Origin of the sequence: Rhodococcus sp. KRD175, assembly GCF_017168275.1 — a bacterium.
GTDB classification, from domain to species: Bacteria; Actinomycetota; Actinomycetes; order Mycobacteriales; family Mycobacteriaceae; genus Rhodococcoides; species Rhodococcoides fascians.
Genome location: NZ_JABFAQ010000004.1, coordinates 621,948 through 737,290 on the forward strand (window position 1 = coordinate 621,948; position 115,343 = coordinate 737,290).

A 115,343-nucleotide genomic window follows, 5' to 3' on the forward strand; every position below is an offset into this window, starting at 1 on the left:
CCGTCATCACGCTCGACGATCTGGTCGAAGCCATCGGCGTCGACGCGTCGCGCTACGTCATGATCCGGTCGTCCGTCGACTCGAGCATCGACATCGACCTCGCCCTGTGGGCCAGCGCCAGCAACGAGAACCCGGTGTACTACGTCCAGTACGCCCACGCCCGGTTGGCATCGCTCGCGCGCAATGCCGCCGAACTGGGGATCTCGGCCGACGATCCCGATCTGAGCCTGCTGACGCACGAGCAGGAGGGCGAGTTGATCAGGACGATCGGCGAGTACCCGCGGGTGGTGGCCAGTGCCGCCGAACTACGCGAACCACACCGGATCGCCCGCTACCTCGAAGAACTGGCGGGGGCCTACCACCGGTTCTACGGCGCGTGTCGAGTACTTCCCCAAGGAGACGAGGAGCCCGGACCTGTGAACACCGCACGACTGGCATTGGGCAACGCAACCCGGCAGGTTCTGGCCAACGGCCTCGAACTGCTCGGTGTCAGCGCACCGGAGCGCATGTGAGCGCACATCCGGCAGGGCCCAAGCACGCCGATGCCCCAGCCAAGCAGTCGATGTCCGAGCGTCCGAGCGCCGCGTCGGACATGACGACGCTTCCCGAACAGGTGTGGCCACGCAACGCGGCACGCGGCGACGACGGCACGGTTCGGCTCGCGGGGGTGTCGGTCACCGACCTCGCGGCGCAGTACGGCACCCCACTGTTCGTCGTGGACGAGGACGACTTCCGCGCACGCTGCCGCGAGATGGCCGCTGCGTTCGGAGCACCCGAACGAGTTCACTACGCCTCCAAGGCATTTCTGTGTGGAGAGATCGCTCGTTGGGTGGCCGACGAGGGTCTCTCGCTCGACATCTGCTCGGGCGGTGAGCTGGCCATCGCCCTTGCTGCCGGATTCCCGGCGGATCGAATTGCGATGCACGGCAACAACAAATCGGTGGCCGAGCTCGAGGCCGGAGTGAGTGCCGGAGTCGAGCACGTCGTTCTCGACTCCAATATCGAGATCGACCGTCTCGACGCCGTGGCCGGTTCGGCCGGTGTGGTGCAGGACGTGCTGATTCGTATCACCGTCGGCGTCGAGGCACACACGCACGAGTTCATCGCGACCGCCCACGAGGATCAGAAGTTCGGCTTCTCGCTCGCCGACGGCTCGGCGATCGAAGCCGTCCGTCGGGTGTTCGCCGCAGACAACCTTCGTCTCGTGGGGCTGCACAGTCACATCGGCTCGCAGATCTTCGAGGTCGACGGTTTCGAGCTGGCTGCGCACAAGGTCATCGGGCTGCTGCGCGACATCGTTGCCGAGTTCGGCGTGGACAAGACCTCGCAGATCTCGACGCTCGATCTCGGTGGCGGCATGGGTATTTCGTACGTACCGAGTGACGATCCGCCGCCCGTCGACCAATTGGCGGCCAAGCTGGCGAGCATCGTCGAGACGGAGTCGGCCGCGGCCGGTTTGCCGGTTCCGACCATTGCCGTCGAGCCGGGTCGAGCCATCGCCGGGCCGGGCACCGTGACGGTCTACGAGGTGGGCACCGTCAAGGACGTCACCGTCGACAACGCCACCCGCAGGCGGTACATCAGTGTCGACGGCGGTATGAGCGACAACATCCGTACGTCGCTGTATCAGGCCGAGTACGACTGCCGCTTGGTCTCGCGTACCAGCGACGCCGACGCCGTGATGGCTCGCGTGGTCGGAAAGCACTGTGAGAGTGGCGATATCGTCATCAAGAACACGTGGATGCCGGCCGACGTCGGGCCCGGTGATCTGCTCGCCGTCGCAGCCACCGGTGCTTACTGCTACTCCATGTCCAGCCGCTACAACCTGCTGACGCGGCCCGCTGTGGTCGCGGTCAAGGACGGGCGTGCGCGCCTGATCCTGCGGCGGGAAACCATCGAAGATCTGCTCAGCTTGGAGGTTCAGCCATGACATCGAAGCCGATAGGCGTCGCCGTACTCGGACTCGGAAACGTCGGTAGCGAGGTCGTCCGGATCCTCACCGAGAATGCAGCGGACTTCGAGGCCAGAATCGGTGCGCCACTAGAGATTCGGGGAATCGCGGTACGTCGGATCGACGGCGATCGCGGAGTACCGGCCGAACTGCTCACCGACGACCCGGCCGAATTGGTCGGTCGCGACGACGTCGACATCGTCGTCGAGGTGCTCGGCGGTATCGACATCCCACGCAAGCTGGTGTTGTCGGCGCTCGAGAACGGCAAGTCCGTCATCACTGCGAACAAGGCCCTGCTCGCCGAATACACCGGAGAGTTGGCCGACGCGGCCGAGAAATCGCGCGCCGACCTGTATTTCGAGGCAGCTGTCGCCGGAGCCATTCCGGTGGTGCGGCCGTTGATGCAGTCGTTGGCAGGCGACCGCGTGAACAAGGTCGCGGGCATCGTCAACGGCACCACCAACTTCATCCTCTCGGCCATGGACGAGACCGGTGCCGATTACGCCGAAACCCTCGCCGAGGCAGGCCGATTGGGATACGCCGAGGCCGATCCGACCGCCGATGTCGAGGGTTACGACGCCGCGTCCAAGGCGGCCATCCTCGCCTCGATCGCGTTCCACACTCGGGTCACGGCCGGCGACGTCTACCGCGAGGGCATCAGCAAGATCACTGCAGACGACCTCGAGACCGCGAAGTCTCTCGACTGCACCATCAAGTTGCTGGCCATCTGCGAGCGCATCACCACGCCCAAGGGCAAGGAGCGCATCTCGGCCCGCGTCTACCCGGCACTCGTTCCGCTCGATCACCCGTTGGCATCGGTGAACGGCGCGTTCAACGCCGTCGTCGTCGAGGCCGAGGCCGCAGGCCGGTTGATGTTCTACGGCCAGGGTGCGGGCGGCGCGCCGACGGCATCCGCCGTGCTCGGCGACCTGGTGATGGCCGCGCGCAACAAGTTCTACGGAGGCCGCGGCCCACTCGAGTCCAAGTACGCCAAGCTCAAGGTGGCCCCGATGGGTGACATCCTCACCCGGTACTACGTCAGCATGCAGGTGGCCGACAAGCCCGGCGTTCTCGCTACCGTGGCCGCCGAATTCTCCAAGCGCGACGTCAGCATCTCCACCGTGCGCCAGCACGGCGCGGGTGACGGGGCCAGGCTCGTCGTGGTCACTCACCTCGCGGCCGATTCCGCACTGTCCGACACCGTTGCATCCCTCGAGCAGTTGGACGTGGTCGTCCACGTCGCCAGCGTTCTCAGATTGGAAGGCACCACAGTATGAGCGTCCACACCCCCTGGCCCGGTCTGATCGAGGCGTACCGGTCGCGTCTGGCGATCGGTCCCGACTGGAAGACCGTCACCCTGCGCGAGGGCGGCACTCCGCTGCTGCCCGCCGGGCACCTGTCCGAATTGACCGGCTGCACAGTGCACCTGAAGGTCGAGGGACTCAACCCCACCGGCTCGTTCAAGGACCGCGGCATGACCATGGCCGTCACCGACGCGCTCGCCCGTGGGCAAGAAGCAGTGCTGTGCGCGTCCACCGGCAACACCTCGGCGTCCGCTGCGGCCTACGCGGCCAAGGCCGGCATGTCCTGTGCCGTACTGGTTCCGCAGGGCAAGATCGCGATGGGCAAGCTGGCTCAGGCAGTCATGCACGGCGCGAAGATCATTCAGGTCCAGGGCAACTTCGACGACTGCCTCGAACTGGCGCGCAAGACCACGGCCGAGTTCCCGACGATCGGTCTGGTCAACTCCGTCAACCCCGTGCGTATCGAGGGGCAGAAGACCGCGGCGTTCGAGATCTGCGACGCCCTCGGCGATGCACCCGACATCCATGCTCTGCCGGTCGGCAACGCGGGCAACATCACCGCGTACTGGCGCGGGTACTCCGAGTACTTCCGCGACGGCCTCACCACCCGCAAGCCGCGCATGCTCGGCGTGCAGGCCGCGGGTGCCGCTCCTCTGGTTCACGGTGCGCCCGTGAAGGACCCGGAAACGATCGCGACCGCAATCCGGATCGGCTCACCCGCATCCTGGAACGGTGCCGTCAATGCCAAGGAAGAATCGAACGGGGCATTCCGGGCCGCGACCGACGAGGAGATCCTCGAGGCGTACCGGTTGATCGCGAAGACCGAGGGCGTGTTCGTCGAACCGGCCTCCGCGGCCAGCGTCGCCGGCCTGTTGGCGGCTCGAAAGGAAGGCTGGCTGGAGCCTGGCCTGACCGTTGTCTGCACGGTGACCGGCAACGGTCTCAAGGATCCCGACACTGCACTGTCGGGAATGCCTGTCGTGGAACCGATTTCGGTCGATCCCGTCGCTGTTGCGGCTGCGCTCGAGCTGGCCTGAGTTGACGGAATCTCCGGCAATGACGAAGACGCTTCCCATCGGGCTCACGGTGACCGCGCGTGTGCCGGCCTCCAGTGCCAACATCGGCCCCGGATTCGACAGTCTCGGAATGGCTTTGGGGTTGTACGACGAGATCGAGGTCACGACCACGGCGTCGGGCCTGTCGATCCACGTCGACGGTGAGGGTTCGGCGGACGTTCCGTGGGGACCGACGCACCTCGTCGTGCGGGCCATCGAACGGGGTCTGGAAGCGGCCGGAGTGTGGGCCGATGGATTGAATGTCCACTGCCGCAACGTCATTCCACATTCGAGAGGTCTCGGATCCTCGGCCTCGGCCGTGGTCGGCGGGCTCGCCGCGGCCAATGCACTTGCGTCGAAGGTGGACCCCGCGCTGTCGTTGTCGGACAGTCAGTTGGTGCAGTTGTCGTCCGAGTTCGAGGGGCACCCCGACAACGCGTCGGCGAGTTGCCTCGGCGGTGCCGTCGTGTCGTGGAGCGAACCGCCCAATGCCAGTGTGACGGCACGCAAGTACGCCGCCGTGCGCCTGGACGTACATCCCAGCATCAAGGTCGTCGTGCTCGTGCCGTCCGAGCGCTCCTCGACCTCGCACACGCGGGGATTGCTGCCGGAGTTGGTGCCGCACCGCGACGCCGCCTTCAACGTCAGTCGCAGTGCGCTCGCCGTCGTCGCATTGACCGAGCGTCCGGATCTGCTGATGGCTGCCACCGAGGATCTACTGCATCAGGGCCAGCGGGCACAGGCGCTGCCCGACACCACTCGGTGGATCGCGACGTTGCGCGCCCGCTCGATCGCCGCAGTGGTGTCGGGAGCAGGCCCTACCGTCATGGCCCTGTGTACCGAAGAATTCCCGGCCGATCTGCGCGACGCTGCGCTGGCCGAGGGATGGCGAGTTCTCGACCTCGAGGTGGCCGACGGAGTCACGGTCGCATGACCGACACCGAATAGGGTTCTTGCCGAGCGAGGACAACGACGCTATGGTGAACCCTGTCCGTACATCGTGCGCTTCAGACGCCGGTTTCGTCAGGGCAATCAGGTCACTGTATTCGGGGGAGTTCAGAACGTCCGAGTGATGTGACGCTCCTGGCTCGGTCCTTCCCGTAGTTCGCTGCGGTCTCGGACCGATGGTGTCGTCGGCGGAGTGCGTCGAACATGAACGGCAATATCCGAGTTCGGCAGAAAGCCGAGCTGCGGAACGAACCCTCGGCTGCGCATCGAGCGAGCGAGGGAAGGAAAGGACCTCCGTGACCGATACGGAACTCATCTCTGCGCCCGAAACGTCACGCCGTCGCGCCGGCCTGTCCGGAATGGTTCTCACCGAGCTACGCAGCCTCGCTGGCGAACTCGGCATCAAGAGCATCTCCGGCATGCGCAAGGGCGATCTGATCGCGGCCATCACCGAGCGTCAATCGGGCACCGCGCCGGCCAAGTCCGCTGCGCCGAAGTCCGATGCGCCGAAGAGCGATGCACCGAAGGCCGACGCTCCCAAGGCTCGACGCGCTGCTGCGTCGGCACCGGTTGCCGACGAACGACCCGCAATCGACACTGCTCCCGAGCCTGCGACGGCTGCCGACACGTCGGACGCAGCACCCGAGGCCGGACGTCGCACCCGGGGCCGCCGCGCCGCGGGTCGCCGCGCAGGTGCGCCCGACCAGTTGCCACTGGACGGCAGCGGCGACACGGCCGCATCGGCCCCCGCTACCGCGGAGTCGACCGCTGCAGCGGAGACCACCGACAAGCAGGACGATTCCGGCGAGAACGCCGCAGCGGAGCGCCCACGTCGTAGCCGCGGCGAGCGCAACCGCCAGGACGGTGCCGAGCGCGAACCGCGTGACACCGACAACGGCAACCGCAACCAGAACGACCGCAACCAGAACGACCGCAACCAGGGCGACCGCAACCAGGGCGACCGCAACCAGGGCGATCGCAACCAGGGGGACCGGGACGGCGGCAATCGCGACAATGCGGGTCGCAACCAGGGCGACCGGGACAACTCGAACCGCGACTCCAACCGTGAGAACGGCAACCGCAATCAGAACGACCGCGGCGGACGCAATCGCAATCAAGGCGACGGCCGCAACGAAAACCGAAACGACAATCGCAACGAGGACCGCAACAACGGCCCGCGCGACAACCGTGACAACAACCAGGACGACGACGGCGAAGGCCGCGGTCGCAGGGGTCGACGGTTCCGTGAGCGTCGTCGTGGACGCGACCGCGGCGAGGGCAACGAGGGCGGCGGCGGTCGCGAGCGCGACACCGAGATCCGCGAGGACGATGTTCTCCAGCCGGTAGCCGGCATTCTCGACGTTCTCGACAACTACGCGTTCGTTCGGACCTCGGGTTACCTGGCCGGACCGAACGACGTCTACGTGTCGATGAACCTGGTGCGCAAGAACGGCCTTCGCCGCGGCGACGCCGTCACCGGTGCCGTTCGGGTGGCGCGTGAAGGTGAGCAGTCGGGTCAGCGTCAGAAGTTCAACCCGCTGGTGCGTCTGGATACCGTCAACGGGGGAGAGGTCGAGGCCGCGCGCAAGCGTCCGGAGTTCGGCAAGCTCACCCCGCTGTACCCCAACCAGCGGCTGCGCCTCGAGACCCAGCAGAACATCCTGACCACGCGCATCATCGACCTGGTGATGCCCATCGGTAAGGGTCAGCGCGCGTTGATCGTCAGCCCCCCGAAGGCCGGTAAGACGAGCGTTCTGCAGGCCATCGCCAACGCGATCGCCATCAACAACCCCGAGTGCTACCTGATGGTCATCCTCGTCGACGAGCGTCCCGAGGAAGTGACCGACATGCAGCGCTCGGTCAAGGGCGAGGTCATCGCCTCGACGTTCGACCGTCCGCCGGGTGACCACACGGCGGTCGCCGAGCTGGCGATCGAGCGTGCCAAGCGTCTGGTCGAGGCCGGCCAGGACGTGGTTGTCCTGCTCGACTCGATCACCCGTCTGGGCCGCGCGTACAACAACAGCTCGCCTGCTTCGGGCCGCATCCTCTCCGGTGGTGTCGACTCGACCGCGCTGTACCCGCCCAAGCGATTCCTCGGCGCGGCACGAAACATCGAGCACGGTGGTTCGCTGACGATCATCGCCACGGCCATGGTCGAGACCGGATCCACCGGCGACACCGTGATCTTCGAGGAGTTCAAGGGCACCGGTAACGCCGAGCTCAAGCTCGATCGCAAGATCGCCGAGCGCCGGGTGTTCCCGGCGGTGGACATCAACCCGTCCAGCACCCGTCACGACGAGCTTCTTCTCGCTCCGGACGAGGCGGCCGTGGTGCACAAGCTGCGTCGCGTGTTGTCCGGTCTCGACTCGCATCAGGCCATCGACCTGCTGGTCGATCGCCTGAAGAAGAGCAAGAACAACCTCGAATTCCTGATGGAAGTGTCGAAGACAGCTCCCGGCGGCATCAACGATTGATCCCGTGTTCCCCGGGTCCGAGGGTCCGGGGAACAAGAGGGCAGGTGCCCGCGTTGTAAGCATCTGTCGGCACAGAAGTACCGACGATTAGCAGGGCAGATACACGCTCTGGCATAATCAACGGCCGAGTCCGGTTCCGGTTCACGTCTTCGATCAGCGAAGGCGACCCGGCGACCATTACAAAGAACGGTAAGGACACCATGAAGGCAGGAATTCACCCCGACTACACACTGACGACAGTCGTCTGTGGTTGCGGCAATACTTTCGAGACCCGAAGCACCACCGACAAAGAGCGCATCAGCGTCGAGGTCTGCTCGCAGTGCCACCCCTTCTACACCGGCAAGCAGAAGATTCTCGACACCGGCGGTCGCGTCGCTCGCTTCGAGGCTCGCTACGGCAAGCGCGCCGGCAAGAAGGCCGACGCAGACAGCTAGCTGTTTCGCCGACGCCCGTCCTGTGAACTACAGGGCGGGCGTCGGCTTTTTTGTGTCCACACCCGGTTTCATCCGTTCGGAGAGTGAGTCGTCACCATGGCGAGAACAGACAAGCCTTCGGCCATCGACGACATCCTCGCCGAACACTCCGGCCTCGAGCAGCAACTGGCCGACCCCGCCCTGCACAACGACCCGTCCGCGGCGCGTAGGGCAGGCAAGAGGTTCGCCGAGCTGGCACCGATCATGTCGGCGCACACCAAGTTGACCGCCGCTCAGGACGACCTCGAAGCCGCACGTGAACTCGCCGCCGACGATTCGTCGTTCGCCGCAGAGATTCCCGAGCTCGAGGCAACAGTTCTGCACCTGGAACAGACGCTGACCGATCTTCTGGCACCGCGCGACCCGCACGACGGCGACGACATCGTGATGGAGGTCAAGTCGGGTGAGGGCGGCGAGGAGTCGGCGCTCTTCGCGGCCGACCTGGCGCGGATGTACGTCCGCTACGCCGAACGCCGGGGCTGGCGAGTCGAGGTTCTCGACGCGAACGTGTCGGACCTGGGTGGCTACAAGGACGCGACGTTGTCGATCAAGACCAAGGATCCGCTCGACGGCGTCTGGGCGCGGCTGAAGTTCGAGGGTGGCGTCCATCGCGTGCAGCGGGTGCCGGTCACCGAATCGCAGGGACGCGTGCATACCTCCGCGGCCGGCATTCTCGTGTATCCGGAGCCCGACGAGGTCGAGGAAGTGCAGATCGACGAAACCGATCTCCGCATCGACGTCTATCGCTCGTCCGGCAAGGGCGGTCAGGGTGTCAACACCACCGACTCCGCTGTCCGCATCACCCATTTGCCCACCGGCATCGTCGTCACCTGTCAGAACGAGCGATCGCAGTTGCAGAACAAGGCGCGTGCGATGCAGGTGCTCGCGGCGCGTCTGCAGGCGGCCGCTGAGGAAGCAGCCAACGAAGAGGCCTCGGCCGGCCGGGCCAGCCAGGTGCGTACCGTCGACCGCGCGGAGCGGATCAGGACGTACAACTACCCCGAGAATCGCATCACCGATCACCGCATCGGATTCAAAGCGCACAACCTCGACGCTCTGCTCGACGGTGACATGGACGCACTGCTCGACGCGCTCGCCAAGGCAGACCGCGACGCACGTATGCAAGCAGAGTAATTGCGCGACAACCGTTTTCGGTTCTCACGCTGCTGATCGAACGAATCTCGAGCTACCCTGGCGATCGGATTCGACCCGCCCGCGCCACGAAAGGCACACCCGAGATGAATCAGGCCTTGACCCCCGCAGGCGAGAACGCCGTCACCGAACTCGCCTCCCGCTACGGGGTGTCCACCGACGCCGTCCGCACCATGCTCGACGCCGTCAACAACGGCCGCGGCACCATGGCGCAGTTCAACATTCCCGAGCTCGGCGGCAGTGGGCAGTGGATGCGCGGCGGTATGACGATGGTGGGCAACATGTTCGATCACGGCCTGAAGAGTCGGGTCGACGGTTTGTGCCGCGATCTGTCCGCCGTGTTGGCGCAGCATCAGGTCTATCCACCGAGAGATGCCGGTACGGGATCGTTCGGTGGCACTTCGTTCGGCGGGGGATCGTGGTGGCCGTCGGATCTGGGTTCGCCGAGTTCGAGCGGTGGCCAGAACGGATCGCAGTACGCGGTGTTTCCAGGATCTCGTCGCCTCGCTGTCCTCGTGGGAGGGGAATTGGCGGTGTACGACACCCTCGATCACTCCATCGGCGGAGTGCAACAGCAGCAGGGTGGGGGTCCGGGTTCGGTGGAGTTCACCAGCCAGTACGGCACGTTCACCGCGGCAAGTCTGCCGCGCGTCGACCAACGGTCCGCCGACGCGCCACCGCAGAACATGCCCTCCTCGCAGCAGCCGCAGCCGGCCGCACAGAACTTCGCGTCTGCGCAGTCGGGTTCACCTGCTCACACCGGTGTCGACATCTCGGACATCACCGCTGCGATCGAGGCGCTCGCCGGTCTGCATGCGAAGGGATTTCTGACCGACGACGAGTTCTTCGCAAAGAAGTCGGAGCTGCTGGGGCGGCTGTGAGTCCGGTGTCGGACCGCCGTGGCAGTCTGTAGAAGTGAGCCGCAAGCCGTTACGCCTAGCCATCCTCGAAGCGACGTCGATGCTCGAGGCCGCCGGTGTGCCGAGCCCCCGGGTGGATGCGGAGCTACTCGCCGCGCACCTCGTCGGAGTCGAACGCGGTCGGCTGGGGTTGGTGCCGTTGGTGGAACCCGAGCTCGTCGACGCGTACTTCCGAACCGTCGAGCAGCGCGCGAAACGTATTCCCCTGCAATACATCACGGGAACGACGTCGTTGGGGAACATCGATGTCGAGGTGGGTCCCGGGGTGTTCGTTCCACGTCCCGAAACCGAGTTGCTGTTGGCGTGGGCGCTCGCGTTTCTCGAGAACGTCGACCATCACCCGCCCGTGGTGCTGGACCTGTGCACGGGGTCGGGCGCGCTGGCGCTGGCCATTGCGAACGCACGCCCGGATGCCGTCGTGCACGCCGTCGAGCTCGATCCATCCGCGTTAGCGTGGGCCCGGCGCAACGCGGATCTGCGTGCCGAGCAGGGTGATTCGCCGATCACGTTGCATCACGGAGACGTCACTTCTCGGGATCTCATGACCGACCTCGACGGCTCGGTGGACATGATCGTTGCGAACCCGCCGTACATTCCGGACGGGGCGGAGCTCGATCCGGAGGTACTCGACCACGATCCGCACATCGCGCTCTTCGGCGGCGAGGACGGGTTGTCGGTCATCGAGCCGATGATCGGCAACATCGCGCGGTGGCTGCGTGTCGGCGGCGGAGTCGCCATCGAGCACGACGACTCGAACGGGGAGGGCGTCGCTGCCCTGTTGTCTCGCCGACGAGTCTTCACCCAGGTCACCGAGCATCCGGACCTGGCCGGCCGACCCCGCTTCGTCGTTTCGGCACGGGCGACGCCGCCCTCTGCCTGAGCGGCAAGGCGGCAAGCCGGCGGCACCTGACATCACTTCGTTACCGAAGGTGGAAGGATAGGTGGAGTGAGTACCGTCTACGACTGCCGTGAAGCCGATGCGCGGGCTGCCGGATTGACCGCAGCGCGCGGTGCCCTCAAGTCCGGTCGACTCGTCGTGATGCCCACCGACACGCTCTACGGGATCGCCGCCGATGCGTTCGACGGCAGCGCGGTCACCGACCTGCTGCGCGCCAAGGGGCGGGGACGCGATATGCCGGTCCCGGTCCTTGTCGGTTCGTGGAACACGATCGACGGCCTGGTGCAGAGCGTCCGGCCGCGGACCCGAGATCTGATTCGAGCCTTCTGGCCCGGCGCATTGAGCATCGTGGTCCAGCAGGCACCGTCGCTGGCGTGGGATCTGGGTGATGCTCAGGGAACCGTCATGCTCCGGATGCCGCTGCACCCGGTCGCGCTCGAGCTTCTTCGTGAAGTAGGTCCGCTGGCGGTGTCCAGTGCGAATATTTCGGGAAGTCCGCCCGCCACCACGGTGACGCAGGCGCGAGAACAACTCGGTGGATCTGCAGCGGTTTATCTCGACGGGGGGCCGGCCGACCACGCGGTGGCTTCCACCATCGTGGACCTGACCGGTGAGCACGTACGAATCCTGCGGGTCGGTGCCATTCCCACGGAGCAGATTGCCGAGGTTCTCGGTGTCACCGCCGAAAGCCTGGTTCCGGGAGCGTCCTGACATGCCCGTCCGTTCCGCATGAGCGTCGAGGTGCTTGCCCAGTCGAATCTGGGCGCAGGCGTTCCGATCCGCGAGCTGCTGCTTGTTTTCCTGACGGCCGCTGTCGTCACGTTCTTCGCGACCGGTGGCGTTCGAGTGGCCGCGATCAAGTTCGGTGCCGTCGCCATCCCTCGTGATCGTGACGTCCACGTGCAGGCCACCCCGCGACTCGGTGGAGTGGGCATCTACGCCGGCATGCTCGCCGCGCTGCTGTTCGCCTCGCAGCTGCCGGCGTTGGCCCGCGGATTCGATGTCGCCTACAACCGCGACATTCCGGCTGCGCTGGTTGCAGGCTTCGTGATCGTGCTGGTCGGCGTCATCGACGACCGTTGGGGTCTGGACGCACTGACGAAGTTCGTCGGCCAGGTGACGGCGGCCGGCGTCCTGGTCATCATGGGTGTGAGCTGGGTCGTGCTCTACCAGCCCTGGGGCGGCGAGCCCGGCCAACCGGGCAGCACCCTTGTGCTCGACCAACTTCAGGCCGGACTGGTGACCGTTCTGATCACCGTCGTCATCGTCAACGCGATGAACTTCGTCGACGGCCTCGACGGCCTGGCAGCCGGACTGGGCCTCATTTCGTCGGTCGCGATCTGCATCTTTTCGGTGGGCCTGCTGCAGGAACAGGGAGGCGACGTCGGCGTCTACCCACCTGCCTTGATTGCGGCGGCGCTGGCCGGTGCCTGCCTGGGATTTCTGCCGCACAATTTCCAACCGGCGCGCATCTTCATGGGCGATTCGGGGTCCATGTTGATCGGGTTGACACTGGCCACGATCTCGACGAGTGCCTCGGGCCGCATTCCGTTGACGGCCTACGGTCCACGCGATCTGCTGGGTCTGTTGTCGCCGCTCCTGTTGGTCGGTGCCGTGATGCTCATTCCGATACTCGATCTGTTGCTCGCCGTCGTTCGCCGCACTCGGGCCGGGCGAAGTCCGTTCAGCCCCGACAAGATGCATCTCCATCACCGACTCCTGCAGATCGGCCACTCGCATCGACGGGTGGTTCTGGTGATCTACCTCTGGGTCGGTGTGCTCGCGTTCGGTGCGGTCGGATCCTCGCTTCTCGACCGTCGCATCGTGGTGCTCCTCGTCGCTGCCGGTCTGGTGTTCGCGCTCGTCGTCACGGCTGTGCCCACTCTGCGGGTGGATCGATCACCCGGATCCGAACGTCGGGGTGTACGACGCCGCTGATCGGCTCGGTGGTTCTTCGGTCGTGTCCCCGCTGGTGCCGGCCACCGGGTGCGACTGGGTACTCTCGACAACTGTGACCTTCACCCCGCAGCCCATGCCCGACCAATTCGCACCGCTTCGTGCCGCGGTCCGCTACGGCCTCATCGGCCTGGTGGTACTGACGGTGGTGAGCGTGGGGATTTCGGTTGCTGCTGCGGGAACTCCAGGATTGTGGGGGTCGATCATCGGAGTGGCCATCGGGGGTGGGTTCGTCATCACGACCGCGCTGTCGGTGGCTCTGACCACGCGTTTTCCCGCGTCGGCGGTCGGAGCGCTGTTGCTCGGTGGGTGGTTGGTCAAGATGGTCATCGCGCTGATCGTGCTCGTGGCACTCAAGGATGCGGACTTCTACAACCGGTATTCGCTAGGGCTGACCATTCTGGGGGCTCTGGTGGTGGTCCTGGGCGCTGAGGTGTTCGGTGTCGTCAAGACGAAGGTGGGCTACGTCGACAGCGTTCCTGCCGACGGGAACCCCGACAAGTCGTAGTACGACAAGCTGTCGTAATCGGTTAAGCTGAGGGCCGCCTACACAACGTCGTAGTTCTGTTGATAAAGTTTGCATCAAGCGATGGGCAAGACCGGGACGAAAGAGACTTTTTCCCCGGACTGGACCCCCGCAGGTAATCATCAGCGTGAGCTTCCTTACAGTAGGCCCGGAGTCACAGACTTCGGCAACGTAGGGTTTCGCCCTGAGAGTTGCCGAGTCGACGTGAGTCGCCGACACCCGACAGACGCTTGGCCGATGAAGACCGGGCCTCAGCCTCTGACGATTGCGAGCCGATTTTCGTCGACTTGATAGATCGTCATTGTCCGATCGAACCGCAGCCGTTACTCGGTTGCGGCCCGAACACGGGAGAGACCGCTGAGCGTCACCACTCTGGCTGCGGAGTTCCATCCGCCGTCACTATCCGATTTCTTTCCTCCCGCGGTGCTGTTCGAGGGAACCCCGTTCGAGCTCGACCGGCTGATGCTCATCCGCATCCTGATGTCGGCTCTGCTGATCGTCTTCATGCTGATCGCTCTGCGCAGCCCCAAGATCGTTCCTCGCGGAATCCAGAACGTCGCCGAGATCGCTCTCGACTTCGTCCGGATCCACGTGGCCGAGGATGTCCTCGGCAAGGAACAGGGACGCCGCTTCCTGCCCGTCATCATGACGATCTTCTTCACGGTCTTCGCGGTGAATCTCAGCGCGGTCATACCGTTCCTGAACATCTCTGCCAACGCCCGCATCGGTCTGCCGATCGTATTGGCCGCAGTCGCGTACATCGCGTTCGTGTACGCCGGTGTGAAGAAGTTCGGTGCAGCCAAGTTCGTCAAGGGCACGATCGTGATCCCGGGCATTCCGAAGGCCATGCACGTGCTGCTGATCCCGCTCGAGTTCATCTCGAACTTCGTGCTTCGCCCGTTCACGTTGACGGTGCGTCTGCTGGCCAACATGCTCGCCGGTCACATCATGCTCGTGCTGTTCTTCAGCGCCACGCAGTTCTTCCTCTTCGAGGCCTCTGCCGGCCTGAAGATCTTCGCCGCACCCTCGCTGATCATGGGCTTCCTGTTCACGATGTTCGAGATGCTCGTGATCTTCCTGCAGGCATACATCTTCGCGCTGCTGACGGCGATCTACATCGATCTGTCGCTGCACGCCGACTCGCACTGACCGACCAACAGACCGAACTAGCTACACCGCCACCTCCGACACCCGGATGTGGACCGAAGAAAGGGAACGGAAAACCGAATGAGCCTTGAAGTTCTGGCCCAGGCGCAGGAAATCACCGCAAACGGATACGGCGCCATCGGCTACGGCCTCGCAGCGATCGGTGGTGGCATCGGCCTCGGCCTCGTCGTCGCCAAGAACATGGAAGCAACCGCTCGCCAGCCCGAGCTGGCCGGTCAGCTCCGTACGACCATGTTCCTCGGCATTGCATTCACCGAGTCCCTCGCCCTGATCGGCCTCGTCGCCGGCTTCATTCTCTGAGAGCGCGATGACAAACGCGATAACGCTGCTCGCAGCCGGGGCGGAGGGGGAGGAATCCCAGAACCCGCTGCTGCCCGCAACATACGACATCGTTTGGTCGATCGTCTGTGTCGTGATCATCGGCTTCCTGTTCTGGAAGTACGTCGTACCGCGTTTCCAGACGGTCCTCTCCGAGCGTTCCGAGCTCATCGAAGGCGGAATCAAGAAGGCCGAGCAGGCACAGGCTGAGGCGAAGGCTGCTCTCGAGCAGTACCACGCTCAGCTCGCCGACGCCCGTTCCGAGGCTGCGCAGATCCGCGAGGAAGCGCGCACCCAGGGGCAGGCGATTCTCGCCGAGATGAAGGAAAAGGCGCAGGAAGAGAGCGATCGGATCGTGGCCGCAGGCCACAGTCAGCTCGTTGCTCAGCGTCAGCAGATCGTCACCGAACTTCGTGGCGACCTCGGACGTACGGCCGTCGAACTCGCCGAGAAGGTCATCGGAGAGCAGCTCTCCGATGACGCGAAGCGTTCCAGTTCGATCGATCGCTTCCTCAACGAGCTGGATTCCGTCACCGCGGACTCCGCATCAGGAAAGTGAGTCGAACCATGTACGCAACTTCTCGTGAGGCGCTCGCCCGCACACGGTCGGTCGCCCACGAAGCTCTGGGGTCCGCGTCGGGCGGCGAGGCAACGGCCGTCGCCGCTCAGACCGGTGCCGAGTTGTTCGCCGTCGTCGAGACTCTCGACGCGCAGCGCACGTTGCGTACCGCTCTCGCCGACTCCTCGGTCGAGGGCGATCGACGAAGCGCTCTGGCCGGAGAGGTCTTCTCCGGCCAGGTGTCGAGCGCAACGGCGACCATCGTCAAGGCTGCGGCCGGCGAAAGCTGGTCCACCGCCCGTGACCTGCTGAACTCGCTGGTCGAGTTGGGACGCGAAGCTCTGCTCCGCGCTGCTGCCGATCAGGACCAGCTGGACACGGTCGAGGACGAGCTGTTCCGGCTCGGCCGCATCGTGGCTGCCAACCCGCAGCTCGAGCAGGCATTGTCGGATCGCTCCAAGCCGGCACAGGCCAAGCGCGAACTGCTGGGTCGTCTGCTCTACGGCAAGGTCACCGCGGTCACCGAGGCGCTCGCGGTGCAGGCCGTCACGCGTCCACGGAAGGCGGCACCCGCCGACGTTTTGAACGGACTGGCAGATCTGGCCGCCGAACAGCGCGACCGCGCAGTTGCACACGTACGCAGCGCAGCCCCACTGAGCGACAGTCAGCTCGAAAAGCTGACCGCAACCTTGACCCGCACGTACGGCAAGCAGGTCACGGTGCACGTAGAGGTCGATACCGAACTGCTCAGCGGACTTGTCGTTCGTATCGGCGACGAGGTCATCGACGGTAGCGGGGCAGGCCGCCTCGCTGCATTGCGAAAGACGCTCAAATAGTCCGACACGGACACAGTAACGAGAAGAATTGCCTCGGCATTCGAGGCTTTTCATACCGCGATCATTCGAAGGAAGAGCAGGAAACACTATGGCGGAGCTGACGATCTCCTCCGACGAGATCCGTAGCGCGATCGATAACTTCACCGCGAGCTACTCACCGGAGTCTTCCCGCGAGGAGGTCGGCACGGTTACGGACACGAGCGACGGAATCGCTCACGTGTCCGGATTGCCGTCGGCGATGTCCAACGAACTCCTGGAGTTCCCGGGCGGAGTCCTCGGTGTCGCGTTGAACCTGGATGCCACCGAAATCGGTGCCGTCATCCTCGGTGACTACGAGCACATCGAAGAAGGCCAGGAAGTCAAGCGCACCGGAGACGTGCTGTCGGTCCCCGTGGGCGACGGCTACCTCGGTCGCGTCGTGGACCCGCTGGGCAAGCCCATCGACGGCCTCGGCGACATCGAGTCCTCCGAGACCCGCGCCCTCGAATTGCAGGCTGCCTCGGTGCTCGAGCGCCAGCCCGTCGAGGAGCCGCTGCAGACCGGCATCAAGGCGATCGACGCCATGACCCCGATCGGCCGCGGCCAGCGTCAGCTCATCATCGGCGACCGCAAGACCGGCAAGACTGCGGTCTGCATCGACGCGATCCTGAACCAGAAGGCGAACTGGGAGAGCGGCGACGACAAGAAGCAGGTTCGCTGCATCTACGTCGCCATCGGCCAGAAGGGCTCCACGATCGCAGGCGTCAAGGCTGCACTCGAAGAGCAGGGCGCACTCGAATACACCACGATCGTCGCCGCACCCGCGTCCGACTCGGCCGGCTTCAAGTGGCTCGCTCCGTACACCGGCTCGGCCATCGGCCAGCACTGGATGTACCAGGGCAAGCACGTCCTCATCGTGTTCGACGACCTGACCAAGCAGGCCGAGGCCTACCGCGCGATTTCGCTGCTGCTGCGTCGCCCGCCGGGCCGAGAGGCATACCCCGGTGACGTCTTCTACTTGCACTCCCGCCTGCTGGAGCGTTCGGCGAAGCTGTCCGATGAGCTCGGTGGCGGATCGTTGACGGCACTGCCGATCATCGAGACCAAGGCCAACGACGTCTCCGCGTACATCCCGACCAACGTCATCTCCATCACCGACGGCCAGGTCTTCCTGGAATCGGACCTCTTCAACAAGGGCGTCCGTCCCGCCATCAACGTCGGCATCTCGGTTTCCCGAGTCGGCGGCGCTGCGCAGACCAAGGGCATGAAGAAGGTCTCCGGATCCCTTCGTCTCGAGCTTGCTCAGTTCCGTGAGCTCGAAGCCTTCTCGGCGTTCGCGTCCGACCTCGATGCAGCGTCCAAGGCGCAGCTCGAGCGCGGCGCTCGCCTGGTGGAGCTGCTCAAGCAGGATCAGTACGCACCGGTGGCCGTCGAAGACCAGATCGTCTCGATCTGGCTCGCAGGCCAGGGCACGTACGACTCCGTTCCGGTCGGCGATGTTCGCCGCTTCGAGACCGAGCTGCTCGAAGATCTGCACCGCAACGCAAGCGGCGTCTACGACAGCATTGCCGGTGGCAAGGCTCTCGACGACGACAACCAGAAGGCACTGACCGAAGCGACCGAGAAGTTCAAGGCCGGCTTCGTGGACTCGGACGGCAACCGCGTTGTCAACGAGGCCGAGGCAGACACTCTGAACGCCGACGAGGTCAGCCAGGAGCAGGTCAACGTCACCCGCAAGACAGTCAGCAAGTAGGCCGGCGATGACAGGTGACATGACGAGCACAGAAGGGAGCGTGAACAGCTAGATGGCAAGCATTCTCGAGCTTCGCTCCCGTATCAAGTCGGTCAACTCGACGAAGAAGATCACCAAAGCGCAAGAGTTGATCGCAACTTCGCGAATCACCAAGGCGCAGGCCCGCGTTGCCGCATCGAAGCCGTACGCGGAAGAGATCACGAAGGTGCTCTCCGCACTGGCGAGTGCATCGAGCTCGCTCGATCACCCGTTGCTCAACGAGCGACCCGAGCCCAAGCGTGCTGCAGTCCTGGTCGTGACCAGTGACCGCGGTATGTGCGGTGGCTACAACTCCAACGTCCTCAAGGAAACGGAGGAGCTCTTCCAGCTCCTGCGCTCCGAGGGCAAGGACCCGGTCATCTACGTGCTCGGCGCAAAAGGCCTGGGCTACTACACGTTCCGTGAGCGGGACGTGAAGGGTGCCTGGACGGGCTTCTCGCAGGAACCCGGATACGCCGATGCAGCGAAGGCCAGTAGGCATCTGGTCGAGCTGTTCATGGCGGGTTCGGGCACCGAGGTGGAGGCTCCCAACGGTGAAGGCACCGTCGAGGGCGTGGACGAGTTGCACATCGTCTACACCCGCTTCGTGTCGATGCTCACGCAGAAGCCCGAAGTTCGCCGGATGGCACCACTCGAAATCTCGTATACCGACGAGGAATTCGAGATGGGTGCGGACGCGTTGACCGACTCACCGACCGCGGATGTGCAGGCACAGTACGAGTTCGAGCCGGAGGCAGGCACTCTGCTCTCGGCGCTGCTGCCCAAGTACATCAGCACCAGGATCTACGCGTCGTTGCTCGATGCAGCAGCGTCGGAGTCCGCGGCGCGTCGTACCGCCATGAAGGCAGCGACGGACAACGCGAACGAATTGGTCGAGACCTTGAGCCGTCAGGCCAACCAGGCTCGGCAGGCCCAGATCACCCAGGAAATCAGCGAAATCGTCGGTGGCGCCAACGCGTTGGCCGACAGCGCAGGAAGTGACTAAGCAATGACCGCAGCAGTAGCCCAAGAGAACGCGAGCGGAGCGGACACACAGTCCGGCCGTGTCGTTCGGGTCATCGGCCCCGTTGTGGACGTCGAGTTCCCGCGCGGCTCGATTCCCGCACTGTTCAACGCCCTCAACGCAGAGATCACTCTGCCGACCGTGGCCAAGACCCTGACGCTCGAGGTTGCACAGCACCTCGGTGACAACTTGGTTCGCACCATCTCGATGCAGCCCACCGACGGTCTCGTCCGTGGCACGGCTGTCGTCGACTCCGGCAAGCCGATCTCGGTTCCCGTCGGTGACGTCGTCAAGGGCCACGTGTTCAACGCCCTCGGTGACTGCCTGGACACCCCCGGACTCGGCCGCGACGGCGAGCAGTGGGGCATCCACCGCAAGCCACCAGCCTTCGATCAGCTCGAGGGCAAGACCGAGATCCTCGAGACCGGCATCAAGGTCATCGACCTGCTGACGCCGTACGTCAAGGGCGGAAAGATCGGTCTGTTCGGTGGTGCCGGTGTCGGCAAGACCGTGCTGATCCAGGAAATGATCACCCGTATCGCACGCGAGTTCTCGGGCACCTCGGTGTTCGCAGGAGTCGGCGAGCGTACTCGTGAGGGCACCGACCTTCACCTCGAGATGGAAGAGATGGGCGTCCTCCAGGACACCGCCCTCGTCTTCGGACAGATGGACGAGCCGCCCGGCACGCGTATGCGCGTGGCGTTGTCGGCACTGACCATGGCGGAGTACTTCCGCGATGTGCAGGGCCAGGACGTGCTGCTGTTCATCGACAACATCTTCCGCTTCACGCAGGCAGGTTCGGAGGTGTCGACCCTTCTCGGTCGTATGCCGTCTGCCGTCGGTTACCAGCCCACGCTGGCGGACGAGATGGGTGAGCTCCAGGAGCGCATCACCTCGACCCGTGGCCGCTCGATCACCTCGCTGCAGGCGATCTACGTCCCCGCCGACGACTACACCGACCCGGCTCCGGCCACGACGTTCGCGCACCTCGATGCGACGACCGAGCTGTCGCGTCCGATTTCGCAGATGGGTATCTACCCCGCTGTGGACCCGCTGAGCTCGACCTCGCGCATCCTCGAGCCCGGCATCGTCGGTGCCGAGCACTTCCGCGTCGCCAACGAGGTCAAGCGCATCCTGCAGAAGTACAAGGAGCTGCAGGACATCATCGCCATCCTCGGTATGGACGAGCTTCAGGAAGAGGACAAGGTTCTGGTCGGCCGTGCACGCCGTCTCCAGAAGTTCCTCGGCCAGAACTTCATCGTTGCCGAGAAGTTCACCGGCGAGGCCGGTTCGGTCGTGTCCCTCTCGGACACCATCGAGGCGTTCGACAAGGTCACCAAGGGTGAGTACGACCACCTTCCCGAGCAGGCCTTCAACAGCTGTGGTGGTCTCGACGACGTCGAGGCAGCCGCGAAGAAGATGGCCGGAAAGTAGACCGACGTGACTTCTTCCGAGAAGAGCGGCATGGAGGTCTCCCTGGTCGCTGTGGAGCAGAAGCTGTGGTCCGGTACTGCGACCATCGTCAGTGCTCAGACCACCGAAGGTGAGATCGGCATCATGGCCGGCCACGAGCCTGTCCTCGGCCAGCTGGTCGAGGCGGGCACGGTGTCGATCACGACGACCGACGGCGAGAAGATCATCGCTGCGGTGCACGGTGGCTTCCTGTCGGTGACGGGTAAGACCGTCACAGTGCTGGCGGAGTCCGCCGATTTCGCCGATGACATCGATGTCGAATCGGCACGGGCTGTAGTGGCAGAGAACGGCGACGACCTCGAGGCCATTGCGGTGGCCAAGGGACGTATCCGCGCTGTCGAGCGGTCCTAGGTTCACGAGAAGCCGCGACGAGACCTGCGATGCACTCCGGATTGATTGCTCTGATCATTCTGGTTGTGCTGCTCGCAGGGCTCGTCGCGGCTTTTGCGTATCGTCTTGCAGTGCTGCGGCGAGGTGGTACGGCAGCGATCATGCGTGTGCTGCCGTCCGAGGGCGGTGCCGGTTGGCGGCACGGCATCATTCGGTACGGCGACAACACGTTGGTGTTCTTCAAGCTGTCCAGTCTGCGGCCCGGGCCCGATCATCGGCTCGGTAGACAGGACGTTCAGGTGGGGGACCGACGGGCCCCCCGCGACACCGAGTTCGACATCATGACTCCGGACATCGCTGTGTTGGAGTTGTCGGACAATGGCAAGAAGTACGAAATGGCACTGGACAGAAGTGCGTTGACCGCTTTCCTGTCCTGGGTGGAGTCACGCCCGTCGGGGCGCTCGCGCCGCCGTCGGCCGGCGGCCTGAACGAGTCGCTTGCCGGAAATCAGTCGGTATCGGTACCTGTCGAGCGGCTCGCTCCGGGTACCCACTGCACGTCGCCCTCCGGGTTTGCGTACCTGCTCAGGATGAACAGCAGGTCCGAGAGCCTGTTGAGGTACTTGGCCGGTAGATCGCTCGTGGTTTCCGGGGAGGCGTGAACCGCTGCCCAGGCCGACCGCTCCGCGCGCCGAGCCACGGTGCGCGCGACGTGCAGCAGCGCTCCCAGAGGTGTTCCGCCGGGCAGGATGAATGACGTCAACGCCGGTAGCTCGTCGTTGAATTCGTCGCACCAGGCTTCGAGGCGGTCGATGTAACTCTGATCGATCCTCAGCGGTGGATATTCTGGATTGTCGACGACAGGCGTCGAGAGGTCCGCTCCGGCGTCGAACAGATCGCTCTGAACGGTCCGGATGACGGTTCGCACGGATTCACTCGGATTTCCCAGTGCCAGTGCGACTCCGAGGCTCGCGTTGGTCTCGTCGCAATCTGCATAGGCGATCAGCCGCTCGTCGTTCTTGGAGACCCTCGAGAAATCGCTCAATCCCGTGGTCCCGTCGTCGCCGGTCCGGGTGTAGATGCGCGTGAGGTGAACGGCCATGCGGCTACGGTACCGCGCGGGTGCCGGTCGGTACCGCTGGCTACGCTGTCGAAGTGAGTGAACGCTTTTTGGTCAACGGTGGTAATCGCCTCGTGGGTGAGGTGGCGGTCGGTGGTGCGAAGAACAGCGTCCTCAAGCTGATGGCCGCGGCCCTGCTCGCCGAGGGAACCAGCACGATCACCAACTGTCCCGACATCCTGGATGTTCCGCTGATGGCGGAGGTGCTGCGCGGACTCGGGTGCGAGGTGGAGCTCGACGGCTCGGTCGTCCACATCACGACCCCGGCCATGCCGAAATACCACGCCGATTTCGCGGCTGTTCGCCAGTTCCGAGCGTCGGTCTGTGTCCTCGGCCCTCTCGTCGCGCGGTGCAAGCGAGCGGTGGTGGCATTGCCGGGCGGTGACGCCATCGGGTCGCGTCCGCTGGATATGCACCAGTCCGGACTGCAGTTGCTGGGGGCGCGCAGCGAAATTCAACACGGATGCGTCGTTGCGGAAGCCGACGAGTTGCGCGGCGCGAACATCAGGTTGGCTTTCCCCTCTGTGGGAGCGACGGAGAACATCCTGATGGCGGCTGTGCTCGCTACCGGTGAGACCGTGATCGACAACGCGGCACGCGAACCGGACATCGTCGACGTGTGCAACATGCTCAACGAGATGGGTGCCGATGTCCGGGGCGCAGGCACCTCGACCCTCACCATCCGGGGTGTCAGCGCGTTGAAGCCGACGACTCATCGCGTCATCGGCGACCGAATTGTCGCTGCTACGTGGGGAATCGCGGCCGCGATGACGCGCGGGGACGTTCGCGTGCGTGGGGTCAACCCAAAGCACCTGTCGCTCGTGCTGGACAAGCTGCGGTCTGCGGGTGCCGAGGTGACCAGCGAACCGGACGGCTTCCGCGTCGTTCAGCACGAACGGCCGCGAGCAGTGAACTTTGCGACGTTGCCGTACCCCGGGTTTCCCACGGATCTGCAACCGATGGCTATCGGGCTCGCAACCGTCGCCGACGGGACGTCGATGATCACCGAGAACGTGTTCGAGGCACGCTTCCGGTTCGTCGAGGAGATGATCCGACTGGGTGCTGATGCGCGTACCGATGGCCACCATGCTGTGGTCCGCGGTGTTCCCCAACTCTCCAGCGCGCCGGTGTGGTCTTCGGACATTCGAGCTGGGGCCGGGCTGGTCCTGGCCGGGCTGGTGGCGGACGGTACGACCGAAGTGCACGACGTGTTCCACATCGACAGGGGCTATCCGCGATTCGTGGAAAACCTGACCGCTCTCGGCGGGAGCATCGAGCGGGTCAGCTGACCGACCTCTTCTCGAGAGCGTCGACCAGCACCCGGAGCGCGCGCTCGAATCGATCGTCCGCCACCGACCCGTAGCCGATGACGATGCCACCATCGGTGGTCGGCGATCGCGTCGAATGTGCGAAGGTTGGCAGATCGACTCCGTTGTCCGCGCAGTCGGCTGCAATATCGCGTGCAACGTCTGCGTCGAGTACGAGCACCGTGTGCAGCCCGGCACCGACGCCCCGAAGTTCGCCGAATGGCGCCAGCGCAGCGGCGACGACGCGGTCACGTGCCCGATAGATCCGACGTGCCGTGCGTACGGACCGGTCCCATTCGCCGTCGCGCAACAGCGAGGTCATGGCCTGCTGGACGGGAACCGACGGGAAGTCGCCGATGGCGCGACGTGTGTCGGTGATGCGCTCGACCATCGACGGGGGAGCCACCATCCATCCGAGGCGTACGCCGGCACCCAGCGTCTTCGATACCGTTCCCAGGTAGACGGCACGGTCCGGAACGAGCTCGGTGACCGTCGTCAAAGGTGCTATGCCGTAACGGAATTCGGAATCGTAGTCGTCCTCGATGATGGTGGTTCCGGTGCTTCGTGCCCAGTCCGCCAGGGCGCGCCGACGACCGATGGGCATGAGTCCGCCGGTGGGGTACTGGTGTGAGGGGGTGATGTAAACGGCCGGGGTGCCGTGAGGAACCGATTCGAGCTCGTCGACGACAAGGCCCTCGCGGTCGACGGGGATGTCGTGAACGGACCACCCGCGGTGTGTAGCGAGGGCAGCAGCAGCCCGGTATCCCGGATTCTCCAGTGCGAGAACATGTTCGACGCCGACGTTTACAGAGAGGGAACCCAGTGCCAGGTCCAGACCGTGAATGCTGCCCGTGGTGACGACGATCGAATCCGCGGTGGTGTGCAGCCCGCGAGCACGGCCGAGCAAGTCGGCAATGCGCATCCGCAAGTCGAGTGAGCCGGCCGGATCGGGGTAGTCGCCCGGTGGGGGAGAGCCACCGACGTCTCGCCATGCCCGCTTCCACGCATCGGATGGGCGAGGCGGAGTCCACGGTATTCCGGGGCGCAGCGAAATGCGCTGCGTAGTGGGTGGGCCTTCCTGTGCTCGGTGCAGCCTGTGGTCCGACCGAACGGCATGCGGAACATCTCGGACGTAGTTGCCGGATCCGCGACGTGCCTCGAGCCATCCTTCGGCGACGAGCTGCTCGTACGCCTTCTCCACCACCGCACGAGCCAGACCCATTTCGACGGAAAGTGCTCTGGTGCTTGGCAATCGGACGCCCGGCTCGAGCTCGCCGCGATCGATGGCCGCCCGGATACCGTCGGCCACCTGAACGGGCAACGTGCGGCGGTCGGCTCGATCGATCGCGATCGACAGGGCATTCGGCGGCAAGGTCATCGTGCGTCACCTGTCCATGGCAGAAAGTGGCCTAGCATCATTGCTCCCTATTGGACCATGACAGTGAGCCAACGGGGCGGCACTCTGGTGGCATGACGGCCGACGAAACACTTCTGTCCCCAACATCCAGGACCACCGTGGTCCGAGGTCGGCAGCGTGCGCAGTCGGAGCGGACGGCGTTGCTCGACGTTCTCCGATCGGCTCGCCTCTGTCATATGGGGGTGCTGGTGGGGAACGTGCCACGTGTGCTCCCGACCGTGTTCGGCCTGGATCCGGACGGGCCGGACAGGGCGGGAACCCTGTACCTCCATGGTTCGGTCGCCTCTCGAAGCCTGGTGGAGGCGCCTGATCAGGACATCTGCGTGACGGTCACGGTCGTCGACGGGTTGGTTCTGGCCCGGTCCGCGTTCCATCACTCGATGAACTATCGAAGCGCCGTCATCGTGGGACGGCCACGTCGAGTGGAGGACGAGGACGAACGGGCACGGGCATTGGACGCCATAGTCGATCAGGTCGTTCCGGGTAGAAGCACATATCTGCGGGCGCATACGAGGAAAGAGCTGGCGGCGACCAGTGTGTTGGCGCTACCGCTATACGAAGCATCGGTGAAAGCGCGGACCGGCGGACCGATCGACGACGAGGCCGACATTGCAGCAGGTGAAGTGTGGGCGGGTGTGATTCCGATCGGTCAATACGTCGGCACTGCAGAGCGTGGGGAAGATGTGGAACCGAACCTCGATGTGCCCGACCACGTTCTGGCGTTGTCCCGCTCATGAAACCCGTTTCTGTCGACTGTTCGCAAGATATGGCTGGCGTCACATGCGGGGATGTGCCGGCCGAATGCGAGGCCTTCTTGCGCACAGGTTCTCCGACCTGCGCGGATGCCGGCGGTAAGTCGATCCACCTGCCGATTTGCGTTGGTGTGGTTGGTGGCGTAACTTTTGTCGAGTCAGAGCGACGGACACCGACCCGGTCTTCACGGACTGGGTGAACGAGGTTGGACGTGTGGCTCGGCAGGTTTTATCCCCCAAGAGTCGGGCCTTGTGTCCGAGACCAAGCTGGGATAGGCTGGAACAGTTGCCCTTGAGGCCTACGGACTGCGTGCTCGTGGGGTTCGAGTGTGTGCGTGTTCTTTGAGAACTCAACAGTGTGTCGATGAATGTCAGTGCCGAATTTTATTTGGTGAAAGCATTCGATGTATCAGCCATCCGCTTGTGGTGGTTGTTGTCGGGTGTTGTTTGAAAATGCTAGTTGAGTTTTTTTGCTAGTGATTTGACTTGATGTCTTTGACTGATTCACGGTCTTTCGGGACTGTTGTTTCGCAGGTCTTTTACGGAGAGTTTGATCCTGGCTCAGGACGAACGCTGGCGGCGTGCTTAACACATGCAAGTCGAGCGGTAAGGCCTTTCGGGGTACACGAGCGGCGAACGGGTGAGTAACACGTCATCCGGGCATCCGATCTGGCCATGGATTACTCCATAGCCGGTCACAGTGCCCCGCAGCATCATCACAGCCCGTGTGTCACATGTCCGTGGACATCTCGTGTCTCATATGTCCCCAGACTGAACACGTAGCAGGCTACGAATTTCCACTCACATGGGCACCGGTCTTCTCGACGATCCAGGCATACTCGAAAGCCGCTTCTTTCCATTTCTCGTAGCGCCCGCTGACTCCGCCGTGTCCGGCGCTCATTTCGGTCTTGAGGAGCAGGTCCGAGTCACCCGTCTTCGTGGCACGCAGGGCCGCAACCCATTTGGCCGGTTCGACGTACAAGACGCGGGTGTCGTTGATGGACGTGATCGCGAGGATCGACGGGTAGTCCTTGGCCTCGACGTTCTCGTAGGGGCTGTACGACTTCATGTATTCGTACACTTCCTTGTCCGCCAACGGGTTTCCCCACTCGTCCCATTCGATGACCGTCAGCGGCAGCGACGGGTCGAGGATGGAGGTGAGCGGGTCGACGAACGGCACGTTGGCCAGGATGCCGTTGAACAGCTCGGGTGCAAGGTTGGCCACCGCACCCATCAGCAGACCGCCTGCGCTGCCGCCGTCAGCAACCAGATGCTTCGGTGAGGTACGGCCGGTGTCGATCAGATGCTGTGCGGCAGCGATGAAGTCGGTGAACGTGTTCTTCTTCTGCAGCGTCTTGCCCTGGTCGTACCAGTGCCTACCCATCTCACCGCCGCCGCGCACGTGTGCGACGACGAAGACGATGCCGCGGTCGAGCAGAGACAACCGCGCCACCGAGAACGACGGGTCCATCGATGCCTCGTACGATCCGTAGCCGTACAGCAGCGTGGGAGCAGGACCCTCGGGGACGTCCTTGCGAGCGATGACCGACAGCGGAATCTGTGTTCCGTCCGGCGCGGTCGCCCACTCTCGGTGCTGCACATAGTCGCCGGCGTCGAACTCACCGAGAACCGGCTGCGATTTGCGGAGCAGCAATTCCCCGCTCGCGATATCCAGGTCGTACACCTGACCGGGGGTGATGAAGGAGGTGTAGACCATCCTCAGCAGGGGCTGGTCCCACTCCGGGTTCGAGCCGGCTCCGACCGAATAGAGCTCCTCGTCGAACTCGAGCTCGCGGTATTCGCCGTATCCCTCGTCGGTCAGCGGCCAGATCGCCATGCGGGTCAACGCTTCTCGGCGGTAGGTGAAGATCAGGTGTCCGGCGAAGGCGTCGATGTCCTCGACTCGGACGTCGTCGCGGTGTGGAACCAGAATGCGCTGATCGAGTGGATCGCTCACCGGGGCCTCGGCGAGCAGGAAGTTCTCGGCCTTCTCCCCCTCGGTACCCCAGCCGTTGACCGAGCCGTTGTGGGTGATGAGGAAGCGATCCTCACCGGCCACGACGGCGTGTTCGATGCTGTACTCGATGCCGTCCGTGCGCGGCAGTACGACGCGGAACTCGCCCTCGGGATCGGTGGATTCCAGGACGAGGCACTCGGAGGTGATCTTGGAACCGACCCAGATCATCAGGTACTTCTCGCTACGGGTGGAACCGAAGCCGACCCAGTAGCTTTCGTCGGGCTCGTGAAAGACCTTGACGTCCTCGGCCTTACCGAGGGTGTGTCGCCAGACGGTGTCGGGACGCCAGGATTCGTCGACCGTCAGGTAGAAGACGTGGGTGGCGTCGGCGGTCCAGGTGGCTCCCGGCGCGACGTTCTCGATGGTGTCGGCCAGCAGTTCTCCGGTTTCGAGGTTCTTGAAGCGCAGTGTGTACCGCTCGTCGCCCTCTGTGTCGGTCGAGTACGCCAGCAACGTGCCGTCGAGGCTGATCGAGAATGCACCGAGCGAGAAGAAGTCGTGACCCTCGGCTTCGACGTTCGCGTCGAGCAGGATTTGCTCACCGGGTACGTCCACGTCGGAAGACAGCGTCGGCGGTGTCCAGTCGTCGGGAGAGTCGACGGGGCAACGGCATTGGAGGCCGTACGACTTACCCTCGACGGTGCGCGAGTAATACCACCACTGGCCCATGCGCGTCGGCACGGACAGGTCGGTCTCCTGGGTGCGCGATTTGATCTCGTCGAAGATCGTGCCGCGGAGTGCTTCCAGTCCGGCCGTCTGCTGCTCGGTGTACGCGTTCTCGGCTTCGAGGTAGGCGATCACCTCGGGGTCTTCCTTGGCGCGCAACCACTCGTAGTTGTCGATGAACGTGTCGCCGTGATGGGTGCGCCCCTGCGGCACCTTCTTGGCAATGGGAGGGGTGATCGTCATGGCGTGACCCAATCGTCGAAGTTCAGGCCCGAGATGCGCTCGTAGGCCTCGATGTAGCGGCTGCGCGTTGCGGCGACGACGTCGTCGGGCAACGGTGGCGGTGGGGTGTCGGACGCTCGGTCCCAGCCGGATTCGCCGGTCAGCCAGTCGCGAACGAACTGCTTGTCGAAACTGGGCTGAACGCGACCTTCTTCGTACGAGTCAGCAGGCCAGTAGCGTGAGGAATCGGGGGTGAGCACCTCGTCGGCGAGAACGAGGTTGCCGTCGGCATCGGTCCCGAACTCGAACTTGGTGTCCGCGAGAATGATTCCGCGTTCCAGAGCGAAGTTGGCTGCACGCGAATAGATCTCGATGGTGTCTTCGCGGAGCTTGAAGGCCAGCTCGGCACCGACCAGTTCGACGGCCTGGTCGAAGGTGATGTTCTCGTCGTGCTCACCCAGTTCGGCCTTGGCGGCAGGAGTGAAGATGACCTCGTCGAGTTTGCTCGATTCGATCAGGCCGGGCGGCAGTTCGACGCCACACACGGCACCGGTCGCGTTGTAATCCGCCAACCCGGATCCGGTGAGATAGCCGCGAGCAACGCACTCGATCGGCACCATGTTCAGCTTCTTCACCACCAGGGCGCGGCCGAGCAGTTCGGCGGGGATGCGTTCGTCGAGCGGATCACCGGCCAGGTGGTTGACGCCGCCGAGCTCCTCGAAGAAGAACACGCTCATCGCCGTCAACACCCGTCCCTTGTCCGGGATCGGGGTGTCGAGGATGTGGTCGTAGGCCGAGATTCGATCGCTCGCGACGAGCAGCAGATGCGCGTCGTCGATCGTGTACAGATCGCGGACCTTGCCGCCGGCCAGATGCTCGTAGCTACTCAGTGATGGTCGCACGAGGCTCAACACTATCTGGGCCGGTGCCGCCACGTCGGCGGGCAGGGATCACAATGAGTAGCAATGGCAACGACCGAATCGACCCCGGACATCGGATTCCGCTCCGAACGCGGTCCCATCCTGATCGCGCTGATGCTCAGCTCGTCGCTGGTTGCGCTGGACGCGACGATCATCGCCACTGCGGTGCTCACCATCGTCGGCGACCTCGGCGGGTTTGCGCAGTTCCCGTGGTTGTTCTCGATCTACCTGCTGGCACAGGCTGTCTCGGTGCCGCTCTACGGCAAATTGTCCGATCTGTTCGGGCGCAAGAAGATCATGGTGTTCGGCATCGCGGTGTTCTGCCTGGGCTCGATTCTGTGCGGCCTGGCGTGGAGCATGCCTGCTCTGATTGCTTTCCGCGCGATTCAGGGACTCGGCGCGGGTGCCGTCCAGCCGATGTCCATCACCATCGCAGGCGACATCTACACGCTGCCCGAGCGCGCCAAGGTGCAGGGCTACCTGGCCAGCGTGTGGGCGATCTCCTCGGTGCTCGGCCCCGCCCTCGGTGGCGTCTTCTCCGAGTACCTGTCGTGGCGGTGGATCTTTTTCATCAACATTCCGCTGTGCGCGGTGGCGGCGTTCATGTTGCTGCGCAAGTTCGAGGAAGGCGCAGTCGAACGCACCAAGCCGAAGATCGATTACCTCGGTGCCGCTCTGCTCACGGTCGGCGCGACGATGGTGCTCCTCGGCCTGCTCGAAGGCGGCCAGTCCTGGGCCTGGGGTTCGCCGATCAGCATCGCGATCTTCGTCGTGGGCTTCCTACTGCTGGCGGTGTTCGCGTGGGTCGAGTCCCGCGCCGAGGAGCCGATCCTGCCGCTGTGGGTGTTCACCCGGCGGGTGCTGGTGGTCAGCAGCTTCATCTCGTTGCTCGTCGGCGCATTGATCCTGGGACTGACGTCCTACGTCCCGACCTTCGTACAGGGCGTGTTCGGCACCGGAGCCATCATCGCCGGCTTCTCGCTGTCCACGCTGACCCTCGGCTGGCCGATCGCGGCATCCCAGTCCGGGCGGGTGTACCTGCGCTTCGGCTTCCGCACGACGGCAGTGGTCGGCGGTTCGATCGGGATCGTGGGTACGGCACTGACGACTCTGCTCGACGCCGATTCGCAGATCTGGCACGTCGCGGCGATGTGCTTCGTCATCGGCCTCGGCATGGGGTTGATCGCGAGCCCCACATTGATCGCCGCACAGTCGAGCGTCGAGTGGGCCGAACGCGGCGTCGTCACCTCCACCAACATGTTCGCCCGTTCACTCGGTAGCGCCGTCGGCGTCGCGGTGTTCGGTGCCATCGTCAACGCCCGTGTGTCCGGAGATCCAGAACCCGAACAACTGTCCGACGCCATCCATCTGGTCTTCATCGGAGTGCTGGTCGCCGCCGTCCTGATGACTGTCGCTGCGGTGTTCATGCCCAAGCGCACGGCCCGATAACTCGCCCACTGCGCAGGGTTCCGCCGCGTACCGCAACCGGAACCCTGCGTCACGGCATCAACGCACCGAACGCGGAAACCAGTGCACCGGTGAGGTCACCGAGACGTTCACGGCTGTACCGGGAGCGAATCGGTCGCAGGCCCGAGCGACGACACGCAGCCGGAGCCCGGTATCGCGGTGTCGCACAGTGACCGAGCATTCGGGGCCGGTGAAATCCTCGTGTTCGACGAGAAATTCGCCGTCCTCGCGCTCCGAGACCACCAACTGTTCGGGCCGGAGCAAGACCTGCCCCATACCCGTTGCCCTGGTGGTGGATTCGAGACGACCGAGAACGGTGTCGACCCAACCGTCGCGCGCGGCAGCGTCGACGTAATAGGCGTCGCCGACGAAGCTCGCCACAGCCGGCGTGGTGGGCCGCTCGTACAGTGCACGCGGCGTATCGACCTGCGCACAGCGCCCGCCCAGCAGGACCGCAACCCGATCCGCGGTGCCCAGAGCCTCGGCCCGATCGTGGGTGACGAGAATCGACGCGGTCTTGCTGGTGAGCAACAACTCTCGCACGTCCTGCCGAATCGAGGTCCGCAGACCTGCATCGAGAGCAGCGAACGGCTCGTCCATCAACACCACCGAGGGAGCCGGGGCCAACGCGCGCGCCAACGCGATCCGCTGCTGCTGCCCGCCCGAGAGTTCGCTGGGTCGAACCGCACCGGCGTCGGGCAGTCCGACGAGCTCGAGCATCTCGTCGACGCGTCGGGCCCGTTCGGCTCGGCCGGACAGGTACGGCCGCACGAACCCTGTGCGCAAACCGAATTCGATGTTTCGGCGCACCGTCAGATGTGGAAACAGTCCACCTTCCTGCGGCATCAGGCCTACTCCCCGCTTCTCCGGTGGCACCTGAACACGCCCGGCGACGGAGAGGTCGCGCCCGTCGGCGGTGATGCGGCCCGCGTCGATACGGTGCAGGCCTGCGATCGATCGCAGCAGAGTCGTCTTGCCGCAGCCTGAGGGTCCGAGAACGGCGAGCATCTCACCGTCGCCGAGGTCGAGATCGATTCCGTGCAGCACCGTCGTACTGCCGTACGAGGCAACGAGATCGGACATCACCATGCTCATGACAGTGTCACTCGCTTTCGCGTCGTACGCCGCAGCGCCCGGGTCAGGACGATCGTCGGGACCACGGAGATCAGGATCAATGCGAGGGCGTAGGGGGCTGCCTCGCCGTAGCGGAATGCCTCGGTGGTGGACCACAGCGTGGTCGCGAGCGTGTCCACACCGCGGGGGCGCAGCATCAACGTCGCCGGTAATTCCTTGGCGACGGTCAGGAACACCAGGGCGGCTCCGGCCGCGATGCCGGGCGCGGCGACAGGAATCGTCACCCGCAGGTCGGTGCGCACTCGCCCGGCACCGAGGGTCCGTGAAACATCCTCGAGCACAACCGGAGTGGCGTCGACGACCGATCGGGTGCTGCCGACGGCCAACGGCAGGAACAGCACCACGTACGCCAGCACCAGCAGCACCGCGGTCTGATAGAACGACGGTAGAAATCTGATTCCGAGAAACACCGTCGCCAGTCCCACGGTGATACCCGGGAGACCGTGCGCAATGTACGTGGACAACTCGGCGGTGCGCGCACTGCGGGACGTGGACCGGGCCGCGAACAACGCCACCGGCAACGCAAGCACGGCGACCACCAGAGCAGCAGTCGCCGAGTACTGGACCGTCTTTGCGCTGACAGCCAGCACGTCCGACCAGTCGACGGTGAAGCGCAGCGATCGAGTGAGCCATCGCGCCAGGGCCAGAATCGGTACCAGCACCGAAACACCGAGGGCTGCAACGATAACGGCCAGAGCAGGCACGCGCCACCGGCCGAGAACCACAGGCTCGGCCATCCGGTCGGTTCCCGATCCCACCCGCGCCGTGGCCCCGCGTCGAGCGCGCCGTTCGAGGAGGGTCAACACCAACGCGCCCACCACGAGGACCAACCCGAGAACAGCGGCCGCGGTGCGATCGAGCCCGCCGCGGTAGGCGCTGTAGATGCCGAGAGTGAAGGCGTCGTACCGCATCAGTGCCACCGCCCCGAAGTCACTGATGGTGTACAGCGCCACCAACAACGCGCCTGCTGCCGCAGCCGGAACGATGCGACGGCACTCGACGGTCAATGCGGTGCGTACCGCCCCGCGGCCGAGGGTGCGGGACACTTCGGTCAACGACGGGTCCGCGGTGGCGAACGCCGCGGACACCGGCAACATCACCAGCGGGAAACACGACAACGTCAGCACCAGCGCAGCACCGGAAAATCCTGCAAGGGAGGGAAATTCAGCGATCCACAGATAACCGGACACGTACGACGGGATGGCCAGCGGTGCCGCGAGGATCATCGAGAAGATGCGTCGACCCGGTAGATCGGTTCGGACGGTCAACCAGGCGAGCAGCGTGCCCACCACGACGGAGGCGACCACGACGGTGAGCGCGAGCGTGGCCGTCCGGACAACGAGGTCGAGGGTGCGTTGCCGCAGGAGCAGCCGCAGTACCTTCTCGGTTCCGCCGTCGAACGCTCGAACGAACAGGTACACCAAGGGTGTCAGCGTCAGCGCTCCCACGCACAACGCGGTCGTCCCGAGAACGGGACGACCGCCGAAGTGGCGCCGCAGAAGCGGCTGGAGTGCGGACACGAACACCGACTAGATGATTCCGACGTCGGTGAGCAGGGTCTGGGTCTCCTCGAGGGACGAGAGTCGGCCCAGGTCGAGGTCGGTCGAACCCAGGTCCGACAGCGGCGGCAGGTCGTAGTCGGACGTGACGCCGTCGATGACGGGGTATTCGGCGGTCTCGTTGGCGAAGTACGTCTGCGATTCGGTCGAGAGCAGCTCGCGCACGAAATCGAATGCCGCTTCCTGGTTGTCCGACGCCGCCAGCACACCGGCACCGGCGACGTTGATCAATGCGCCGGGGTCGCCGGGCTCGAAGTAGTGCAGCTCGACGGGAGCGTCGGCACCGTTCTCGTCCTTGAACGGGTACCAGTAGTAGTGGTTGAGCAGTCCCGTGGCGACCTGCCCGTCGTTGACGGCGGTCAGCAGCGGACCGTTGCCCTCGAACGCGACCGGCTCGTTGGCGACGAATCCTTCGAGCCAGGTGCGCGCACCCTCCTCGCCGCGCTGCACGCGCAATGCGGTGACAAACGCCTGGAACGACGCGTTGGTGGGTGCGTAGCCGATCTGTCCGCGCCAGCGTGGGTCGAGCAGTCCGTCGATACCGGTGGGCAGGTCTGCTGCCTGCACCGAATCGGAGTTGTAGGCCAGCACGCGGGCCCGTGCGGACGTGGCGACCCAGGTGCCGTCGGTGCCGCGGTACTGCTCGGGGACGAGCGCGAGGATGTCCTCGGGCAGCGGTGCGAGCGCCCCTGCTTCGTCGAGGGCCCCCAGTGCACCTGCATCCTGGCCGTAGAAGACGTCGGCCGGCGTCGCGTCGCCCTCTTCGAGGATCTTCGCGGCCTGGGCGTTGGTGTTGCCCGAATAGTCGACCTCGATGCCGCCGCCGATGCGTTCGATCAGGGGGTCGACGAGTTCTTCGCCGCGGCCGGAGTACACCACCAGGGCGGACTCTGCGGTGGCGGACTCGGAGGTGGAGGTGGTGTCACCGGAGTCCGAAGAGCTGCAGGCGACCAAACCGAGGGCAAGGGTTGCACTGCACGAGAGCAGCGCCAGACGGCGAACGGTGAACACGGTTCTCCTGACGAAAACGGGTCAAACGGACAATTCGAGAAAGTACACCACCAAGGTGAGGCTCAGCTACTTTCCCCCCCGGATTGAACGACCGGCCGCCCGGGCATTCCCGCCCGATGACCGAACGCGTGCTCGTCACCGGTGCCAGCATCGCCGGCCCCACCGTCGCCTACTGGCTCGACAGAGCGGGATACGACGTCGTCGTCGTCGAGCGCAGTCCGCAGCTGCGTCTGGGCGGCCAGAACATCGACGTCCGCGGTAGTGGACGCGAGGTGCTGCGGCGCATGGGCCTGGAGCAGACCCTGCTGGCCAACGGCACCACCGAAAAGGGCACCAGATTCGTCGACGATTCCGACGCCACCATCGCGGCCTTTCCGGCCGGAGACGGATCACACGACGGACCGACGGCGGAGATGGAGATTCTGCGCGGCGAGTTCGCGCGGATTCTCGTCGAATCAGCCGGTCCGCGAACCGAGTACCGGTACGGCGATCGCGTCGTCGACGTGGCTCAGGATGCCGACGGCGTCGATGTCACGTTCGCGTCGAACGCAGCGGAGAGGTTCGACCTCGTCGTGTTCGCCGACGGAATCCGTTCCAGTAGCAGAGAACTGGCGTTTCCTGCCGAGGCGGAGACCACGCCGGTCGGCTTGTACACCGCCTACGGGGTTTTGCCGAAGGGACCGAGTGACGACGGCTGGTGGCGGTGGTACAACGCCCCCGGATCCAGGGTCGCCAATCTGCGCCCGGACAACCTCGGCACGACGCGTTTCAGCCTGTCCTGGGTGTCCGACGACGGCGGGTACGAAGGCGCGTCCACCGAGCAGGTGATTGCCGCCTTGCGAGCGACGTTCGCCGACGTCGGCTGGGAAGTGCCCAGAATCCTGAATTCGCTCGGACCTGATTCGGAGCTCTACGTCGACTATCTGGCCCAGGTGCAGGCTCCGCGATGGTCGAACGGCAGAATCGGCATGCTGGGCGACGCTGCTTGGTGCGCAACACTATTGAGCGGGATGGGCACCACGTTGTCGGTCACCGGGGCCTACGTGCTCGCCGGGGAACTCGCCCGAGCGCGCGATCATCGCGCCGGGTTCGAGGCCTTCGAGGCGCGCATGCGTCCGTTCGTGAATCAGGCTCAGAAGCTGCCGCCCGGCGTGCCTCGCGTCGCGCATCCGAAAACGACTGTGGGAGTAGCTGCTTTTCGCACCGTGCTGCGCCTGGCCGGATCGAAGCCGGTCCAGGCGGTCACGAGCAGATTCCTCGGTCCCGACGCGGCGACGCTGGAATTGCCCGACTACGAATTTCGGCGTTAGAGCCCGACCCGCTCGAGCAGCGCGTCGAACGCCTCGCTGGCTTCCTGCTCGGTGCGGCCGGATTCGATGACGCCGTTGTACACCGCAAGCGCCTCCTCCTGGTACTGCTTGTACTTTTCGAGCCACTTCTCCGAGTCAGCGCGCCAGTAGCCGATGATGTCGAAATACTTGTTGTCGTAACCCAAGTCCTTGCGGAAGTACTTGCGTACCCGACGCGAGGACGACGCCTCGGCGGCGAACCACACGTAGCCGCGACCCTCGGGTAGCGGGTATGCGAGCACCGCGTCGTCGAGCACGCTGGCGCTGTCTCCGTTTCCGGATCCGATACGCCAATCGAACGTCACGTCGGCGGCTGTCTCGAACGTCTGGATGTCACCGCGCTCGAGTACCTCGACGATCGCGTGTGCGCGGGTGCCTGCGGGCAACTGTTCGATCAGTCGCCCCAGCGCAGGAACTCCGGTCATATCGGCCACCAGCAGCAGCCAATCGACGTCGGCGGGCGGTGAGTACCACGACCGCGGACGGGTGAAGAGCACCGTCTGGCCGGGGGCGGCCTGCTGGGCCCAGGTGGCCGCGACGCCGCCCTCGTGTGCGAAGAAGTCGATGGTCAACTGGCCGCGGTCGGGATCGACGCGTCGGATCGTGTAGTTCCGGCCCTCCGGCGCGTTCTCGAGGCCGTGGAACCACCACAGGCCGTCGACCTCGGTCATCGGCGGCGGTGCCGACTCGCCTTCGCGCGGAAAGTAGACCCCGACGCACTCGTCGGGTGCCCCGAGCGTGCGGTAACCGGCGACGTGCTCGCCGCCGAAGGTGACGCGCACCATGTGCACGGTGAGCTGCTCCACCGCAACGACGTCGGCGTAGTGGAAACCACGCTGCTGATCGGTCATCTTCGTCCTCGATACATCTCTCGTCCGACTGTGCGAGAACCCTCAGGCTAACTCGGCGGCAATTCTGTTCGATTCTAAACTAAGCCTTGCCTAGCCTGCCAGCGGCCACCTTGGGTATCACCAACGGAGTGTGCGATTCGGGATCGTCGATGATGCGGCACGGCAGTCCGAACACCGCCTCGACCAAGTCGGCCGTGACGATCTCCGCCGGTGGGCCCTCGGTGACCACCGCGCCGTCCTTCATCGCGATGATGTGGTCGGCGTATCGACAGGCGTGGTTGAGATCGTGCAACACCGCGACGAGAGTGTTGCCGTTGTCCCGATTCAACGTGGCCAGCAGGTCGAGAAGTTCGATCTGGTGCGCGATGTCGAGAAACGTCGTCGGCTCGTCCAAGAGCAACAGCGGTGTCTGTTGCGCGAGAACCATTGCCACCCACACTCTTTGCCGCTGTCCACCGGACAGCTCGTCGACCGGACGGGCCGACAGCGACGTCACTCCGGTCGCAGTCATGGCCTCCACCACCGCGGCCTCGTCCGCGACGGACCATTGCCGGATCAACTTCTGATGCGGATAGCGGCCTCGCGCAACGAGATCGGCCACCGAGATGCCGTCCGGTGCGATGGAGGTTTGCGGCAGGAGCCCGAGTCGGCGGGCGACCTCCTTCGCCGGGTACGACGAGATGGACTTGCCGTCGAGCAAGACCGCCCCGCCGGTCGGCTTCAGCAGCCGCGACAACGCGCGCAACAGTGTCGATTTGCCGCAGGCGTTCGGCCCGACGATCACGGTGAACTTGCCGTCGGGAATCTCGACGGTCAGCTTCTCGCTGATGATTCGTTTGTCGTATCCGACGGTGATGCCGTCCGCGTACAGGCGTGGCCTCGTCGTCATTGCTTCCGCCCTTCTCGTGCCAACAACCAGACGAAGTACGCGCCGCCCACACAGACCGTCACCACGCCGACCGGAAGCTGAGTGGGCGCGAAAACTCGTTGCGCTGCAACGTCACTGACGATCAGGAGCAGAGCACCCATGCATGCTGCCGGCACCATCGCCACCGACGAGGTACCGGTGAGCCGCCGAGCCAACTGCGGCGCGGCGAGCGCGACGAACGAAATGGGCCCCGCTGCGGCCGTGACCAGTGCCGTGAGGGCGACCCCGAGAATCACCAGCATCAGACGCGTCGGCTCGACGCGGATTCCGAGCGCTCTCGCCGCGTCGTCACCCATCTCGAGTACCGGTAGCCGTGTCGACAGCGCCGCCGCCGCGGGGGTGACGACAGCGAGGGCCACGAGAACGGGAACCACCTGCGGCCACCCCAGCCCGTTGAGTGTGCCCGCGCCCCAGACGGCGGCTGCGATTGCCTCGGAGACATCGGCTTTCACCACGAGCCAGGTATTGACGGACGCCAGGACGGCACTGACCGCGATACCGACGATGATCAATCGAAAGCCCTGCACGCCGCGCTTGTAGGCGAGCACGTACACCACGGCGGCGGCCACCAGTCCGCCGACGAGCGCGCCCGCTCCGGTCCGGTAGTAACCGCCGCCGAGCGTCAGGATGACGACGAGAGCGCCGGTGTACGCGCCGGTCGAGAAGCCGATGATGTCCGGGCTGCCCAACGGATTTCGCGTCAACGACTGAAAGATCGCACCCGACACCCCCAGGGCAGCTCCGAACAGGAATGCCAGCGCAACCCGGGGGAACCGCGACTGCATGACGACGATCTCGGTGATGCGCGGGGCGTCGCCGAACACCGCCGCGAGCACCTGGCCCGGTGGAACGTGGTAATCGCCAGTGCCGATCGCGAGGACGGCGACAACCGCTGTCAGCAACAGCAGGGCCGCGCAGACGAGGACCGTACAAACGTCGATTCGTGCGCCCAGCACTGTGCGAACGATCCACACCCTTCTGCCGAAGTCGATGTTCCCGGCGCGCGGTGCCCGGATCACAGTCCGCTCGCCTTCTTTCGGCGGACCAACAGGATCAGGACGGGAGCCCCGACGAAGGCGGTGACGATACCGACCTGCAACTCCCCCGGCTCGATGACGATTCGGCCGACGACGTCGGCGAACAACAGCAGTGCCGGTGCCGCGAACACGGTGTGGATCAGAATCCAACGCTGGTCCGGCCCGACGAACCAGCGCACCATGTGCGGCACCATCAGCCCCACGAACCCGACCGGTCCCGCCGCCGCTGTCGCCGCTCCGGCCAACAGCGTCACCGCAACGACCCCGACGGTCCGCGTCCGAAGCGCATCGGCTCCCAACGACCGGGCCAACTCGTCGCCCAGTGCGATCGCATTGAGCGGACGCGCGACGAGCGCAGCCAGACACAGTCCGAGTACGACGAACGGGCCGGTGGCCGCCGCGATGTCGAGCCCTCGACCCGCCAACGAGCCTGCGCCCCAGAACCGCATCCTGGCGAAGGCGTCCGGGTCCAGCAGCAGCATCCCGGAAGTAACGCCGCCGAGCACCGCACCGAGGGCAATACCGGAGAGCGTCAAGCGAATCGGAGTGGCACCCACTCGTCCCACCGAACCCAGCGCGTACACCGCGACGGTGGCGAGAACGGCACCGACGAACGCGAACCACACATAGAAGCGAACGTCGGTCGCGCCCAACACCCCGACTGCGAAGGCGACGAAGAGTGCCGCTCCGGCATTGACGCCCAGAATGCCCGGGTCGGCCAACGGGTTGCGCGTCATCGCCTGGATCAGCGCGCCCGCGACGCCGAGCGCGGTACCGACGAGCACGCCGAGCACGGTCCGCGGAACTCGGAGCTCACGGACGATCACGGCATCGGTGGAACCGTTCGAAGACCACAGTGCGTGCCACACGTCACCGACAGCGATGTTCTCGGCTCCCACAGCGATACTCACCAGGCACAGAATCGCGAGGACGACGACGACGAGAATCAGACCGGCGGTCCTGCCGGCATCGGTTCGGGCCAGACCACCGACGAGAGCCGGAACATCGCTCTGTTCCGGCTCGTCGCCCGCAGTGATACCCCGCCGTTTCACACCACCGAACGCACCCTCGCACCCACCGCGGACTTGACGATCTCACCGCTGCGCACAGCGATGTTGGACAGCAGAGAGGACGTCAGACCGTGGGTGTGCTCGGTGCCGCCCTGCAGGTAGATCGAACCCACTGTCGATCCACGCGTGACGAGCCGGTAGTCCCGCGTCACGCGAGGACCGTGCGCATCGAATTCGACGGCGTCGAACAACGGCCCGAGGATGTCGGGCAGATCGAGGGACGTGAAGCCGGTGGCATAGACGACAGCGTCGCACAGCACGTCCTCGGCCAGTCCTGTCGGCCCGTGTTCCACCGATGCCCGCACGCCCGACGCCTCCTCCGTGACATCGGCCAGTCGGGAGGCTCCGTGCACGAACAGCCGGCGCTGTCCGCTGACCCGCTCGGCGTACTCGCGCGCGTACAGCTCCTCGATCAGGGGCAGGTCGACGGCGGAGTAGTTGGTTCCGCGGTGATAGTGCAGCAGCTGATCACGAAGGGAGTGCGAGGACGAGTAGAAGTCGTCGACGGCGGTCGGATCGAAGATGCGGTTGGCGTAGGGGCTGTCGTCGGCCGGGCTGTACCCGTACTTGCGCAGTACCGCATGTACAGATGCGTCCGGATAGGTCGAATGCAGGTAGTCGACCACTTCGGCTGCGCTCTGCCCGGCACCGACGACGACGAACGTGCGGTGGTTCCGTGACGGCAGCCGGTCGAGGTGGCCGAGTAGGTCGTGATTGTGGAATTGCCGCGCCGACGCGGTGACCCCATCCGGCAGGGTTGCGGTCAGGCCGCCGGCGAGCACGATGTTGCGGCCGCGGACGGTCCCGGTGCGCCGCCCCTCGGTGCGGACGCCGTAACCGTCACCGGTGTCGACGACCGCGGACGCCCGCGTGCCGTAGTGCACCGCGGCGTCGACTTTGCCTGCGGCCCAGGACAGGTAGTCGTGGAACTCGAGCCGGCTGGGGAAGAACGTCTGCAGATTGATGAAGTGGTTGAGCCGGCCTCGTTCGGCGAGATACGACAGAAACGTGTACTCGCTGCTCGCATTGCGCTGGGTGGCAAGGTCTTTGAGGAAGGAGATCTGCATCGTGGTTCCCGGCAGCAACATTCCGGGGTGCCAGGCGAACTCGTCCTTCGACTCGAGGAAGCACGAGGTCAGGCGCTCGGCCGGAGCACACTGTCGATTGTGTTCCTCGATCGCGATGGCCAGCCCCAGATTGGAGGGCCCGAAGCCGACCCCGACGATGTCGTATTCGCCGTCGAGGTCGCCGCTGTAGTCGTCGCTCGGGCTCATCGGATGCTCGCCCCCGACATCTGATCGAGCGCACCGGGGACCGGTTCGGCAGGGTCCACTCCGAGGGCGACGATGCTGTTGTCCGAGTCGACGTGCACCACGGAGGGACTGTGCGTCGACAGCTCGGCGTTCTCGACCTGACGGAACGACATGATGATCACCAGATCACCCGGAGACACCAGATGGGCCGCGGCACCGTTTATTCCGATCACGCCGGATCCCGGATGGCCTTCGATCACGTAGGTGACCAAGCGAGCGCCGTTGGTGATGTCGACGACGTGGACCTGTTCGCCCTCGATCAGATCGGCCGCCTGCATCAGAGTCGAATCGATCGTGATGGACCCGACGTAGTGCAGATCGGCGTGAGTGACAGTGGCACGGTGGATCTTTCCACCCAGCATGGTGCGGTGCATCAGGCGTCGTTCTCCTTCTTGCGGACGAGATATGGGGCAACGCTGGCGAGCTTCTCGCAGGTCTCGTCGAATTCACGTTCGGGCTTGGACTGGCCGACGATGCCGGCTCCGGCACGCAGCCATGCGGAACCCTGCTGCTCGTAGACGGCGCGCAGCACGAGTGCTGCCTCGAATTCTCCCGTCGACGATGCCTTCACGACGGCACCGGAGTACAGGCCGCGCGGTGAGTCGTCGAGCCGACCGATGGCGTCGATGGCCTCCTTCTTCGGGATCCCCGACGCCGTGACGGCCGGAAACAGGGCACCGAAGGCATCCCAGCAGGACAGGTCCTCGCGCAGGCGTGCGCGCACGGTGGACGCGAGATGTTGGACACTTCCCCGTTCGCGCACGCTCATGAAGTCCGAGACGGCCGTCGACCCCGGGCTGGCGATCGATTCGAGTTCCTCGAACGAGGTACGCACGGACACAGCGTGTTCGGTGATCTCTTTCGGATCCTGTTCGAGATCGGACTTCGCTGCCGAGTCGGCATCGGAACCGAGTCCGAACGCTCTCGTTCCCGCGAGCGGCTCGGTGGTGACGATCCCGTGTGCGTCGACGGAGGCGACCAATTCCGGGCTGAAGCCTGCGGCACGCAGATCGCCGAGATGCAGCAGAAAAGAGCGGGCCGGAGTGTTCGCCGTACGCCCGGCGCGGTAGGTGCCCGGCATGTCGAGATCGAATGGGATACGCACGCTCCGGGACAGAATGACCTTGGCGTAGTCGCCCCGTCGGATTTCCGTTACGGCCTGTTCGACGCGGCCGCGGTAGTCGTCGAGATCTCCGCCGACGTCGAGAGCGTGCACGGTCGGCAGCTCGTCGCCGCCGATCGCGTCGAGCGCGGCCAGTACCGAGGCGCGGTCCTCGTCGCTGCCGGTCACCTCGACGGCATCGTGTTCGCGGCCGAAGCGGACCTCGACGCGGGGCACCACCAGGTGCGCGAGGATGTCGTCGGCGTCGCGCCCGGCGGCAGTGGACCGATCGACGTCGTGCAGGTGCTCCGCGAACCCGAAACCGACGAATCCGTAAGCGTTCCACTGTTCTCGGGTCAGGCCCGTGCACGCCTCGCTCAGGGCCGCTGCCGGGTTACCGGACCAGCTCCGCTCGGTCGGTTCTCCGGCCCCCCAGGTGGTGGTCACGAGGTGGGGCCGAAGCACGATGCGAGCGACCACGCCGCCCGCGAACACCCAGCGTCCCCGGTCCTCGTACACGACGTACTCGTCGAACAATCCGGACTCCGCCAACGCGACGACCGTACGCAGTCCCCGCTGCAGTTCGGTCCCCTCGGCCGTGTCCATCGTCGTTTCTTCGACAACGGTCATTGTGTGTGCACTCCTGACGGTGAATCGGTCCGTGACCGCGCATTGCGCGCAACGTCTGCGGTCGGCATCGGCGCGCGCCTTCGATAGGGAACGCTAACCTAACCGACTCGGCAGCACAACGGCTTCCTCGGTGTCAGCGAACACGGCGTAGATCGAGCACCGAGATACCCCAGCCGACCAGCGTCGACGCCGCGACCTCGAGGCCGGCATCGGCTGCTACGCAGGCAAATTCGGCTTTCGTTCGTACACCGCTGCCGTGCATGCAGAGCATCAGCAGATCGAATTCCGACTGGTCCTCGTTGAACGACCCGTCGTTGGACAGTCGCTCGACGACCACCAATTTTCCGTTGTCGGCCAATCCTGTTGCCGCGTTGCGCAACAGCAGTGCGAGATCGTCGTCTCGATAGTGTCCGGTGACCTCGAGCAACAGATACGCGTCGAATCCGTTCCCGTGCTCCACATGCGGCTCGGACATCACGCTCTGCGGGTGATTCACCACTCTCCCTTCGAGTTCGGGCCATTTCCCGAGGTCGCGTCGAATCAGGTCGAGTTCGCTGGGCAACCCGAGCACACCCGCCGATACTCCGTCGTACCGGGAGAGAACGGAACCGAGCACCACTCCGGATCCTGCCCCCGCCACCAACAGGGTCGAGACCCCGTCGAACGAATAGTCTTGCACCAGAGCAGGACCCAGGAACGCGGCCTCGTCGGCGATGTGGTTGTGATGCAGTTCGGCGAGCCGCGGGGACGCCTCGAGGTCTTCGGTCAACGTGTTGCCGGTCAGCAGGCTCGCGCTGGCGGTACCGGTCCGCAGGCTGTCCACCAGACCTGTGATCGACAGTTCCACCCGTGCCTCGATCCCGTCCAGGTCCAGCCAGTGCGAGATCCAGTCGTCGCCGAGCATCGCCTCACCGATATCGCCGAGAATCAGATCACCGGTGGAGTTCTCGGCGAGGACGTCGACGGCACGCAGATAGCGCACGAATTTCGCGAGGGCGCGCGCGTCCGTCTCGGTGGCTTCCGCCAGCGATTCGACGGAGCACGCCCCTCGGGACACGTGCAACGGGATACGTAACGTGTTGGCCGCCCTGAAAGCGAAGGGCGACAGTATTTCCGCACGTTCGGCGAGCCTGTCGAACGGCTCGGACTCACCGCCGCTGAGGTCGGGCACCTCGGGATCGTCGGCGCGGGTCAGAACCTCGGCGCGACGCCAGTACCCGGTTACGTCGACCATCTCCGGCGGCAGGCCGCGGTCCTCGCGCAGATACCGACGGATTCCCTTGAGAGCGGTCGCTTCCCCTGCCACCCAGGCGAACACCGTTCCGTCCCACCAGGGTGCCGCCCGCACCGCACTGTCGAGCAAGTTGCCGGTGCCGGCAGTGACGCCGTCACGGTGGACCCACGTGATCTCGGCGTCGGCGGCCGTCGGTAACGGCAACTCTCGCTCGACGTCGGCGACCTCGACGAACACCCGAATTCGCCGGCCCGGCAATGCCTCTTCGAGATACCGAGCGATGGCAGGTAACGCGGTCTCGTCGCCGACGAGCATCACCCAGTCGACATCGGCCGGAGCATGGCCCGACCGCACCGGTCCGAGCAGGGTGATGGAATCGCCGACGCGGCAACGCCGACCCCACGTCGACGCGATGCCGGTGTCGTGGGTGACGAACTCGAGAGTCACCTGCGCGGTCTCGGGATCGACGCTGCGCACGGTGTAGTTGCGGGTCACCGGACGCGGATCACGCGGCCATTCGACGGTGCGCTCGTGCTGGGTCGGAAGCACCACCGTGCCGTCGGTCTCCGCCGGGAAGAACAACCGAACGAAGTCGTCGAATCCTTCGCTGCGCAACGCCGGGAACCGGTAGTCGCCGCGCGAGAACTCGCGCAGCTGCGGCCCACCCAACACGATTCGGCGCATACCCGAACCCAACTGACGTGTTTCGATCACCGTTGCCGTGCGCAGGACTTCGGGAAAGACGACCTGAAGTCGATGGGACCTTGCCACGGTGGAACACGCTCCTGTCGTCGGAAGTGAATACGCCTGTGCTCGCGTCGAGTGGGCCGCCCGAGTGTTGTCAGCCCTGAACGTTCTCGGCGGCAGTGTTCAGCGCCGAGGCCACGTCGTCGAGGATGTACGGGATCGTCAGCACCGTCAGGCCACCGAACGCGAAGTTCTTGTCGGCACTGAGGGCCTCGGTGGAGGCGGTACGTCCCTGCGAAAGTACGGGCTGCGAGGCCACGGCGGGTTCGGCCAGGAACCCGGCGAGAGATTCCTTGTCGTACGCCACGACGAACAGCACGTCGGACTTCAGCAACGACGCCTGTTCGAGGCTGAGCTCGAAGTACACGGCGTCGGGGTCCTTGGCCGGGTCGGCCTGTTGAATGGTGGGCTCGTTGACGAGACCGAGCTGCTCGAGGAACTCGACTCGTACGTCGTTGTCCTTGCTGACGGCGAAAGTGCCGGGTGCGTTGGGCAGCGCGACGGTGACCGTCTTGCCCTGCAGCGCAGAGTACTTCGTCGCCGCATCGGCAATCGAGCCCTCGACTCCGGAAACCAGGTCGGCGGCCTCCTTCTCCTTGCCCAGCGCCTTGCCCGCGATGGTCAGCTGGTCCTCCCACGACGCGGTCCACTGCTTGTCCGGGTACGCGACGACGGGCGCGATGTCGGAGAGCTTGTCGAACTCCTCCTGGCTCAACCCCGAGTACGGCGCGAAGATCAGATCCGGTGCGGCGGCAGCGAACTGCTCGACCGGAACCGCTCCGGTGCCGTCACCGGAGAGCAGTGTCGGCGCGTCGCCGCCCAGGTCGGCGAGAGCCTTCGCATCCCACGGCAGAACGCCGCGTTCGTCCGCACCGTACTGGGCACCGTCGAAGGTAGGCATCGCAACGGGTACGACTCCGAGGGCGAGAATCGCGTCCTGGTTCGACCATCCCCAGGTCGCGATCCGCTTCGGTGCCTCGGGGATCGTCGCGGATCCGAGTGCCGAGTCGATCGTGACCGGAAATGCGGACTCCTGCGCAGACGTCGTGGAGTCGGCGGCAGGCGTCTCCTCGGTGTCGCTGCTGCATCCGGCGGCGAGGGCGATGGTCAGCCCTCCGGCGAGCGCGATCGACGCGGCGCTCCTCATCCACTTCGTACGAACCTTCATCGTTCCTCGGAACCTCTCGACTCGACCACGCACTGACTGCGTCCACACCCGACCGGGCGAGGCGACTGACAAGGTAGCACTAATGAGGTTACCCTTGCCTCATTAGGCCGTTCTCGGACTCCCTGTCCTCCACGATTCGACACGCGGCCGACAGGGCCTCCCGCCAGAGCCCGGCCAGTTCCTCCACACCGTCGAGCACTCCTGCCGGCCACGTGTACGTCACACCGAGTACCGACGACCCGTCCTGTTCGTGCACGTAGCTGTCGACGACCAACGCATAGCCGCAGGGCGTCTCGGTGCCGGGCGTGGTGTCGAGACTGCTACGCAATCGGCTGGCCCCGAACGGACCGCCTGTCGCGGTGTCGAAACGGCCCAGATAATTGAATTCGATGTCGGCCGTGGGCATGTGCCGCAGCACCGCACCCGCCTCACCGCTGCACCACCGCAGCATGCCGTACGTCGACCCGTCTCCCGGCACCGAATCCCTCGACCGAGCCGCGTCCGTCGCGATCGTACGCAGAACCGATTCTGCGGCAACAGGATCGGACCGGTGCGACATCAGGGCGCGATGGTCGGTCGCGTCAGCGGTCAGGCGGAGCGGGAACACAGCCGTGAGCCATCCGACCACGGAAGAGCCGTCCACCCGATCGGACGCGATTCCCGACCGCCCGTGCCCCTCCACGTCGACGACGAACGACTGCGGACCCGCCGCACCGCTGTCCATCCACTCGACTGTCGCGGCCGCGAACGTTCCCAACAACAGATGTTCGACGGACACCCCGAGCCGCGGGCGGGCTGCGGCGAGAATCCGCGCGCTTTCCTGAGGGGAGAGCGCGAACGTGGTGGTGCGTACGCCTGCACCGGTATCGATCGACGGATCGACCGAACGCACCATCGGAACCCGTCCCGCCCCGTCGCCGACGCGTGTCCAGTACTCCAGATCGGCGAGCACCTCGGCAGAGCCGGCGAGGCGGTGGATCTCGTGCGCCCACTGCCGCATGGAGGGTCCGATCGGGCCGCGATCCGTCGACAACCGCTGCTGCCACGCAGTCGTGATGTCCGGCAGCAGTATTCGCCAGCTGACCCCGTCGACCACGAGGTGATGCAGCGTGATCAGGAGCTCGCCCGAGGAGTCGGTGTCACCGTGGTGGCGCAGCCACACCACATCGACCATCCGGCCGATCCGGGGATCGAGCCGACCACGTGCCGCGCGTGACTGGGCGGCAACACGTTCTGCGAGCAGCGATTCGGTGAGCCCGTCCACATACTCGGTACGGACCCACTCGGCCACGTCGGCAGTACCGTCCGGCAACACGGTGAACACGGCCTCGGAGCCGGGACGACGCTCGAAACTCGAATGCAGGATGGGGTGCCTGGCCACCACGAGATCGAGGAGCTCGATCAGCGAGTTCTCGGTCAGATCGGCGGGAGCCTCCAGCAACACCGCCTGCGAGATCTCGTCGACGGACCCATCGAGGCTGTCCATCCAGCGGAGGATCGGTGTCAACGGGACTTCTCCGTACGGCGACAGTTCCTCGACGCCGGAGGCCATCGGTTGCGCCGACTCCGCTTGCTGAGCAAGTGCTTCCGGCGTGCGCCGAGCGACGATGTGACGGGGCGAGACCGCCATGCCCACCGTCCGCAGCCGCGCCGACAACTCCATGGCCATGATGCTGTCGCCCCCGAGATCGAAGAAGTCGTCGTCCGCGGAGACCTCCGGCACATGCAGCACAGCGGCTACTGCGCGGCATATCTCCCGCTCGACGTCGGTGCGCGGCGCGCGCCCGGAACCGAGGGTCGGGACGGGGTCGGGTAACGCGGCCGCATCGAGCTTTCCGTTCGGCAGCACAGGGAACGCATCGAGCACGGTCACCGACGATGGAACCATGTACGACGGAAGGAGTTCGCCCAGACCCGCGCGCACGGCGCTCACGTCGATCGTCCGTCCCGGCGCAGCAACGACGTACCCAGCGAGGGTCGCCTGCCCGGTAGCGATACCCGACGTATGCACCAGCACCCGCGCGTCTGCGACGGCATCGATCTCTCGCAATCGACTTTCGACTTCCCCCACTTCGACGCGGTGCCCGCGGATCTTGACCTGGTCGTCCGCGCGACCGGCATACCTCAATGTGCCGGATTCGGTCCACGACACGAGATCCCCGGTCCGATAGAGCCGAGTACCGTCCGCGGCGAAGGGATCGGCAACGAAGCGGTGCGCGGTGCGCCCCGGCGCGTTGCGATACCCGCGCACCACGCCCGGCCCGGCCAAATAGAGTTCGCCGAGCGCCCCGGGAGGCGCGAGCCGAAGACAGGCGTCCAACACGTATGCCTTCAGGTTGGTCACCGGCCTACCGATCACGGGCTCGGGCGACAGATCCGTCGATGTGAACACCGCATCGACGGTGGCCTCGGTGGGTCCGTAGAAGTTGTAGGCGACCACAGATTCGTTCGCGCGCAACCTGTTCCACAAGTCGACCGATACCGCCTCGCCGCCGACCCCGACCGACGTGAGTGTGTCGATCGATCCCGACCGCATCATCTGTTCGAGCAACGAGGGTACGACCTCGATGAAATCCACCGACAGCGTTCGCAGTCGCTCGGTGAGTTCTCTCGGGTCGAGAACGACCTCGGGATCGATGAGATGTACTGTGTGCCCGCCGAACATCCACAACTGCGGTTGCCAGGATGCGTCGAAGGCCATCGACCAGGCATGCGCCACGTTCAGAGTGTCCGTGCCCGCGCGCGCCGCCGTCGGCAGATGCACGCTCTCGCGATGGGAGTGATAGAGATTCGCCAGTCCTCGGTGCGGTACCGAGACTCCCTTGGGCACACCGGTCGTACCGGAGGTGTAGATGAAGTACACCGGGTGGTCGGGATGCAATGCGGACCGACGCTCGGAATCGGTGACGGCAATCCCGTCCGTCGACGACGGCGTCAGGGCCTCGACCGCCGACGCCGTCACCGTGATCACCGGCTGCGCATCGTCGAGAATCTGCCGCGCGCGTTCGGTGGGCCAGTTCGGGTCGATCGGGAGGTAGGCGGCCCCGGACTTCATGACCCCGAGGATCGTCGCCATCGTCGTCACGGTTCGTGGGGCCTCGACGGCCACGATATCTTCCGCGCCGACACCGAAACCGAGGAGCCATCGCGCAATTCGATTGGAGACGCGATCGAGCTCGGCGAACGTCAGAGCCGTGGCGGCGTCTGCAACAGCAACGGTGTCCGGTTGCAACGCGACGCGGTCGGCGAACAGGTCCACCATCGTCCCGTCCGGATACCGACGCTGCGAGCCGGCGTACTCGGTGCGGAGAATCCGAGTCGTCGTCTCGTCGACGAGAGACAGTGCGGCGATCGGTGGGTCGCCTTCGTCGGCGAACGCACCCAACACCGAGGTCAGTGCGGACGCCACTGCGCGGGCGCGAGCCACGGGCACCGAGTCGCTGCGGTATTCGACCACCAGCCGCATCCGTTCGCCCGGATGGACCGTCAACACCAGCGGGTAGTGCGTCACTGTGTGGAATCCGGCGACCGACACCGAGAAGTTCTCGGCATCGACACCCGAAGTGTCTGCAGCAGCGAAGTTCTCGAACACCACGAGTGTGTCGAACAGCGTTCCCCGTCCGACGGCCTTCTGAATGTCTGCCAGGCCCACGTGATGATGCGGAGCCACGGCGATCGAGAAGCCCCGCAGACCAGCGAGCACGGTCGACAGACGTGCATCGGGTCCGACGTCGACACGGACGGGAACGGTGTTGATGAACAGTCCGACCATGTCTGCGACGCGATCGAGGTCGGTGGGACGCCCCGACACCGTCGAGCCGAACACGACCGACGGGGAATCCGTGAATGCCGAGAGCACCACGGCCCATGCTGCATCGACCAGTTCGCTCAGCGTCGACGATCGACGACGCGCCGACTCGATGAGCCGGGCGGTGTCCTGCGCACTCCACTCGAGGTCGATCTCGTGCGCCTCGGAACGTACCGACGACGATGCCGATGCCGACGCTGCCACCATCGTCGGTGCCACGTCCGCGCCGAGCGCGCGACGCCACGCGTCGACGGACGAGTCGTCGCGGCCCGCGAGCCACCGCAGGTAGTCGTCGAACCGCGCAGGTTCCGGCAGTGCCAGGCCTCGGTAGAGCTTGAACAGCTCGGTACCCACAGTGCCCATGGACCACCCGTCCACGAGAAGATGGTGGACGGTCAGCACCACCCGGTGACGATCGTTCCCGCAGTCCAGCAGCAGAATTCGGACGAGCGAGTCCTGCTCTATGTCGAACGCACGCCTGTCCTGGTCGATCAGGTCACGGGCGGTAGGCGATGTCGGATCGTCGACGACATGACGGCGGAGTACGACTCGACCCGTATCGCGGATCGCGACGGTCGTCCCGGTGCTCAACGTCAGAAAGCGCGAGCGCAGCGCTGGATGACGGTCGAGGAGCGCATCGAGTACGCCCTCGAGACGTCGCGGATCCAGCAGCCCATGCACCTCGAATTCGGTGGCGATGACGTAGATTTCCTCCACTCCATCGCCCGAGGCTACGGACTGGAATGCCAAGCCCCGCTGCAGCGGAGTGGCCGGGCGAGCTGCCTCTGGATCGATTCCACGAGAGCGCAATTCGGCTACATCGGCATCGGTCAGCAGCGCTACCGAACTGTCGGGCCGGTCGACGATCGCAACGGCCCGGGCGCTTCGGCCCCGCTCCACCAGCCCTGCGACCGTTCGACACTCGAAGACGTCTGCGGTGGTGATCGGAAGTCCGGCGGTGCGCGCGTGATGGACGAGGGTGATGGCGGTGATGCTGTCGCCGCCGAGCGAGAAGAAGTCGTCGTCGACGCCGATGGACTGGGCGCTCTCCGCACGGGTGGTGTCTGCGAACAGCGCCGCGAGCGCTCGCTCGTCCTCGGATGCAGCCGGTCGCGATCGGCTGGGACCACCGTCGGGTATTCCGCTCTCCTGCAGAACTTTTCGATCGGCCTTGCCGTTGGGGGTTCTGGGAATACTGTCGACGGCCACCCAGAATGCGGGCACCAGATAGTCGGGAACCCGGCGACGAAGCGCCTCCCGCACCGACGCGGTGTCGACCGAGTCGGGAGTCACGTAGGCCACCAGCACACCGACGCCGTCACCGTCGGACACAGCGACCACGGCGCACTCGTCGACCGAAGGGTCACTGGCCGTACAACTTTCGACCTCACCCAGTTCGACGCGATGGCCTCTGATCTTGACCTGACGATCGTCTCGACCCAGAAATACCAGGACGCCGTCGACGAGACGGGCACGGTCCCCGGTGCGGTACATTCGCGCGCCATCGCCGCCGGGATCTGCGACGAAGCGAGTCGCGGTCTCGGCCGGTTTCCCGGAGTATCCGCGGGCGAGCTGCACGCCCGACACGTACAGGTCGCCAGGAACGGCGTTCCGAACCGGGCGTAGCCGAGAGTCGAGCAGCCGCAGTGTGGTGTTGTCCACCGAGGTTCCGATGACCGCAGGGTCGCCGTCGACCCGATGGGCGGCGACGTCGCCTGCGACTTCGGAGGATCCGTAGGAATTGTCGATCGTGGCGTCCGGCGTCACCGCTCGGATCACGTCGATCATGTGGTCGGTCAACGGTTCTCCGCTGAGTATCCAACCGGTCACCGAAGCGCAGTCCGACGGTGCCGTAGCGGCCAACGCGGCAGCCAGAGAACCGATGGCGGTGACCTGTTCGGCACCGGACCGTCCGATGAGCGAGGCCACGGCACCCGAATCGCCGTACTGGTGATCCTGTGCGAGTACCACACGTTGGCCCGCGAGAATGCCGGTGAGCAACTCCGTCGCGCCGTCGATGAACGCCATCGAACTCTTGGCAACTCGGCTGCCCGGTCTGCCCCACCGCGTCACCGCCCACTGCAGCCGGTTGGCCAACGCGTTCCTGGTGCCGACCACACCCTTGGGCGTTCCGGTCGAACCCGACGTGTACACGAGATAGGCCGCGCACTCACCCGGGACGCTGCGACCGAACGGCGGCGTCCAGTCCTGTTGTCGTACAACGGTATCGACACGGACCGCAGTCTCCATATCCGTCAGTGCCGCGGGGGTCGCATCATCGATCAACAGCAGGTCGTGCCCGGAATCGGACAGGATCAGTTCGATCCGCTCACGTGGGTAGCGAATGTCGACGGGTACGAACGCTGCGCCGACGTCGATGGTCGCCAACAGCGCCGCCACCATGTCGAGACCTCTGCCCACCGCAACAGCGACGCGGCTTTCGACACCGATGTGGTGCACACGCAGCAGTGCGGACACCTGTCCGACCCGCGTGGACAACTGCCCGAACGTGATGAGCTCGCCGCCGATCAGCAGTGCCACGTCGTCGCGGGACTGCTCGAAGCGTGCTGCCAGAGCGGTCTCGATCGGCACCACGGTTCGGGCCGGTCCGACGCTGCGCCCCTGTCCATGTGGGGCGGCCACCAGTCGAGTGACGTCGATGTGCGACACTGTCGTCATCCGATCGAGCATCTCGACGAACGTCTCGGCGTACATGGCGGCCTGCTGCCGGCCGACAGCGGCCTCGTCGTGCAGTACGAATGCCCACAGAGCAGGATCGGGGCCCACGATCAACGCCATCGGGAAGCTCATGTGCGCTCCCAACACGGTGATCTCGTCGACGGTCCCGCTCGTCTCGGGTGTCGGTGCGGGATAGTTCTGGTACACGACTATGGTGTCGAACAGCTCTCCGCCGCCGACTGTTCCGGCGATGTCGGACAGCCCGAGGAACCGATACTCGTCCAGGTCGAGGTGGTCTGCCTGCACGCGTGCGAGCATCTCGGTCGCCGTTGCAGCCGAGTTCCACCGCAGGCGGACAGGCACGGTGTTGAGCAGCAAACCCACCATCGCCTCGGCACCATCGAGATCGAACGGCCTCAGCGACGTCGCCATCCCGAAGGCCACATCGTCGGAACCGGTTCTCGCCGACAGCATCGCCGCCCAGGCTGTCTGCACGACGACGTTCGTGGTCACGCCGGTACGACGCGCGTATTCGGACACCCGCTGGGCCAACGCATCGTCGATATCGACGTCCAGGCGCGAGCGCGTGCCCGCGCTGGACCCATTCGTTCGGTCCCCGGCAACGAGGGTCGCGGACTCGAACCCGTCGAGGTAGTCGGCCCACCGCTGACGCGCAGTGACGTTGTCCTGCAACGCTGTCCACGCGAGATAATCGCCGAAGTCGGGTGCAGGCGGCAACCGCGCCCCCTCGCCCGATTCGTAGAGAGCGATCAGCTCCCTGACGAAGATGGCCTCGGACCACCCGTCCATCAGCGCGTGATGGTAGGTGATCAGAACTCGCGGGGCGCGCGCAGAAGTGGAGTAGGAGAAGCGAATCAGCGGCTGCTCGAAGAACGCGAACCCGGCCGAGCGGTCTCGTCGGAGATGATCATCCCACTCGTCGTCGACGGCCGTCACGACCGGCGTCGACGCGCGCGGTACCACCCAGACCAGATCACCGTTACGGCGTTGCCGCAGCAGCGCTCTGATGTTCGGGTAGCGATCCAACAGCAGTTCGAGGGCACGATCGAGCCGGCCGCGATCCACCGCGGCGGACAGGTCGAGCACCGTCTGTGACAGGTACGGATCCTGCGCTCGCTCGGCGAGCGTCGATTGCAGGTACATCCCGACCTGCAGCGCGGTGAGTGGGAGTACGGCGGCGATCTTGGACTGCGACGTGGCCGCGGTATCGGTCGTCATGTCTGCTCACATACTGCTTTCGAATTCGTCGAGCTCGTCCTGGGACAGTTCCACCGTGGCAGCGGCGTGGACAGCGGGGCGTGCGTCGGCGTCCGGTGTGAGCTCCGCCCCGAACATGCGCACCGTCCGCTTGCGCATCACCTCACGCGGTGCCAGCGGAATCGAGGCCTTTCGCGCCCGCGATGCCACGGCCAGGCAGGTGATGCTGTCGCCGCCGAGCGCGAAGAAGTCGTCGTCGATCCCCACGCGTCCGACACCCAGAACCGCCGCGACGATCTCGCACAACATCGTTTCCACCGGCGTTCGGGCCGGTACGAACGTGCCTCCGCCCACGGCGTCGACGGTCGGAAGAGCCCGCACATCGAGCTTGCCGTTGATCGTCATCGGAATGCGTTCCAGGGCAGCGAACAACGTCGGCACCATGTACTCGGGCAACGTCGCTGCCAGCCGGTCTCGAATGGAACCGAACAGCACGGACGTGTCGGTCGTACCGCCGTCGCGAGGAACGATGTATGCGGCCAGGGCGCGAGTACCACTCCCGATCTGCACCGTACGCACCACCGCGCCCACCACACCCTCGCATGCGGCCACGGCGCGTTCGACCTCTGCGGTCTCCACTCGATAGCCGCGAATCTTCACCTGGTCGTCCGCGCGACCGAGGTAGTCGAACAGACCGTCGGCTCGAATGCGAACCAGATCACCGGTGCGGTACATCCGTGCGCCCGGAGTCAAGGGGTCGGCCACGAATCTCGTTGCCGTGTCGCCGAATCGGTTCACATAGCCCCGCGCAAGACCGACACCGGAGAGGTACAACTCCCCCACCGAACCGATCGGGACCGGCCGTAGCCACTGGTCCAGGACGGACGCACGTGTGCCCAGGATCGGCGAACCGATGGACGGCCCGACGCTGTCCCTTGTTCCGGTACCGAGCGCGTTGATCGTGTACTCGGTAGGCCCGTACAGGTTGTAGCCGATGCCGTCGAGCCGACTCCACAGTGCATCCGGTACCGCCTCACCACCCAGCAAGACCAGGGGAATTCGATGTCCGTCGCGTTCGTCCAACAGTCCGAGATCGAGCAGATGTCCGGCATACGTGGGCGTCACGTTGACCACGTCGATTCTGTTCTGCTCGCAGTAGTGAGCCAATGCCTCACCGTCGCGGCGTAATTCCTCGTCGCAGATGTGTACCTCGTGACCTTCGACGAGCCACAGCAACTCCTCCCACGACATGTCGAAGGAGAACGACACCGTGTGTGCGATCCGCAGGGTGCGGTCTCCTGCCACGGCGACGGTGGGAGCGAAGATCTCGTTCCGGTGATTGATCTGCATGTTCGTCAGACCGCGATACGGAGTGACGACGCCCTTCGGTGTTCCGGTCGAGCCGGAGGTGTAGATGACGTAGGCGGGGTGCTCGAGTCGGCCGACGGTGCCGGACGCGAAACCGACCGACGCGGTGGCCGCCTCGACTTCCGACGCGTCGATGTCGTACGCCAACTCTGTTGCGACCTCAGGGGAGTCGACGACCATCCGTGTGGCGGTGGTGGCCAATCCCCGGCTCTCCGTGTCCACCGTCGACACCAGAACGGCCGGTTGCGCGTCGGCCAACATGACGTCGAGACGCTCTGTCGGATGGTCGAGCTCGAGGGGCAGGTACGCGGCACCGGTACGCAGCACCGCAAACAGGGCCACCACCATCTCCACCGATCTCGGCAGAGCGAGGGCCACGATGCGTTCGGGAGCGGCACCCCGGCGAAGCAGCGCCAGTGCGCAGGCGTTCACCCGCCGGTCTAGGTCGCCGAAGGTCAGCCGCCGGTCTCCGAACACCAACGCGATGCCGTCGGGAACGGCCGCGGCGCGTGCGGCGAGCAATTCGGCGATCGTGTTGTCCTGCAGTCGCTCCGATCGGCCGTCGAACTCGTTCTCGACGACACTCGGCATGTCGCCCGGGGCAGACGGCCAGCGCGAGATCGGCAGATCGGGCTGCGCTGCAACGGTATAGAGTGCCGATGCGAACGAGTCGAGCAGCGATCGGGCACGCTCGTCGTCCACAGAATCGGGTAGATACGTCACCGACAGGTTCAGTTCATCGCCGGGATCCACTGCGATGGACACCGGGAACTCGGACCCATCGACGGTCGAGATGTGTCGCACGCGGCGCTCGTTCCCCGCCGACGTCGATTCTTGTCGTCCCGCAGGCCCGGCAGCGTTACGCAGGACGAGCAGGGTGTCGAACAGAGCCCCCGCACCGATGGCCTGCTGAATTCCACCGAGACCGAGGGTGTCGTGCGGCATCAGGTCGAGACGCTGATCCTGCACGCGCGCAGCCACATCGGTGACCGAATCGAATCCACCTGCCGTCACCCGGATCGGCACCGTGCTGATGAACGCGCCGATCGCGGTGTCGGAACCGGCCACATCCATGGGCCGACCGGCGACGGCGGTACCGAACACCACATCGGACCGCCCCACCACACGCATCAACACACTCGCCCAGGCCGCTGCGAGAACCGTGAACAGAGTCGAACCGGATCGACGTGCGTGCAGATCCAGCGCGTCGGACACCGCTGCCGTCACTCTGCGTTCGATCCTGCGGGGTGAACCGTCCCCGCGGGTGGCCTCCGCGGCCACCGAGGTCGGGCTGTCGATATCGCCGAAGTACCGCTGCCACGCCTGCTCGGACTCGGCACGGTCGCGAGAAGCCAGCCAACGCAGATACTCACGGTAGCCGTGGTCCGGCGGAACGGGCGTGCCGTTCTCGTCGTGCTGCTCCAGGACTCGAGCCACGAGCAGTGCCGAGGATCCGCCGTCGAAGCACCCGAACCAGTAGGTGGTCAACAGTCGGTCGACCCCTCCGGGAAGGTGCACCAGGGTGACCCGAAACAGTGGCGGCGCAGCGATGTCGAACGAGAGCGCCCGGTCGTCCGCGAGAATCCGGCTCCATCGATCGTCCACCTCGCTCGCCGGGCACGCACGGAGATCCACCACCGTCAACGGTGCCTGCACCGCAGAGAGTACGACCTGGGCCGGCGCGGTGTCGTCCGGCGTCACGAAGGCCGTCCGCATCGCCGCGGTGGTATCGACGACCGATTGCAGAGCTCGCCTGATCCTGTCGTCGTCGAGGACGCGGTCGACCTCGACGACGGTGCGGACGGTGTACAGCTCGGTGGCATCGGCGTCGACACCTACCTGGAAGACGAGCCCGAGCTGCAGTGGTGACAGTGGCCAGACGTCGTCGATGGATCCGAATTGCTCCCTCAACGAATCGAATTCGGCGGATTCGACGTCTGCGAGTGGGCCGCGGCTCGCCTCGGGTGCGGCCTCGTCGCCTCGGGCACGCCGCAACCGCTCCTGCACCAACCTACGTCTGACGTCGTCGAGATCCATGGGTTCCTTCATCGAGTCGGCTGCTGTTGCGTGCACTGTGTGACGAGCAAGGACTTGTCCACTTTGCCGATGGCGGTGACGGGCAGCGATGTTCGTGTCACCACGCGATCGGGCAGTTTGAATCCGGCGCAGCCGGCCGCCGTCAGGAAGGCCCGCACGTCGGCGACGGTCGGACCACTTCCGTTCGGCACCACGACTGCGCAGACACTTTCGCCCACAGCGGCATCGGGCACCCCGATCACCGCGACCCGCGCTACTGCAGGATGGGTGAGCAGCAGGTCTTCGAGCTCGTCGGCCGCGACGTTCTCGCCGTTTCGGGTGATCACGTCCTTGATGCGACCGGTGACGACGAGATGGCCGGACTCGAGCTCGCGCACCTGATCCCCACTGCGATAGAACCCATCAGGGGTGATGGCAGTCGTATTATGTTCTGCCGCAGAATAATAGCCATTGATGGTGTAGGGGCCCCGCGTCAGCAATTCACCGACTTCCCCGGGCGATACATCGTTTCCGTCCGCATCGACGACGCGCACCTCGTCCAGATGGGACAACGGCCTGCCTTGCGTTCCGATCACCACTTCCGGGCTGTCCTCGGCTCGGGTGTAGTTCAGTAGTCCTTCGGCCATGCCGAACACCTGCTGCAGCCGGCATCCGAGCGCGGGCTCGACCAGCTTGGCGACCTCCGGTGCCAGCTTCGCTCCCCCGACCTGCAACAACCGCAAGCTGGACAGGTTGGCATCCTCCCATTCCGTTGCCTCGCACCACAGATGAGTCAACGTCGGAACCAGCGCCGTGATCGTCACGCGATATCTCTCGATCAGCGCGAACGCGTGGTCCGGGCTGGCACTGCCGGAGAACACCACCGTTGCCCCTACCCCGAGGGCACCGAGCAGCCCGGGGCATGCGAGCGGAAAGTTGTGTGCGGCAGGGAGAACGGCGAGATACACGTCCTCGGGACCGAGAGCGCAGACCTCCGCACTGGCCCTGGCGTTGTATTCGTAATCGTTGTGCGTACGGGCAATCAGCTTGGGCAATCCCGTCGTGCCACCGGAGACCAGCAGTAAGGCAGGATCGGTCGGCCGGGCGCGCGGAAACTGTCGGGGCACCCCGGCCACCGCGGACAGAGAGGTATGGGACCCGCCGCCGTTCGATTCGGGTCCGGAACTGTCGACGAAGACGTGCCGAACACTCGTCACCGACGCGAGGACCTCATCGGCGAGTTCGCAATAGTCGAAGTCGCCGTCCCGATCGGAGATCACGTACGCCACCGCCGATGCGGTGGCGGCGAGATGGGTGATCTCGCGTCGGCGATGTGCAGGCAGCGTCAGCACCGGAACTGCTCCGCATTCGAGCAAGGCGAACAGCACGACCGCAAAGTTCACGGAGTTCGGCAATTGCACGACCACCCGGTCGCCCGGTTCGATGCCGCGATCGGCGAATCCGGCTGCGACGCTCCGCACTCGTCGAAGCAGCTCGTCGTACCTCAGCTCCGTGCGATCGTCGACGACGGCACTCGAAGGGCCGAACTGCGTCGCCCACGTTGCGAACACCTCCGGAAGGGTTTCACCTCGCCACAACCCGGCGTCGAGGTACCTGCGGGCACGCTCGTCGTCGAACGGCACGAAACCGTCGACGTCGGTTTCCGGCTCGGCAAGTTCGGTCATGTTCTGCACCATGGATTCTCGTCCTCCGGGAATGCGAAGCGGGTCAGGAATGGTGTTCGAGCGCGGCCGACAGTTCGTCCTCCGACATCGCTTCGACCGACAGGAAGATCTCGGCGGTGGCCTCGAGGAATTCTGCGTCACCTTCTGCGCCGATCATCCGGTCCGCGAGCCCGGCCACGGTGGGTGCCGCGAACATCATGCGCACGGTGACCGACGTGATGTCGAAGGACTCGCGAATGCGGGCGACGATGGTCGTCGCCAGGACGGAATCGCCGCCGAGCGCGAAGAGCGTGTCCGTCACACCGATGCCGTCGACCCCGAGTACCTTCTGCCAGATCAGGGCGAGGGCGCTTTCGAGGTGAGTTCTGGGCGCAATCCGGGCATCGACCCGTTCGCTTTCTCCCGCGGCGCGACACAGCCGGACGACGGCAGCGGAGTCGATCTTGCCGTTGACGGTCAGCGGCAGCGCGGAGACCGTCACGATCTGCTCCGGCACCATGTGCGCTGGGAGACGCTCGGCGGCCCTGGCCCTCACGGACCCAACCGTCTCACGGGCATCCGCGTCTCGATCGGTCGGCACCACGGCGGCCAGCAGGATCGGAGCTGCGGTGCGGTCGACAACGGCTGCGGCAGTGGCCACGTCGTGATCCGCGGTGAGTGCCGCTTCGATCTCTCCGAGTTCGATCCGGAATCCGTTGATCTTGATCTGGTTGTCCACACGGCCCACGAATTCGACCATGGAGCCGGTCTCGGCCGTCGAGCCGGGGCAGTACCGAACCAGGTCTCCGGTGCGGTACCAGCGGTAGCCGTCGGCCTCGACGAAGCGCTCGTTCGTACGCTCGGGATCGCCCAGATAGCCGTCGGCGAGACCGACGCCCGCGACCCACAACTCACCGGGCACCCAGTCCGGCACCTGGTTCCCACGCGCATCGACCACCCGAAGCGCCATCGACGCGAGCGGCACCCCGAACGGGACCGTGCGCCAGTTCGGATCGACGTCCACGACCTCACAGATGCTGTTGTGGATCGCGGTTTCCGTAGCGCCACCGAGTCCGGCGAACCGACATCCGGGAACCGCCGCCGTCAGCCGCCGGTAAAGGTCGATACCCACCTTGTCGCCGCCGAGCATGACGACCTCGAGCGAACCGCCCACATCGTCACCGGTGGACAGGATCATGTCCAGCAGCGGGGGCACGCAGCTGATCACCGTGACGCGGTGCGCACGAATCAGAGCGGCCCAGCGCTGCGGATCCTTGCGCTCGTGTTCCTGGATTAGCACGGCCGTACCGCCGGCCGCGAACACCGAGAACAGGTCGAACGTGCACAGGTCGAAGTCCAACTCGGACAGGCACAATGGACGGTAGCCCTCGTTCAGGTCGAAACGTTCGACCAGATCCATGATCGTGTTCATCGCGGCGCGATGCGAGACCACAACACCTTTCGGTTCACCCGTGGAGCCGGAGGTGAAGATCATGTACGCGGGCGCGGTGTCGGGGCCGAGGTGCGGGGCGGGCCGAGGCTCACTCAGGATCGCGTGGGACACCGCGAGACCGTCGTCGCCCGATCCGCCGATCGTCACCGTGAACCCCGCTTTTCGGGCGATCAGCGCAGCACGGCTCGACGGTTGGTCGACGCCGATCGGTACGTACACCCCGCCCGCGGCGAGCACACCGAGAACTGCGACCACTTGATCGGGACCCTTCGGCAGCGTCACCCCCACCGTGTCGCCCACTGTCATATCTCGGTCCCTCAGTGCCCCAGCAACTCTCAGTGCCCGGTCACACAGATCGCCGTACGTCATCGACTCGTTCTCGCCCCACTCGAGCGCCACCGCGTCGGGATGCTGCGACGCGCGATCGAAGAAGGCGCGGTGCAGAGTCTCGTTCCCGGCCGACTGCGACGCGTCCGTTCGGGGTACATCGGCTGACGGAGTTCGCGACATCAGCTGACGCGGTGGAACCAGCTGACCCACAGGCTCCGCCCACACGGAGTCACCGTCGACCACGAGTGCGCGAACCAGCGTCTCGAACGCGTCGAACATCGCGTCGGGAACTCCTGGGAGGAACTCGTTCTCGCGTATGTCCCAGTTGACCAACACGCCACCGTCGAGTTCGGTGATCTGCGCGTCGAGAACCACCTGCGGCCCCTGCGACATGATCCACACCGGATCACCGAAGACCTGCCGCGCGCGAGCGTCGAACAACTCGCCCAAACCGAGCGCGCTCGTGAAGACGACGGGAGCCAGCACCGGCTCTCCTCGACGGCGGCCGAGGTCGCGCAGCACCTCGACCCCGGAATAGTCGGCGTGCGAGGCGTCTTCGTGCAGACGGGACCGGATCCGACGGGAACGTTCGACGAACGAGAGCGGCTCGTTCAGATCGACTTCCAGCATGACCGACGACGAGAAGTCACCGATGAGATTCTCGACGTCGGGATGCGTCGGAGCGCGATCGAACATGGGCACGTTGAGCAGAAACCGTTGTTCGCGGGACCAGGCACCGATCACCTCGGCGAACGCCGTGGCCACTGCCACCGCCGGGGTGACTCCGTGGGCTCTGGCGTGCGTCTGGAGATCGCCGTATGCCGCGGAGTCGAGATGAAATGCCCGACGCAATGCTACCGGGGCACCCGAATCATGTTCCAGCAACGGAAGAGTCGGCGCTCCGGGCAGTGAGTCGAGGCGCTCGGACCAGTAGCGTTCGGCCTGAGCACGGGCGCTGCGTCGGTCGAGCGGGCGATCGGCGAGGTACCGCGAATAGCTGTACGCGATTGCCCGGAGGGGATCGCCGTCGTAGGCCCGCGCCAGGTCTGCAACCAGAATACGAAAACTCACTGCATCGCCGGCGATCATGTCGATGTCCAGGTGCAGACGCGTGCGACCGTTCGGCAGGAGCGACAGATCGGCCGAGAACATCTCGCCCGCTTCGATATCGAGCATCTGGTGGGTCAGACGGAGCCGCGTTTCTTCGAGGCGGTCGGTCGGGTCGGACTCGGATCGTAGGTCGTGGACCGTCAACCCGCGCCACCCCGAGGTCGGTTCGATGCGCTGCTGTCCGTTGTCCGAAATCCGGGCCCGCAACATCTCGTGCCGTTGTGCGACGGCATCGAGCGCCGCACGTAGTCGATCGGGATCCACTGCCTCGCCGTCGAATTCGGTGTAGAGATGCGGTGCGACCCCGCCGAACCGCTGCTCGGCACTGCGCCCGATCCAGTAGGCGTGCTGCAACAGTGCGAGATCGAACTCCGACGTGTCCGGTTCGACCAGCGTCGATTGCCGCTCGGAGTTTCGGGAACTCGATTCGGCCGAACCACCGATCAGTTCGGACCAGGCAGAAATGTTCGGCTGCGCAGCGAGCTCGGCAAACGTCACCGTCGACCCCTGCTTGCGGAATCTCCCGACCAACCGCATCAGAACGATCGATTCGAGACCCAGCTCGAACAGATCCGCGTCCATCGCCACAGCCCCGGGTTCCGCACCGATCAGTTCTGCAACCACCGCCCGCAGTTCGTCCCGTCCGATTCCCCGCTGATCCATCCGGTGAGTCCCCTTCGATCGACTGTGTTGCGTATGCGCGCGACCAGGCGATATCCAGAGCCCGTCCATAAGGAAAGGCTACCCTCGCTTAGCCGACCCTGAGGAGGCTAGCATCTGTGGGCCACCGCGAGGAGGGTGCCCTCGGCCCCTACCTCGACACCAGGAAGTACGGCGCTCCACTCGACATCGGCCATCTCGGCCTCGACGAAAGCAGACACGTGACACCGACTTCGAGCAGATTCGGCTCCGCACCCCGCGCCCTCACCGGAGGCATAGCGGTTCTCGTGCTTCTCGCTGCTGCCGCGTGCAGCAGTGGCACCACCGGCAGCGACGACGCCGGCACCCAGACCGTCGACCTGAACGCGAACCCCGCCGCGTGCAGTGCGAACGACCGCGTCGATTCGGTCGACCGAGCGTCCGGACCGTTCACGTACACCGACGGCCGCGGACGGACCGTTTCCCTCGATGCACAACCGACCAGAATCATCGCCGACGAGGAATCCGCCGCTGCGCTGATGTCGTACGGAATCAAGCCGATCGCCATCTGGTCGACGACGCCGATGGGGACCAGCCCGATTCTGAGTTGCTCCGATCTGACGGGCATCGAATCGGTCGGCGAGACCTGGGGCACCTTCGATTTCGAGAAAGCCGCCAGCCTGGACCCGGATCTCGTCATCGGTGAGTTCAACCCGAGATTCGGCCAGTTCGGCAAGTTGACCACGACGGCCGATTCGTCCAAGGCCGACACGATCGATCGGATCGCTCCCACCCTGGGGGTCACCTTGGACACGACGTCGACCGCGAAGACCATCGAGAACTACGCCGGGTTGGCGTCGTCGCTCGGCGTCGACCTCGACACCCCACAACTGGCAGACATCAAGTCCGACTACGACGCTGCTGTCACCAACTTCAAGAAGGTTGCGTCCGAACGTCAGGACCTCACCGGAGTGGGAGTCTGGCCCCTCGACGTCGCCTACGTACTCGATCCGTCGGCGGATCCCGACTTCAGCGACTACGAAAGCTGGGGCCTGAAGATGTACACCCCCGACGGCACCGACGACGGTTACTGGAAGAAGGTGTCCTGGGAGAATGTGTCGAGCGTCGATGCCGATGTCGCGTTCGTCTACCACGACGTTGCCAACGCATCCGACGTGAAGCTTGCCGACATCCCGAGCCGTTACCCCGGCTTCGACACCATCTCCGCCGTCGAGAAGCAACAGATGGTGCTGTGGGACTACGGCGCCAACAAGAGCTACAGCCGCTACACCAACACCATCGACGTCTACGCCGATGCACTGTCCAAGGCGCAGAAGGTCACTGCCGAGTAAGCGCGGCCGCGATCTCCGCCGCCAGTCGGTCGAGTTCGGATCGATGCGGCGACGACGGCCGAGCCCGCAGACCGAATCCGTCGCCGATCATGCGCGGGATGACGTGCAGATGCACGTGGAAGATTTCCTGACCTGCCACCGTGCCGTCGGCGAGGAACAGGTTCACCCCGGCGACGCGCGGATTGCTCGCTCGCACAGCGGCAGCCACCTTCTGCCCGACGACGAACAGATGCGCACCGATCTCGGGCGGCAACTCGGCCAGCGTCCGATACTGCTGCTTGGGCACCACGAGCACGTGCCCGGTGGTGAGAGGCCTGATGTCCATGAACGCGATCGCGGTGTCGTCCTCGTGGACGCGCGACGCCTCGGCGGTCCCGGCAATGATCTCGGAGAAAATCGTGTAGGGGTTCACGGCATCGAGCCTAGGCGTGAGCGCAGACCGCACGAACGACACCGCGACTGCTGAAACTGCACGACTGACTCGACCCGACTACTGTTTGCCGATGAGCATCGGCGGGGTTCTCTTCGACATCGACGGCGTACTCGTCACGTCGTGGCAGGCGGTACCCGGGGCAGCCGCGACGCTGAAGTACCTGGACAACAACGACATTGCACGCGCGTTCCTGACCAACACGACCTCGAAGACGCGCGAGCAGATAGCGGCGGCATTGCGCGACGTCGGACTCGACGTCCATTCCGACGAGATCGTCACCGCCGCGTCGCTCACCGCGGATCATCTACGCGAGAACTACCCGGATGCTCGGGTGGTCATGATCAACAACGGCGAGATCGCGGCCGATATGCCGGGCATCGAATTCGTCGAGGAGTCTTCCGGGGATCCGGATGTCGTGGTCGTCGGCGGTGCCGGCCCGGAGTTCACGCACGAGCGTCTCAGTCGCGTCTACGACTGGCTGTGTCGCGGCATTCCCGTCGTCGCGATGCATCGATCGTTGATGTGGAGTACCGGTGGCGGGTTGCGCATCGACACCGGCATGTACCTCGCCGGGATGGAGCAAGCGTCCGGACACGCCGCGAAAGCCATCGGCAAGCCCGCTCCCCTGGGCTTCCGCACGGCGTCCGAGCGGATGGGCGTCGATCCGGACGACGTCGTCATGGTCGGCGACGACCTCGACAACGACGTCCTCGCCGCCCAGGTCGTCGGCATGACCGGTGTTCTGGTGCGCACCGGAAAGTTCCGTCAGGACGTGCTCGATCGACGCATCACCGACGAATTCGCGATGGAACCCGATCACGTGATCGACTCCGTCGCAGACCTGCCGGACGTCCTGATGTGAGTGGAAACTCGTAGCCCACTACGAGTTTCCACTCACAACAGAGAACTCAGAGAATCGGCGACGGGATGTAGGCCGCACCGGCCGGGAACTTCGCGATCAGCCGCTCCACGGCCGAGACGACCGCACTGACCTGTGCGTCCGCTGCACCGACGAAGGCCGTCTTGTCGGCCAGCGCCGCATCGAGTGCAGCGCGGTCGAGCGGCAGTCGGCCGTCGGCAGCCAGCCGATCCAGCATGTCGGGCTCGAGTCCCTGCTCGCGCATGGCCAACGCGACGGCGACTGCGTGTTCCTTGATCGCCTCGTGCGCGGTCTCGCGGCCGACGCCTGCGCGCACAGCCGCCATCAGCACCTTCGTCGTCGCGAGGAACGGCAGGTAGCGGTCCAGTTCCTTGGCGATGACGGCGGGGTACGCACCGAACTCGTCGAGCACGGTCAGGAAGGTCTCGATGAGACCGTCGATGGCGAAGAACGCGTCGGGCAGCGCGACGCGACGCACGACGGAACAGAAGACGTCGCCCTCGTTCCACTGCGCTCCGGCGAGCTCGGCGGCCATCGATCCGTAGCCGCGAAGCACCACCTGCAAGCCGTTGACGCGTTCGCACGAGCGGGTGTTCATCTTGTGCGGCATCGCCGAAGAACCGACCTGGCCGGGCTGGAAGCCCTCGGTGACCAGCTCGTGGCCCGCCATCAGGCGGACAGTGTGCGCGAACGACGACGGCCCGGCACCCACCTGGACCAACGCGGACACGACCTCGTGATCGAGCGAGCGGGGATACACCTGGCCGACGCTGGTGAGCGTGTGCCGGAAGCCGAGATGATCGGCGACGATGCGTTCGAGTGCGACGAGCTTCGCGGAGTCTCCGCCGAACAGGTCGAGCATGTCCTGCGAGGTGCCCATCGGGCCCTTGATGCCGCGCAGTGGGTAACGCGCGATCAGTTCCTGCAGCCGGGACAGCGCGAGCAGCAGCTCGTCGGCGGCCGACGCGAAGCGTTTGCCCAGCGTGGTGGCCTGAGCGGCGACGTTGTGGCTACGGCCGGCCATGACGAGGGAGGAGTATTCGGCGGCGCGTTCGGCCAACCGCTTCGCCACGGCGACACCGTGCGTGTGGACGTGTTCGAGCGAACGCAGAATCTGCAGCTGCTCGACGTTCTCGGTCAGGTCGCGGCTGGTGAGTCCCTTGTGGATGTGCTCGTGACCGGCGAGGGCGTTGAACTCCTCGATGCGGGCCTTCACGTCGTGCCTGGTGACGCGTTCCCGCTCGGCGATCGACGCCAGGTCGACCTGGTCGGCGACAGCTTCGTAATCGGCGATGGCCGCGTTGGGCACGTCGACTCCGAGCGAGGACTGTGCGCGCAGCACGGCAATCCACAATTGCCGTTCGAGCGTGATCTTGTATTCCGGAGACCACAGCTCCACCAGTTCGGGGCTTGCGTAACGGGTGGCCAGGACATTCGGGATGCTCACGAGCATCCAGCTTACGTGGCCCAGTTGTCGGTCTCGGATGAGGTCGGACTCGAATTCGGCCGTCGGACCGAGCATCGCCGCAGCGTGGAATAACCGCACCGCATTCCGATGTTGCAGCCGCCGTGAGCCGAACAGTGAAGGTCGACATCTGGTCCGACATCGCGTGCCCGTGGTGCTTCGTCGGTAAGCGCCGTTTCGAGGCAGGTGCTGCGGAGTTCATCGCCGATGGCGGGACGCTCGAGGTGGAGTTCCACTCGTTCGAGCTGGCACCCGACACACCGGTCGACTTCGACGGGACCGAAGTCGACTTCCTTGTCTCCCACAAAGGCATGCCGGCCGCCCAGGTCACGCAGATGTTGGGGCAGATGACCGAGCTGGCCGCAGGCGAGGGGCTCGCGTACGACTTCGACGCCTTGCAGCACACCAACACCGTCAAGGCGCACGAACTCCTGCACTTCGCCAAGTCGAAGGGCAAGCAGGTCGAGATGAAGGAACGGCTGCTGGCGGCCTACTTCGAGGAGGGCCGCCACGTCGGACGCGTCGACGACCTCGCCGACCTGGCCGCGGAGATCGGCCTCGATCGTGACGAGGTGGTCGAGGCGCTGAAGTCCGAGGAATACCTGCCCGCCGTGCGCGCGGACAAGGAGCAGGCCATCGCCTACGGAATCAGTGGTGTGCCGTTCTTCGTGATCGACGGTCGCCTCGGTGTGTCGGGCGCACAGGAACCGTCGGTGTTCGCCGAAGTCCTGCAGAAGGCCGCGGCCGGCGCATGAGCGGCCCGTTGGAGATGGTCGGCGACTTGGAGATGGTCGGCGACGACCGCGGCCCCGTCTGCGAGGACGGTGTGTGCGAGGTGCCGCCGATCCGAGACGCAGACTCGGGCGAGAACGACTTCGGGTTGAACACGCCGGCCTGAGGGGGCCTGAGTCAATCGGCCGACACCTGTTCCGCCGGTGCCACGATGTCGATGACCGCCAACAGCATGCTCCGCGCCATTTCGCGCGGATCGGGATCCACCTCGCTGAGCGCGCCCACCACTGCACCGTCGACCACTGCCACGAGTCGTCGTAGCTGCTCTTCCTGCACGGTTCGCCCCGATCGCCGCAGCACATCGGTCAGCAGGTCGTCGATCTGGGCACGCAGCCTCAGCTGCACCTCACGAAGTTCCGGATGCCGAGCCGACGCGATGAACCGCTCGTATCTGGCGACCAGTTGCTCGTGACCGCCCTGCGGCCCGATCAGCAGGTCGACGATGAGATCGACCGTCGACTCCATCTTCTTTGAGCACTTGCCCTCGTCGTCGATACGTCCGCGCATGACGTCGATCTCGCGGGTCCCGACGACGTCGACCGCCGCGGCCACCAAGTCGCCGAGCGACTCGAAATAGTAGGTGGTCGACGCCAACGGCAGTCCGGCGCGAGCGGCCACCGACCGGTGCCGAACCGCGTCGAATCCACCCTCGACCAGCAGGTCTGCAGCCGCCGACGCCAGAGCGTGGCGGCGGCGCACTCCCTTCGGAGTCGCACCCGACACCTTGTGCTGCGACTCGGTCGGACCTGCGGACATTCCAGTCATCGTGCCAGCTCGCAGCCGTTCGTCGGACTGCTTTCGCGCTATGGAATTGTCAGTGTTCGTGGCTCATCGACCTATCGACCTTCGCTCCGACACCATCACCCGACCAGATTCGATCATGCGACAAGCAATGGCCGACGCCGAAGTGGGTGACGACGTCCTCGACCACGATCCGACGATGGCGGCGCTCGAGGAAAGAGTGGCGGATCTGCTCGGCTTCGAGGCGGCGCTGTGGGTGCCGTCCGGTTCGATGGGCAACATCATCGCGCTAATGCTCCATCTGCAGCGCGGCGATCGATTCCTGGCCCCGGAGCACGCGCACGTCCTGGGCTCCGAGCTCGGCACCGCAGCCTGGTTGGCGGGCGGAATGCCCGAGGCACTTCCCCACGACGGTGGCCCCGGACGCCCCCTTGCGTCGACGGTGCGTGCGGCAGCCGGCGGCGTCGGGCCGTACTTCGCCCTGCGGACCACATTGCTCTCGCTCGAGAACACACACAATTTCGCCGGCGGTGCCGTGTTGAGACCGGACGAGTGGGCGGAACTCGTTGCGGCCGGACGTGACTCGGGATTGAGAATTCACCTCGACGGGGCTCGGCTGTGGAATGCCGCTGTGGCACTCGATGTTCCGATCGCGTCGTTGACCACCGGCGCAGACACGGTGCAGGTATGCCTGAGCAAGGGGCTCGGCGCACCCGTCGGCTCGATGCTCGTCTCCGATGCGGCGCGAATCCATGAGGCCCGGCGTGTGCGAAAGATGTTGGGCGGCGGCGTGCGTCAGGGTGGCGTGCTCGCTGCGGCGGGGCTCGTCGCCCTGGATCGAATCGGCGATCTCGCCAAGGATCACGCAAATGCCTCGACGCTGGCACGCGGCCTTCGTGAACGGGGCTGGGAGGTCGCAGAACCCCAGACGAACATCGTGCTCGCCGCCGTCGCCGATCCTGTACGGACAGTGACCGAGCTGGCCGATCTGGGCATCGCTGCCGTCACCGTCGCGGGCAAGGTGCGCTTCGTCACCCACCGTGACGTCGATGCAGCCGATATCTCCGAGGTGCTGGAGCGGCTGCGCCCCATGTGAGCGCAGCGCTTTCCTGTCGTTCCGCAGGCTCCACTCCTGCCTCGTAGCCTGCTACGAGGAAACACTCACATGCGACGTAGTCGCTCCAAGGCTTCTTCGACATCGGCGGTCGTGCCCGCGAACGAGAATCGCACCGTGTGGTTCCCACGGACGGTGTCGAAGTCGACGCCGGGTGCCAACGCGACCCCGGTCTCGGCCAGCACTCGGGCGCACCAACTCCGCGAGTCGTCGGTGAGATGCGCGATATCCGCGTAGACGTAGAAGGCACCGTCGGCCGGAGCCAGATCGGTGATACCCAACGCGGGCAAACCGTCGAGCAGGATCCTGCGGTTGACGGCGTACCGCTCGACATGCGAATCCAGCTCGCGGCGCGACTCTTCGGTGAACGCCGCAATAGCCGCCACCTGCGAGATCGCCGGCGGGCAGACCGTCATGTTCGACGCCAATCTTTCGACGGCCCTGCGCAATCGAGCCGGCAGCAGCATCCAGCCCATGCGCCACCCCGTCATCGAGAAGTACTTGGACACCGACCCGATGGCCACGGATTCCTTCGACGCCTCCCAGGCGCTCGACGTGTGCGCGTCGCCGTAGGAGATGCCGTGATAGATCTCGTCGGAGACCAACAAGGTTCCGTGCTCGTCGCACCAGCGTGCGATGGCGGCCAGCTCGTCGGGGTCGATGATCGTGCCGGTGGGATTGGCCGGACTGGCGACGATGAGCCCGGCAGGCGGCTCCGGTAGTTCGTCGAGCATCGCGACGGTGGGCTGGAACCGTGTCTCCTCCACACAATCCAGTTCGACGACGCGACAGCCCAACGCCGCCAACGTGTTTCGATATGCCGGGTACCCGGGCCTGGCCATGACGACGGTATCCCCCGCGTCGAACGCAGCGAGGAACAGCAACGTGAATGCGCCCGACGACCCGGTGGTGATCACCACGTCGTCGGCCTCGACGGTGATGCCGTACCGCGTGCTGTGATACTCCGCGATCGCTTGCCGTAGCGGCAGAATGCCCAGCGTCTCGGTGTACCCGAGCAGATGCGAATCCAGAGCGTCTCGGGTGGCGCGCAACACCGGCTCGGGTGCCCTGGTCGACGGCTGACCTGCGGCAAGCGACAGCACATCACCGTGAGTACGCGCCCGCTCGGCCGCCGCGGCGAACACATCCATCACGTGGAACGGCTCGACCTTCGATCGCTGCGATTCACTGTGCATTCCATCGACACTACTGACCTCATCGCCCACTATTCGCACTACCACACGGCATACCGTCGGAGCCCTCGCAAAGTGTGACCTGAGGTCAGTTATCCACAGGAATCAAGGCTATCCACAATTCGCGAATCTCTCTCCCGCGACGACTATTTCGACGCAAGGCTGTGCGAATGACGGTGTACACGCAACAACAACTACTCGATTCGGGAATGACCAGAGGAGCTATCACCTACCGCACCAAGACCGGAAAGTTGACGCGGATACTGCCTGGCATCTACTGCACCGGCGAGCCCGATTTCCGCGACCGGTGCGCCGCGGTCACGTTGTGGCAACCGAAAGCCGTGCTCAGTCACCTGACGGCTGCGTGGTGGTGGACCCTGCTCGACCACGAACCGGAGCAGGTTCACCTCACGATCGCTCGCTCTACAAAACGGGCAGGCCCGCCGTAGGTTCGCCAATACCGCCGAACCCTGATCGAGTCCAGCTACGTCGATCTGCTTCCCGTTGTCACGATCGAACAGTGCATCATCGACGTTGCAGCCATGTTGCCCACGACTGCACTGGAGCAATTCTTCGACGCCGCACTCACGCACAAGGTCAGCTGGCGGGCGGTTGCGCTGCAGTGTGAGGAGTCTGCGGGGATGGCCGGGATTGCAGCGGTGAGAAAACAACTACGCGTGTGTTGTCCACGCACCTTGTCCGAGCCGGAGCGAATAGTGGCGCGCGCACTCACGGCGCGGGGCTACCACTTGGAAATCAACGCCGAGGTGGGCCGGTACTTTGCCGACCTGATGGACCGGAGGTCACGGGTGATCGTGGAGATAGACGGCCGTGAGTTCCACGTAGAGTCCAAGGTGTTCACCAGCGATCGAGTTCGGCAGAACTCTCTGCAACTCGACGGTTGGTTGGTTCTGCGTTATTCGGCAGCGATGGTGATGAGCAACCTCGCTTACGTGGTGGACCAGATCATCGATACGGTGCGTCGACGCCGGAAGGCACTGACCTGAGCGCCCACAATTCGCTCCCAAAATCGGGAAAAGGTGTTTCAGCACGAATAGTGGGCGCTGAGGTCACCTACAGCGAGATGCGACCCTCCACGGCAGCGAGGCCGATGTCGGTGCGGAAGTGGCTGCCCGGCAATCGGATTCCGGCGATCCGGGAGTAGGCGTCATCTCGGGCGGCGGTGAGGTCGAATCCTGTGCCGACGACGCTCAGCACGCGTCCACCCGCGGAGACGACGGCGCCGTCCTTCACAGCGGTGCCGGCATGCAGGACGCCTTCGCCCTCGGAGCCGAGGATCTCGTCACCGGTGCGGGGGCGACCGGGGTAGTTCTCGGCGGCGATGACGACGGTGACCGCCGCGCCGTCCTTCCAGCGCAGAGGCGGCAGTGATGCCAGCGTGCCGGTGGCCGTCGCATTCAGCGCCTCGCCGAGCGGCGACTCCAGCAAGGCCAGCACCGCCTGTGTCTCGGGATCGCCGAAGCGACAGTTGAATTCGACGACGGCCGGGCCGTCGGCACCCATCGCGAGACCGGCGTACAGCAGACCCGAGAACGGCACTCCACGCTTCACCAGCTCGGCGGCAACGGGTTTCACCACGTCACGGACGATCTCGTCGACGGCACCTTCGGGCAACCATGGGAGTGGGGTGTACGCGCCCATGCCCCCGGTGTTGGGGCCGGTATCTCCGTCGCCGACGCGTTTGTGGTCCTGCGCGGGCAGCAGCGGAACCACGGTCTCGCCGTCGACGAGGCAGAACAGGGACACCTCGGGGCCGTCGAGGAACGACTCGAGCAGTACCGGGTGACCGTTTTCGAGGAGTTCGGCGGCGTGGTCGCGAGCGACGAGGCGGTCGGTGGTGACGACGACGCCTTTGCCTGCGGCGAGTCCGTCGTCCTTGACGACCCAGTTGGGGCCGAATCGGTCGAGGGCGGCATCGAGCAGTGCGGGCGAGTCGACTATTTCGCTGTGTGCGGTTCGCACGCCGGCCTTTGCCATGACGTCTTTGGCGAACGCCTTGGATCCTTCGATGCGTGCGGCGTCGGCCGACGGGCCGAACGTGGCGATGCCGGCCTCGCGCAGAGAATCGGCCACTCCGAGAACCAGGGGCACTTCGGGCCCGATGACGACGAGATCCACCTCGAGCTTCGTGGCCAGTGCTGTCACCGCCTCACCGGATGCCACGTCGACGGCGTGCTGTTCGGCGAGCGTGGCTGTGCCCGCATTGCCGGGAGCGACGAACAGTTTGTCGACCGACGGGTCGGCCTTCAACGCAAGTAGAAGGGCGTGCTCACGAGCACCGGAACCTATGACGAGTACGCGCACAGTGCATCAGACTATCTGCTCGACGCCGACGGGCCCCGCACCTGTCGTGATGCGGGGCCCGTCGGGGATGGCGAGATTACTGTGTCAGGTCGTACAGCGTGACGTTGTCGACGGTGGTCGCGGTGAAGTTCTCGGTCACCCATGCCGAGATTTCGGCCGAGGAACCCGACTCCCTGCCACCCATACCGCCGCCTCCGATGAAGTAGTGGATTCGGCCGTCGGCCACGTACTGCTGGAACTCGGCCAGCGTCGGCGACGGGTCGGTTCCGTTGAAGCCGCCCACGGGCATGACGGGATCCTCGGTGGCCAGTTGATAACCCGCCGCGGTGTTGGCACCGATGGCCGCCGCCACCCAGGTGTACGAACCTGCGTCCTGTTCGAGCATTGCGGTGACCTCGGCGGTCGGGGTGCTGCCTTCGAGCAGTCCACCCATACCGCCGCCCATGCCCATCTCGGCTCCGCCCGGCAGCTGGCCGGCCTGACCCGGGAGTCCCGCCGGTGGCTGCATTCCGGCCGGCATCTGTGCACCGGGAGGCAGCTGCATTCCACCCGGCAGACCACCCTGCCCGCGCTGGCCCTCACCCATGCCGCCGAATCCGCGCATACCGGTGCTCGGCCCGGCGGACACGATCGATCCGGTGTGCGGGGTGCCGATCGTGTCCACCGCGTACGCCGTCGGCCCGGCCAGTCCGGCGAACATCACCGCGAGAATCGCGACCGCGGCGAGCCTGCCGCGAGTGAGGGCCGGAATCAGCAGAGCCACCACCGCCACCACACCGACGACCAGGATCGCCCACTTCAGCCACGGCACGAAGCTCGCGCTACGGCCGAGCAGCACCCACGCCAGTGCGACGGTCGACGCCACCGCGAGCGCCATCGCGATCCGGACCCACAACCGCTGTCGTTCGCGCCACAGCATCACACTGCCGATACCCACGAGCGCAGCGACGGCAGGCGAGAGTGCGACCGTGTAATACGAGTGGAAGATGCCGGCCATGAAGCTGAACGTCAGACCGGTGACGAGCAGCCATGCGCCCCAGACGATCAACGACGCGCGTTGCGCATCGGTGCGAGGGGCTTTGCCTCGCAACACCAGTCCCGTCACCAGCAGCAACAATGCGGCAGGTATGAGCCAGGCGATCTGGCCGCCCTGGGAGGCGTCGAACATGCGGAGGATGCCGGTCTCGCCCCACATCGACCCGCCGCCGCCACCGACACCGCCCGGGGTGACGCTGCCGGTCTCGTTGCCGCTGAGTCGACCCAACCCGTTGTAGCCGAGAGTCAGTTCCAGAATCGAATTGTTCTGCGAGCCACCGACCCACGGCCGCGAGGATGCCGGCCAGAACTCGACGATCAGCAACCACCAACCGGCCGAGACGATCATGGCTCCGAGCGCGGCGAACAGTTGCAGCACTCGAGTGCCGAGTTTGGGCTGCCCGGCGATCAGGTACGTCAAGGCCAGCGGCGGTACGACGAGCATCACCTGGAGCTGCTTGGTGAGAAAGCCGAATCCGACGAACATACCGGTGATCAACAGCCACTTGATCTTTCCCGATTCGACGCCTCGCAACATGGCCCAGACGGCGGCGATCATCAGCAGCACCAGCAACGCGTCGGGGTTGTTGAACCGAAACATCAGTGCGGCAACGGGAGTCAGCGCCAGCACCAGTCCGGCGAGCAACCCGGCGGCCGCACCGAATCGGCGGACGACGACGGCTCGCAGCAACGCAACGGAAGCGACTCCGAGCAGCGCCTGCGGCACCAGCATCGCCCAGGTGTTGAGCCCGAACACCCGCACCGACAACGACATCAACCACAGCGACATCGGCGGCTTGTCGACGGTGATCGAGTTGGCGGCATCGGAGGATCCGAAGAAGAAGGCCTTCCACGACACCGAACCTGCCTGTATCGCTGCGGAATAGAAGGAGTTGGCCCAACCCGAGGCACCGAGTCCCCAGATGTATGCCACGCCGGTGCCGATCAGCAGAGCGATCAACCCGAGAAGTTCCCACCGCCGGGAGGTCGCCGGCTCGGTCGGCGCGGCCGCGGACGGCCGTTCGATCGTCGTGGTCATCGGTTCTCTCCTAAAAGATCGGACTCCGAACTACGGAAGACCCACCGCAGTGCGACGAATCGGCACACGGTGGCAACGAGATTGGCGACGACGAGAACGGCCAGTTCGATGTGCCGCGACACGTCCGGAGACCAGGCGTGCAGTATCGCTAGCGAGCCGCTCGTCATCAGCAGCGCGAAGCCGAAGATCGCCAGACCCTGCAGCTGGTGCTTGCCCGCGCTCGCGGGCCCTCGGACGCCGAAAGTGAAGGCACGGTTGGCCGCTGTGTTCAGTATCGCGGTGATGAGCAGTCCGGCGAAGTTCGCGGCCTGTGCCCCGATCATGGGATGCAGCACCAGATACAGCAGTGCGTAGGCCACGGTGCTCGCGACACCGATGATGCCGAATCGCACCAGCTGGCCGATCATTCCGTGCGGTACACCGGCCACGAGCGGCTCCCGTCCCAGGCTTCGACGCAGTTCGGCGACAGGGAGCATTCCGGTCGCAAGGGCACGACCGACGCGCCAGCATCCCTGCAGATCCTTGACGGCGGTATCGAGGAGGTGGACGCTGCTGTCGGGGTCGTCGACCCAATCGACCGGCACCTCGTGAATCCGTAGGCCGACCTTCTCGGCGATGACGAGCAGTTCGGTGTCGAAGAACCATCCGGTGTCTTCGACGAGTGGAAGCAGTTGTCGAGCAACATCGGTGCGCATCGCCTTGAACCCGCACTGAGCGTCGGAGAAGCGGGCGCGCAGCGAGGTGCGCAGGATGAGATTGTAACTGCGCGAGATCAATTCACGTTTCACTCCGCGAACGACCCGGGACGACCGGTTCAGCCGAGAACCGATGGCGAGGTCCGAGTGACCCGACAGCAATGGAGCGACGAGCGGCATGAGGGCGTTGAGGTCGGTGGACAGATCGACATCCATGTAGGCAACGACGTCGGCGTCGGACACGAGCCACACCGCTTTGAGCGCCCGCCCGCGTCCCTTCTCGTCGAGATGATGAACCCGAACTCCGTCGATCTCGTCGGCGAGCCGATGCGCCACCGCGAGGGTGCCGTCGGTACTTGCGTTGTCGGCGATGGTGATCCGCGACCGAAACGGGATCCTTTCCTCGAGATGCTCGTGCAGTCGACGAATGCACTGCTCGAGATCCTCCTCTTCGTTGTACACCGGGATGACCACCTCGAGCGTGGCCGTTGCGTTCGAGCCGGGCCGGTGGCCTGCTGCTCGGGCGAGGTAGTTCGTTGTCATGAGGCAACACTCGTGTGTGCAGCTGGACCCACGCTGCGACGAACCTGGCAATCACCTGGGAGACGCCCCAATAAGGCATTCTGTCCCCATGGCTTCTATTTTCAGCAAGATCATCGCAGGTGAGATTCCCGGACGGTTCGTCTGGCAGGACGACGACGTCGTGGCGTTTCTGACGATTGCCCCCGTCACTCAGGGACACACGTTGGTGGTTCCGCGTGAGGAGATCGATCAGTGGCAGGACGTCGACGGTGCCGTGTTTGCCAAGATCACTGCCGTCGCGCAGATCATCGGTCAGGCTGTCAGGACGGCGTTCGACGCGCCCAGGGCCGGCCTGTTGATCGCCGGCCTCGAGGTGCCGCACCTGCACCTGCACGTGTTTCCGGCGTACGACATGGGCAATTTCGACATCTCCGGTGCGGATCCGAACCCGTCCGCGGAGTCACAGGACGAGGCTGCCGACAAGCTTCGAGCAGCGCTACGCCACCTCGGGCACGAGGCTCACGTCCCTAACTGATGCGCCTCGCTCAGCGCAGGGGCGTCAGCAGCCGTCGACGCGTTCGTAGCTGCGTCGATACCGCGTCGGATCGGTTGTCCGGGTCGTAACCCGGTCCGATGTCGGTATCGATGTCGCGTGGGCCGGGTGCGACGCCACACTCGGGGCACAGTCCGAGCGGTCCCAGATCTGTCCCGCAGGTCGCATGTAGAAACCGGCGACGTGTGCCTGTGGGCTTCGGGTTCTGTTCCTCGCCCCAATAGCTCAGGGCGTAGACGGCCGGCCACAGTCCTTCGAGGGCATGCGTCGGGACGTAGTCGTCGTGGCCGCCGCCGTGGGCTCGGGCTTGCCGGTCGAGCAATCCGGCGTCGACCAGGGTGCCGAGCCGTTGAGCCAGAACTGCCTTGGAAATGTCGAGGTGGACCTGGAAGTCGCCGAAGCGTCGGACCCCGAAGAAGCTGTCGCGCACGATGAGCATGGTCCAGCGCTCGCCGACGAGTTCGAGCGCGCGGGCCAAGGGGCAGTCCTGGCGGGCGTAGTCGGTTCCGAGTGCCATGCGCCGATCGTACAGTCTGTTGACCGAACCAAGTTGGCCGTTTACAGTTCGATCACCAGACCAGAGAGACGACGATGACCGACACTGCACCCACGCCCGCCGGCACCACGAACGGCACCCGCGCACTGGCCGTCGCCGCATCCGGCACCTTGTTGACGCTGATGGCGTTCACCGCTCCGCTCGCGACGATCAACAGCACCGCGCTGGACCTGATGTCGGACGCGGCGGGACGGACCTGGATTCTGAGCTCGATGAGCATCGGTCTCGCCGCCGCGTTGCTCACCACCGGGACCGTCGCAGACGACTTCGGCCGTCGCCGCACGTTCGTACTGGGAGCAGTCGTTCTGGCCGTCGGCGCAATCGTCTGCGCCGTCTCTCCCAACACCCTCATCTTCGTGCTGGCCCGCATCCTGCAAGGCCTCGGCGGCGCGGCGGTCGTCGCGTCGAGCCTCGGCATCATCGCGCACACTCACCCCGCGGGGCCGGTGCGCGCCAAGGCCAGCGGAGTCTGGGGTGCCAGCGTCGGGGCCGGTATCGCGCTCGGACCGCTACTCGCCGCGCTCCTCGACCGGTGGGCCAGCTGGCGTGAGGCGTACGTGGTCCTCGCGATCGCCACTCTCGTGCTCGCCGTCGTCGCGCAGCTGCGCGTCGAAGAATCCATGTCCGACGCCCCGCGCGGCCTCGATCCGGTCGGCGCGGTGCTGTTGGCCACGGGCATCGGCGCACTACTGGCCGCGCTGGTCGAGGGGCGGCAGGGGTGGACCGCCGTGACTCCTATCGTGTTGTTCGTTCTCGCCGCGCTACTGCTGCTGGCCTTCGTCGCGCTCGAATTGCGCAGTGCGAGCCCGATGCTCGATCTCATGTTGTTTCGGCATCCACCGTTTCTCGCCGCCACGGTCGCCGCCCTGGCCACGGGCGGCGGGATCATCGCTCTGATGTCGTACCTGGCCGGGTTCGTGGGCACCGCGCTCGGCATCGATGCGCTCGGGGCAGCGATTCTGCTGTTCGCGTGGTCTGCGACCTCGGTCGTCACCGCCCTGCTGGCTCGGCGCATCCCGGCCGCCGTCAGCGGCCGCACCCAGCTCGCCGCCGGCCTGATCGGAGTGGCAGTGGGCATGGTGATGTTGACGGGCCTCGCCGCGGACGCCGGTTGGCCTCGGCTGCTGCCGGGACTGCTCGTGGCGGGCGTCGCCAGTGGCGTCCTCAACGCCGCGCTGGGACGCGAGGCCGTGGCCAGCGTCCCGCCCGGACGCGGCGGTATGGGCAGCGGGGCCAACAACACCGCGCGCTACGTCGGATCCGCTATCGGGGTCACCGTCGTTGCGGTGGTTGCCGTGCCGGCCGGCGATCATGCCGCGGCAGCTCTGGTCACGGGCTGGAACACCGCGGCTCTGCTCACCGCGGCCATTTCGCTCGTCGGAGCTGCGGTCGTGGCGATGTCACGCACCCGGCGGTAGCGAGTACTCCTGCTCGGGACGCCCGGTCGATCCGTACCGCAGCTGCATCCGCAGCCGACCCTTGGACACCAGGGTGGCCAGATACCGCTGGGCCGTCGCTCGCGAAATGCCGATGGCCGCAGCAACTTCTCCGGCCGACATCGGCTCCGCCGTTCCGCGCACCGCGTCGAGCACCAGGTCGCGGGTGACCGACTGCGAGGCCGGTAACGGAGCCGCAGCGCGCGGGCGGAGGGCGTCGAGCCCACCGTCGATGTCCGCCTGAGTCAGTTCGTCCGAACGATCGAGCGCGCCGCGGTAGCCGAGGTACCCGGTGAGGCGATCGACCAGCGCCGAGCGTGGAAACGGCTTGATCAGATACGTCCATGCGCCCGCAGTCATCGCCGAGCGCACCGTGGCCTGATCCGCAGCAGCGGAGAGCACCACCGCGTCACACGGTAGTTCTCTCACCAGGTCGATACCGGACCCGTCCGGCAGATACACGTCCACCAGTGCCAGGTCGAACGACTGTGTCGTCAGCAGCTCGCGTGCCTGGGCGATACTCGTCGCCACTGCGGCCACTTCGTACTGGTCGAGCGAATTCACCAGTGCCGCATGCAGATCTGCGACCCTGAAGTCGTCGTCGACGACGAGAACTTTCATTGCGTCACCTCTTCGATCAGTAGTGCGTCGGGAATCGAGGCGATGAACACTGCGCCTCCGCGATCGTTGTCGGCCGTGATCTGCCCGCCGGCATCGGCCAACGTCACTTCGCCGCCTCGGGTTCGCGCGATCTGTCGGCTCAGTGCCAGTCCCACACCTCGGCCACCCGGCGTATCTGCCGTCGACTTGGTCGAGACTCCCTCGACGAACACCTGCTCGGGCGCCAACGCAACGCCGTCACCCGAATCGACGACGACGATATGCAAGGTCGAATCCTCCTGCACCAGCTCGACTTCCACTTCGGCAGGTCGACGTGCACCGAGCCGTGCTGCGTCGATGGCGTTGTCGATCAGGTTGCCCAGCACGGTGGTGACGTCCACCGGTCCGACCAGTTCTCCACCGACCCAGGTGTTCTCCCCCAACACCAGTCGCACGCCACTCTCGCGCGCGTGTGCCGCCTTGGCCGTGAGGAAGGAACGTAGGTAGGCGTCGGAGACCGCATCGATGCCCTCGACCGCCTCCGATCTCGGTCCGACACCGAGAATCTCGTCGATGTACTCCGACGCCCGATCGGGGTGGCCCTCGTGCAGCAGCCCACTGACCAGATGCATCCGGTTCGCGAACTCGTGTCGCTGGGCGCGCAGCACCGCGGACATCGACTGCACCGCGTCGAGTTGACGCGTCAGTGCCTCCACGTCCGTTCGATCTCGCACGGTGAGTACCGTTCCCAGATCTCGATTGTCACGCAGCACCTTTCGCGCCGCCGCGATGACGACGACCTCGTCGACGGCCGCGAGTACCGGCTCGCCCGTAGGGATCTCGATGACCTCGAGCAATCTGGGTGTCAGACCGATGTCCTCCACGCGCATTCCCGGCTTCCCCTCGATCGAGAGCAAGGTGCGCGCCTCGTCGTTGACGACGGTGACGATGCCGTCCGGATCGATGGCCACCACGCCTTCGCCGATGCCGTGCAGCACCGCCTCCTGCTCGCGCACGAGCTCGGCGAGTTCCTCGGGTTCGAGGCCCAGGGTCAGCCGCTTCCACCTGCGCGCCAGCAGGATCGAGCCCAGCACACCCAACAGCAGGACTGCGCCGGTGACCAGTGCGCCGTTGATCAGATCCTTCACCAGCTCGGTTCGCACTGCCGTCGTGGAGATTCCGACGCTCACTTCGCCGATCACGACGTCTGCCGAGCCCGGAGCCAGGATGGGCACTTTGGCACGGACGGAGTCGCCCAGTGTGCCGCGTTCGGATTCGACGACCTCGTTGCCCGCCAACGCCCCGGACGGATCGGTGCTCACCCGTTGCCCCAGGACGGTCGGATCCGGATGTGCCAGGCGCAGTCCCCGGTCGTCGGTGATGACGACGAACAGTGCGTCGGTGCGCTCCCGGGCGCTTTCGCCCGTCCGTTGCAGCGCACCGCCTGCCAGCACTCCGGCCGGCGCAGCATCGGTGCCCGCGGTGTCCGCGGCCGAGAACTGCCCCACGAGCGAACGCACCTCGGGGTCGGAGGCTACGGTCCGCGCGACCGCGAGTGCCCGCTCGCCGTACTCCTCGCTGGCCTGTTCGCCGCTACTGATCGCGAATACTCCGAACGCCACTGCCAGCGCGACCGCAACCAACGCGGCCTGCAGCAGCAGCACTTGAGTCCTCAATCGCACCAGCCAAGGCTAGAGCGAGAGCTGCTCGAGCACAATGCGCAAAAGGCTCTTTACGTTGCTTGCGCGGGTAGTGCGCACAACGGCGAACATGTGATGCCGGTTACGTAACTTCAGTCACAACACGTAGTCCAACCGGACCCACCTCACACATTTCGAGAAGGAGTGCACGATGTTGGTGATACTCGGCTTCCTCATGGTAGCCGCCTTCATGTTCTTGATCTTGACCAAGAGAGCCACGCCCGTCGTCGCACTCACCCTCGTCCCCGTCATCTTCGGTCTGCTGGCCGGCGCGGGACTCGGCATCGGTGACATGATCACCGACGGCATCAAGTCCCTCGCTCCCACCGCGGCCCTGCTGTTCTTCGCCATCATCTTCTTCGGAATCATGATCGACGTCGGACTGTTCGACCCACTGGTGCGCGGCATCCTGCGTGTCGTACGCAACGACCCGATGAAACTCGTTGTCGGAACGGCCATTCTGGCCATGGTCGTCTCGCTCGACGGCGACGGCTCGACCACCTTCATCATCGTCACGTCCGCACTGCTGCCGCTGTACCTCAAACTCGGTGTCAGCCCGGTCATTCTGACGGTCGTCGCCGGACTCGCCAACGGCACGATGAACATCATCCCGTGGGGCGGCCCGACGGTTCGCGCTGCATCCGCTCTGGGAATCTCCCCGTCCGACGTGTTCGTTCCGATGGTTCCGTCGATGATCGTCGGCCTGATCATCGTGCTGCTCTTCGCCGTTCACCTCGGCATCATGGAGCGTCGACGCATCGGCAAGCTGATCTACGAACCCGAGCTGGTTGCATCCGGCGGTGGTGGAAGCATCCGCAAGGGCGGCAAGGGAACCGGCGGAGCAGGAACCGGCGGATCGGACGGCTCCGGCGAATCGGGTCAGTTCTTCGACGGTCTGGACCCCAATCGCGACACGCTGCGCCCGAAGTTGCTGTGGTTCAACGCTGCTCTGACGGTCGTTCTCCTCGTCATCCTGGTCATGGACATTCTTCCCATTCCGGTGCTGTTCATGATCGCTGCCTCGATCGCGCTGACGGTCAACTTCCCGAAGGTCAAGGAGCAGGGCGACGCGATCGCTCGGCACTCGTCCTCCATCGTCTCCGTCGTCGCCATGGTGCTCGCCGCAGCAATCCTGACGGGCGTCTTCCAGGGCACCGGCATGGTCGAGGCCATGGCCGAGTGGCTGCTCAACGTCATCCCGTCGGGAATGGGCCCGTACCTGGCCGTCATCACCGGCATCCTGAGCATCCCGCTGACGTTCTTCATGACCAACGACGCCTTCTACTTCGGCATCCTGCCGGTGCTCACCGAGACCGCGAGCAAGTACGGCATCGACCCGGTCGAGATGGCCCGTGCCTCGATCACCGGTCAGCCCGTCCACCTGCAGAGCCCGCTGGTTCCGGCCATCCTGCTGCTGGTCACGCTCGCCGGAGTCTCGCTGGCCGATCACCACAAGAAGGTGTTGTGGCGAGCGGTGGTCGTCTCCCTCGCGATGCTGGCGGTCGGCATCGTCCTCGGTCAGATTCCGTTCGGCTGATCCCTCACCCCCACCTTCCCGAAGGAGACACCGTCATGACTGTTGGCGTACTGCACAACAATTCACCCGAGGGCCGCGCAGCACTCGCGGCCGCCGTTCGAGAAGCTCGGATCAGAGAGACCGATCTGGTCGTCCTGCACGCACTGTCGGGATCGGCCGAGCCGTCCGCCGAGGCAGGCGAAACCGCTGCGGTCTCCACCTCAGTGGAGACCGCCCTGGCCGACATCGACAACGCCGAGGCCGTGGCCTGGACCGTGGCGGTGGGTCGCCCCGATCCCGACGCCGTGAACACTCTGCTGACTCTGGTGGAGGAGCAGAAGTCCGAGATCCTCGTCGTCGGCTCCCGGCACCGCTCGGCAGTCGGCAAGTTCCTGATGGGACAGACGATTCAGCGCCTGCTGCTCGAAATTCCGGTTCCGGTTCTACTGGTCAAGTCCGGAGCGTGAGTGTTGCCGACAAGGTGACGACCGTAGTGCGGCACAGCCTCCGATGGATCGGCCTCGCGGCCGTATCCGTCGGGGGCTGGGCCCTTTTCGCGAGTCTGGGCCTCACCGCGCCGTCGCTGTTCGCCGCACTCGTCGTCGCCGTGGTGTTCGCACTGACCGGGTTGGGTCCGGCCGCGGTCCCCCGTCCCGCGTCCATGGCAGCGCAGGGCACGCTGGCGGTGACGATCGGACTCATGCTCGACACCGACACCCTCGCTGCGCTGGGAGAGAACTGGCTTCCCGCGGTCACCGTCGGGTTGGCGACCCTGATCGTCAGTGCCGGCTGCGGCGCTCTGCTGGCACTGCACCGCGACGTCGATCCGGTGACCGGAGCACTGTCTCTGATTGCCGGTGGCGCAACAGGTCTGGTGTCGGTCGCCCGCGAGCTCGGCGGTGACGAGCGCATCGTCGCCGTGGTCCAGTACCTTCGCGTGGCGTTGGTGGTCGTCACGATGCCGTTGATCGTCACCTTCGCCTTTCACACCGACACCGGTGGCACGTCCGGGTCCGACGAGGCGTCGACGACACCGTGGTACATCGGCACGGCCTTTCTGATCGGTGCCGTCGTCGTCGGAATCCTGCTCGCGAAGACGATCCGGCTCCCCGCCCCCGCCACGCTCGGACCGCTGATCGTCGCCGGAGCCTGCGAGCTACTCGGCTGGCCCGTCGACATCGCCGTCCCGGAAGTACTGCTGCCGTTGGCGTTCATCGTCATCGGATGGCAGGCGGGACTTGCCTTCACCGTCGCCAGCCTGCGGGCCATCGGACGCATCTTCCCGTGGGCCGCGCTGCTCGTACTCACGATCGGTCTGATCTGCGCACTCCTGGGCTGGGCGCTGTCCGCCGTCACCGGAGTCAGCATGTTGACCGGTTATCTCGCGACGACGCCCGGCGGACTGGCCGCAGTGCTCGCCGTGTCCGCGACGACGGGATCGGACGTCACGTTCGTCGCCTGCGTTCAGGTGATTCGGCTGGTGTCGATGCTCGTGGCCGCGCCCCTCGCTGCTGCCGCGTACACCAAGATCGCCGAAAGGAAGAAGGATCGGTCCATGGCCGGGTGAGCGGATCAGTCTGCAGCCCTGGGTAGTTCGACCCGGAACGTGGCACCCGCGCCGGGAGTACTTCGCACGTCCACGGTCCCGTTGTGGGCGGCGACCAGGGCTGCGACTATGGACAGGCCGAGCCCACTGCCCCCGCTCTCACGGGTCCGGGACGAGTCGGTGCGATAGAAGCGCTCGAAGACGTGGGCTGCCTCCTCCTCGCCCAGCCCGGGGCCGGTGTCCTGCACCTCGAGCACCACCGACTCCTCGGTGGTGCCCACGCACACCGTGATCGACGCGGACTCGGGCGTGTGCCGCACTGCGTTCCCCACGAGGTTGGCCAACACCTGACGCAGCCGGGCATCGTCGCCGGCGACCTCCGGAATACCCGGTCCTGCCGATACCTTCAGCGAGATGTCGCGTGCGGGCGAGACGGCTTTCGCATCGTGCACGGCATCGGCGGCGATGGTCAGCACGTCGACCCGACGTACCTCGAGGGGACGCTGGGCATCGAGTCGCGCGAGCATGAGCAGATCCTCGACGAGCAGTCCCATGCGCGCCGATTCGCCCTCGATCCGCGACATCAACAATGCGATGTCGCTCATCGCCCCCTGCCGGTACAGCTCGGCGAATCCCCGGATGGTCGTCAGCGGAGTCCGCAGTTCGTGGCTGGCGTCGGCGACGAACCGGCGCATCCGATCCTCGGACGCCCGCGCCGCTTCTTCCGAGGCGGCGGTCGCCGCGAACGCCCGCTGTATCTGCGAGAGCATTCCGTTCAACGCCGCCGACAGTCGACCGACTTCCGTTTTCTCGCTGCGGTGGGGCACCCGCCGGTGCAGATCGCCTGCGGCAATCGCGGCTGCCGTCGTCTCCACCTCGCGCAACGGCCGCAGACTGCGCCGCACCACGAAGTACGCCACCACACCCAACACCACCAATACCGCTGCCCCGATGTACAACTGGAGCACCATCAGTCGGCTGACGGTCTGCTGATTGGGACCGAGCGGTATACCCACCGTGGTGGATCCGTCGCTGTTGGTCACCGTCAACACGCGCCACTGTTTCCCTGGGTCGCTCTCGGAGCCGACCGTCGTCGGGCGATCGGTGGTGACACCGGATAGATCCGGAACACTCTCTGCCACATCGTTGATGGGTCCCCGTACGGTGCCGTCGTTCGCCACGGACCGGACGTAGAAATTCGACGGCGGGCGACCGGGATTGGGCTCGCCGATGGGCGGAAGTGGGCGGGAGTCCGGTTGCGCCCATCCCCGAGATGCCTCGACCAGCTGCTGATCGAGGCGACGCATCAACGACGTCTCCAACGAGGACGTCACCGCGACACCCGATGCCAGCAGTCCGAGCCCGACCAACAGCAGCAGGGCCGCAACCAGAGTGAAGCGCAGCGGGATGTCCCCCAGCCGTGAGCGGAGGCCGGTCACCGCGGCTGCCGCATGACGTAGCCGACGCCCCGCAACGTGTGGATCAATCGGGTATCGCCCGTGTCGACCTTACGACGCAGATACGACACGTACGACTCCACCACTCCCACCTCACCGCCGAAGTCGTAGTGCCACACGTGATCCAGAATGCGCGGCTTGCTCAGCACCGTTCCGGCATTGACCATGAAGTACCGCAGCAGAGTGAACTCGGTCGGCGAGAGCGAGACCGGCTCGCCTGCCTTCCACACCTCGTGGGTGTCGTCGTCGAGTTCGATGTCCGCGAACGCAACTCGCGACGATTCGGTCTCCTCGGTCCGACCGGACCGGCGCAGAATCACCCGGAGCCGAGCCACTACTTCCTCGAGGCTGAACGGCTTGGTGACGTAGTCGTCCGCGCCGAGCGTCAGACCGGTCACCTTGTCTTCCACGGAATCTCGCGCCGTCAGGAACAACGCCGGAGCATCCACTCCGTCTGCGCGCAGCCTGCGCAGCAGACCGAAGCCGTCCATGCCCGGCATCATGACGTCGAGGATCAGTGCCTCGGGCCGAAAGGTACGCGACTTGTCCAGGGCCTCGGGGCCGGAGGACGCCGTCGCGACCTCGAATCCCTGGAACTTGAGACTGACCGCCAACAGCTCGACGATGGTCGGTTCGTCGTCGACGATCAGTACACGCGCTTCGGGGGTTTCGCTCACGGTGTCCATCATCGCGCGCGTTGCTGCTTGTCCGCTGGACTCTCGCTGTGAGGTTGCTGTGAGCCCCGACCGAGTGGGCCCGAAGAGAGGGCATGATGGAGCGCGATGCTCCCTGCGAACACCGATCGCCGCACGAGGCGCAGGCCGACGGTCACTTCCATGCACGTATTCGCAACTCTGCTCGTGTTGGGCATCGTGACAGGTCCGTACCTCGCCGAGTGGGTCGCCGCCTCCCCTGCCCTGCGAACCGGAGCCACCGTCTTCACCGGGATCTTCGTGCAGGCGACGCCGTTCCTGGTGCTGGGCGTGCTCGTCAGCGGCGGCATCGCCGCGTTCGTCTCCCCGGCCGTGCTTCGACGTGTGGTCCCGAAGAACGAGCCCGCGGCGGTCGGTGTGAGCGGACTCGCCGGGATGGCATTGCCCGGGTGCGAGTGCGGAGCTGTTCCCGTCTCCAGGCGGTTGATGGACCAGGGAATGCCGACGTCGGCGGCTCTGGCATTTCTGCTGTCGGCACCGGCGATCAACCCCGTCGTTCTCGTGTCGACTGCGGTGGCCTTTCCGGGTGAGCCGGCGATGGTTCTCGCCCGGTTCCTCGCCTCGCTCGCCACGGCCGTGGTGATGGGCTGGCTGTGGACGCGGTTCGGCAAGGCCGAGTGGATCACCGCGCGGCTGACCGATCGTGGTCACGATCACGAAGGCCCGAAGTGGGAGACGTTCCGCGAGTCGGCTCGTGCAGACCTGCTGCAGGCCGGGGCGTTTCTGGTGTTCGGCGCCGCGGCGGCCGCGGCTCTGCACCTGGTGATTCCCGATCGGGTCTATGCGCACCTGGCCGGTCAGCTGCTGCTGTCCATCGTGGTGATGGCCGTTCTGGCGGTTCTGCTGGCGCTGTGTTCGGAGGCCGACGCGTTCGTCGCGGCCAGTATGTCGATGCTGCCGCTGCTCCCGCGCCTGGTCTTCCTGGTGGTCGGCCCGGCCGTCGATCTGAAGTTGATGGCGATGCAGGCGGGCAGCTTCGGGCGCGGTTTCGTCGTCCGCTTCGCACCACTGACCTTCGTCGTGGCGATCGTGTGTGCCTCGGTCGTCGGCGGATTCCTGATCGGCGCGCGATGAAGCGCGAGGTGCAGAACGTCCTGCTGTTCCTCTTCGGCGGAGCGATCGTGAAGATCTCGCTCGACGGCAGCTTCGTTCGGTACGTCAAACCGTCACTGCATCCGTATCTGCTGATCGCGGGCGTGCTGATCGTCGTCCTCGCGGCAGCCTCGATCGTCGCCGACATCCGGCGCGGTGGGCCGACGGACGGTCACGATCACGACGCCCGCCCGTACTGGCTGTTGCTCGTGCCGATTGCGGTGATCCTCCTCGTCGCCCCGCCCGCGCTCGGTGTCTCGGCGGTCGGCGACCGGTCCGTCGACGCCGTCTCGACCCACGAGAAGACACCCTTCCCGCCGTTACCCGACGGGCAGGCACCGGACGTCCCGTTGCTCGACGTCGTGCAGCGGGCCGTCCGAGATTCCGAGGACAGCCTCGACGGCCGGGAGATCAGTGTCACCGGATTCGCCGTGGCGACCGCGAACGGTGGGTCGCCGCGCGTCGACGGCACAACCGGCGGCCTCGACCTCGCCCGTGTCCTGATCATCTGCTGCGCGGCCGACGCGCGGTCCATCCGAATTCACCTGGACTCGAATTCGACTGTCCTCGATGATGTTCCGGACGGAACCTGGCTGCAGCTCACCGGCACCGTCGACGCATCGACCGCGACCGAAGTCACCGCCTTCACCCCCACGATGACGGTCTCGACGGCCCGGCGCATCGACCCGCCGACGAACACGTACGCGTACTGACACCGGAAAATCCGCGTCCCCGCCCAGGAAGAATTGGTACCGTCGTACAGGTCACTTCCGACAATCGGACGAGGCGCGCCGTACCCGAACAGCGACAAGACGGTGCCGAGAGGTGATTTCTCATGGCATGGCTGATTCTCGTCGTTTCCGGCGTTCTCGAAGCGATCTGGGCGACAGCGCTCGGTAAGTCCGAGGGCTTCTCCAAGCTCGGACCATCGGTAGTTTTCGGTATCGCGGTGGTGCTCAGCATGATCGGTCTCGCGGTCGCGATGCGGTCGTTGCCCACCGGAACCGCGTATGCGGTCTGGGTGGGAATCGGTGCCACCTTGACCGTGGCGTACGCGATGATCACCGGTGCCGAAGCAGCGTCGTTCCTCAAAGTCGTGCTTCTGGTCGGCATCGTCGGCTGCGTTGTGGGACTGAAGGTTCTTCACTGATTTTCCCGGCTACAAGCAGTTACAGTAAAACGATGAACTGGGTGTCAGCGATCACACTGCCTGCACGGGCCGGCTTGGCCATCGCCGAGCAGGCGATCGGCGTCGCAGAGGTCGCGTTGGCGACCACCAGGATGGCGTTGGCCACCGGCGCGTCCGGCACGGCCGGTGTGGCGTCGCTCGCCAATCCGCGCGGCGGCACGATGCAGCTGCTCACCCAGCTCGGCCAGCTCACCTCCGACGATCGCGCGTTGGGCAACGCTCTGAAGGAAGGCGGGCCACTCGACCGCCTGCTTGCCCAGGGCGGCGTCGTCGATCGACTCACGTCCGAGGACGGCACGCTCGAGCGCCTGCTGTCTCCGGGGGGACCGGTCGAGCGCATTCTCGCTCCCGGCGGACCGCTGGACCGACTGCTCGCCGAGGACGGACCGCTCGAACGGTTGCTCGCCGAAGGCGGTCTTCTGGACAGGATCACCGCCACCAACGGACCCCTCGAACGCTTGACGGCGAAGGACGGTCCGCTCGAGGTGTTGACGCGTCAGGACGGTCTGATCGAACGGGCCATCGCGGAGAACGGCATCCTCGAGACGATGCTGGCCGAGGACGGTGCCGTCGAGCGTCTGACGGCCAAGGGCGGGCCGCTGGACCAGTTGGTCAAACTTTCCGAGACGCTGACGTCCGTGGCTCCGAACATCGAGCGTATGAGTATCTCGATCGACATCCTGCAGGATTCCGTGGAGATCCTCTCGGCAGCGGTGCATCCGCTCGGCGAGCTGGTCGGCCGGCTGCCGAGCCGCTGGCTCAAGAGCGGTAAGCAGTCGGTGCACGAGTTGCACTGACGGGCCGCAACTTCGGCGCTTCGCCGAGAGTCGTCGGCGGCAGATGTTAGCGCTCACACTGCTCACGCGGGGTGCAAAAAGAAATCTTTGACAATGCCGATGTTATCGCTCACACTTTCGTTTTGATGTGATGCGAACCACACGGGACCACCCGACGGCCTCCGCTTCACGGTCTACCTCACAACACAGGGAGAAACGATGAAGTTTCGAAAGCTATCCATGGCTACGGCCGCGGTGGCCCTCACCCTCACGCTCGGTGCGTGCGGATCGAGTACCAAGACCGCAGACGAGGCTCCGGCCGAGGGCGGCAGCACCGCAGGTGCGTTGATCGGCGTCACCATGCCGACGAAGTCCTCCGCCCGTTGGATCGCCGACGGCGACAACCTCAAGAGCGCGTTGGAGGGCCAGGGATACAAGGTCGACCTGCAGTACGCGGAGAACGACATTCCCACCCAGGTCAACCAGATCGAGAATCAGATCACCCAGGGCGCGAAGCTGCTGATCGTGGCCTCGGTGGACGGCACCGCCATCACCACCCAGCTGCAGGAAGCCAAGGACAACGGCATCGGTGTCATCGCCTACGACCGGCTCATCCGCAACTCCCCGGACGTCGACTACTACGCGACGTTCGACAACTACAAGGTCGGCGTCGACCAGGCCACCTCACTGTTGGTCGGCCTCGGGCTGAAGAACGAGGACGGCACCGACAAGGCCGACGCGCCCGCCGGCCCGCTCAACATCGAGGTTTTCGCCGGTTCGCCCGACGACAACAACGCCACCTTCTTCTTCGACGGTGCCATGGAGACCCTGAAGCCGTACCTGGACAAGGGAACTCTGAAGATCGGTAGTGGCGAGTCCGACTTCGGAACCGCTGCCACCCTGCGCTGGGATCCGGCGACGGCACAGAAGCGCATGGAAGACCTGCTGACCAAGACGTACTCCTCGGGCCAGAAGGTTCAGGGCGTGCTCTCCCCGTACGACGGTCTGTCGATCGGAATTCTGTCCGCGCTCAAGAGCAACGGCTACGGAACCGCCGGTCAGCCCTACCCGGTCGTCACCGGACAGGACGCCGAGGTGCCGTCGGTCAAGTCGATCATCGCCGGTGAGCAGTACTCCACGATCTACAAGGACACGCGCCAGCTGGCCGAGGTCACGATCCAGATGGCTCAGGCCATGCTCAACGGTCAAACTCCCGAGACCAACAACACCACCGATTACGACAACGGCGAGAAGGTCGTTCCGGCGTACCTGCTGCAGCCCGAGATCGTCTACAAGGACAACTACGAGAAGCTGCTCGTCGAGGGTGGCTACTACACCGAGGATCAGTTGAAGTGAGTTCGGCGATGACGAGCCCGATTCTGGAGATGCGCGGCATCACCAAAACATTTCCCGGCGTCAAGGCGCTACAGGATGTCACTCTCTCGGTGAATCGCGGCGAGATCCACGCGATCTGCGGCGAGAACGGAGCAGGCAAGTCGACGCTCATGAAGGTGTTGTCGGGTGTGTACGCACACGACACATTCGACGGCGACATCGTGTTCGACGGTCGAGAGTGCTCGTTCTCCGACATCCGGAGTAGCGAGGCCGAGGGCATCGTCATCATCCATCAGGAACTCGCACTGAGTCCGCATCTCTCCATTGCCGAGAACATCTTTCTCGGCAACGAGCGGTCCAAGCGCGGGTTCATCGACTGGAACCGAACGAATTCCGAGGCCGCAGCCCTACTGAACCGGGTAGGGCTGCGGGAGAATCCCGTCAACGTCGTGAGCGATCTCGGCGTCGGCAAGCAGCAACTCGTCGAGATCGCCAAGGCACTGTCCAAGGACGTGACCCTGCTGATTCTCGACGAACCCACTGCGGCACTCAACGATTCCGACTCCGCACACCTGCTGGATCTGTTGCGCGGTCTACGGGACGAGGGCATCACGTGCGTGATCATCTCGCACAAGCTCAACGAGATCGCGGCCATTGCCGACCGGACCACGATCATTCGGGACGGCAAGACCATCAGGACGCTGGACATGCGAGACCCGGACGTCACCGAGGATCGCATCATCTCGCTGATGGTCGGCCGCGATCTCGAGCACCGGTTTCCGCCCCACGAATCGACTGTGGGAGAGGAAGTTCTGCGCATCGAGGACTGGACCGTGCACAGTCCGACCCAGCAGGGCCGAACCGTCGTCGACAAGGCGAACCTCACGCTGCGGCGCGGTGAGATCGTCGGCCTCGCCGGATTGATGGGTGCCGGCCGTACCGAGTTGGCCATGAGCGTCTTCGGCCGAAGCTACGGGATCGACATCTCGGGACGGCTCTACAAGTACGGCAAGGAAATTCACGTCAAGTCCGTCAACGATGCCATCCATCACGGCATCGCGTACGCCACCGAGGACCGGAAACGGTACGGGCTGAACCTGATCGACGACATCAAGCGCAACATTTCCACCGCGGCGCTGGACAAGTTGGTGACGGGAGGCTTCGTCGACGCCAACCAGGAATACAAAGTCGCCGAGGGCTTCCGCAAGAGCATGAACATCAAGGCACCGAACGTCTCCGCCGTGGTCGGCAAACTCTCCGGCGGCAATCAGCAGAAAGTCGTGCTGAGCAAGTGGATATTCAGCGATCCCGATGTGCTCATCCTCGACGAACCGACGCGAGGAATCGACGTCGGCGCGAAATTCGAAATCTATTCGATCATCAACCAACTCGCCGACGCCGGAAAGGCAGTGCTGGTGATCTCGTCCGAACTTCCGGAACTTCTCGGTCTGTGCGACCGGATCTACGCGCTGTCCGCCGGCCGGATCACCGGTGAGGTCGACCGCGAGGACGCAACCCAGGAATCTCTCATGCATCTCATGACCCGTGGAACAGGAGTACTTCGATGAACCAGCTGTCGACCGTTCGGGGGCTGCTCACGCGAAACCTCCGACAGAGCGGAATCTTCATCGCGTTCGCGCTGATCATCGTGCTCTTCACCGTGCTGACCGGAGGTCAGCTGTTGGTGCCGCAGAACATCAGCAACATGGTGGTGCAGAACTCGTACATTCTCATTCTGGCCATCGGCATGGTCGTCATCATCATCGCCGGCCATATCGACCTGTCCGTCGGATCGGTGGTGGCGGCCACCGGAGCCATCGCCGGTGTCCTCATGGTCCAACAGAACGTGCCGTGGCCACTGGCGGTGCTGATCACGTTGATCGTCGGCGGCCTGATCGGTGCCTGGCAGGGTTATTGGGTCGCGTACTTCGGCATTCCTGCGTTCATCGTCACCCTCGCAGGAATGCTCGTCTTCCGCGCGGTGACTCTCATCGTCCTCGGCAACCAGGGCATCGGGCCGTTCCCCGGACCGGTACGCACACTGTCCAACGGCTTCCTGCCCGGCTTCATGGGCAATGTGGGACTCGGGCCATTGGGTGGGGCGGATATCTTCACGTTGCTCGTCGCGATTCTCGCGGTCGCTGGAATCGTGTTCAGCCAGTGGCGTTCTCGAACGGGCCGGCAGAAGTACGGGCAGACCGTGGACGCGATGCCGCTGTTCCTGATCAAGATGGCATTCGCTGCCGCTCTCGTGCTTGCGATCGCCGTCCAGTTGGCTCGCTTCAAGAACCTGCCGTACGTGCTGATCCTGCTCGCCGTGTTGGTCATGGGTTACTCGACGTTGGCCGGCAAGACCGTATTCGGCCGGCACGTGTACGCCATCGGCGGCAACATTCACGCCGCGTCCCTGTCCGGTATCAAGGTCAAGCCGGTCACGTTCTGGATCTTCGTCAACATGGGTGTCCTCTCGGCTCTGGCCGGAATCATCTTCGCCGGACGCCTCAACCAGGCCGGTCCTACTGCGGGCAACGGCTTCGAGCTCGACGCCATCGCGGCGGCGTTCATCGGTGGCGCAGCCGTACAGGGCGGCGTCGGCCGCATCGTCGGCGCGCTGACCGGTGGACTCATCATCGCCGTGATCAACAGCGGCATGTCGCTGATCGGATCACCCAGCGAGAGAGTGCAATTGGTGAAGGGTCTGGTGCTGCTCGCCGCCGTGGCGTTCGACATCTGGACCAAGCGTCGTGCGGCGAGCGGTAAGGGCGGCAAGGGAGACAAAGCCGCGTCCCCCACCAGTTACCTGGGCGTACCGGTACCCGCCGAGATGTTCTCCCCCGGCGAGCCCGGAAAGCCCGCACCGCCGACCTCTGCATCGATGACGAAAACGACGTGATCCGGGCGGTGACGCGCCGATCCGGTCCGGGCATGCTGAGATGGTGTTCGACCAGCGAAGGAGGATGCGTGCGATGACGCCGACCCGCGGACCGGCCATGACCGACGTCGCTCGGCTCGCGGGTGTGTCCCACCAGACCGTCTCTCGGGTCATCAACGGCCATCCCAACGTCACCGAGGCGACCAGAACAAGGGTCGAGCAGGCGATCGCCGAGCTCGGCTACCGGCCGAACACCGCCGCTCGCGCTCTGGTCACCGGCCGCAGCAGCACGATCGGGATCGTCGGCACCGGCAACGCTCTGTACGGGCCGGTGTCGACGCTCTACAGCGTCGAACAGGCCGCACGACAGGCCGGATACTCCGTCGTCGTCGGCGTCCCCACTTCGTTCGACGAGGTGGCGATCAGCACCTGCGTGCGCAGGTTGCAGAAACAGGGCGTCGACGGCGTCGTCGTCATCGCGCCGTTGAGCACCGACGGCGGCGACATCGCCGAGTTGGCTGCCGAACTGCCACTGGTGGCCGTCGAAGGATCGCCGGAAGGCGATCTGGCGGTCGTCTCGGTCGATCAGGTCGCCGGCGCGCAGTCCGCCACCACACATCTGCTCTCACTCGGTCACCGCGCCGTCTGGCACGTCGCAGGCCCCTCGGGGTGGTACGAGGCGGCCGACCGCGTCATCGGGTGGCGCTCCGCCCACGAGCAGGCCGGTGTCGAACCGCCACTCGTTCTCGCCGGCGACTGGACCGCGAAGTCCGGCTTCGAGGCCGGATGTCGATTGGCCGAGAACCCGGACGTCACAGCGGTGTTCGCCGGAAACGATGCGATGGCCCTCGGTGTGCTGCGCGCCCTCGAAGTGCACGGCCGGAAAGTTCCGACGGACGTCAGTGTGGTCGGTTTCGACGACGTTCCCGACGCGGAGTTCTTCTCCCCTCCCCTGACGACGATTCGTCAGGAATTCAGCGAGGTCGGCATCCGCAGCGTCGAAATACTGTTGGCCCAGATCGATTCCGGCAACCGCAGTACCCGACGTTCGCGTATCGAGCCGAGCCTGGTGATCCGGTCCAGCACTGCCGAGGCCCGCGACGCTCACATCCGCAGCTGAATCTCCACCAACAACCGCGCGTCCGGATCCGACAGATCCAACTCCAGAATCTGCTCGACGCGTCGGATGCGGTAACGCACCGTGTTCGGGTGAATGTGCAGCCTCTCCGCTGCCGCACGCACGTCACCGAAGCACGCCAGATACGTCTCGAGACTCTCTCGCATCGCGCCGTCGTGGGTGGCGTCGTACCGGTCCAGCGCTGCGATGCGCGGGTCACGCAACTGCTCGTGATTCGAGATGATGTCGACGATCTCACCCAGCAGCACAGACGTTCTCGACTCTGCGAGTGTGGTGACCCGAACGTCGCCGGTGGTCGCGTCCAATACTCGGTCGACCTCGAACCGGGCTGCGGCCACCCCGTCGAGATCGGCGATCGGCGCGGCCACCGCGGCGCGCAAGCACAGTCCGGTTCGAGTCTCGATGCGCGACACGGCATCTGCGGTCCACACCGGAATCGCCGTCCCCGACGCAGCTCCGGAGAACAGTACGTAGATTCTCTCGCCGATGACGGTCACCAGCGAGTCTCGCCTGAATGCGCTGGCGTGCAACCGGATCGACGGAGCCAGACCGGTGATGTCGAATTCACCACAGGCGGCGAATCCGACGACCGCGGCCGTCCCCGTGGTGGGAATCGACAGCGCCGCGGCCAGCGACGGAATGTCCACGCCGCCACCCCGCGCGCCCAGCAGTCGCTGAATCTGCAGCGCCTCGTTGGTCGGGGCGTTCGCGATGCGGGTGATCAGCCGGGCGGCGACCGCCGATGCTCCGCGCATCACCGCATCGGCGTCCACCGACAGCGGACGCGCGCCTTCCTGAACCCATATCGTTCCCAGAGTCGTTGCTGCGCCGCTTATTCGACGTATCCCGACGGCAAGGCGTCGACGAATACCGAGTTCGGCATCGGCCGGTACGTCGATGACGTCGTCGGTACGGCGGAGTCGATCGAACACCCCACGCTCGTGCAGACGGCGAAGGTAGTCGGCCGGTCCTTCTCGCCCCAGGATCGACAGGGTCCGCAACTCGTCGGCCGTGTCGTCCGACGCCGAGTACGCCAATACGTGCGAACGCTCGTCCTCGATGCTCACCATGCCCTTGGTCAAGGACGCAACCGTCTGCGCCAGCTCGTACAGATCGGTGTCCGCTCCGAACAGCCCGTCGTCCGAGGCCGGTGAGCGTGACTGATCGAGGACCCCGCGCATCGTCGACAGCAGCAGTTCCCAGCGGGTCTGGTGGTGTACCGCGACCAAGGCGATTCCGGTCTCTCGGGCAGCGTGGGCCAACGCGGTCGAGTCGGCCACCTTGGTCAGCACCGCAAGGGGCCTGTCGACCACCGGACGCAACGCCAGATCGTCGAACCACCGCAGCGCATCGGTCTCGGTGACGCCGACCAGCAGGGTCAGATCGGCAGCCGTTCCCGGTGGTCGACGAAGGTCGTCGCCGTCGAGCAGGGCCACGGACTCGACGGTGATCTCGGTTCCCACCGGAGCGACCACGAGCTCGACCACTGCGCTGTGCAGCGACGTCAGGAGAGAACGCAGCGTCACAGTATTGGCCATGCGGACAAGTAGACCACGAATTCTTTGGCCGATGAGCTGATTGAACGGGCTGTCGATGCGACTTCAATGAGCAGCACACACCCGAGTGCGAGGAGCCACCATGGACGCGGTCACATCAGTTCCCACCCCGGTCAACGAGCCGGTCAACACCTATGCCCCCGGAAGCGCCGAGCGCGCCAGGCTGCGCATCCGCTTGGACGAACTGCGTGCGAACCCCGTCCGCATCCATCAGGTGATCGGCGGTGTCCACCGCGACGCCGCCGGCACCGATACCGATGTGGTCGAACCCCATAAGCACGCCTCGGTCATCGGTAGCTTCGCCGAGGCAACGCACCGGGACGTGCAGGACGCGATCTCCGCAGCGACCGCAGCTGCACCGGCCTGGCGCGATCTTCCGTTCGACGAGCGAGCTGCAGTGTTCCTGCGCGCGGCCGATCTGCTGTCGGGTCCGTGGCGCGAAAGGATTGCTGCCGCAACGATGCTCGGGCAGTCCAAGTCGGCCTACCAGGCCGAGATCGACGCACCGTGCGAGCTGATCGATTTCTGGCGGTTCAATGTCGCGTTCGCACGACAGATCCTCGCCGATCAGCCGGTGTCGGCCCCGGGCGTGTGGAATCGCGTCGAGTACCGCCCGCTCGAGGGTTTCGTCTACGCGATCACACCGTTCAACTTCACCGCCATCGCCGGCAACCTCCCCACGGCGCCCGCACTGATGGGCAACACGGTGCTGTGGAAGCCGTCGCCCACCCAGGCAGTCGCCGCGTACCTGACGCTGCAGCTCCTCGAGGCGGCAGGTCTGCCGCCGGGAGTGATCAACCTCGTCCTCGGCGACGGTCCGATGGTCTCCGAAGTAGCCCTGGCCGATCCACGCCTGGCGGGCATCCACTTCACCGGATCCACTGCGACCTTCCAGACGCTGTGGCGCGAGGTCGGCAACAACATCTCGAACTACCACTCCTACCCGCGGCTCGTCGGCGAGACCGGCGGCAAGGATTTCGTCGTCGCGCACAGCTCGGCCGATCCGGACGTGTTGACCACAGCCATGATTCGCGGTGCCTTCGACTTCCAGGGGCAGAAGTGTTCGGCCGCTTCGCGAGCATTCGTACCGAAGTCGCTGTGGGCTCGCATGGGTGAGACCTTCATCGAGCAGGTGTCGGCCCTGAAGTACGGCGACGTCACCGACCTGTCGAACTACGGCGGTGCCGTCATCGACCGAAAAGCGTTCGACCGCAACGCAGCTGCGCTCGACCGCGCGAAATCCGTGACCGGTCTGACCATCGCCGCCGGTGGAACGTGCGACGACACGGAAGGATACTTCGTCTCTCCCACAGTTCTTCTCGGCGACGACCCCACCGACGAAGCCTTCACCACCGAGTACTTCGGCCCCATTCTGGCCGTGCACGTCTACGACGACAACCGGCCCGACGCCTATGCCGACGTACTCCGCACCGTCGACACCGGATCGAAGTACGCACTGACCGGTGCCGTCATCGCCACCGATCGCACGGCCGTCGAGCAGGCCCATTCGGCACTGCGATTCGCCGCCGGAAACTTCTACGTCAACGACAAGCCCACCGGCGCGGTCGTCGGTCAGCAACCGTTCGGCGGAGCGCGTGCGTCGGGTACCAACGACAAGGCCGGCTCACCGCAGAACCTGTTGCGCTGGGCATCGGCACGCACGGTCAAGGAAACGTTCGTCCCGCCGACCGCACACGGCTACCCCCATCAGGAAGGCGAGGGCACACGATGACCACAGTGCTGAGCAACCCACTGCGGCCGGCTCTGCTGGCGGCCGCACGCTCACCGAAATTGCAGGCCACCGTGACGCGGCTGCGTGCCACCCGATCGCTCGTCGACCGCTTCGTCGCCGGTGAATCGGAGCCCGCCGTGGTCACCGCCGTCGATGCCCTGCTGGCGTCGGGACGATTCGTCTCGGTGGACTATCTGGGCGAGGACACCACCGACCGCGCACAGGCGACGGCCACCGTGCAGTCGTACCTGTCACTGATACAACGCTTTTCGACGCGTAGTACCGCCGAGACCGCGCTCGAGGTGTCACTCAAACTCTCGGCCCTCGGTCAGGGCATCGACCGGACGCTGGCGCTCGAGAACGCGCGCGAGATCTGTACCGCGGCAACAGCGGCGGGAGTGTGGGTGACCGTCGACGCCGAGGACCACACCACCACCGACTCGACCCTGTCCATCGTGCGCGAACTGCGGCAGGACTTTCCCGATCTCGGCACGGTGCTGCAGGCGTACCTCAAACGAACCGAGGCCGACTGCAGGGAGCTGTCCGGACCGAGATCTCGCATCCGCCTGTGCAAGGGCGCGTACAACGAGCCGGCGTCGGTGGCGTTCCAGGGTGCACGGGATGTGTCGGACTCCTACCTACGGTGCCTGGAAGTGCTGATGAACGGCAGCGGCTACCCCATGGTCGCCTCCCACGATCCCGAGATGATCGAGGCGGCGGAGCGACTCGCCGCGAACGCCGGACGGTCCGCAGCCGACTTCGAGTTTCAGATGCTGTTCGGAATCCGCGACCAGGAACAACGACGACTGGTCGACGCCGGAAAGCACGTGCGTGTCTACGTGCCCTACGGAGAGCAGTGGTACGGCTACTTCATGCGCAGACTTGCAGAGCGGCCGGCCAACCTGATGTTCTTCGCGCGGTCGCTGATCTCACGCAACTGACTTCCCTCGGATCGACGAACGTGTGTTCGAAAGTGTGTCGGTGGGTCGCGGTAGATTCTGTTCATGCTTTCGGGGGACGGCGGATCAGGGGTGGACGGCATCGACACGGTGCCGCCTGCCCCTGACGTGTCCGACCCTGTCTTGGCTGTGTTGGTCGAGGCGGTGGAGTCGGCGGTCGCCGAGTTGGCGGGGCAGGCGTCGGTATCGTGGTCGAATGCCGACCGGCGTGCGGTGATCCAACGCATGGAAACTGTGTCGCGGTCTGTGACGGCGTATTCGCACACCTGGCTCAACGAGCTGATCGCACAACAAGGCCTCGATGTGTATCCGGGGTCGGTGCCGTGTTCGGTGGCATGGATGCTGCGAATCACCCCACGAACAGCCGGGGCGCGAGTACGTCTGGCCGCGGAGTTGGGTGACCGCACCGCATTGTCCGGCGAAGTGCTGCCTCCGTTGTTGCCGCACACCGCTGCAGCGGTGCGGGCAGGGTTGCTCGATGCCCAGCACGTGCAGATGATCCGTGAATTCTTCCGGCACCTACCGGCGAGTGTGGATCCGCAGACTCGCGATCTCGCCGAACAGCAGTTGGTGGGTCTCGCCTCGACGAGGCGGCCCGACGACTTCGCGCCACTGGTGGCGCACCTGGACTCGATACTCGACCCCGACGGCGACTTCGACGAGAACGAAGACGAGGACAAGAACGGAAAGCCGAGGCCACGGAAACGGGATGCGTTCTTCTACCTCGGTGAGCAGGGTTCCGACGGAATGTCCGAGGGGACGTTCTGCGTCGACTCGGAGCTCCGGGCCTACCTCGAAGCCCTGTTCTCGAAAGCCGCGAAGCCGGGAGTGAACAACCCTGCCGACCCGACATCGGTCGTCCACGAGGATGAGACCACCGGCGACGAGGACGGCGGCGGGGACAGGGACGGCGGTTGGGACAGGGACGACGGCGAGGACGGCAGTACGGCTACGCCAAAGCCCGGGCCGATGCCCGACGAGGCAGGATCCAGCGATGCTCGATCGCATGACGAATACCTGTGGGATGGGACCGACGGCAACGGTGCCAACATCTACGGTGACGACGACCGCAGTGGCGACGACCGCAGTGGCGACGGCCGCGGTGAGGGTGAGTGCGCCGACAGCAGTGACTGTGGTTGCGGCACAACGCCACACAGCGCGCCCAGCACCAACGACGATGCCGGCTCCGACAGCACTGCTGAACCCGGTGGCCACGCCGACGCCGACGCATCGGACACCGCTGCTCGCGACGCTGCCGCCGCACGTGATCGACGCACCCAGAACGAACGCCGCCACGACGCCCTGAAAATGGCGCTCCGGCACACCCTCGCCTCCGGCACCCTCGGCACCCACCGCGGCCTACCCGTCACCGCCATCGTCACCATGAGTTTGAAAGACCTCGAATCAGGCTGCGGCTACGCCATGACCGCCACCGGATCACGCGTCTCGATCCGCGACGCCATCCGCATGGCTTCGCACGCCCACCACTACCTGACCATCTTCGACGACAACGGCAGAGCCCTGTACTTGGGCCGATCCAAACGCATCGCCTCCGCCGACCAACGCATCGTGCTCATCGCCCGCGACCGCGGCTGCAGTTTCCCCTCCTGCACCCGCCCGGCGACCTGGTGCCAGTCACATCACGTCGACGACTGGGTCGAGGGCGGACCCACCGACATCGACTCCCTGACCTTCGGATGCGACATGCACCACGCACTCGTCGGCACCGGCCCCGGAAAGTGGGCAACCACCAAAACCACAGCAGGACATCGCTATCCGGGCCGCACCCTGTGGCACCCACCGACCGGAATGGACCCCACACGCCGTGGTCTGATCAACCACGCACACCACCCCGAGGAAGTGCTCTACCCACCCGACCACCACAGCGACAACACCCGCGACACAGGCGACGAAGAACCACGACAACCCGCCTGACGACCCACACCACCACCACGGCACAGCTCTGCCTTCAACACAGCCTCGCCTCCCACACAGCCCGGCCCTCCCATACAGCCCAGCCGTCCCACACAGCCCGGCCTCCAAGACAGCCCCGCCCTACTACCCAGCCCCGCCTTCTGCCCAGCTCTGTGCGGAGTGCGCGGCATTGGCTTCTGCTTCTCTTAGCGGCCGGTGCCGGTGATGCGGCTGGGTTAGGTTGCGCAACATCGGGGCACCCTCACCGCATGGCAAATTACAGAGTTATCGACCCGCACGGAACCGTCGTCGCCACCAAGGACATCACCAGTTCCGAGGACGCGCACGCCTGGTTCAAGGACAGCCGCGCCGACAACGAAGAGTTGGGCTGGCGCCTCGAAGTCGAGCACGACGGCGACTGGGCATTTTTCAGCGACTCGGAAGGCACCAAGGACTAGACCTTGTGCATTCACACGACAATCGGGCGGTCCCAGTGATTCGCGGGACCGCCCGATCGTTGTGCGGGGGGACGGCAAACGACAGTGGGCAGCCCCTGTTCAGGAGCTGCCCACCTCTTGTCGCGGCGATGTCGCCGCCAGTTCTATTGGTCGGTCGTCGGTCGGGAAGTCGGAATCGTCGACTCGAGGTCGGCAACCTGCAGCAGGCGGGTCACCGATCGGCTTGCCACGATCGACCACGAAGCACCGATGCCAGCCGTGTATTCACGAACTGCATCGAAGACGGTGAGTCCGGCGATGCCGAAGAACTCGACATTGGACAGGTCGAGAGTCAGATGCCGTTTGCTGGACACGCGACTGCAGACGAAATCGGAGAACATCGGCGCGCTGAGCATGTCGATGTCGCCGTGGACGGCCACGACGAGTGAACCGTCGGTGCCGTCGTGCGCGGTGAAGATGGCTCCGGTTGCTGCAACGGACACGGACTTCTCCGCGACGCTCACCGAAGTGGTTCGAACTTTGTTGCCTCGTGATTCAACACTCATGGCAGATCCCATCGATCGGTCGAACTGAAGGGGAAACCGATCTACGCAACGGGAGCAGAATTCTTCGCCTGACCCGGGCGCACACTTCGCTGCGTTTCCCCGTGACCGGCTGTTAGCTCAACCACGGCCAACCCTACGGCACCGGCACGCTCGGAGTCCAGCATTGGCACAATGCGGGCCCCCACCAGCGGTTCGAACATCCCGATGCGAACGCGGGCTACGAGCGGGTGCTGTTTCCCAGGTCGGCGTGATGCTCGCGCATGGCTCCGATGAGCGCTTCGAACACTCGGTGGGCAGCGTCGAGATCCGAATCCGGTAGGTCCGCGAGCGCAGTGCTGGTGCGCGCTCCCAGTGGTCCGAAGAACCCGCGAGCAACATCCATACCGTGCTCGTCGTAGCGAAGTATGACTTTGCGTCGGTCCGACGCGTCGGATTCGCGTCGAATATGGCCGGACGCGATCATTCGCTCCACCAGATACGTCATCGCCGCGGACGACAGGCCGAGCATCGTGCCGAGCTCACCCGCAGTGAGGGGCGCGCCCTCGACGTCGGCGACCATCACATGCAGCAGAGCGCGAAAGTCGTTGGGCCGCAAGCTATGCAACGCACCGAATACCTGACCGATCTGTTCCGACACCGACGACAGCGCCCGAAGGTCCGCCGATATCGCGGATTCGAGGTGGTTTCGGTCGGTCATGGCGGTGGTAACTCCTTCGCTGCGGTCATGGTCAGACTACTGCCCGCAAGAGATTCAGTTGCTTAATATCTAAGTAAATGAGATTGTTTCTTCGTGGACAGCACCCGTACCGAGACCACCGCAGCCTGGGACCGCATCGCCGCGGCCGTGACGCATCGTCGATCGTGGGCGCTCGCCCTCGCCATTCTTATTCTCTCGATTGCCGTGATCGGGCTCGTCGGTAGCAACGATTCTGCCGGTCAGTCGCCGAACTCCTTGCCGACCTCCGCCGAGTCCTACCAGGTGGACGAGCTGCTCTCCCAGTTCCCGGACTCCGACACCGCACCGGTGATCCTCGTTCTGAGCCGCGTCGATGGCGGTGACCTGACCCCGGCCGATATCGAGGCAGCCGCTGCTGCGCAGGCCAGGCTGCTCACCGTCGACCGGTCGGTGACCGACGAACCTGGACCGCCTCCGATCGTCGCACCGGACGGGAAGGCCGCAATCGCGTTTGTTCAGGTGAACTCGGAACTGTCCGGCTTCACCCTGAACGACCTGATCACAAGCCTCCGATCCGCGGCGACGGACGGCCTACCGTCCGATCTCAACGCCCAGGTCACCGGCGGGCCGGCATTCGGAGCAGACATCGCCAACTCGTTCTCCGGGGCCAATTTCACGTTGCTCGCCGTCACCGCACTCGTGGTGGCAGTGCTCCTCATCGCCACTTATCGATCGCCCATTCTGTGGTTGGTTCCGCTTGCCGTCATCGGTTTCGCCGATCGGTTCGCCTCCACCGTCGGCACGGCCCTCGCCGAGGCGACCGGGCTGTCGTTCGACGGCTCGACCTCGGGGATCACCAGCGTGCTCGTCTTCGGCGCAGGCACCAATTACGCCCTGCTGCTGATCTCTCGTTACCGCGAGGAACTCCGCCGCGAGTCCGATCACCGGCTCGCGTTGCGCCACGCCGTCCGGAACGCGGGACCGGCCATCCTCGCCAGCAATGCCACCGTTGTCCTCGCACTGCTGACTCTGTTGCTGGCCATCCTCCCCAGCACTCGCAGCTTGGGAGCGCTGGCCGCGGCCGGCCTCGTCGTCGCATCGGTGTTCGTGCTGTTCGTACTGCCTCCGTTGTTGGCACTGTGCGGCCCGAAGTTGTTCTGGCCCTTCGTCCCCAAGCCGTCCGATCGCGATACCACCACCGAGGGCGTCTGGCATTCGGTGGCCGCCGGTGTCGCACGTCGTCCGGTGGCGACCGCGTCCATCACCATCGCCGTATTGCTCGCCTGCTGCGCGGCCCTGGTCGGCACACAGATCGGGCTGTCACAAACCGAGCAATTCCGGGTGACCGCCGAATCCGTCGAAGGATTCGACACTCTCTCGCAACACTTCCCGGCCGGATCCGCCGACCCGATCACGGTTCTCGCACCCACCTCGGACATCGACGGCGTCGTCGCCACCGTCCGGGACGTCGACGGCGTCGTCTCGGTGGATCGGGTCGCTGATTCCGATACCGGACTGACCCGGCTGTCGGTGGTCACCGACGCGGCCCCCGCCTCCGACGAATCGTTCACCGTCGTCGAGAACCTTCGGTCCGCCCTTGCGGGTGTCGACGACGCACGAGTCGGCGGCAGCGACGCCAAAGCACTCGACACCACCGACGCTGCCGCCCGCGATCGGCTCGTGGTGATCCCGGCGATCCTGGCGGTCGTCCTGCTCGTGCTGTTGATACTTCTTCGCGCTGTCGTCGCACCGTTGATTCTCGTCGCCACCACGGTCCTGAGTGCCGTGGCCGCCATCGGTATCGGTAGCTGGGTGAGCCTGCACGTCTTCGGCTTTCCCGCGCTCGACGACAACACTCCCCTGTTCGCGTTCCTGTTTCTCGTCGCCCTCGGCGTCGACTACACCATCTTCCTGGTCACGCGGACCCGGGAGGAGACGGCTCGACACGGCACCAGATCTGCGATCGTGCGGGCGGTCTCGGCCACCGGCGGCGTCATCACCAGCGCGGGAATCGTTCTGGCAGCAGTGTTCTGCGTCCTCGGCGTCCTACCGCTGATCACCCTCACCCAGTTGGGAATCATCGTCGGTCTCGGCATTCTGCTCGACACCTTCGTGGTACGCACCGTCGTGATTCCCGCCCTGTTCACCCTCATCGGCCCGGGGATTTGGTGGCCGAGCACGATCGACAACGAGACGACCGCAACCAAGGAGCGAAATTCATGAAGGTACGTACGATGTTGAGCCGCACAGCAATTGCAGGAGCAGTCGCAGCAGGTGCCCTGCTCGGCGCGGCCCCGGCGCAAGCGCAACCGGTCGGCCCTTTGGGGTCGGTCGGTCTCGATCCACTGGCTCCGATCCCGTCACTCGATGTCGAACGGTACCTGGGCACCTGGAACCAGGTTGCCGCGGTGCCGCAGCCGTTCAACCTGATCTGCGCCCGTGACACGCAGGCGAACTACCAGATGATCGACGAATTCAACATTCGCGTCGAGAACACCTGCACCACCTGGACCGGCGGCGAGAATCGCATCGTCGGCAATGCTCGGGTCAACGACACCGTCACCAAAGCCCAACTGCACGTGAGCTTCCCGGGCGTCCCCACGCAGGAGAGCCAGGAGGGGCCGACCAACTACATCGTGGCCTACATCGCAGACGACTACTCGTGGGCCTTCGTCGGAAGCCCCAACCGCACGTCCGGATTCGTGCTCAAGCGCACGCCCGACGTCAGCGTCGAGCAGTTCCGCGCGATCCGCAGCGTCGTCGAATCGCTGGGTTACGACTCGAACTTCATCACCACGACGCCCACCCCGGGCGGCGCGACGACGATTCAGCAGCTCTCGACCGTGTAGCGCGGCGGAGCCGCAGTGGCGTGGTTATGTGCCACAGAGGGGCTGTTGCATTTTGATGGTGGGGTGTCTCGAGTGTCGAGGCACCCCATTGTCGGTGGTGCGGGACAATGTGTTGGTGGCGAAGGGTTATCGACCGGTTGATCGTGATCAACAGTTTCTGATTCCACCGGACATGCGCGAATGGTTACCGGCGGAGCATCCGGTATGGATGCTGATCGACATCGTCGACACGCATCTGGACACCTCTGTCTTTCATGCCGGCCGGCGCACCGGTGGGGTCGGGCGCGCCGGATACGACCCGGACATGCTACTCACGCTGCTGATCTGGGCCTGGTCGAAAGGGATGCGGTCTTCACGTCAGATCGAATCCGCATGCACCGATGTGGTGTCCTACCGGGTCATCTGCGCCGGCGATGCCCCCGATCACGCCACGATCTCCAGGTTCCGTAAAGACAACCATGCAGCCTGCGAGTCGCTGTTCGCGCAGGTGCTGACGTTGGCAGCGCGGGTCGGTTTGGGGTCGTTGGGGACCATCGCTCTCGACGGGGTCAAGATCGCCTCGAACGCCTCCATCGGAGCCAACCGCAGCGCGGACGGATTGCGCGCCGCCGCCGAAGCCGAGGCAGCGAACGCTGCTCAGGCCCGGGCGCGCGAGATCGCCGCCGCCGCGGCCGCGGCGCATGCCGACGTCGATGCTGCCGAGGACGAACTCTACGGCGAAGACGACCCGGGCCCGGGTCGGGTTCCGGCCGAGTTGGCCGATCCGACCACGCGATCGAAGCGGATCGCTGAAGCGTTGGCGCAGATCGAAGCCGAAGACGATGCCCGCGAGAAGGCCGCGAAGTCAGCCGCCGAGGGCCACCTCGAGCGTCTCGACGCGGGAGCGTCCCCGGCGGGTCGGGTACCGCTTGCCGCGCAGGTAGCTGCTGCTCACCGGCGTCTTGCACGGGAAATTGCACGCCATGAGGCCACCGAGGCGCGGTATCGGCAGCGAGCCGACGCCGCTGCGCGTCGCGGCGGGAAACCGAAAGGCAAGGTTCCGGTTCCGGTCGAGGATCATCACCGCGTGATCGCCGCACGCGCATCGGTCGCCGCAGCCCTCGCCCAGTCCGCCGCCCGTGAGCAGACAACGCCAACGGTGGTGCGGCGCAACATCACCGATCCGGATTCTCGGATGCAGCCGCTGCGAGGTGGTGGCTGGGTGCAGGGCTACAACTGCCAAGCATTCACCGCCGAGGACGGCATCATCATCGCCACCGGCGTCGGCACCAGCCCCTCCGATGTCACCTACTACGAGCAGATGGTCGACAAAGCGGTCGCTGCGGCGGCAGTGATCGCCGACCATGCACCGGCCGAGGCCGAGTCGCCGTCGATCGGAATCATGCTCTTCGACGCCGGCTATTGTTCGATCGAGAACCTCGACGCACCGGGCCCGGACCGGTTGATCGCCACCGGGAAATCGCGGACACTCGAAGCCGCCGCTGCCGCGGCCGTAGCTACGCCGGTATCGGATCCTGCACCACCACAGGGTAATTCGATTACCAGGATGGCCGAACGATTAGCCACCCCGGAGGGAATCGCAACGTACCGCAAACGGTCTCACATCGCCGAGACACCGTTCGGACATGCCAAACACAACCTCGGATTCCGGCGATTCACCAGCCGCGGCGTCGACCGGGCGACGAGTGAGTGGTCCTTCCACGCCGCGGTGCACAACATCGGCAAGATTCTCACCCACCTGACCGCAACACACACCGTAGCGCTGGCCTGAATGAGCACCCCAGGGCCGAAAAAGAGGTGACCCGGGCATCGAACCCGAGCCACCCCTTTACAACGTCGAACTACCGCTCACACAAAATGCAACAGCCCCCAGAGGGCTTATAACCACGCCACTGCCGGAGGCACTCAGCTCGCGGACAGGATCGAGATAGCGAAGATCAGGCTGTCGCCCTGCTCGATTCCGGCTGCCGGATTGCCGGTCGCGTAACCGTCGGCCGACGTCACCGCTACGGCGACGGTCGAGCCGACGGTCTGTCCGGCGATGGCTTTCTGGAAGCCCGCCACCACGCCGGTCAGTGGGAACTCGACCGGTGCGCCGCGCTCGAAACTGCTGTCGAACGTCGATCCGTCGCGTCCGTTGACGCCCAGGTAGCAGACGGACACGTTCGCGTCGTCGGCGACGATCGGGCCGTCCCCGGCCTTCAGCGTTTTCACCTGCGTCTCGGCGACGCTGAACGGGGCTTCGACGTCGACGGCCGGGGCCGCTGTATCCGTCGATCCGGTGACGGCGATGCTGCCGGTGTCGCCTGCCAGTGTCCACTCCGGGGTGGCCGACGGGTCGGGTGTGCCCGTGGGGCAGCTACTCGAAGCCGTCGCATCGGTGGAGGACGTCGCCGAGGACGTCGTCTGCAACGTCCCAGAATCCGAGTCGGAACTGCATGCACCCGTCAACAGGACGAGTGAGGTGGTGGCGGCCAGGAACAGGGTGCGAGTCGAGGTGAGTTTCACGGGGCCCACGCTACAAGTGGCATACGGGGCCCCGTGTATCCCGTCAGATTGCGGAGCGGAACACCTCGGCGACCGGGGTGGACGCGCGGCCGATCAATGCCTTCAGGTCACCGGAATCGGTGTCGAGTTCCCCGCGGGAGATACCGGCATCCGCGCTCGCCAGCATGGTCGCCACGAAATCGGGCAGTCCTGCGCCCTGCAGAATCGAGGCGTACTCCGACTCGGTGACGTCCTTGTAGACGACCGGCTTCCCGGAGATGCCGGCGAGAACGTCCGCGAGTTCGGCATAGGTCAGGCGCTCGTCCCCGCCGAGTTCGTAGATCTTCTCGCCCTGGTTCTCGAGGGTCAGCACAGCCGCGGCAGCGGCGGCGTAATCGGCACGTGAGGCAGCGGCGATCTTGCCGTTCCCGCCTGCACCAAGCCACACTCCGCCGTCGATGGCCTGGCCGAGCGAGCCCAGGTAGTTCTCCCAGTACCAGCCGTTACGCAGAAACACAGCGGGAATCGGAGAGGCCGTCAATCGCTCTTCGGTGGCCTTGTGCTCCGGCGCAAGGCTGATGCCGGAGGTGTCGGCAGCGAGCACGCTCGTGTACGCAACGAGGCCCACTCCGGCTGCCTCGGCGGCGTCGATGACGTTGTTGTGCTGAGCAATTCGCTGGCCGACCTCCGATCCCGAGATCAACAGCACCTTCTCGACACCCGCGAACGCAGACGTCAGGGCGTCGGTGTCGCTGTAGTCGGCCACCCGTACCACCACACCGCGCTCGGCGAGTGCGGCCGCCTTGTCGGCGTTGCGTACGACGGCGACGATGTCGGCAGGCGCGACGCCGCGATCGATGAGTGCGGCGACGACGAGCCCGCCGAGATTGCCTGTCGCTCCGGTGATGGCTGTGGTCATGGAAAACGCTCCCAAGGTTGAAGTGTCAAGTTCCGTTACATCATGCACTTACTTTTCGTGCAGTGCAACATCAAAATTTAGCGCTGCCGGTACGGCCTGCGCTAACATGGAGAAATGTCCGAGGCCGTCGAATCTCTCGAAGCATCCGTCTTCGCACGGGAATGCGGGTCACGGCAGACGCTGCAGAACGCGACGAGTAGGTGGGGAGTGCTCGTCCTGGCGGCCCTCACCGAGAGCGACTACCGATTCAATGCCCTGCGCCGACGCGTCGACGGCGTCAGCGAGCGAATGTTGGCACAGACGCTGCAGACCCTCGAACGCGACGGCCTCATCGTGCGCACCGTGCTCGAGACCATCCCGCCCAAGGTCGAATACAGCCTCACCCCGCTCGGACGTGCGGTCGGATCACGGTTGACCGACCTCATCGAACTGATCGAGGGCTCGATGCCTGCCGTACTCGAAGCGCGCGCCGAGCACGACGCCCGCTAGTCAGCCGAGGGGCGTCACCAGACACCATTCGTTGCCCTCGGGGTCGAGTAGCACCTGGAACGACCCGGCCGCAGTGATGTGCCGGTCCCCCACCGCCGTCGCACCCAGACCGACTGCCTGCTCGACGGCAACGTCGATGCTGGGAACGTCCACGTCGAGATGTAGCCGATTCTTGCCGGACTTGCCCTCGGGCACTCGCTGGAACGCCATCCGGGTGAACCCGGGAACATCGACGAAATGCCACGAGTCGTCGCGCACGACAGGCTGACCACCGAGCACACCCGCCCAGAATCGGGCCAGCACAGCCGGTTCTGTGCAGTCGATTACGACCTCGTCGATACGTCCGATCATGGAGCCATCGTAAGCACCGAGGGTGAGGGAACGCCGTTTACCGCGCTGTGATCATACCGAGATGCACTCGTGACCATGCGGATCTCTGAGCGCGTCGCTACGGGGTAACACTCGAGGAAGGTCGTCGGGGCGCACGAGCATGTCGATCCGGCAACCGCAGGAGCGCGGCACGCCCGGTGCCTGCGCCAAATCTTGGAGGCATCGACCATGTTCCACACCAAGAGAATTCTCGGCGGAGCGGCAGCATTCGGATTCGCCTGTACCTTCGCGGCCCTGGTGCCCGGCACGGCCTCGGCCGCACCGGTCGCCTGCACCACGGCACCCGGAGGGGCCGACGTCGCCGCGCTCGTCGGAGGTTCACAGTGCGACAGCTCCGCAGACGGCGCAAGTGCCGCAGCAGGAGTCGGCCTCGAGGGATGGGGCTCGGCGGAGGCGATGAACAACGCGGCGGCACTGGCCCTCGGTCTCAACGGCGGAACTGCCGTCAGCAATGCCGGCTTCGGCGGTGCGCCTGCTGCGATCGCCTTCGGTCCCGGTGCCATCGCACAGAACACCGCGGCCGGCCTCGGACTGTCGATCGCCGTGGCTGCGCCGGGCTCGACGATCACCCTCACCCCCGAGGGTGCCGTCTGCAACGGTGCCGGCTTCGCCGGAAGCTTCACCACCCTGCAGGGCTGCATCGGCTGATGCCCGTCGCCGTCGGGGTGAAACACGACTTGCGCAGGCCATATCAATGCCGCCGGGCCGTGGTTGATCTACAGTCTCACTGACTACAGTCTCGGTACGCGAGCCGGTGACGGCCCGCTGAACAAGGAGTTCGACGGCAATGATGTCCTACCTGCTCTACGACGTTCTGCTCCCCCAACTCGGCCACGATGTCGCGTCGTATTGGGCACACCTTCTGGTCATCGCCCCGATCTGACATTCGGACCCGGTGCTCACGAAAAATCCCCGCTCGGCCGTGTAGGCCGGGCGGGGATGATTCGTATGGGGTGACCGAAGATCAGACAGGCTCGGGCAGCAGCCGCGTCAACACATCCGACAGGGTGACAACGCCGATAGTGCGCGCACTGTCACCCGCCTCGGCCGACGGTTCGACGACCAGCGCCAGATGATGTCTGGTCTCGCGCATCGACTGCAGGGCGACGTAGACCGGTGTCGTCCGATCCAGCGTGTAGGCCGGGCGGGTGATCTCGGCGAGATACTCCGGCTCGGTCAACGTATCCCTCACGTGCACAACACCTTTCACTACGTCGTCGTCACTGACGAGGATGCGCAGATGGCCGCTGATCCGAGACGCCTCCCGCACGTCGTCGATCGACGCTGATGACGGTACCGACGTCGGCGCGCCACTTCCGGCCACCAGGTCACCGACGGTCAGATCCTGCAATTCCAATGCCCCGGATATCTGTGCCTGGTAACTCGCGTCCAGGGCTCCCACGTTGACCGAGTGCTCGACGAGCTGACGCAGGTCGTCTGCGTTCTGCCCGGTGCCGACGGTGTCGGCCGGCTCGACGCCCACCTTGCGTAGGCACCAGTTCGCCATGTTGTTCAGGGCCGTCAGCACCGGACGCGTGAGAAACATGAACGCGCGCATGGGGATTGCGAGCATCGTTGCCGACTTCTCGGGATGTGCGATGGCCCAGGACTTAGGAGCCATCTCGCCGACGACCAAGTGCAGGAACGTGACGATGATCAGGGCCAGGACGAAGCCGAGGACGTCCGCGAACCAGTAGGGCAGGCCGATGCTCTCGAACAGCGGCGTGAGCCAGTAGTGCACGGCCGGCTTGGTGGTCGCGCCGAGCGCGAGGGTGCAGACGGTGATCCCGAGCTGCGATCCGGCGAGTAGCACCGTCAGTTCCGAGGAGCTGCGCAGAGCAGCCCGCGCCGCCCGCGAGTTGGGGGCAGCATCCTCGAGGCGATGCCGTTTGGCCGCAAGAAGTGCGAACTCCACGGCAACGAAGAAGGCGCTCGCAGCGATCAGACCGATGGTGACGGCCAGAAAGACCCAGAGGTTGCTCATCGGTGCGCTCCTGCAGTATCGGACTCGGCCGAATTCTCGTCGTGCTCGGTTGTCCGCTCGTCGATGGTGAGGGTCAGTAGTGACGGCACGTGACTGTCGATCTCCTGCACCTCGATCGTGACGAATCGAATCGGCGTCTCGTCGTCGTTGGCGAGGTCCGCGTTGTCCGGCGGCAGATCGACCTCGATTCGGGTCCCGATATCGGGTAGCGAACCATGATGGGCGATGGCGAATCCCGCGATGGTCTCGTAGTCACCGTCGGGGAGGTCGACGCCGATGGCGCGCTCGACCTCGTCGACGTGCACCTCCCCTGCCATCGTCCAGCTGCCGTCGTCGGCGCTGACCGGGCTCGGGTCGAGTACGCCGTCGTCGTGCTCGTCGGTGATCTCGCCGACGAGCTCTTCGGCCAGGTCCTCGATGGTGATCACTCCGGTGAGACCACCGTATTCGTCGATGACACAGGCCAATTGGTTCCGTGTCGCCCGCAGCTCGCGCATCGCGTCGGGCAGGCTCTGCATCTCGGGAAGGATCAGCGCATCGCGGGTGAGGTCTGCGATGGGGGTCGAATCCGGCGCGGTGGAGGCCAACACGTCGTGCAGATGCACCACACCCACGATTCCGTCGTCCTCGTCGAGCACGGGGTATCGAGAATGTTCTTGGCCCATCAGTGTTTTCACCTCACCGAGGGTGTCGGTGTCGCGGACCGTCGCCGCACGTGAACGCGGGATCATGGCGTGTTCGACGTTGCGCGTGGGGAAGTCGAGAATGCGATCGAGCAGCGTCGACAGCTCGTCGGGCAGATCCCCGGTCTCCCGCGAGTCCGACACGATGTGCTCGAGGTCGCGTGGGCTGGCCGAATGTTCCACATCGTGCACGGGCTCGATCTTCAGCGCTTTGAGCAACAGGTTCGACGACTGGTCGAAAATGGTGATGAGCCAACCGAAGAGCTTGAGATAGATGGTCGTCGACAGCGAGAGCCATCGAGCCACGGGCTCGGGGCGGGCGATGGCGAAGTTCTTCGGAAACAGTTCACCGAAGAGCATCTGTACGAACGTCGCGAACGTGATCGCCAGAACGGCACCGAGGCCGACACCGACTGCTGTCGGAACACCGACGCCGCCCAGTATCGCTCCGAACGACTGCCCGATCAGCGGTTCGGCGACGTAGCCGACCAGCAGGCCGGTGACCGTGATACCCAGCTGTGCACCTGAGAGCATGAACGAGGTCCGCTTGGTGACGGTCAGCGTGCGAGCTGCGACGGCGTCGCCGGCCTCGGCACGCGCCTTGAGCCGGGACCGGTCGACGGTCATGTACGCGAATTCCTGCGCAACGAAGTAACCGGTTGCGACGGTGATGAGAAAAACGACGAGCAGGCCGAGCAGAAGAGTGAGCAGAACGCTCATTCGCCGGACACCGCCTCGCACGTAGTAGCTGTAGTGCGGGGAGCCGTGTCCGGCCCGGGTTTATCGCTGTCCATGATTCCTCGAGGTCGAGTGGTGGGAGATTTGTCCGATACTACCGGGTCACGGCGCTTTCACGACGAGGACGGGGACCGGGCTGTCCAACAGAACGCGCTGCACCGTGCTGCCCATCAGGAATTTGCCGACCGCCGATCTGCGCTTGGACCCGATGACGAGCATCCCCGCACCGACGTCGGCGACGAGATCGACCAGTGCGCCGGCCGGGTCTCCGCCGTCCGGTTCGACGCGCACAGTCGTCGCAGTTCCGGGGAGAGTCCGCTCCACCTCGGCCTGCGCCGCGCTACGGTCTTCCGCCGATACGGAATCGCGGTCCACCACGGACAATACGATCAGCTCGGTCCGACGCAGCTCTGCCTCGGCGGCACCACGTCGCAACGCTTCCTGGCCCTCGGGGGTGTTGCTCATCGCTACTGCCACTGCGCTGCCTACCGACACGATCTCTCCCGTTGCTCGAATCCACCGAAGATCGACCTCGATGTTGTGAACTGGACTAATCAGACAAACTGTATCTAACCTGACGCTGTGACACACCACACGAAAGGTCTCTGATGGCGATATCGCCCACCCTGCTACGAACGGCCGGAGCCCTGGTGGTGGTGGGAGCAGTCACCGTCGCCGGGATCGACGCCGCTCGCAGTGCCAGCGGCTCCGACGCCCGAGCCAAATTGACACTGATAGCACCTGCTGCCGCCGGCGGCGGCTGGGACTTGGTCGCGCGCGAGTCGCAGCAGGCGCTGCGCAGCGACGGCATCGTCAACAACGCGCAGGTGGTCAACGTTCCAGGGGCCGGCGGCACCATCGGCCTGAGCCAACTCGAGAACCTCAGCGGTCAGCCCACCACGGTGATGATCACCGGCACCGTCATGCTCGGCGGCATCGCGATCAACAACTCCGACACCACCTTGGCCGACACCGTGCCGATCGCCAAGCTCGCCGAGGACTTCGAGGTCTTCGTCGTTCCCAAGGACTCGCCGATCCAGAACCTCGACGACATGATCGAGGCGTGGCGGGCCAATCCCGGCGGGCTTCCGATCGGCGGCGGCTCCCTCGGCGGAATCGACCACATCGTCGCGGGCCAATTGGCACAGGAAGCCGACATCGATCCGGCCGCAATCAATTACATCGCCTACTCCGGTGGCGGTGAGGTACTCACGTCGCTGCTGTCCAACACCGTCGGCGTCGCGGTCAGTGGATTCAACGACTTCCGGGACCAGATCGAAGCAGGCAACGTGCGTGCCCTAGCCGTGGCCGCGCCCGAGCCGCTCGAAGGATTCGACGTGGACACGTTCATCGAACAGGGCTACAACGTCGACCTCGTGAACTGGCGCGGAATCGTTGCGCCGCCCGGGATTTCCGACGAGGACCGGCAGACGCTCGTCGACATCGTCACCGAGATGGTCGAGACCGAGCAATGGGCGACGGCCGTCGAACGAAACCGCTGGAAGGAATCGGTCGTCACAGGAGACGAATTCGGGGAATTCCTCGAGGTCGAGCAGGCACGTATCACCGGAATTCTGGAAGAGCTGGGGCTGGTATGACAACGACGACTCCCGACACCGCAACCTCCCGCTCCTTCTGGACGGGCCGTAGCGGCCTGATCGTTCCGGCACTGCTCGTCGCACTGGGCGCATTCCTGGTCTACGGGACCATCACGATGGATGTGCCTCCCACCGCCACCTCCCCTGGCCCGCAGGTCTTTCCGGCCATCGTCGCCGGCGGTTGCTTCGTGGTCGCCGTGTTGGTCACCATCCAACTCATGGTCAAGCCCGACGTCATCGATCGCGGCGTCGACGACGACGGCGTGCCGCACACCGGCACCGTCAGCAACTGGCGAACCCTGTCGATCACCGTCGGATCGGTGGCAGTGTTCATCGCTCTCCTCGACCCGCTCGGCTGGGTTCTCGCCGGTGCCATCCTCTTCTGGGGTGTCTCGGTCGGATTGGGTGGTCGCCGTTACGTGTTCGACGCGGCCGTCGCGCTGCTGGTCTCGAGCGCCGTCCAGATCGCATTCTCCGCGGGCCTCGGCCTGACCTTGCCCGGCGGCGTTCTCGCCCAGATCTTCTGACGGAGCTGAATTTTCGATGGATTCATTGAGCAATCTTCTCGACGGGTTCGGCACTGCGCTGACTCCGATGAACCTGGTGTGGGTGTTCGTAGGCGCACTGCTAGGCACCGCCGTGGGCGTGCTACCCGGACTCGGTTCTGCCATGGCGGTGGCGCTTCTGCTGCCGGTCACGTTCACTCTCGACCCCACCGCGGCGCTGATCATGTTCGCCGGAGTGTATTTCGGCGGCCTGTTCGGCGATTCCATCTCCGGCATCCTGATGAACACCCCCGGCAACAGCACCGCCATCGCCGGCACGTTCGAGGGCCACCGGATGGCCAAGAACGGCAGAGCCCCTCAAGCTTTGGCCACCTCG

At 65.3% G+C, this 115,343-nt stretch carries 99 protein-coding genes and 1 riboswitch (2 of these 100 cut by a window edge); of the genes, 58 read left to right on the plus strand and 41 right to left on the minus strand.

What is annotated here, in order from left to right; all coding sequences use genetic code 11:
- The 22 genes from argS to J1M81_RS07550 all read left to right on the plus strand — a co-directional run.
- On the plus strand, nucleotides 1–512 hold the 3' end of the coding sequence (gene argS / locus J1M81_RS07445) for an arginine--tRNA ligase (protein ID WP_206497839.1). 1,141 nt of this gene lie to the left of the window's left edge; the window shows 512 of its 1,653 coding nt (coding positions 1,142–1,653); its start codon lies beyond the left edge, outside the window; it ends in the stop codon at nucleotides 510–512.
- On the plus strand, nucleotides 509–1,930 hold the full coding sequence (gene lysA, locus J1M81_RS07450; protein WP_032365576.1) for a diaminopimelate decarboxylase: 1,422 nt from the start codon (nucleotides 509–511) through the stop codon (nucleotides 1,928–1,930). The genes argS and lysA overlap by 4 nt, the downstream gene beginning before the upstream one ends.
- Complete coding sequence (locus tag J1M81_RS07455) at nucleotides 1,927–3,228, plus strand: homoserine dehydrogenase (RefSeq protein WP_032368776.1); 1,302 nt, start codon at nucleotides 1,927–1,929, stop codon at nucleotides 3,226–3,228. Before lysA ends, J1M81_RS07455 begins: the two co-directional genes overlap by 4 nt.
- A complete protein-coding gene (gene thrC / locus J1M81_RS07460; protein ID WP_027497914.1) occupies nucleotides 3,225–4,292 on the plus strand; it encodes a threonine synthase in 1,068 nt (355 codons plus the stop codon). The genes J1M81_RS07455 and thrC overlap by 4 nt, the downstream gene beginning before the upstream one ends.
- A 19-nt stretch (nucleotides 4,293–4,311) precedes the next feature.
- Nucleotides 4,312–5,244, plus strand: coding sequence for a homoserine kinase (thrB, locus tag J1M81_RS07465; RefSeq protein ID WP_032365577.1), 933 nt, complete (start codon nucleotides 4,312–4,314; stop codon nucleotides 5,242–5,244).
- A 373-nt stretch (nucleotides 5,245–5,617) separates the two neighbouring features.
- Nucleotides 5,618–7,732 carry a transcription termination factor Rho gene (gene rho, locus J1M81_RS07470; RefSeq protein WP_032401287.1) on the plus strand — a complete coding sequence of 705 codons (2,115 nt, stop codon included), beginning with the start codon at nucleotides 5,618–5,620 and terminating at the stop codon, nucleotides 7,730–7,732.
- A 200-nt stretch (nucleotides 7,733–7,932) separates the two neighbouring features.
- A complete protein-coding gene (rpmE, locus tag J1M81_RS07475; RefSeq protein ID WP_008715081.1) occupies nucleotides 7,933–8,166 on the plus strand; it encodes a 50S ribosomal protein L31 in 234 nt (77 codons plus the stop codon).
- Between the two features lie 96 nt (nucleotides 8,167–8,262).
- Complete coding sequence (gene prfA, locus J1M81_RS07480) at nucleotides 8,263–9,339, plus strand: peptide chain release factor 1 (RefSeq protein ID WP_206497840.1); 1,077 nt, start codon at nucleotides 8,263–8,265, stop codon at nucleotides 9,337–9,339.
- A gap of 104 nt (nucleotides 9,340–9,443) precedes the next feature.
- Nucleotides 9,444–10,238 (plus strand): SHOCT domain-containing protein, encoded by a 795-nt coding sequence (locus tag J1M81_RS07485; protein WP_167329839.1) that lies wholly within the window; start codon nucleotides 9,444–9,446, stop codon nucleotides 10,236–10,238.
- 34 nt (nucleotides 10,239–10,272) lie between these two features.
- Nucleotides 10,273–11,157, plus strand: coding sequence for a peptide chain release factor N(5)-glutamine methyltransferase (gene prmC / locus J1M81_RS07490; RefSeq protein ID WP_206497841.1), 885 nt, complete (start codon nucleotides 10,273–10,275; stop codon nucleotides 11,155–11,157).
- A gap of 66 nt (nucleotides 11,158–11,223) precedes the next feature.
- Complete coding sequence (locus tag J1M81_RS07495; protein ID WP_206497842.1) at nucleotides 11,224–11,886, plus strand: L-threonylcarbamoyladenylate synthase; 663 nt, start codon at nucleotides 11,224–11,226, stop codon at nucleotides 11,884–11,886.
- Between the two features lie 18 nt (nucleotides 11,887–11,904).
- Nucleotides 11,905–13,113 (plus strand): glycosyltransferase family 4 protein, encoded by a 1,209-nt coding sequence (locus J1M81_RS07500; RefSeq protein ID WP_027497907.1) that lies wholly within the window; start codon nucleotides 11,905–11,907, stop codon nucleotides 13,111–13,113.
- A 94-nt stretch (nucleotides 13,114–13,207) separates the two neighbouring features.
- Nucleotides 13,208–13,639 (plus strand): hypothetical protein, encoded by a 432-nt coding sequence (locus J1M81_RS07505; RefSeq protein ID WP_045840958.1) that lies wholly within the window; start codon nucleotides 13,208–13,210, stop codon nucleotides 13,637–13,639.
- Nucleotides 13,640–14,080: 441 nt separating this feature from the next.
- Entirely contained in the window at nucleotides 14,081–14,806 is a 726-nt protein-coding gene (atpB, locus tag J1M81_RS07510) for a F0F1 ATP synthase subunit A (RefSeq protein ID WP_027497905.1), read from the plus strand.
- A gap of 78 nt (nucleotides 14,807–14,884) precedes the next feature.
- Nucleotides 14,885–15,124 (plus strand): ATP synthase F0 subunit C, encoded by a 240-nt coding sequence (locus J1M81_RS07515; protein WP_027497904.1) that lies wholly within the window; start codon nucleotides 14,885–14,887, stop codon nucleotides 15,122–15,124.
- 7 nt (nucleotides 15,125–15,131) lie between these two features.
- Nucleotides 15,132–15,701, plus strand: a complete 570-nt coding sequence (locus J1M81_RS07520) for a F0F1 ATP synthase subunit B (protein WP_027497903.1) — start codon at nucleotides 15,132–15,134, stop codon at nucleotides 15,699–15,701.
- An 8-nt stretch (nucleotides 15,702–15,709) separates the two neighbouring features.
- Entirely contained in the window at nucleotides 15,710–16,537 is an 828-nt protein-coding gene (locus J1M81_RS07525; RefSeq protein ID WP_027497902.1) for a F0F1 ATP synthase subunit delta, read from the plus strand.
- A gap of 88 nt (nucleotides 16,538–16,625) precedes the next feature.
- Entirely contained in the window at nucleotides 16,626–18,269 is a 1,644-nt protein-coding gene (gene atpA, locus J1M81_RS07530; protein WP_032365581.1) for a F0F1 ATP synthase subunit alpha, read from the plus strand.
- A 52-nt stretch (nucleotides 18,270–18,321) separates the two neighbouring features.
- A complete protein-coding gene (locus J1M81_RS07535; RefSeq protein ID WP_027497900.1) occupies nucleotides 18,322–19,293 on the plus strand; it encodes a F0F1 ATP synthase subunit gamma in 972 nt (323 codons plus the stop codon).
- Nucleotides 19,294–19,296: 3 nt separating this feature from the next.
- A complete protein-coding gene (gene atpD / locus J1M81_RS07540; RefSeq protein ID WP_027497899.1) occupies nucleotides 19,297–20,745 on the plus strand; it encodes a F0F1 ATP synthase subunit beta in 1,449 nt (482 codons plus the stop codon).
- A 30-nt stretch (nucleotides 20,746–20,775) separates the two neighbouring features.
- Nucleotides 20,776–21,135 carry a F0F1 ATP synthase subunit epsilon gene (locus J1M81_RS07545; RefSeq protein ID WP_027497898.1) on the plus strand — a complete coding sequence of 120 codons (360 nt, stop codon included), beginning with the start codon at nucleotides 20,776–20,778 and terminating at the stop codon, nucleotides 21,133–21,135.
- A gap of 29 nt (nucleotides 21,136–21,164) precedes the next feature.
- A complete protein-coding gene (locus J1M81_RS07550) occupies nucleotides 21,165–21,602 on the plus strand; it encodes a DUF2550 domain-containing protein (protein ID WP_027497897.1) in 438 nt (145 codons plus the stop codon).
- Nucleotides 21,603–21,621: 19 nt separating this feature from the next.
- Here J1M81_RS07550 and J1M81_RS07555 read toward each other — a convergent pair whose 3' ends face one another.
- Entirely contained in the window at nucleotides 21,622–22,215 is a 594-nt protein-coding gene (locus J1M81_RS07555) for a cob(I)yrinic acid a,c-diamide adenosyltransferase (RefSeq protein WP_032368771.1), read from the minus strand.
- 53 nt (nucleotides 22,216–22,268) lie between these two features.
- On the opposite strand from J1M81_RS07555, the gene murA reads away from it, so the two are divergent.
- Nucleotides 22,269–23,522 carry a UDP-N-acetylglucosamine 1-carboxyvinyltransferase gene (gene murA / locus J1M81_RS07560; protein ID WP_027497895.1) on the plus strand — a complete coding sequence of 418 codons (1,254 nt, stop codon included), beginning with the start codon at nucleotides 22,269–22,271 and terminating at the stop codon, nucleotides 23,520–23,522.
- On the opposite strand, the gene J1M81_RS07565 is transcribed toward murA, so the two are convergent.
- A complete protein-coding gene (locus J1M81_RS07565) occupies nucleotides 23,515–24,918 on the minus strand; it encodes a PLP-dependent aminotransferase family protein (RefSeq protein ID WP_241257720.1) in 1,404 nt (467 codons plus the stop codon). The two genes, murA and J1M81_RS07565, sit on opposite strands and share 8 nt — an antisense overlap.
- 92 nt (nucleotides 24,919–25,010) lie before the next feature.
- Between J1M81_RS07565 and J1M81_RS07570 the strand changes: the two genes are divergently transcribed.
- Entirely contained in the window at nucleotides 25,011–25,694 is a 684-nt protein-coding gene (locus tag J1M81_RS07570; RefSeq protein WP_206497843.1) for a pyridoxamine 5'-phosphate oxidase family protein, read from the plus strand.
- Between the two features lie 802 nt (nucleotides 25,695–26,496).
- Here the strand turns inward: J1M81_RS07570 and J1M81_RS07575 are convergent.
- Nucleotides 26,497–28,635 carry a S9 family peptidase gene (locus J1M81_RS07575; RefSeq protein WP_206497844.1) on the minus strand — a complete coding sequence of 713 codons (2,139 nt, stop codon included), beginning with the start codon at nucleotides 28,633–28,635 and terminating at the stop codon, nucleotides 26,497–26,499.
- Entirely contained in the window at nucleotides 28,632–29,516 is an 885-nt protein-coding gene (locus J1M81_RS07580; protein ID WP_032374034.1) for a phosphoribosylaminoimidazolesuccinocarboxamide synthase, read from the minus strand. The genes J1M81_RS07575 and J1M81_RS07580 overlap by 4 nt, the downstream gene beginning before the upstream one ends.
- Before the next feature lie 63 nt (nucleotides 29,517–29,579).
- On the opposite strand from J1M81_RS07580, the gene J1M81_RS07585 reads away from it, so the two are divergent.
- A complete protein-coding gene (locus J1M81_RS07585; RefSeq protein WP_032400075.1) occupies nucleotides 29,580–30,983 on the plus strand; it encodes an MDR family MFS transporter in 1,404 nt (467 codons plus the stop codon).
- Between the two features lie 57 nt (nucleotides 30,984–31,040).
- Here the strand turns inward: J1M81_RS07585 and J1M81_RS07590 are convergent, their stop codons facing one another.
- Genes J1M81_RS07590 through J1M81_RS07600 form a run of 3 tightly spaced genes read right to left on the minus strand, consistent with a single transcriptional unit; the run spans nucleotide 31,041 to nucleotide 34,705 of the window.
- Entirely contained in the window at nucleotides 31,041–32,090 is a 1,050-nt protein-coding gene (locus tag J1M81_RS07590; protein WP_230593429.1) for an ABC transporter ATP-binding protein, read from the minus strand.
- Nucleotides 32,091–32,092: 2 nt separating this feature from the next.
- Nucleotides 32,093–33,655: an iron ABC transporter permease gene (locus J1M81_RS07595; protein ID WP_230595253.1), complete on the minus strand. Its 1,563-nt coding sequence runs from the start codon at nucleotides 33,653–33,655 to the stop codon at nucleotides 32,093–32,095.
- Between the two features lie 9 nt (nucleotides 33,656–33,664).
- The gene (locus tag J1M81_RS07600; protein WP_052061438.1) at nucleotides 33,665–34,705 is read right to left on the minus strand and encodes an iron ABC transporter substrate-binding protein; all 1,041 of its coding nucleotides are present in this window, start codon (nucleotides 34,703–34,705) and stop codon (nucleotides 33,665–33,667) included.
- Between the two features lie 116 nt (nucleotides 34,706–34,821).
- Between J1M81_RS07600 and J1M81_RS07605 the strand changes: the two genes are divergently transcribed.
- A complete protein-coding gene (locus J1M81_RS07605; RefSeq protein ID WP_032374021.1) occupies nucleotides 34,822–36,015 on the plus strand; it encodes an FAD-dependent monooxygenase in 1,194 nt (397 codons plus the stop codon).
- On the opposite strand, the gene J1M81_RS07610 is transcribed toward J1M81_RS07605, so the two are convergent.
- From J1M81_RS07610 to J1M81_RS07670, 13 genes are all read right to left on the minus strand, one after another.
- On the minus strand, nucleotides 36,012–36,905 hold the full coding sequence (locus tag J1M81_RS07610; protein WP_032374022.1) for a siderophore-interacting protein: 894 nt from the start codon (nucleotides 36,903–36,905) through the stop codon (nucleotides 36,012–36,014). The genes J1M81_RS07605 and J1M81_RS07610 overlap by 4 nt on opposite strands.
- A 79-nt stretch (nucleotides 36,906–36,984) precedes the next feature.
- Nucleotides 36,985–37,794 carry an ABC transporter ATP-binding protein gene (locus J1M81_RS07615; RefSeq protein WP_032374023.1) on the minus strand — a complete coding sequence of 270 codons (810 nt, stop codon included), beginning with the start codon at nucleotides 37,792–37,794 and terminating at the stop codon, nucleotides 36,985–36,987.
- Nucleotides 37,791–38,852 (minus strand): FecCD family ABC transporter permease, encoded by a 1,062-nt coding sequence (locus tag J1M81_RS07620; protein WP_371834239.1) that lies wholly within the window; start codon nucleotides 38,850–38,852, stop codon nucleotides 37,791–37,793. Before J1M81_RS07620 ends, J1M81_RS07615 begins: the two co-directional genes overlap by 4 nt.
- Nucleotides 38,849–39,907 (minus strand): iron chelate uptake ABC transporter family permease subunit, encoded by a 1,059-nt coding sequence (locus J1M81_RS07625; RefSeq protein ID WP_032374038.1) that lies wholly within the window; start codon nucleotides 39,905–39,907, stop codon nucleotides 38,849–38,851. Before J1M81_RS07625 ends, J1M81_RS07620 begins: the two co-directional genes overlap by 4 nt.
- Before the next feature lie 11 nt (nucleotides 39,908–39,918).
- Complete coding sequence (locus tag J1M81_RS07630; RefSeq protein WP_032374024.1) at nucleotides 39,919–41,214, minus strand: lysine N(6)-hydroxylase/L-ornithine N(5)-oxygenase family protein; 1,296 nt, start codon at nucleotides 41,212–41,214, stop codon at nucleotides 39,919–39,921.
- Nucleotides 41,211–41,627: an aspartate 1-decarboxylase gene (gene panD / locus J1M81_RS07635; RefSeq protein ID WP_032374025.1), complete on the minus strand. Its 417-nt coding sequence runs from the start codon at nucleotides 41,625–41,627 to the stop codon at nucleotides 41,211–41,213. The genes J1M81_RS07630 and panD overlap by 4 nt, the downstream gene beginning before the upstream one ends.
- Nucleotides 41,627–42,985, minus strand: a complete 1,359-nt coding sequence (locus J1M81_RS07640) for a salicylate synthase (RefSeq protein WP_027495816.1) — start codon at nucleotides 42,983–42,985, stop codon at nucleotides 41,627–41,629. The genes panD and J1M81_RS07640 overlap by 1 nt, the downstream gene beginning before the upstream one ends.
- Before the next feature lie 133 nt (nucleotides 42,986–43,118).
- Nucleotides 43,119–44,990 (minus strand): siderophore-interacting protein, encoded by a 1,872-nt coding sequence (locus J1M81_RS07645; RefSeq protein WP_206497845.1) that lies wholly within the window; start codon nucleotides 44,988–44,990, stop codon nucleotides 43,119–43,121.
- Between the two features lie 70 nt (nucleotides 44,991–45,060).
- Nucleotides 45,061–46,134, minus strand: coding sequence for an ABC transporter substrate-binding protein (locus J1M81_RS07650; protein WP_032400082.1), 1,074 nt, complete (start codon nucleotides 46,132–46,134; stop codon nucleotides 45,061–45,063).
- An 88-nt stretch (nucleotides 46,135–46,222) separates the two neighbouring features.
- Nucleotides 46,223–53,860 (minus strand): non-ribosomal peptide synthetase, encoded by a 7,638-nt coding sequence (locus tag J1M81_RS07655; protein ID WP_206497846.1) that lies wholly within the window; start codon nucleotides 53,858–53,860, stop codon nucleotides 46,223–46,225.
- 6 nt (nucleotides 53,861–53,866) lie between these two features.
- Nucleotides 53,867–57,256, minus strand: a complete 3,390-nt coding sequence (locus tag J1M81_RS07660; RefSeq protein ID WP_155289547.1) for a non-ribosomal peptide synthetase — start codon at nucleotides 57,254–57,256, stop codon at nucleotides 53,867–53,869.
- Entirely contained in the window at nucleotides 57,253–58,908 is a 1,656-nt protein-coding gene (locus tag J1M81_RS07665; protein ID WP_032374039.1) for a (2,3-dihydroxybenzoyl)adenylate synthase, read from the minus strand. Before J1M81_RS07665 ends, J1M81_RS07660 begins: the two co-directional genes overlap by 4 nt.
- Before the next feature lie 43 nt (nucleotides 58,909–58,951).
- Nucleotides 58,952–62,443 carry a non-ribosomal peptide synthetase gene (locus tag J1M81_RS07670; RefSeq protein ID WP_206497847.1) on the minus strand — a complete coding sequence of 1,164 codons (3,492 nt, stop codon included), beginning with the start codon at nucleotides 62,441–62,443 and terminating at the stop codon, nucleotides 58,952–58,954.
- A gap of 116 nt (nucleotides 62,444–62,559) precedes the next feature.
- Here J1M81_RS07670 and J1M81_RS26790 point away from each other — a divergent pair, with 116 nt between their 5' ends.
- Nucleotides 62,560–63,771 (plus strand): ABC transporter substrate-binding protein, encoded by a 1,212-nt coding sequence (locus J1M81_RS26790; protein WP_206497848.1) that lies wholly within the window; start codon nucleotides 62,560–62,562, stop codon nucleotides 63,769–63,771.
- On the opposite strand, the gene J1M81_RS07680 is transcribed toward J1M81_RS26790, so the two are convergent.
- On the minus strand, nucleotides 63,758–64,183 hold the full coding sequence (locus J1M81_RS07680; RefSeq protein WP_027495809.1) for an HIT family protein: 426 nt from the start codon (nucleotides 64,181–64,183) through the stop codon (nucleotides 63,758–63,760). The genes J1M81_RS26790 and J1M81_RS07680 overlap by 14 nt on opposite strands.
- Nucleotides 64,184–64,274: 91 nt before the next feature.
- On the opposite strand from J1M81_RS07680, the gene J1M81_RS07685 reads away from it, so the two are divergent.
- On the plus strand, nucleotides 64,275–65,066 hold the full coding sequence (locus J1M81_RS07685; RefSeq protein WP_135042887.1) for an HAD-IIA family hydrolase: 792 nt from the start codon (nucleotides 64,275–64,277) through the stop codon (nucleotides 65,064–65,066).
- Nucleotides 65,067–65,112: 46 nt separating this feature from the next.
- Here J1M81_RS07685 and purB read toward each other — a convergent pair whose 3' ends face one another.
- On the minus strand, nucleotides 65,113–66,537 hold the full coding sequence (gene purB / locus J1M81_RS07690) for an adenylosuccinate lyase (RefSeq protein WP_032374311.1): 1,425 nt from the start codon (nucleotides 66,535–66,537) through the stop codon (nucleotides 65,113–65,115).
- 116 nt (nucleotides 66,538–66,653) lie between these two features.
- On the opposite strand from purB, the gene J1M81_RS07695 reads away from it, so the two are divergent.
- On the plus strand, nucleotides 66,654–67,304 hold the full coding sequence (locus J1M81_RS07695; protein WP_032374230.1) for a DsbA family protein: 651 nt from the start codon (nucleotides 66,654–66,656) through the stop codon (nucleotides 67,302–67,304).
- Complete coding sequence (locus J1M81_RS07700; RefSeq protein ID WP_155289570.1) at nucleotides 67,301–67,447, plus strand: hypothetical protein; 147 nt, start codon at nucleotides 67,301–67,303, stop codon at nucleotides 67,445–67,447. Before J1M81_RS07695 ends, J1M81_RS07700 begins: the two co-directional genes overlap by 4 nt.
- 11 nt (nucleotides 67,448–67,458) lie before the next feature.
- Here the strand turns inward: J1M81_RS07700 and J1M81_RS07705 are convergent, their stop codons facing one another.
- Complete coding sequence (locus J1M81_RS07705; protein WP_032374229.1) at nucleotides 67,459–68,106, minus strand: TetR/AcrR family transcriptional regulator; 648 nt, start codon at nucleotides 68,104–68,106, stop codon at nucleotides 67,459–67,461.
- 40 nt (nucleotides 68,107–68,146) lie between these two features.
- On the opposite strand from J1M81_RS07705, the gene J1M81_RS07710 reads away from it, so the two are divergent.
- The gene (locus J1M81_RS07710) at nucleotides 68,147–69,178 is read left to right on the plus strand and encodes a low specificity L-threonine aldolase (RefSeq protein WP_206497849.1); all 1,032 of its coding nucleotides are present in this window, start codon (nucleotides 68,147–68,149) and stop codon (nucleotides 69,176–69,178) included.
- A gap of 65 nt (nucleotides 69,179–69,243) precedes the next feature.
- Here the strand turns inward: J1M81_RS07710 and J1M81_RS07715 are convergent, their stop codons facing one another.
- Entirely contained in the window at nucleotides 69,244–70,392 is a 1,149-nt protein-coding gene (locus J1M81_RS07715; RefSeq protein WP_206497850.1) for a pyridoxal phosphate-dependent aminotransferase, read from the minus strand.
- Between the two features lie 167 nt (nucleotides 70,393–70,559).
- On the opposite strand from J1M81_RS07715, the gene J1M81_RS26260 reads away from it, so the two are divergent.
- Together J1M81_RS26260 and J1M81_RS26265 are read left to right on the plus strand one after the other, a co-directional pair.
- On the plus strand, nucleotides 70,560–70,838 hold the full coding sequence (locus J1M81_RS26260; protein WP_241257721.1) for a type IV toxin-antitoxin system AbiEi family antitoxin domain-containing protein: 279 nt from the start codon (nucleotides 70,560–70,562) through the stop codon (nucleotides 70,836–70,838).
- Between the two features lie 93 nt (nucleotides 70,839–70,931).
- Complete coding sequence (locus tag J1M81_RS26265) at nucleotides 70,932–71,396, plus strand: endonuclease domain-containing protein (protein ID WP_241257722.1); 465 nt, start codon at nucleotides 70,932–70,934, stop codon at nucleotides 71,394–71,396.
- Between the two features lie 67 nt (nucleotides 71,397–71,463).
- Here the strand turns inward: J1M81_RS26265 and purD are convergent, their stop codons facing one another.
- The 3 genes from purD to J1M81_RS07735 form a co-directional block, all read right to left on the minus strand.
- Nucleotides 71,464–72,714, minus strand: coding sequence for a phosphoribosylamine--glycine ligase (gene purD, locus J1M81_RS07725; protein ID WP_032386389.1), 1,251 nt, complete (start codon nucleotides 72,712–72,714; stop codon nucleotides 71,464–71,466).
- A gap of 76 nt (nucleotides 72,715–72,790) precedes the next feature.
- Nucleotides 72,791–74,788 carry a glycosyltransferase family 39 protein gene (locus tag J1M81_RS07730; protein WP_206497851.1) on the minus strand — a complete coding sequence of 666 codons (1,998 nt, stop codon included), beginning with the start codon at nucleotides 74,786–74,788 and terminating at the stop codon, nucleotides 72,791–72,793.
- The gene (locus J1M81_RS07735) at nucleotides 74,785–76,026 is read right to left on the minus strand and encodes a bifunctional glycosyltransferase family 2/GtrA family protein (RefSeq protein ID WP_206497852.1); all 1,242 of its coding nucleotides are present in this window, start codon (nucleotides 76,024–76,026) and stop codon (nucleotides 74,785–74,787) included. The genes J1M81_RS07730 and J1M81_RS07735 overlap by 4 nt, the downstream gene beginning before the upstream one ends.
- 88 nt (nucleotides 76,027–76,114) lie before the next feature.
- Here J1M81_RS07735 and J1M81_RS07740 point away from each other — a divergent pair, with 88 nt between their 5' ends.
- Nucleotides 76,115–76,540, plus strand: coding sequence for an HIT family protein (locus J1M81_RS07740; protein WP_032367529.1), 426 nt, complete (start codon nucleotides 76,115–76,117; stop codon nucleotides 76,538–76,540).
- A gap of 10 nt (nucleotides 76,541–76,550) precedes the next feature.
- On the opposite strand, the gene J1M81_RS07745 is transcribed toward J1M81_RS07740, so the two are convergent.
- Nucleotides 76,551–77,075: a helix-turn-helix domain-containing protein gene (locus J1M81_RS07745; protein ID WP_032400093.1), complete on the minus strand. Its 525-nt coding sequence runs from the start codon at nucleotides 77,073–77,075 to the stop codon at nucleotides 76,551–76,553.
- A 74-nt stretch (nucleotides 77,076–77,149) separates the two neighbouring features.
- Here J1M81_RS07745 and J1M81_RS07750 point away from each other — a divergent pair, with 74 nt between their 5' ends.
- Nucleotides 77,150–78,532 (plus strand): MFS transporter, encoded by a 1,383-nt coding sequence (locus J1M81_RS07750; RefSeq protein WP_206497853.1) that lies wholly within the window; start codon nucleotides 77,150–77,152, stop codon nucleotides 78,530–78,532.
- On the opposite strand, the gene J1M81_RS07755 is transcribed toward J1M81_RS07750, so the two are convergent.
- Both J1M81_RS07755 and J1M81_RS07760 read right to left on the minus strand, forming a co-directional pair.
- Entirely contained in the window at nucleotides 78,515–79,171 is a 657-nt protein-coding gene (locus tag J1M81_RS07755) for a response regulator (RefSeq protein ID WP_206497854.1), read from the minus strand. The two genes, J1M81_RS07750 and J1M81_RS07755, sit on opposite strands and share 18 nt — an antisense overlap.
- Nucleotides 79,168–80,832 carry a sensor histidine kinase gene (locus tag J1M81_RS07760; protein ID WP_206497855.1) on the minus strand — a complete coding sequence of 555 codons (1,665 nt, stop codon included), beginning with the start codon at nucleotides 80,830–80,832 and terminating at the stop codon, nucleotides 79,168–79,170. The genes J1M81_RS07755 and J1M81_RS07760 overlap by 4 nt, the downstream gene beginning before the upstream one ends.
- 169 nt (nucleotides 80,833–81,001) lie before the next feature.
- Between J1M81_RS07760 and J1M81_RS07765 the strand changes: the two genes are divergently transcribed.
- The 3 genes from J1M81_RS07765 to J1M81_RS07775 are packed head-to-tail and all read left to right on the plus strand — an operon-like array spanning nucleotide 81,002 to nucleotide 83,933.
- Nucleotides 81,002–82,387: a CitMHS family transporter gene (locus tag J1M81_RS07765; RefSeq protein WP_057473649.1), complete on the plus strand. Its 1,386-nt coding sequence runs from the start codon at nucleotides 81,002–81,004 to the stop codon at nucleotides 82,385–82,387.
- Between the two features lie 35 nt (nucleotides 82,388–82,422).
- Complete coding sequence (locus tag J1M81_RS07770; protein ID WP_027495792.1) at nucleotides 82,423–82,833, plus strand: universal stress protein; 411 nt, start codon at nucleotides 82,423–82,425, stop codon at nucleotides 82,831–82,833.
- Nucleotides 82,830–83,933, plus strand: a complete 1,104-nt coding sequence (locus J1M81_RS07775; RefSeq protein ID WP_206497856.1) for an AbrB family transcriptional regulator — start codon at nucleotides 82,830–82,832, stop codon at nucleotides 83,931–83,933. The genes J1M81_RS07770 and J1M81_RS07775 overlap by 4 nt, the downstream gene beginning before the upstream one ends.
- 5 nt (nucleotides 83,934–83,938) lie before the next feature.
- On the opposite strand, the gene J1M81_RS07780 is transcribed toward J1M81_RS07775, so the two are convergent.
- On the minus strand, nucleotides 83,939–85,351 hold the full coding sequence (locus J1M81_RS07780; RefSeq protein ID WP_374223896.1) for an ATP-binding protein: 1,413 nt from the start codon (nucleotides 85,349–85,351) through the stop codon (nucleotides 83,939–83,941).
- Nucleotides 85,348–86,055 (minus strand): response regulator transcription factor, encoded by a 708-nt coding sequence (locus J1M81_RS07785; RefSeq protein WP_027495789.1) that lies wholly within the window; start codon nucleotides 86,053–86,055, stop codon nucleotides 85,348–85,350. The genes J1M81_RS07780 and J1M81_RS07785 overlap by 4 nt, the downstream gene beginning before the upstream one ends.
- A gap of 96 nt (nucleotides 86,056–86,151) precedes the next feature.
- Between J1M81_RS07785 and J1M81_RS07790 the strand changes: the two genes are divergently transcribed.
- The 8 genes from J1M81_RS07790 to J1M81_RS07825 all read left to right on the plus strand — a co-directional run bounded on the left by J1M81_RS07790 (nucleotide 86,152) and on the right by J1M81_RS07825 (nucleotide 94,466).
- Nucleotides 86,152–87,156, plus strand: a complete 1,005-nt coding sequence (locus tag J1M81_RS07790) for a permease (protein WP_206497857.1) — start codon at nucleotides 86,152–86,154, stop codon at nucleotides 87,154–87,156.
- A complete protein-coding gene (locus J1M81_RS07795) occupies nucleotides 87,153–87,887 on the plus strand; it encodes a TIGR03943 family protein (RefSeq protein WP_206497858.1) in 735 nt (244 codons plus the stop codon). Before J1M81_RS07790 ends, J1M81_RS07795 begins: the two co-directional genes overlap by 4 nt.
- A 45-nt stretch (nucleotides 87,888–87,932) precedes the next feature.
- A riboswitch (guanidine-III (ykkC-III) riboswitch) is annotated at nucleotides 87,933–87,996 on the plus strand.
- Between the two features lie 13 nt (nucleotides 87,997–88,009).
- A complete protein-coding gene (locus J1M81_RS07800) occupies nucleotides 88,010–88,324 on the plus strand; it encodes a multidrug efflux SMR transporter (RefSeq protein WP_206497859.1) in 315 nt (104 codons plus the stop codon).
- Between the two features lie 32 nt (nucleotides 88,325–88,356).
- Entirely contained in the window at nucleotides 88,357–89,160 is an 804-nt protein-coding gene (locus J1M81_RS07805) for a hypothetical protein (RefSeq protein ID WP_027495785.1), read from the plus strand.
- Nucleotides 89,161–89,358: 198 nt separating this feature from the next.
- A complete protein-coding gene (gene chvE, locus J1M81_RS07810) occupies nucleotides 89,359–90,495 on the plus strand; it encodes a multiple monosaccharide ABC transporter substrate-binding protein (RefSeq protein ID WP_027495784.1) in 1,137 nt (378 codons plus the stop codon).
- An 8-nt stretch (nucleotides 90,496–90,503) separates the two neighbouring features.
- A complete protein-coding gene (gene mmsA / locus J1M81_RS07815; protein WP_206497860.1) occupies nucleotides 90,504–92,042 on the plus strand; it encodes a multiple monosaccharide ABC transporter ATP-binding protein in 1,539 nt (512 codons plus the stop codon).
- Complete coding sequence (gene mmsB / locus J1M81_RS07820) at nucleotides 92,039–93,367, plus strand: multiple monosaccharide ABC transporter permease (protein WP_027495782.1); 1,329 nt, start codon at nucleotides 92,039–92,041, stop codon at nucleotides 93,365–93,367. Before mmsA ends, mmsB begins: the two co-directional genes overlap by 4 nt.
- A gap of 73 nt (nucleotides 93,368–93,440) precedes the next feature.
- The gene (locus tag J1M81_RS07825) at nucleotides 93,441–94,466 is read left to right on the plus strand and encodes a LacI family DNA-binding transcriptional regulator (RefSeq protein ID WP_032367931.1); all 1,026 of its coding nucleotides are present in this window, start codon (nucleotides 93,441–93,443) and stop codon (nucleotides 94,464–94,466) included.
- Here the strand turns inward: J1M81_RS07825 and J1M81_RS07830 are convergent.
- Nucleotides 94,451–96,022 (minus strand): CdaR family transcriptional regulator, encoded by a 1,572-nt coding sequence (locus tag J1M81_RS07830; RefSeq protein WP_206497861.1) that lies wholly within the window; start codon nucleotides 96,020–96,022, stop codon nucleotides 94,451–94,453. The two genes, J1M81_RS07825 and J1M81_RS07830, sit on opposite strands and share 16 nt — an antisense overlap.
- 100 nt (nucleotides 96,023–96,122) lie before the next feature.
- Between J1M81_RS07830 and pruA the strand changes: the two genes are divergently transcribed.
- The 4 genes from pruA to J1M81_RS07850 all read left to right on the plus strand — a co-directional run bounded on the left by pruA (nucleotide 96,123) and on the right by J1M81_RS07850 (nucleotide 101,103).
- Nucleotides 96,123–97,772 carry an L-glutamate gamma-semialdehyde dehydrogenase gene (pruA, locus tag J1M81_RS07835; protein WP_032371593.1) on the plus strand — a complete coding sequence of 550 codons (1,650 nt, stop codon included), beginning with the start codon at nucleotides 96,123–96,125 and terminating at the stop codon, nucleotides 97,770–97,772.
- Nucleotides 97,769–98,713, plus strand: coding sequence for a proline dehydrogenase family protein (locus tag J1M81_RS07840; protein WP_032391187.1), 945 nt, complete (start codon nucleotides 97,769–97,771; stop codon nucleotides 98,711–98,713). The genes pruA and J1M81_RS07840 overlap by 4 nt, the downstream gene beginning before the upstream one ends.
- Before the next feature lie 63 nt (nucleotides 98,714–98,776).
- Nucleotides 98,777–100,666 (plus strand): HNH endonuclease signature motif containing protein, encoded by a 1,890-nt coding sequence (locus J1M81_RS07845; RefSeq protein ID WP_206497862.1) that lies wholly within the window; start codon nucleotides 98,777–98,779, stop codon nucleotides 100,664–100,666.
- 248 nt (nucleotides 100,667–100,914) lie between these two features.
- Nucleotides 100,915–101,103 (plus strand): hypothetical protein, encoded by a 189-nt coding sequence (locus tag J1M81_RS07850; protein ID WP_027495777.1) that lies wholly within the window; start codon nucleotides 100,915–100,917, stop codon nucleotides 101,101–101,103.
- A 143-nt stretch (nucleotides 101,104–101,246) separates the two neighbouring features.
- Here the strand turns inward: J1M81_RS07850 and J1M81_RS07855 are convergent, their stop codons facing one another.
- Both J1M81_RS07855 and J1M81_RS07860 read right to left on the minus strand, forming a co-directional pair.
- A complete protein-coding gene (locus tag J1M81_RS07855; RefSeq protein WP_228139356.1) occupies nucleotides 101,247–101,585 on the minus strand; it encodes an STAS domain-containing protein in 339 nt (112 codons plus the stop codon).
- Nucleotides 101,586–101,865: 280 nt separating this feature from the next.
- Nucleotides 101,866–102,345, minus strand: coding sequence for a MarR family winged helix-turn-helix transcriptional regulator (locus J1M81_RS07860; RefSeq protein ID WP_206497863.1), 480 nt, complete (start codon nucleotides 102,343–102,345; stop codon nucleotides 101,866–101,868).
- Between the two features lie 147 nt (nucleotides 102,346–102,492).
- Here J1M81_RS07860 and J1M81_RS07865 point away from each other — a divergent pair, with 147 nt between their 5' ends.
- The 3 genes from J1M81_RS07865 (at nucleotide 102,493) to J1M81_RS07875 (ending at nucleotide 106,944) form a co-directional block, all read left to right on the plus strand.
- Nucleotides 102,493–104,547 (plus strand): MMPL family transporter, encoded by a 2,055-nt coding sequence (locus tag J1M81_RS07865; RefSeq protein ID WP_308051242.1) that lies wholly within the window; start codon nucleotides 102,493–102,495, stop codon nucleotides 104,545–104,547.
- Nucleotides 104,544–105,173 (plus strand): lipocalin family protein, encoded by a 630-nt coding sequence (locus J1M81_RS07870; protein ID WP_206497864.1) that lies wholly within the window; start codon nucleotides 104,544–104,546, stop codon nucleotides 105,171–105,173. The genes J1M81_RS07865 and J1M81_RS07870 overlap by 4 nt, the downstream gene beginning before the upstream one ends.
- 172 nt (nucleotides 105,174–105,345) lie before the next feature.
- Nucleotides 105,346–106,944, plus strand: a complete 1,599-nt coding sequence (locus tag J1M81_RS07875; RefSeq protein WP_176458472.1) for a transposase — start codon at nucleotides 105,346–105,348, stop codon at nucleotides 106,942–106,944.
- Nucleotides 106,945–107,078: 134 nt separating this feature from the next.
- Here J1M81_RS07875 and J1M81_RS07880 read toward each other — a convergent pair whose 3' ends face one another.
- Both J1M81_RS07880 and J1M81_RS07885 read right to left on the minus strand, forming a co-directional pair.
- Nucleotides 107,079–107,690: an FKBP-type peptidyl-prolyl cis-trans isomerase gene (locus tag J1M81_RS07880; protein WP_206497865.1), complete on the minus strand. Its 612-nt coding sequence runs from the start codon at nucleotides 107,688–107,690 to the stop codon at nucleotides 107,079–107,081.
- A 34-nt stretch (nucleotides 107,691–107,724) separates the two neighbouring features.
- Complete coding sequence (locus J1M81_RS07885) at nucleotides 107,725–108,579, minus strand: SDR family oxidoreductase (protein ID WP_032374838.1); 855 nt, start codon at nucleotides 108,577–108,579, stop codon at nucleotides 107,725–107,727.
- A 114-nt stretch (nucleotides 108,580–108,693) separates the two neighbouring features.
- Between J1M81_RS07885 and J1M81_RS07890 the strand changes: the two genes are divergently transcribed.
- A complete protein-coding gene (locus J1M81_RS07890; protein ID WP_032374839.1) occupies nucleotides 108,694–109,068 on the plus strand; it encodes a helix-turn-helix domain-containing protein in 375 nt (124 codons plus the stop codon).
- On the opposite strand, the gene J1M81_RS07895 is transcribed toward J1M81_RS07890, so the two are convergent.
- Nucleotides 109,069–109,419 carry a VOC family protein gene (locus J1M81_RS07895; protein WP_206497866.1) on the minus strand — a complete coding sequence of 117 codons (351 nt, stop codon included), beginning with the start codon at nucleotides 109,417–109,419 and terminating at the stop codon, nucleotides 109,069–109,071.
- A gap of 207 nt (nucleotides 109,420–109,626) precedes the next feature.
- Between J1M81_RS07895 and J1M81_RS07900 the strand changes: the two genes are divergently transcribed.
- Nucleotides 109,627–110,106, plus strand: coding sequence for a DUF6764 family protein (locus tag J1M81_RS07900; protein WP_032366787.1), 480 nt, complete (start codon nucleotides 109,627–109,629; stop codon nucleotides 110,104–110,106).
- Between the two features lie 316 nt (nucleotides 110,107–110,422).
- On the opposite strand, the gene J1M81_RS07905 is transcribed toward J1M81_RS07900, so the two are convergent.
- The 3 genes from J1M81_RS07905 to J1M81_RS07915 form a co-directional block, all read right to left on the minus strand.
- Nucleotides 110,423–111,442 (minus strand): hemolysin family protein, encoded by a 1,020-nt coding sequence (locus tag J1M81_RS07905; RefSeq protein ID WP_032374841.1) that lies wholly within the window; start codon nucleotides 111,440–111,442, stop codon nucleotides 110,423–110,425.
- Nucleotides 111,439–112,845 carry a hemolysin family protein gene (locus tag J1M81_RS07910; protein WP_027495766.1) on the minus strand — a complete coding sequence of 469 codons (1,407 nt, stop codon included), beginning with the start codon at nucleotides 112,843–112,845 and terminating at the stop codon, nucleotides 111,439–111,441. The genes J1M81_RS07905 and J1M81_RS07910 overlap by 4 nt, the downstream gene beginning before the upstream one ends.
- Before the next feature lie 120 nt (nucleotides 112,846–112,965).
- Nucleotides 112,966–113,358, minus strand: a complete 393-nt coding sequence (locus J1M81_RS07915; RefSeq protein ID WP_230598305.1) for a universal stress protein — start codon at nucleotides 113,356–113,358, stop codon at nucleotides 112,966–112,968.
- A 113-nt stretch (nucleotides 113,359–113,471) separates the two neighbouring features.
- Here J1M81_RS07915 and J1M81_RS07920 point away from each other — a divergent pair, with 113 nt between their 5' ends.
- The 3 genes in view from J1M81_RS07920 to J1M81_RS07930 are tightly spaced (at most 16 nt apart) and all read left to right on the plus strand, a layout consistent with a single transcriptional unit that may run on beyond the window.
- A complete protein-coding gene (locus J1M81_RS07920; RefSeq protein WP_027495764.1) occupies nucleotides 113,472–114,461 on the plus strand; it encodes a tripartite tricarboxylate transporter substrate binding protein in 990 nt (329 codons plus the stop codon).
- Entirely contained in the window at nucleotides 114,458–114,988 is a 531-nt protein-coding gene (locus tag J1M81_RS07925) for a tripartite tricarboxylate transporter TctB family protein (protein ID WP_027495763.1), read from the plus strand. Before J1M81_RS07920 ends, J1M81_RS07925 begins: the two co-directional genes overlap by 4 nt.
- Nucleotides 114,989–115,004: 16 nt before the next feature.
- Nucleotides 115,005–115,343: the 5' end (the start) of a tripartite tricarboxylate transporter permease gene (locus J1M81_RS07930; RefSeq protein WP_032381592.1), read on the plus strand. Its footprint extends 1,167 nt past the window's final position; the window shows 339 of its 1,506 coding nt (coding positions 1–339); it begins with the start codon at nucleotides 115,005–115,007; its stop codon lies beyond the right edge, outside the window.

What these genes read in the sequence shown, in the direction of transcription:
- J1M81_RS07545 (WP_027497898.1), top strand. Translation starts at nt 20,776, where the DNA reads ATGGAGGTCTCCCTGGTCGCTGTGGAGCAGAAGCTGTGGTCCGGTACT.
- J1M81_RS07535 (WP_027497900.1), top strand. Translation starts at nt 18,322, where the DNA reads ATGGCAAGCATTCTCGAGCTTCGCTCCCGTATCAAGTCGGTCAACTCG.
- J1M81_RS07800 (WP_206497859.1), top strand. Translation starts at nt 88,010, where the DNA reads ATGGCATGGCTGATTCTCGTCGTTTCCGGCGTTCTCGAAGCGATCTGG.
- J1M81_RS07850 (WP_027495777.1), top strand. Translation starts at nt 100,915, where the DNA reads ATGGCAAATTACAGAGTTATCGACCCGCACGGAACCGTCGTCGCCACC.
- J1M81_RS07885 (WP_032374838.1), bottom strand. Translation starts at nt 108,579, where the DNA reads ATGACCACAGCCATCACCGGAGCGACAGGCAATCTCGGCGGGCTCGTC.
- J1M81_RS07785 (WP_027495789.1), bottom strand. Translation starts at nt 86,055, where the DNA reads ATGGACACCGTGAGCGAAACCCCCGAAGCGCGTGTACTGATCGTCGAC.
- J1M81_RS07795 (WP_206497858.1), top strand. Translation starts at nt 87,153, where the DNA reads ATGAAGCGCGAGGTGCAGAACGTCCTGCTGTTCCTCTTCGGCGGAGCG.
- J1M81_RS07555 (WP_032368771.1), bottom strand. Translation starts at nt 22,215, where the DNA reads ATGGCCGTTCACCTCACGCGCATCTACACCCGGACCGGCGACGACGGG.
- J1M81_RS07515 (WP_027497904.1), top strand. Translation starts at nt 14,885, where the DNA reads ATGAGCCTTGAAGTTCTGGCCCAGGCGCAGGAAATCACCGCAAACGGA.
- J1M81_RS07840 (WP_032391187.1), top strand. Translation starts at nt 97,769, where the DNA reads ATGACCACAGTGCTGAGCAACCCACTGCGGCCGGCTCTGCTGGCGGCC.
- atpA (WP_032365581.1), top strand. Translation starts at nt 16,626, where the DNA reads ATGGCGGAGCTGACGATCTCCTCCGACGAGATCCGTAGCGCGATCGAT.
- J1M81_RS07890 (WP_032374839.1), top strand. Translation starts at nt 108,694, where the DNA reads ATGTCCGAGGCCGTCGAATCTCTCGAAGCATCCGTCTTCGCACGGGAA.
- J1M81_RS07520 (WP_027497903.1), top strand. Translation starts at nt 15,132, where the DNA reads ATGACAAACGCGATAACGCTGCTCGCAGCCGGGGCGGAGGGGGAGGAA.
- chvE (WP_027495784.1), top strand. Translation starts at nt 89,359, where the DNA reads ATGAAGTTTCGAAAGCTATCCATGGCTACGGCCGCGGTGGCCCTCACC.
- prfA (WP_206497840.1), top strand. Translation starts at nt 8,263, where the DNA reads ATGGCGAGAACAGACAAGCCTTCGGCCATCGACGACATCCTCGCCGAA.
- J1M81_RS07830 (WP_206497861.1), bottom strand. Translation starts at nt 96,022, where the DNA reads ATGGCCAATACTGTGACGCTGCGTTCTCTCCTGACGTCGCTGCACAGC.
- thrB (WP_032365577.1), top strand. Translation starts at nt 4,312, where the DNA reads ATGACGAAGACGCTTCCCATCGGGCTCACGGTGACCGCGCGTGTGCCG.
- J1M81_RS26265 (WP_241257722.1), top strand. Translation starts at nt 70,932, where the DNA reads ATGTTGCCCACGACTGCACTGGAGCAATTCTTCGACGCCGCACTCACG.
- J1M81_RS07900 (WP_032366787.1), top strand. Translation starts at nt 109,627, where the DNA reads ATGTTCCACACCAAGAGAATTCTCGGCGGAGCGGCAGCATTCGGATTC.
- J1M81_RS07715 (WP_206497850.1), bottom strand. Translation starts at nt 70,392, where the DNA reads ATGCACAGTGAATCGCAGCGATCGAAGGTCGAGCCGTTCCACGTGATG.
- J1M81_RS07585 (WP_032400075.1), top strand. Translation starts at nt 29,580, where the DNA reads ATGGCAACGACCGAATCGACCCCGGACATCGGATTCCGCTCCGAACGC.
- J1M81_RS07700 (WP_155289570.1), top strand. Translation starts at nt 67,301, where the DNA reads ATGAGCGGCCCGTTGGAGATGGTCGGCGACTTGGAGATGGTCGGCGAC.
- J1M81_RS07710 (WP_206497849.1), top strand. Translation starts at nt 68,147, where the DNA reads ATGGAATTGTCAGTGTTCGTGGCTCATCGACCTATCGACCTTCGCTCC.
- J1M81_RS07740 (WP_032367529.1), top strand. Translation starts at nt 76,115, where the DNA reads ATGGCTTCTATTTTCAGCAAGATCATCGCAGGTGAGATTCCCGGACGG.
- purB (WP_032374311.1), bottom strand. Translation starts at nt 66,537, where the DNA reads ATGCTCGTGAGCATCCCGAATGTCCTGGCCACCCGTTACGCAAGCCCC.
- J1M81_RS07660 (WP_155289547.1), bottom strand. Translation starts at nt 57,256, where the DNA reads ATGAAGGAACCCATGGATCTCGACGACGTCAGACGTAGGTTGGTGCAG.
- J1M81_RS07670 (WP_206497847.1), bottom strand. Translation starts at nt 62,443, where the DNA reads ATGGATCAGCGGGGAATCGGACGGGACGAACTGCGGGCGGTGGTTGCA.
- J1M81_RS07590 (WP_230593429.1), bottom strand. Translation starts at nt 32,090, where the DNA reads ATGGTGATGTCCGATCTCGTTGCCTCGTACGGCAGTACGACGGTGCTG.
- J1M81_RS07745 (WP_032400093.1), bottom strand. Translation starts at nt 77,075, where the DNA reads ATGGCACTCGGAACCGACTACGCCCGCCAGGACTGCCCCTTGGCCCGC.
- J1M81_RS07615 (WP_032374023.1), bottom strand. Translation starts at nt 37,794, where the DNA reads ATGACGACGAGGCCACGCCTGTACGCGGACGGCATCACCGTCGGATAC.
- J1M81_RS07920 (WP_027495764.1), top strand. Translation starts at nt 113,472, where the DNA reads ATGGCGATATCGCCCACCCTGCTACGAACGGCCGGAGCCCTGGTGGTG.
- J1M81_RS07790 (WP_206497857.1), top strand. Translation starts at nt 86,152, where the DNA reads ATGCTCCCTGCGAACACCGATCGCCGCACGAGGCGCAGGCCGACGGTC.
- J1M81_RS07805 (WP_027495785.1), top strand. Translation starts at nt 88,357, where the DNA reads ATGAACTGGGTGTCAGCGATCACACTGCCTGCACGGGCCGGCTTGGCC.
- J1M81_RS07575 (WP_206497844.1), bottom strand. Translation starts at nt 28,635, where the DNA reads ATGACGATCACCCCTCCCATTGCCAAGAAGGTGCCGCAGGGGCGCACC.
- J1M81_RS07605 (WP_032374021.1), top strand. Translation starts at nt 34,822, where the DNA reads ATGACCGAACGCGTGCTCGTCACCGGTGCCAGCATCGCCGGCCCCACC.
- J1M81_RS07655 (WP_206497846.1), bottom strand. Translation starts at nt 53,860, where the DNA reads ATGACGACCGATACCGCGGCCACGTCGCAGTCCAAGATCGCCGCCGTA.
- J1M81_RS07485 (WP_167329839.1), top strand. Translation starts at nt 9,444, where the DNA reads ATGAATCAGGCCTTGACCCCCGCAGGCGAGAACGCCGTCACCGAACTC.
- J1M81_RS07860 (WP_206497863.1), bottom strand. Translation starts at nt 102,345, where the DNA reads ATGACCGACCGAAACCACCTCGAATCCGCGATATCGGCGGACCTTCGG.
- J1M81_RS07525 (WP_027497902.1), top strand. Translation starts at nt 15,710, where the DNA reads ATGTACGCAACTTCTCGTGAGGCGCTCGCCCGCACACGGTCGGTCGCC.
- mmsB (WP_027495782.1), top strand. Translation starts at nt 92,039, where the DNA reads ATGAACCAGCTGTCGACCGTTCGGGGGCTGCTCACGCGAAACCTCCGA.
- rho (WP_032401287.1), top strand. Translation starts at nt 5,618, where the DNA reads ATGGTTCTCACCGAGCTACGCAGCCTCGCTGGCGAACTCGGCATCAAG.
- J1M81_RS07730 (WP_206497851.1), bottom strand. Translation starts at nt 74,788, where the DNA reads ATGACCACGACGATCGAACGGCCGTCCGCGGCCGCGCCGACCGAGCCG.
- J1M81_RS07500 (WP_027497907.1), top strand. Translation starts at nt 11,905, where the DNA reads ATGAGCGTCGAGGTGCTTGCCCAGTCGAATCTGGGCGCAGGCGTTCCG.
- J1M81_RS07765 (WP_057473649.1), top strand. Translation starts at nt 81,002, where the DNA reads ATGTTGGTGATACTCGGCTTCCTCATGGTAGCCGCCTTCATGTTCTTG.
- J1M81_RS07870 (WP_206497864.1), top strand. Translation starts at nt 104,544, where the DNA reads ATGAAGGTACGTACGATGTTGAGCCGCACAGCAATTGCAGGAGCAGTC.
- J1M81_RS07825 (WP_032367931.1), top strand. Translation starts at nt 93,441, where the DNA reads ATGACGCCGACCCGCGGACCGGCCATGACCGACGTCGCTCGGCTCGCG.
- J1M81_RS07665 (WP_032374039.1), bottom strand. Translation starts at nt 58,908, where the DNA reads ATGACCGAACTTGCCGAGCCGGAAACCGACGTCGACGGTTTCGTGCCG.
- J1M81_RS26260 (WP_241257721.1), top strand. Translation starts at nt 70,560, where the DNA reads ATGACGGTGTACACGCAACAACAACTACTCGATTCGGGAATGACCAGA.
- mmsA (WP_206497860.1), top strand. Translation starts at nt 90,504, where the DNA reads ATGACGAGCCCGATTCTGGAGATGCGCGGCATCACCAAAACATTTCCC.
- J1M81_RS07770 (WP_027495792.1), top strand. Translation starts at nt 82,423, where the DNA reads ATGACTGTTGGCGTACTGCACAACAATTCACCCGAGGGCCGCGCAGCA.
- J1M81_RS07610 (WP_032374022.1), bottom strand. Translation starts at nt 36,905, where the DNA reads ATGACCGATCAGCAGCGTGGTTTCCACTACGCCGACGTCGTTGCGGTG.
- J1M81_RS07750 (WP_206497853.1), top strand. Translation starts at nt 77,150, where the DNA reads ATGACCGACACTGCACCCACGCCCGCCGGCACCACGAACGGCACCCGC.
- J1M81_RS07550 (WP_027497897.1), top strand. Translation starts at nt 21,165, where the DNA reads ATGCACTCCGGATTGATTGCTCTGATCATTCTGGTTGTGCTGCTCGCA.
- atpD (WP_027497899.1), top strand. Translation starts at nt 19,297, where the DNA reads ATGACCGCAGCAGTAGCCCAAGAGAACGCGAGCGGAGCGGACACACAG.
- J1M81_RS07755 (WP_206497854.1), bottom strand. Translation starts at nt 79,171, where the DNA reads ATGAAAGTTCTCGTCGTCGACGACGACTTCAGGGTCGCAGATCTGCAT.
- J1M81_RS07570 (WP_206497843.1), top strand. Translation starts at nt 25,011, where the DNA reads ATGACGGCCGACGAAACACTTCTGTCCCCAACATCCAGGACCACCGTG.
- J1M81_RS07705 (WP_032374229.1), bottom strand. Translation starts at nt 68,106, where the DNA reads ATGACTGGAATGTCCGCAGGTCCGACCGAGTCGCAGCACAAGGTGTCG.
- J1M81_RS07505 (WP_045840958.1), top strand. Translation starts at nt 13,208, where the DNA reads ATGCCCGACCAATTCGCACCGCTTCGTGCCGCGGTCCGCTACGGCCTC.
- panD (WP_032374025.1), bottom strand. Translation starts at nt 41,627, where the DNA reads ATGCACCGCACCATGCTGGGTGGAAAGATCCACCGTGCCACTGTCACT.
- J1M81_RS07565 (WP_241257720.1), bottom strand. Translation starts at nt 24,918, where the DNA reads ATGACCTTGCCGCCGAATGCCCTGTCGATCGCGATCGATCGAGCCGAC.
- J1M81_RS07640 (WP_027495816.1), bottom strand. Translation starts at nt 42,985, where the DNA reads ATGACCGTTGTCGAAGAAACGACGATGGACACGGCCGAGGGGACCGAA.
- J1M81_RS07905 (WP_032374841.1), bottom strand. Translation starts at nt 111,442, where the DNA reads ATGAGCAACCTCTGGGTCTTTCTGGCCGTCACCATCGGTCTGATCGCT.
- J1M81_RS07875 (WP_176458472.1), top strand. Translation starts at nt 105,346, where the DNA reads ATGCGCGAATGGTTACCGGCGGAGCATCCGGTATGGATGCTGATCGAC.
- J1M81_RS07895 (WP_206497866.1), bottom strand. Translation starts at nt 109,419, where the DNA reads ATGATCGGACGTATCGACGAGGTCGTAATCGACTGCACAGAACCGGCT.
- J1M81_RS07845 (WP_206497862.1), top strand. Translation starts at nt 98,777, where the DNA reads ATGCTTTCGGGGGACGGCGGATCAGGGGTGGACGGCATCGACACGGTG.
- J1M81_RS07630 (WP_032374024.1), bottom strand. Translation starts at nt 41,214, where the DNA reads ATGAGCCCGAGCGACGACTACAGCGGCGACCTCGACGGCGAATACGAC.
- thrC (WP_027497914.1), top strand. Translation starts at nt 3,225, where the DNA reads ATGAGCGTCCACACCCCCTGGCCCGGTCTGATCGAGGCGTACCGGTCG.
- J1M81_RS07735 (WP_206497852.1), bottom strand. Translation starts at nt 76,026, where the DNA reads ATGACAACGAACTACCTCGCCCGAGCAGCAGGCCACCGGCCCGGCTCG.
- J1M81_RS07455 (WP_032368776.1), top strand. Translation starts at nt 1,927, where the DNA reads ATGACATCGAAGCCGATAGGCGTCGCCGTACTCGGACTCGGAAACGTC.
- pruA (WP_032371593.1), top strand. Translation starts at nt 96,123, where the DNA reads ATGGACGCGGTCACATCAGTTCCCACCCCGGTCAACGAGCCGGTCAAC.
- J1M81_RS07650 (WP_032400082.1), bottom strand. Translation starts at nt 46,134, where the DNA reads ATGAAGGTTCGTACGAAGTGGATGAGGAGCGCCGCGTCGATCGCGCTC.
- J1M81_RS07685 (WP_135042887.1), top strand. Translation starts at nt 64,275, where the DNA reads ATGAGCATCGGCGGGGTTCTCTTCGACATCGACGGCGTACTCGTCACG.
- J1M81_RS07925 (WP_027495763.1), top strand. Translation starts at nt 114,458, where the DNA reads ATGACAACGACGACTCCCGACACCGCAACCTCCCGCTCCTTCTGGACG.
- J1M81_RS07910 (WP_027495766.1), bottom strand. Translation starts at nt 112,845, where the DNA reads ATGAGCGTTCTGCTCACTCTTCTGCTCGGCCTGCTCGTCGTTTTTCTC.
- rpmE (WP_008715081.1), top strand. Translation starts at nt 7,933, where the DNA reads ATGAAGGCAGGAATTCACCCCGACTACACACTGACGACAGTCGTCTGT.